This window comes from Arcobacter sp. LA11, from assembly GCF_001895145.1.
Classification (GTDB): domain Bacteria; phylum Campylobacterota; class Campylobacteria; order Campylobacterales; family Arcobacteraceae; genus Halarcobacter.
Window position 1 is genome coordinate 1 of sequence record NZ_BDIR01000012.1, and the last position, 82,121, is coordinate 82,121.

Annotated in this window: 77 protein-coding genes; 20 read left to right on the forward strand and 57 right to left on the reverse strand. The window is 29.9% G+C overall.

The window, feature by feature from the left end:
- On the forward strand, positions 1–702 hold a 702-nt coding region (locus BT997_RS12215), incomplete at its 5' end, for a flagellin (protein ID WP_174247239.1).
- Between the two features lie 31 nt (positions 703–733).
- Here the strand turns inward: BT997_RS12215 and BT997_RS12220 are convergent.
- The 15 genes from BT997_RS12220 to pseB are packed head-to-tail and all read right to left on the reverse strand — an operon-like array spanning position 734 to position 16,242.
- Positions 734–2,722 carry a 6-hydroxymethylpterin diphosphokinase MptE-like protein gene (locus tag BT997_RS12220; protein ID WP_072682229.1) on the reverse strand — a complete coding sequence of 663 codons (1,989 nt, stop codon included), beginning with the start codon at positions 2,720–2,722 and terminating at the stop codon, positions 734–736.
- A gap of 9 nt (positions 2,723–2,731) precedes the next feature.
- Positions 2,732–4,636 (reverse strand): hypothetical protein, encoded by a 1,905-nt coding sequence (locus BT997_RS12225; protein ID WP_072682230.1) that lies wholly within the window; start codon positions 4,634–4,636, stop codon positions 2,732–2,734.
- Positions 4,629–5,846: an ATP-grasp domain-containing protein gene (locus tag BT997_RS12230; protein WP_072682231.1), complete on the reverse strand. Its 1,218-nt coding sequence runs from the start codon at positions 5,844–5,846 to the stop codon at positions 4,629–4,631. Before BT997_RS12230 ends, BT997_RS12225 begins: the two co-directional genes overlap by 8 nt.
- Entirely contained in the window at positions 5,846–6,589 is a 744-nt protein-coding gene (locus tag BT997_RS12235; RefSeq protein WP_072682232.1) for a 3-oxoacyl-ACP reductase family protein, read from the reverse strand. The genes BT997_RS12230 and BT997_RS12235 overlap by 1 nt, the downstream gene beginning before the upstream one ends.
- Positions 6,576–7,475 (reverse strand): transketolase family protein, encoded by a 900-nt coding sequence (locus BT997_RS12240; protein WP_072682233.1) that lies wholly within the window; start codon positions 7,473–7,475, stop codon positions 6,576–6,578. Before BT997_RS12240 ends, BT997_RS12235 begins: the two co-directional genes overlap by 14 nt.
- Entirely contained in the window at positions 7,472–8,275 is an 804-nt protein-coding gene (locus tag BT997_RS12245) for a transketolase (protein ID WP_258239486.1), read from the reverse strand. Before BT997_RS12245 ends, BT997_RS12240 begins: the two co-directional genes overlap by 4 nt.
- A gap of 14 nt (positions 8,276–8,289) precedes the next feature.
- Positions 8,290–9,003 (reverse strand): 2-C-methyl-D-erythritol 4-phosphate cytidylyltransferase, encoded by a 714-nt coding sequence (locus BT997_RS12250; protein WP_072682235.1) that lies wholly within the window; start codon positions 9,001–9,003, stop codon positions 8,290–8,292.
- Positions 9,000–9,428 (reverse strand): NUDIX hydrolase, encoded by a 429-nt coding sequence (locus BT997_RS12255; protein WP_072682236.1) that lies wholly within the window; start codon positions 9,426–9,428, stop codon positions 9,000–9,002. Before BT997_RS12255 ends, BT997_RS12250 begins: the two co-directional genes overlap by 4 nt.
- Positions 9,429–9,447: 19 nt before the next feature.
- A complete protein-coding gene (locus BT997_RS12260; RefSeq protein WP_072682237.1) occupies positions 9,448–10,254 on the reverse strand; it encodes a LicD family protein in 807 nt (268 codons plus the stop codon).
- Between the two features lie 33 nt (positions 10,255–10,287).
- The gene (locus tag BT997_RS12265; RefSeq protein ID WP_072682238.1) at positions 10,288–11,526 is read right to left on the reverse strand and encodes a bifunctional 2-polyprenyl-6-hydroxyphenol methylase/3-demethylubiquinol 3-O-methyltransferase UbiG; all 1,239 of its coding nucleotides are present in this window, start codon (positions 11,524–11,526) and stop codon (positions 10,288–10,290) included.
- A 27-nt stretch (positions 11,527–11,553) separates the two neighbouring features.
- A complete protein-coding gene (locus BT997_RS12270; RefSeq protein ID WP_072682239.1) occupies positions 11,554–12,495 on the reverse strand; it encodes a hypothetical protein in 942 nt (313 codons plus the stop codon).
- Between the two features lie 34 nt (positions 12,496–12,529).
- A complete protein-coding gene (locus BT997_RS12275) occupies positions 12,530–13,390 on the reverse strand; it encodes an N-acetylneuraminate synthase family protein (RefSeq protein ID WP_072682240.1) in 861 nt (286 codons plus the stop codon).
- A gap of 2 nt (positions 13,391–13,392) precedes the next feature.
- Complete coding sequence (locus BT997_RS12280) at positions 13,393–14,124, reverse strand: cytidylyltransferase domain-containing protein (RefSeq protein ID WP_072682241.1); 732 nt, start codon at positions 14,122–14,124, stop codon at positions 13,393–13,395.
- Positions 14,117–15,247, reverse strand: a complete 1,131-nt coding sequence (pseC, locus tag BT997_RS12285; protein ID WP_072682242.1) for a UDP-4-amino-4,6-dideoxy-N-acetyl-beta-L-altrosamine transaminase — start codon at positions 15,245–15,247, stop codon at positions 14,117–14,119. The genes BT997_RS12280 and pseC overlap by 8 nt, the downstream gene beginning before the upstream one ends.
- Positions 15,248–15,249: 2 nt before the next feature.
- Positions 15,250–16,242 (reverse strand): UDP-N-acetylglucosamine 4,6-dehydratase (inverting), encoded by a 993-nt coding sequence (pseB, locus tag BT997_RS12290; RefSeq protein WP_072682243.1) that lies wholly within the window; start codon positions 16,240–16,242, stop codon positions 15,250–15,252.
- A gap of 121 nt (positions 16,243–16,363) precedes the next feature.
- On the opposite strand from pseB, the gene BT997_RS12295 reads away from it, so the two are divergent.
- From BT997_RS12295 to BT997_RS12315, 4 genes are all read left to right on the forward strand, one after another.
- Positions 16,364–16,576, forward strand: coding sequence for a hypothetical protein (locus BT997_RS12295; RefSeq protein ID WP_072682244.1), 213 nt, complete (start codon positions 16,364–16,366; stop codon positions 16,574–16,576).
- Between the two features lie 89 nt (positions 16,577–16,665).
- The gene (gene recA, locus BT997_RS12300) at positions 16,666–17,697 is read left to right on the forward strand and encodes a recombinase RecA (RefSeq protein ID WP_072682245.1); all 1,032 of its coding nucleotides are present in this window, start codon (positions 16,666–16,668) and stop codon (positions 17,695–17,697) included.
- A 150-nt stretch (positions 17,698–17,847) separates the two neighbouring features.
- Complete coding sequence (gene eno / locus BT997_RS12305) at positions 17,848–19,122, forward strand: phosphopyruvate hydratase (protein WP_072682246.1); 1,275 nt, start codon at positions 17,848–17,850, stop codon at positions 19,120–19,122.
- Positions 19,123–19,364: 242 nt separating this feature from the next.
- Positions 19,365–20,078 (forward strand): hypothetical protein, encoded by a 714-nt coding sequence (locus BT997_RS12315; RefSeq protein ID WP_072682248.1) that lies wholly within the window; start codon positions 19,365–19,367, stop codon positions 20,076–20,078.
- A 43-nt stretch (positions 20,079–20,121) separates the two neighbouring features.
- On the opposite strand, the gene BT997_RS12320 is transcribed toward BT997_RS12315, so the two are convergent.
- The 6 genes from BT997_RS12320 to BT997_RS12345 all read right to left on the reverse strand — a co-directional run bounded on the left by BT997_RS12320 (position 20,122) and on the right by BT997_RS12345 (position 26,742).
- Entirely contained in the window at positions 20,122–21,282 is a 1,161-nt protein-coding gene (locus tag BT997_RS12320) for a cation:proton antiporter (protein WP_072682249.1), read from the reverse strand.
- A 15-nt stretch (positions 21,283–21,297) separates the two neighbouring features.
- Positions 21,298–22,149: a biotin synthase gene (locus tag BT997_RS12325; protein WP_072682250.1), complete on the reverse strand. Its 852-nt coding sequence runs from the start codon at positions 22,147–22,149 to the stop codon at positions 21,298–21,300.
- Positions 22,136–22,651 (reverse strand): metallophosphoesterase, encoded by a 516-nt coding sequence (locus BT997_RS12330; protein WP_072682251.1) that lies wholly within the window; start codon positions 22,649–22,651, stop codon positions 22,136–22,138. Before BT997_RS12330 ends, BT997_RS12325 begins: the two co-directional genes overlap by 14 nt.
- A gap of 3 nt (positions 22,652–22,654) precedes the next feature.
- On the reverse strand, positions 22,655–25,036 hold the full coding sequence (topA, locus tag BT997_RS12335; RefSeq protein ID WP_083568728.1) for a type I DNA topoisomerase: 2,382 nt from the start codon (positions 25,034–25,036) through the stop codon (positions 22,655–22,657).
- A gap of 69 nt (positions 25,037–25,105) precedes the next feature.
- A complete protein-coding gene (locus BT997_RS12340) occupies positions 25,106–25,879 on the reverse strand; it encodes a UDP-N-acetylmuramate dehydrogenase (protein WP_072682253.1) in 774 nt (257 codons plus the stop codon).
- Positions 25,876–26,742: an MqnA/MqnD/SBP family protein gene (locus BT997_RS12345; RefSeq protein ID WP_072682254.1), complete on the reverse strand. Its 867-nt coding sequence runs from the start codon at positions 26,740–26,742 to the stop codon at positions 25,876–25,878. Before BT997_RS12345 ends, BT997_RS12340 begins: the two co-directional genes overlap by 4 nt.
- A gap of 165 nt (positions 26,743–26,907) precedes the next feature.
- On the opposite strand from BT997_RS12345, the gene BT997_RS12350 reads away from it, so the two are divergent.
- Entirely contained in the window at positions 26,908–27,510 is a 603-nt protein-coding gene (locus BT997_RS12350) for a hypothetical protein (protein WP_072682255.1), read from the forward strand.
- Positions 27,511–27,608: 98 nt separating this feature from the next.
- Here BT997_RS12350 and nuoN read toward each other — a convergent pair whose 3' ends face one another.
- From nuoN to BT997_RS12430, 16 genes are all read right to left on the reverse strand, one after another.
- A complete protein-coding gene (gene nuoN, locus BT997_RS12355) occupies positions 27,609–29,099 on the reverse strand; it encodes an NADH-quinone oxidoreductase subunit NuoN (protein ID WP_072682256.1) in 1,491 nt (496 codons plus the stop codon).
- Positions 29,092–30,624, reverse strand: a complete 1,533-nt coding sequence (locus BT997_RS12360; protein WP_072682257.1) for an NADH-quinone oxidoreductase subunit M — start codon at positions 30,622–30,624, stop codon at positions 29,092–29,094. The genes nuoN and BT997_RS12360 overlap by 8 nt, the downstream gene beginning before the upstream one ends.
- Before the next feature lie 12 nt (positions 30,625–30,636).
- Complete coding sequence (gene nuoL, locus BT997_RS12365; RefSeq protein WP_072682258.1) at positions 30,637–32,571, reverse strand: NADH-quinone oxidoreductase subunit L; 1,935 nt, start codon at positions 32,569–32,571, stop codon at positions 30,637–30,639.
- Positions 32,572–32,573: 2 nt separating this feature from the next.
- Entirely contained in the window at positions 32,574–32,873 is a 300-nt protein-coding gene (gene nuoK / locus BT997_RS12370) for an NADH-quinone oxidoreductase subunit NuoK (RefSeq protein WP_072682259.1), read from the reverse strand.
- Positions 32,870–33,445, reverse strand: coding sequence for an NADH-quinone oxidoreductase subunit J (locus BT997_RS12375; protein WP_072682260.1), 576 nt, complete (start codon positions 33,443–33,445; stop codon positions 32,870–32,872). Before BT997_RS12375 ends, nuoK begins: the two co-directional genes overlap by 4 nt.
- A gap of 9 nt (positions 33,446–33,454) precedes the next feature.
- On the reverse strand, positions 33,455–34,078 hold the full coding sequence (gene nuoI, locus BT997_RS12380) for an NADH-quinone oxidoreductase subunit NuoI (RefSeq protein ID WP_072682261.1): 624 nt from the start codon (positions 34,076–34,078) through the stop codon (positions 33,455–33,457).
- A gap of 8 nt (positions 34,079–34,086) precedes the next feature.
- Positions 34,087–35,076, reverse strand: a complete 990-nt coding sequence (gene nuoH, locus BT997_RS12385; RefSeq protein WP_072682262.1) for an NADH-quinone oxidoreductase subunit NuoH — start codon at positions 35,074–35,076, stop codon at positions 34,087–34,089.
- Between the two features lies 1 nt (position 35,077).
- Positions 35,078–37,549, reverse strand: coding sequence for an NADH-quinone oxidoreductase subunit G (locus tag BT997_RS12390; RefSeq protein ID WP_072682263.1), 2,472 nt, complete (start codon positions 37,547–37,549; stop codon positions 35,078–35,080).
- Complete coding sequence (locus tag BT997_RS12395) at positions 37,549–38,364, reverse strand: hypothetical protein (RefSeq protein ID WP_072682264.1); 816 nt, start codon at positions 38,362–38,364, stop codon at positions 37,549–37,551. The genes BT997_RS12390 and BT997_RS12395 overlap by 1 nt, the downstream gene beginning before the upstream one ends.
- Positions 38,364–38,639: an NADH-ubiquinone oxidoreductase subunit E family protein gene (locus BT997_RS12400; RefSeq protein WP_072682265.1), complete on the reverse strand. Its 276-nt coding sequence runs from the start codon at positions 38,637–38,639 to the stop codon at positions 38,364–38,366. The genes BT997_RS12395 and BT997_RS12400 overlap by 1 nt, the downstream gene beginning before the upstream one ends.
- A gap of 11 nt (positions 38,640–38,650) precedes the next feature.
- The gene (gene nuoD / locus BT997_RS12405) at positions 38,651–39,880 is read right to left on the reverse strand and encodes an NADH dehydrogenase (quinone) subunit D (RefSeq protein ID WP_072682266.1); all 1,230 of its coding nucleotides are present in this window, start codon (positions 39,878–39,880) and stop codon (positions 38,651–38,653) included.
- Between the two features lie 4 nt (positions 39,881–39,884).
- Complete coding sequence (locus BT997_RS12410) at positions 39,885–40,694, reverse strand: NADH-quinone oxidoreductase subunit C (RefSeq protein ID WP_072682267.1); 810 nt, start codon at positions 40,692–40,694, stop codon at positions 39,885–39,887.
- Complete coding sequence (locus BT997_RS12415; protein WP_072682268.1) at positions 40,694–41,203, reverse strand: NADH-quinone oxidoreductase subunit B family protein; 510 nt, start codon at positions 41,201–41,203, stop codon at positions 40,694–40,696. The genes BT997_RS12410 and BT997_RS12415 overlap by 1 nt, the downstream gene beginning before the upstream one ends.
- A complete protein-coding gene (locus BT997_RS12420) occupies positions 41,185–41,574 on the reverse strand; it encodes an NAD(P)H-quinone oxidoreductase subunit 3 (RefSeq protein ID WP_072682269.1) in 390 nt (129 codons plus the stop codon). Before BT997_RS12420 ends, BT997_RS12415 begins: the two co-directional genes overlap by 19 nt.
- Before the next feature lie 215 nt (positions 41,575–41,789).
- Complete coding sequence (locus BT997_RS12425; RefSeq protein ID WP_072682270.1) at positions 41,790–43,523, reverse strand: ATP-binding protein; 1,734 nt, start codon at positions 43,521–43,523, stop codon at positions 41,790–41,792.
- Positions 43,520–43,873, reverse strand: coding sequence for a hypothetical protein (locus BT997_RS12430; protein ID WP_072682271.1), 354 nt, complete (start codon positions 43,871–43,873; stop codon positions 43,520–43,522). Before BT997_RS12430 ends, BT997_RS12425 begins: the two co-directional genes overlap by 4 nt.
- Positions 43,874–43,940: 67 nt before the next feature.
- Here BT997_RS12430 and BT997_RS15455 point away from each other — a divergent pair, with 67 nt between their 5' ends.
- Positions 43,941–45,323, forward strand: coding sequence for a tetratricopeptide repeat protein (locus tag BT997_RS15455; protein WP_143145199.1), 1,383 nt, complete (start codon positions 43,941–43,943; stop codon positions 45,321–45,323).
- On the opposite strand, the gene BT997_RS12445 is transcribed toward BT997_RS15455, so the two are convergent.
- The gene (locus tag BT997_RS12445) at positions 45,320–46,237 is read right to left on the reverse strand and encodes an AEC family transporter (RefSeq protein ID WP_072682272.1); all 918 of its coding nucleotides are present in this window, start codon (positions 46,235–46,237) and stop codon (positions 45,320–45,322) included. The genes BT997_RS15455 and BT997_RS12445 overlap by 4 nt on opposite strands.
- Before the next feature lie 128 nt (positions 46,238–46,365).
- On the opposite strand from BT997_RS12445, the gene BT997_RS12450 reads away from it, so the two are divergent.
- Complete coding sequence (locus BT997_RS12450) at positions 46,366–47,379, forward strand: hypothetical protein (protein WP_072682273.1); 1,014 nt, start codon at positions 46,366–46,368, stop codon at positions 47,377–47,379.
- A 27-nt stretch (positions 47,380–47,406) separates the two neighbouring features.
- Here the strand turns inward: BT997_RS12450 and BT997_RS12455 are convergent, their stop codons facing one another.
- The 11 genes from BT997_RS12455 to BT997_RS12505 form a co-directional block, all read right to left on the reverse strand.
- Positions 47,407–47,913: an NADPH-dependent FMN reductase gene (locus BT997_RS12455; RefSeq protein ID WP_072682274.1), complete on the reverse strand. Its 507-nt coding sequence runs from the start codon at positions 47,911–47,913 to the stop codon at positions 47,407–47,409.
- Positions 47,914–47,992: 79 nt separating this feature from the next.
- The gene (locus BT997_RS12460; RefSeq protein WP_258239487.1) at positions 47,993–48,742 is read right to left on the reverse strand and encodes an HNH endonuclease; all 750 of its coding nucleotides are present in this window, start codon (positions 48,740–48,742) and stop codon (positions 47,993–47,995) included.
- Between the two features lie 63 nt (positions 48,743–48,805).
- Entirely contained in the window at positions 48,806–49,840 is a 1,035-nt protein-coding gene (locus BT997_RS12465) for a virulence RhuM family protein (RefSeq protein ID WP_072682275.1), read from the reverse strand.
- A gap of 73 nt (positions 49,841–49,913) precedes the next feature.
- Positions 49,914–50,990: a hypothetical protein gene (locus BT997_RS12470; protein ID WP_072682276.1), complete on the reverse strand. Its 1,077-nt coding sequence runs from the start codon at positions 50,988–50,990 to the stop codon at positions 49,914–49,916.
- Positions 50,991–50,992: 2 nt separating this feature from the next.
- Positions 50,993–52,723, reverse strand: a complete 1,731-nt coding sequence (locus tag BT997_RS12475; protein WP_072682277.1) for a restriction system-associated AAA family ATPase — start codon at positions 52,721–52,723, stop codon at positions 50,993–50,995.
- The gene (locus tag BT997_RS12480) at positions 52,705–54,249 is read right to left on the reverse strand and encodes a restriction endonuclease subunit S (RefSeq protein WP_072682278.1); all 1,545 of its coding nucleotides are present in this window, start codon (positions 54,247–54,249) and stop codon (positions 52,705–52,707) included. The genes BT997_RS12475 and BT997_RS12480 overlap by 19 nt, the downstream gene beginning before the upstream one ends.
- 1 nt (position 54,250) lies before the next feature.
- Positions 54,251–55,882, reverse strand: coding sequence for an N-6 DNA methylase (locus BT997_RS12485; protein WP_072682279.1), 1,632 nt, complete (start codon positions 55,880–55,882; stop codon positions 54,251–54,253).
- Entirely contained in the window at positions 55,882–58,665 is a 2,784-nt protein-coding gene (locus BT997_RS12490; protein ID WP_072682280.1) for a DEAD/DEAH box helicase family protein, read from the reverse strand. Before BT997_RS12490 ends, BT997_RS12485 begins: the two co-directional genes overlap by 1 nt.
- A 136-nt stretch (positions 58,666–58,801) precedes the next feature.
- Positions 58,802–59,647, reverse strand: coding sequence for a deoxyribonuclease IV (nfo, locus tag BT997_RS12495; protein WP_072682281.1), 846 nt, complete (start codon positions 59,645–59,647; stop codon positions 58,802–58,804).
- Between the two features lie 137 nt (positions 59,648–59,784).
- Positions 59,785–60,588, reverse strand: a complete 804-nt coding sequence (locus BT997_RS12500) for a GyrI-like domain-containing protein (RefSeq protein ID WP_072682282.1) — start codon at positions 60,586–60,588, stop codon at positions 59,785–59,787.
- Between the two features lie 75 nt (positions 60,589–60,663).
- Positions 60,664–60,957 carry a hypothetical protein gene (locus tag BT997_RS12505; RefSeq protein ID WP_258239488.1) on the reverse strand — a complete coding sequence of 98 codons (294 nt, stop codon included), beginning with the start codon at positions 60,955–60,957 and terminating at the stop codon, positions 60,664–60,666.
- Between the two features lie 163 nt (positions 60,958–61,120).
- On the opposite strand from BT997_RS12505, the gene BT997_RS12510 reads away from it, so the two are divergent.
- From BT997_RS12510 to mreC, 7 genes are read left to right on the forward strand one after another with little or no spacing between them, the layout of a single operon-like run.
- Entirely contained in the window at positions 61,121–62,194 is a 1,074-nt protein-coding gene (locus tag BT997_RS12510; protein ID WP_072682283.1) for an epoxyqueuosine reductase QueH, read from the forward strand.
- Positions 62,191–63,234: a lipid-A-disaccharide synthase gene (gene lpxB / locus BT997_RS12515; RefSeq protein WP_072682284.1), complete on the forward strand. Its 1,044-nt coding sequence runs from the start codon at positions 62,191–62,193 to the stop codon at positions 63,232–63,234. Before BT997_RS12510 ends, lpxB begins: the two co-directional genes overlap by 4 nt.
- A 58-nt stretch (positions 63,235–63,292) precedes the next feature.
- Positions 63,293–63,736 carry a 3-hydroxyacyl-ACP dehydratase FabZ gene (gene fabZ / locus BT997_RS12520; RefSeq protein WP_072682285.1) on the forward strand — a complete coding sequence of 148 codons (444 nt, stop codon included), beginning with the start codon at positions 63,293–63,295 and terminating at the stop codon, positions 63,734–63,736.
- A 19-nt stretch (positions 63,737–63,755) separates the two neighbouring features.
- Positions 63,756–64,538, forward strand: coding sequence for an acyl-ACP--UDP-N-acetylglucosamine O-acyltransferase (lpxA, locus tag BT997_RS12525; RefSeq protein WP_072682286.1), 783 nt, complete (start codon positions 63,756–63,758; stop codon positions 64,536–64,538).
- A gap of 10 nt (positions 64,539–64,548) precedes the next feature.
- Positions 64,549–65,769 (forward strand): ATP-dependent Clp protease ATP-binding subunit ClpX, encoded by a 1,221-nt coding sequence (clpX, locus tag BT997_RS12530; protein WP_072682287.1) that lies wholly within the window; start codon positions 64,549–64,551, stop codon positions 65,767–65,769.
- A 15-nt stretch (positions 65,770–65,784) separates the two neighbouring features.
- Entirely contained in the window at positions 65,785–66,816 is a 1,032-nt protein-coding gene (locus BT997_RS12535; RefSeq protein WP_072682288.1) for a rod shape-determining protein, read from the forward strand.
- A complete protein-coding gene (mreC, locus tag BT997_RS12540; protein ID WP_072682289.1) occupies positions 66,809–67,642 on the forward strand; it encodes a rod shape-determining protein MreC in 834 nt (277 codons plus the stop codon). Before BT997_RS12535 ends, mreC begins: the two co-directional genes overlap by 8 nt.
- Here mreC and BT997_RS12545 read toward each other — a convergent pair.
- The 5 genes from BT997_RS12545 to ribE all read right to left on the reverse strand — a co-directional run bounded on the left by BT997_RS12545 (position 67,632) and on the right by ribE (position 72,766).
- The gene (locus BT997_RS12545) at positions 67,632–69,272 is read right to left on the reverse strand and encodes a GMC family oxidoreductase (RefSeq protein ID WP_072682290.1); all 1,641 of its coding nucleotides are present in this window, start codon (positions 69,270–69,272) and stop codon (positions 67,632–67,634) included. The genes mreC and BT997_RS12545 overlap by 11 nt on opposite strands.
- A complete protein-coding gene (locus BT997_RS12550; RefSeq protein WP_072682291.1) occupies positions 69,272–69,763 on the reverse strand; it encodes a gluconate 2-dehydrogenase subunit 3 family protein in 492 nt (163 codons plus the stop codon). The genes BT997_RS12545 and BT997_RS12550 overlap by 1 nt, the downstream gene beginning before the upstream one ends.
- Positions 69,764–69,854: 91 nt before the next feature.
- Positions 69,855–70,685: a metallophosphoesterase gene (locus BT997_RS12555; protein ID WP_072682292.1), complete on the reverse strand. Its 831-nt coding sequence runs from the start codon at positions 70,683–70,685 to the stop codon at positions 69,855–69,857.
- Positions 70,678–72,069: a sodium:proline symporter gene (locus tag BT997_RS15575; RefSeq protein ID WP_072682293.1), complete on the reverse strand. Its 1,392-nt coding sequence runs from the start codon at positions 72,067–72,069 to the stop codon at positions 70,678–70,680. Before BT997_RS15575 ends, BT997_RS12555 begins: the two co-directional genes overlap by 8 nt.
- A gap of 79 nt (positions 72,070–72,148) precedes the next feature.
- Positions 72,149–72,766: a riboflavin synthase gene (gene ribE, locus BT997_RS12565; RefSeq protein WP_072682294.1), complete on the reverse strand. Its 618-nt coding sequence runs from the start codon at positions 72,764–72,766 to the stop codon at positions 72,149–72,151.
- Positions 72,767–72,936: 170 nt separating this feature from the next.
- On the opposite strand from ribE, the gene mnmG reads away from it, so the two are divergent.
- Both mnmG and ccoG read left to right on the forward strand, forming a co-directional pair.
- Complete coding sequence (mnmG, locus tag BT997_RS12570) at positions 72,937–74,805, forward strand: tRNA uridine-5-carboxymethylaminomethyl(34) synthesis enzyme MnmG (protein WP_072682295.1); 1,869 nt, start codon at positions 72,937–72,939, stop codon at positions 74,803–74,805.
- A gap of 88 nt (positions 74,806–74,893) precedes the next feature.
- The gene (gene ccoG / locus BT997_RS12575) at positions 74,894–76,276 is read left to right on the forward strand and encodes a cytochrome c oxidase accessory protein CcoG (RefSeq protein WP_072682296.1); all 1,383 of its coding nucleotides are present in this window, start codon (positions 74,894–74,896) and stop codon (positions 76,274–76,276) included.
- A 75-nt stretch (positions 76,277–76,351) separates the two neighbouring features.
- Here ccoG and BT997_RS12580 read toward each other — a convergent pair whose 3' ends face one another.
- Positions 76,352–76,531, reverse strand: coding sequence for a DUF6726 family protein (locus BT997_RS12580; protein ID WP_072682297.1), 180 nt, complete (start codon positions 76,529–76,531; stop codon positions 76,352–76,354).
- A gap of 190 nt (positions 76,532–76,721) precedes the next feature.
- Between BT997_RS12580 and BT997_RS12585 the strand changes: the two genes are divergently transcribed.
- Positions 76,722–78,338 carry a CTP synthase gene (locus BT997_RS12585; RefSeq protein ID WP_072682298.1) on the forward strand — a complete coding sequence of 539 codons (1,617 nt, stop codon included), beginning with the start codon at positions 76,722–76,724 and terminating at the stop codon, positions 78,336–78,338.
- On the forward strand, positions 78,338–79,903 hold the full coding sequence (recJ, locus tag BT997_RS12590) for a single-stranded-DNA-specific exonuclease RecJ (protein ID WP_072682299.1): 1,566 nt from the start codon (positions 78,338–78,340) through the stop codon (positions 79,901–79,903). Before BT997_RS12585 ends, recJ begins: the two co-directional genes overlap by 1 nt.
- A 6-nt stretch (positions 79,904–79,909) precedes the next feature.
- On the opposite strand, the gene BT997_RS12595 is transcribed toward recJ, so the two are convergent.
- Positions 79,910–80,530, reverse strand: a complete 621-nt coding sequence (locus tag BT997_RS12595) for a FlgO family outer membrane protein (RefSeq protein WP_072682300.1) — start codon at positions 80,528–80,530, stop codon at positions 79,910–79,912.
- 5 nt (positions 80,531–80,535) lie between these two features.
- Positions 80,536–81,198 (reverse strand): FlgO family outer membrane protein, encoded by a 663-nt coding sequence (locus tag BT997_RS12600; RefSeq protein ID WP_258239489.1) that lies wholly within the window; start codon positions 81,196–81,198, stop codon positions 80,536–80,538.
- 150 nt (positions 81,199–81,348) lie between these two features.
- Here BT997_RS12600 and BT997_RS12605 point away from each other — a divergent pair, with 150 nt between their 5' ends.
- Entirely contained in the window at positions 81,349–81,897 is a 549-nt protein-coding gene (locus BT997_RS12605) for a DJ-1 family glyoxalase III (RefSeq protein ID WP_072682301.1), read from the forward strand.
- Positions 81,898–82,121 lie beyond the last annotated feature (224 nt).

Consider the following 82,121-nt stretch of genomic DNA (forward strand, 5'->3'; position numbering starts at 1 on the left):
ACAGCTACTAATGCTTCTGGTTCAGCGGCGGCGGAGAATGTAGAATTATCTGGAGACCTAGGAACTATTACTGCTACTGGTGATGTAGCAACTATTTCTAATGCTGATGCTGAAACAAGAGAAGCTCTTGATTTAATTGCAGCTGCAACTACAGATCTTACGAAATCAGGTACAGGGGCATCTGCAACTTATCAAATTGCGAGTGGTGCATCTCTTAATTTAGATGGACTGAATGTAGGAACTTTAGATCTTGCTTCAACTGCTACAGGTTCTATTTCTATTACTACTGATGAGCCAATTGTAGTAAAAAATAATAATGCATCAACTACAACTGACGTATTAACGCTTACAGGTTCAGGTATTACAGGTGGTGATTTATTAAGTTCTATTGCTGCTTTAGGTTCAGGAGAGTTAACTAAAACTAAAGCTTCTGAATTCCAAGATGTTGTAGATAATGCAATTACTGACCTAAATGGATATAGAGGGGATATAGGTTCGACTCAAAACCAAGTAGAATCTGCGGTTAGAAACTTAATGACTCAGTCTACTAATGTTAAGGCTGCTGAATCTATTATTAGAGATGTTGATTATGCTGCAGAATCTGCAAACTTCAACAAACAGAACATTATTTCTCAAGCTGGTTCTTATGCAATCAGTCAGGCGAATTCTGTTCAACAAAACGTTTTAAGATTATTACAATAATCTTTATAAGAAGTAGTGAGTTTATTATTCACTACTTCTTATTATAAAACTCTATATATTCTTTTATAATATTTTCAATCTGAGTACAAAATGTTTTATTCAAATAATTAATATGCTTTTTAGGATTAGAAATATCTTTTGAATGAAAGAAGGTAAATACATGAGGCATATTATATTTAAAATAGTTTAATAAAACTTTTTGTAAGTTTGTACATACTGATGGATTATAAATCACTTCATCAATTACCTTAAAATAAACACTTTTAAATTCTGAACTAGTTTTAAATTTTCTTAATTTCATATTTTTAAATATATCCAAATATAAATTTGCTTGTACTATTTTTTTATTTATAAATTTTTCTTCTAATTTATTAATTTCATTTGAACTACATGATAAAAATTCTTTATGCAATTCTTCATAAAGTAAAGCTTTATCAAGTTTTATTTTATTATTAACAATTTTATTAGAATGAAGAGGTATAGCATTATTAAGATATGCTCCATCAGATAAATTATAAACCTTTGTAAAGTTATTATCCATAAACATATCAGTAAAATGATTCATATGTTCTACCGATAATCTATAAACTTCTAGGGTGTCAACTATTTCTCTAAAGTTACCTTTAATTTGAAGAACGTTTCTTTTAAATTTAAAAGAAGATACGTCAGACTCTTTTTCAATATGATTTGCTAAACCACTACAATGATCATCAATATGAGTCTTATCATCTGAACTTAATGCAAAATCAATTCCTATTAAATTAATAATCTTCGAACCAAATATAAGCATTAAAGCATAAGTTATTTCTCCAATACTTGGACTTGTCAGCTCTCCAAATCCTTTTTTTACCTCAAACATTGTTTGAAATAAAAAAATATTCTCTTTTTTGAAAAAAGTTAATAATTTCTCATTTATACCAGTTGAAAATAAAAATATAGTTTTTTTAAAAAAATCACTATTCTTAATCTTTTTTGTTGTTCTTTCTTCATCTTGTTCATCAAAATGAGTAACTATATCTGGAACAATTCCATTTTTTTCCAAATATGGTATTATTACAAAAATAGATACAATTATATATTTATCTCTATTTTTCTGTAAAAACTCTATATTTTTTTGTAAAGAGGGTCCTGCGGCCAAAATAATAACAGGTTTATTAAATGAAGATAAATATAATTTTTCTGATATATTTAAAATATTATATCCATTATTGATTCTATGAATTGTTCTTCTTAAGTTTTTTAAAGACCTATTATAACTATATAGAAAATGGCTTTGACTAACAAAAAGACTTTGAATTTCATCAAAATATATCTTACAAGAATTACTAAATAAAGAAAACTTCATATATTGATTATAAAAAAAAGAAAGATGGAAGAAAGTATTAAAAGTTTTTTTAAAAGAACTTTTTTCTTCAGATACAGAAAATATATATTTTACATTTTTAGATAAATTATAGTATTTTGTTGTAAATAAGGATAACCTAAAAATCTCCAAAGAAGGTTCCACTATAAAATATATTTTTGAATTAACCTTATTCATTACTCTTTCCAAATGAAAACCTAATCCACATCCAAATATTATATATGAATAAATCTCATTTAATTCAAATTTATCTTTTAAATTTGAATTTGTATAATGAACAATAGGAGCATTAGATATAATAGTATCTAATTTATAAAATGGGGTTTTCTTTTCGGTTTCTAGAAGTTCATCACTATATTTTAAAGAGTAGAAAGTTTTAAAACTATCTTCATTAGGGTTAGAATTTATTGAGCTTAAAATAGTTGTAGTTGATTGCTCATGATTTTTACCATATAAGTAGCTATTTGATAAATTATCTAAAAGATCAAATCCATAGTCTTTATATTCTAAAGTATATTGTTCCTTAATTTGATTTAATTCTATAGCAGTTTCATATATTTTAATTTTTTTATATAACTCATTATGATTTTTTTCAAAATACTCCATATTTTTAATATAGTTATTTACTACTTCTTGTTGTATCTCATTTTCTTCCATTAAGTCTTCCTATAGTTTTATTTGATACTGAATTCTAAACTCTTCTTGAAAAGCTTCTTTTAAAGTATCATCAAATTCCTGTACACTAAAATATACTCTTGTTAAATGCTTTTCGTGGTCATTACTATTTTGTAACATTATAAAAGGGTAAGAAACTTCTCTGTTGATTTTAATTTCTGATATGATAGTATCATTTATACCAAATCTTATTATACCGTCTGTTACACCTAAGCCACCACTACTACTCTGAATCAAAGATTTAGCTTGATAATGCCTAATATTTGTTTTTTCATTTATATAATATCGTTCGTAATTCTTGCCGCCATTTTTACATTCGTACCAAAATTTACTATTTTTATTTTGAGGTAAAAGAGTAAAAGTTCCTAATCGAATACTTCCTTTAACAAACTCATTCATTTTAAGTTTTATATCTAAAGTTATTTCATTTTTATTAAAGTCAATTATCCAATTTTTATATTCTATTGCAATTTCTTTCATATAAATAATTGAAGATAATTTATATAAATTGTTATCTATTTTTTCTAATGTAAAATCTTTGACATTATTTAAGTCTGCAATTTTTCTTGTTTGAGCAGACTCTATAGTTGTTGTTCCTGTATAAAAGTCTGCTCCATGACTTATATAATCTAAATCACCATGTTTCACGCTTCCAAAGTTTAAAGACTGATTATTTTTATAAACCCGAGATAAAGACATACCTTTTAGTTTATTAAAAACTATTTTGTAATTATCCTTTTCTAAAATTAATTTATTATTATCTTCTTTTAATTTAAGGTCACTAGAAATATCCAATTTTGAAGACTTCTCATTTATACAAATTATTTTTGACTTTAAATAGTTAAGAGCATTTTCCCATTTCTTTTCTGTAATATGAGTACGATAATCACTTCCCCAATATTTTAAAAGTTGTTTTTTATCAATATTTGTTTTTACATTTTTAAGAAATTTAAAACAAAGAGTATTTATATAGTTAGCCCCTCGACCACATGCTGACCAACGGCTTAATGAATATTTATTCTGCTTTTTAACCAAAACAGGAGTAGTGGATGAGGATAAAACTAACGCAACTTTATCATCTAATGTTTTTCTTAGGACTTCTGAAGGTAATGCAAATTCACCCAAGCTTTTTAAATTATTCATTGCTTTAGAAATACATTTCCACTCATCTTCTTTTATAATTGCTTCTGTTTCAAATCTTCCTGGTCGATAATTAAATACTTCTAAATCTGAACTATAAATAGATAAAGCTTTATACCCAGAATTCAGATGATGTTTTATTATTGTTATATACTCTTCTAGGCTCATTTCTGAATGTGCCATTCGTTGAAATTGCTGAAAAACAATTGTGTCAGTCCAAATTATTGGTAAACTAGATTCTATACCTTTCACAATAACAGGTTGATGAGAGTACGTTTTATCCCATTCTCCCTCAGGATGTAAGGAATATGCATTATTCCATTCCATTACTATTGCAATATAACCTGCTTCTTCATAAACATCAACCATAGAACTAGAAAATACTTGTTCATTTATATAAGCAATCTTAGGTTTTATACCTAAAATATTTTGATAGACTTCTAATCCAATCTTTTGATTTTCATAATTTATTTCATAAGGGACAAGTGGTCCAATAAGCTGTATGTAACCACTTCCAATTAACTCTATTAAACCTTCTTCATATAATTTCTTAAACTTTTTAATCCAAAAAGGTCTTAACTCAAGGATTTTTTCTAAACTATATGCACTTAATTCTAAACCAACTTTTAAATTATTATTTTGAACTAATTCTAATAAAGGAAAATATGTTTTATCTATAACTTCAGGTAAATTTTCTTCTTCAATAGCTGAAAAAGACAGATTTCCATGGTATATTTTATAAAATAGCTTATTCAAAAGTAATTTTCACTTTCTCTAAAAAGTTTTGTGCATTTAAAATTGCATCTTCTCTACTATCTCCTTTTGCCAATGCAAAACCTAATCTCTTAGAGTGATCTGTTGTTTTAGAATTCACTCTATCTCCTACTTTTGCGTGAAAAGTTGATAGTAATATATTTTTATCATACTCTAAATTATCAATACTTCTAATTATACCACTATGATTTTTATCTACAAACCTATATCTTAAAGATATAAAATCATTTCGTTTATATTCTAATTCATCTTTAGTCACTTTCATATTCATATGAAGTTTTATAGCGATTTTTATAAAATCTATTCCTGTAGATTCAGGAATCTCTACAGTTGAAAAATTACCTCCTGAAAGTCTAAGAGCAAACTCTATAATATGAAGTTCATCCTCATAAATTACAATATCACCTTTTATTACACCATTTTTTATATTTAGTTTTTTAGCAATTAAAAAAAGATACTCTTTTAACTCTCTCTTATGATTCTCTTTCATATATAACGATGGTAAATCACCACCATTTTCTATGATATTAGGTAAAAAGTTTTCCATGTCATCATAATTTCTATCAGAAAAGCCTATATTATATATTTCACCATCTATAACAAAAGATTCCGTACTAATCTGAGGGCCATTAAGATATTTTTCTACTAAAACTTTTTTTTGATTACTAAACTCTAAAGCATAATCATAATACTTCTCAATATTTTCTAAATCTTGAATAAAACTAATACCTCTTGCGGCTGAATTATCAACAGGTTTTAAAACAATAGGGAAACCATATACCTGAGTAAATTCTCTTATATCCTTAATACTTTTTACAAGCTTATATGAAGGGATAGCAATGCTATTCTCTTTCATAAATTCTTTAGAGTCAAATTTATTTTCACTTAGTTTTGCACACTCCAAATCTATTGTATAGTTCACACCTAAAAATTCCGCAGTTTGAGCAATAATATATGGGATATCAACTCCAAAAGCAATTACACCATCTACTTTTTTTGAAAGTTTTGTCTCTATAAAACTTTTTATTTGTTCAATATGTTTAATACTAACAACATAAAATTCATCAGAATAATCCTTTCCAGAAGCATTTTCATTTCCATCAAGAACAATAGTATATATTCCCATCTCTTTTGCTTTTAAGATTCCTGGAATTTGATCAGGTCCTGCTCCTAGAATAAGTAAAGTTTTCATTAAAAATATAATCCACCATTTACATTAATTACTTGTGCCGTAATATAACTACTTTCATCAGAGGCCAAAAACTTTACTACTTTTGCAACTTCATTTTGAGTTCCAAATCGTTTTAATAATATATTTTTCGATGCTTCTTTTACTACTTTAGATTGCATTCCACTTGCTGCCATTTCACTTTCAATAAGTCCAGCGGAAACAACATTACTTCTAATATTTTTAGGAGAAGCAAATCTAGCGATTACTTGAGATAAAGAGATTACTCCAGCTTTACTTGAAGCATAATGAGCAGTTCTAGGACCTCCATATTGTCCACTCACAGATCCTATATGAATAATACTTCCATTTTTTTTCATATATTTTAAAACCTCTTTAGAACATAAAAAAGGTCCTGCTAAATTAACAGACATTATATTATTCCAATCTTCTAATTCTGTTTGATTAAAATCTGTAGGTTTGTTTATTCCAGCATTATTAACTAAAACTGTAATTTTTTTAAAATCATTATTTATCTCTTTAAATACTTTTTTAATAGATTTCTCATCTTTTACATCAAGTTTATAAAATTTACATTTTACTTTAAAATTTTTTTCTACATACTTTAAAATACTTTCTGCTTCTTCTTTTTGAGTATTATATGTAAAAGCAACATTATAACCTGCACTTGCTAATTCAAGAACTATACTTTTTCCTATCCCTCTACTTCCACCTGTTATAATTGCAGTCTGTTTATTTAATTTCATTTTTAATATCCTCTATTGATATATTATATGCTTTAGCTAAATCTTCTGGATCACCAGACATTCCAAACTGATCTTTTATCCCAATTCTTACTAATTTAGTATTAATAGCATTTTCAGATAATACTTCTGCTACTGCACTTCCAAGTCCACCAATAATATTATGATCTTCACAAGTTATAACTTTTTCACTATTTTTAGTATATTTAATTATTGCATCTTTATCAATAGGTTTTATTGTACTTACATTTATAACTATTGCATCAGTATCTTTTGCAGCTTCTAAAGCTCTATGTACCATAATTCCAGTAGCAAAAATTGTAGTTTTGCCTATTCCTTCTCTTAATAAAGTAGCTTTTCCTATTTCAAATTTATAATTTGATTTATTTACTGTTGGAACCGGACTTCTTCCTGAACGCATATATACAGGACCTTCATACTCTATCATTGCTTTTGTTGCTTCTAAAACTTCAATATCATCACAAGGAGATAGTACAAGTATATTAGGGATACTTCTCATAACTGCTAAGTCTTCTACTGCTTGATGAGTTGCACCATCTGGACCTACATCAAGACCAGGATGACTTGCTACAATTTTTACATTTGCTTTTGGATATGCAATAGAGTTTCTTATTTGATCAAGAGGTCTAAGCGTTGCAAATACTCCATATGCCGTAGCAATAGGGATAACTCCTGTTTGTGCAATCCCACTTGCCACACTCATCATATTTTGCTCTGCTATTCCACACTGAATAAATCTATTAGAATATTTATCTTTAAAAAAATTCGTATTAGTTCCTCCAGCTACATCTGCATCAAGTACTACAAAATTATACTCATCGGCTAATTTAACCAACGAATGTCCAAAAGCTTCTCTTAATGAAATCATACTGTTCCTCCTAACTCTTTTATTGCAATATTTAGTTCTTCTTTATTAGGGGCTCTACTCCCATGCCATAAGGGATCATTTTCCATAAAAGAAACTCCTTTCCCTTTTATAGTATGAGCAATAATTACACTAGGTTTAGCCTTAATCTTTGAACATCTATCAAATGCTTCTTCTATTTGAGATAAACTATGTCCATCAATTTCAATAACATTCCAACCAAAAGCTTTCCATTTGTCTGCTAAAGGTTCTAAAGCAGTTATATTTTCACAATTATCATCACTTTGAAGTTTATTATAATCAACAATTGCAACAAAATTATCAAGTTTATGGAAAGTTCCAAACATAGCACCTTCCCAAATTTGGCCCTCATTACATTCGCCATCACCTAATATTGCATATGTTCTAAAATCTAGATTCTGTAATTTTGCTCCTAAAGCCATTCCCAGAGCCTGAGAAAAACCAATTCCTAAAGGTCCAGATACAGCTTCAACACCAGGTATTTTTAATGTAGGATGGCCTTCACATAATGAACCTGTTTGTCTAAGCTTTAAAAGTTCTTCCATTTCTAAAAATTCTTTTTCTACAAGCGCTGCATATAGTGCAGGAGCAGCATGTCCTTTAGACAAAATTATTCTATCTCTATTATTATCATTCATATTATCTTTATTTATATTCGCAACTTTAAAATATAAAATACCTAATATATCACTACAAGACAACGAACCACCAGGATGACCACTACCCGCAAAATGAAGTCCTTTTAACAGGTTTATTCTAATATTTGATATCTTTTTTTTCACTTTTCCACCTATTTCTAATTTTGGTTTGGTCTACTTAGTTGACTTTTAATGGCAACTTCTTCAATAAACGTAGCATCTTCAGGATATGTTAATTTTGAACAAAGTAACTTAGCCTCAACTGTTTTTGGTTTTACTTTTTCATATAATGAATATTCTACAAGAGAAAGCAACTCTATTGGACTATTCTTTAACGCTTCATTAAGTAATTTAAACTGAATAAATTCAGGTGTAACAAATTCTACAAGTTTTGATTTATCTGGTACATCTACAATACATCCCATAGAATCTATTTGAGCTATACCATTAACTATAGGACGTATTGGACAAGAGCAACCAGAGTGAACTGCGCTTTCATACAATTCTTCAATTTGTGAGACTGTAATAAATGGACGATTTGCATCAAATAATGATATTATTGTATTATCATCAATTTCCTCTACTTCACCTAGCCCAGATAAAAATGATTTCATTCTTTCATCTGCACCTTTTACCACTTTAACAAAAGATAAACTATCTGAAAAATAGTTTTCTATAACCTTATTAGTTTCTTCTATATCACTTTCTCTAGTAACAACAGAGATAGATGTAAAGAGCTTTGATTCAAGAATAGTTCTTAACGTCCAAATAAGAATTGGCACTTCTAGTATTGGAGTTAAATGTTTTGGTAAATTTGTTGCACCAAATCTTTGTCCTGAACCTGAAGCTAAAATTATGGCAACAGCATTCATTTATATCCTTTTTTTATTGCTTTAATATAAAGAGTCCATGCATCTTCTATGATTTTTTTATTGTCAAATGCTATATCTAGTTCTCTCCAGTTTTCAACTAATTCAACAGAAGAAGCATCATCTCCAGCTTTTAAATTCTCTAAATTCGATTGACCAAGATAAGATATATTAACAGTATGTCTTAAAGGATCTCTATTAGGATTAGAATAAACACCAATAAGTTTTAAAGAGTCAAAATTAATAGTAAGAGATGTTTCTTCTTTCAATTCTCTAGAACATGCTTGTTCCACAGACTCACCAATATCTACAAAACCTCCTGGCAAGGCTAAGCAGTTCTTATATGGTTCAAAAGCTCTACGAATCAAAAGAACAGCATTATCTCTAAAAATTACACAAGACACACTTACTAAAGGTGTTTTAACCATTTATAAATTCCTTACTAACTTATGATGATATCTCACCAGCATAATCTGAATATCCAAAATCAGGATTTGGAGTTGACCATGTTTCTCCATAAATCTTACTAAGATATTCAGCTGGAGGACTTGGTACATTCATTTGCTTACCATGAATCTCTATTTTTACACATTTACTAAACATTGTAGTTGGCCACTTCCAACTATAATCTTCAAATCTATCAATATAAATTTCAGAACTAACATCAAAAAAATCAATAGAAAAAGGAATTGACATACCATTATCAAGAAATAAAGTTGCCTTAATAGATTCTTGTTCGTATTCAGGTAGATATTTAAATTTTTCAAGAATACTAAAAATCTCATCTTTTGCATGAAGTGGAGCAAAAAAATCCATATCTATATCCCAAGTAATAAAATCTCCATCTCTAACAAAACCTAATGCTGTTCCACCTACTGATACTAAACTCTTATCATCTTTAAGCGCCAACATTAACTTATCCAACTTCTCCGCAGTCTCTTTTCTATTTTCTTCTGAAGAGAAAGGATGTAAGCCTAATAAAGCTTTTGGAGCAGGAGAGACTTTTTCTTCATCTATTCCATAACTCAAGATCTGTGGATAAATATCTTTTACATAACCAGAAGTGATCACAACTTTCTTAATAGCTCTTGAAGATAAAATATCTGGAGAACAAATCTCTTTCCCATTAATAAAACTTCCCCATTTCTTCGAATCATTATCAATAAAAAAATCTGGTAACTCTCCTGTATGTTGACAATAAGCTCTACCACCTCCTGCTGCTCCAAAAAAAACTACAATTTCTTTATTTTTCATTATTCTACATCCTGATTTGAAAACTCAACAAAACTAATATACTCTTGTTGTTTCATAAATTTTAACAATATTCTCAGAAGGAACACCTAATTTAAGTGCAGCTTCAAAAATAGCTTTTTGCCCACCATAACTTGATATCAACAATTTTGTTGAACTCCAATCTAAATCCATAATAACTGAAGGTTCATATATATTTATTCCTCTCCAAGATGTTCCATGCTTAATAGGATCAGAATCAATAATGATAAATAGTGTCTTACAATGAGAGTGAAATAAAGATAAGACTTGATACATAAACTCAGTATGGGCTCCACCTCCCCAAATAACTATTTTTTTAGACTCTGTTAAGTCATAAATAAATTTTTCAACATCCTTAATAGACCTATACCAAAATGATAGACTTTCATTTAAACTAGTCCAATCTTTCGAATTATATTTAAGTTGATAAGTTAAAGACAGATTATTTTTTATTGTTGCAAGAACACGATACCCATTATAATCTTCTGTTTCAAAACATAACTCTATATTCCAACCAGCTTGACTAAGACAGTTAAATAAACTATTACGACTAAAATGTGTCATATGTTGAACACTGAAAAAACTATTTATATCATTAGTCTTACCTTTTTCCAAAATAGGCACTTCTATAACTAGTTTTGTTGACTCATTTGAAATAGAATGCAATTTCTTTAAAGCTTCAATGGGTCTTGGTAAATGTTCTAAAAGATGAAACATTGTAATTGTATTAGGAGATTCTCCCTCAAAAGAAAAATTTTCAAAATCACCATGAAAGAACTCTATTTTATGTTCTTTATATTTCTCACGTCCCCTTCTTATTGCTTGTTCATCAATATCAACACCAAGCTTTATTACATTATCAGGTAATCTAGAAAGAAAATTTCCATCATAACAACCTACATCTAATACTCTAGCATTATCATCTAAAAGTTTATAATCATTCAGCCAATTTATTTGCTCTTGTGTATGTTTAAGAGAGGAACCATAACTTTGTCCAGCTTCTTCAAATAGTCTTTCAAACCCTATATTTGAATAACATGGATTCATATATAGTGCTCCACACTCTCTACAGTGTTGTTGATTAATATCTACCTGTTTAGCTTTCCTAGAGTCAGAAAAAAATTGAAAATTATTTAGTGTTATAATTGTTCTATAATCATTTGCATTACATATAGGACAGTTCCTATACTCTAACAATGTTTCATTATCTTTATTTACATAAGTATTAATTTTATTCCACTCTATGTCACTCATTAAATTACCTTTCAAAGCTTCATTTCATCAAATCTTATAAGTAGATATTACTTCTGTAACTAAACATTTTGGAAACAATTTTTTTACTTTAAAATCAAAGTTTAATTTTTTTATATTAATTTCATCTTTTCTTAAAATTAGATTTATCTTATCACTATTCATCTTACAACTTGCTTTATAATGTTCCTCATCTAAACATATATGAATAGCCGGTATATCCATAGCTAAAAGCTCATAAGCACTTACTCCAAAAGAGATTACTGCAAAATCAATCTTAGTTAAAAAACTAGCCATATTTTTTACATCAAAATAGATATTTATATTTTTTCCTAAATTTTTTATTCTCTTTCTATCCGGATGATTTTCTTTTATGATTACAGAAATATTAATATTTTGTTCTATACTAATCAACTCTTCTACAACTTCAAATGTTAAATGATAAGGATCTGTTCCTCCCATCATTACTAAAACATTAGGGATATCATTCTTCTGTTTTTTACAATCTTGATAAAACTCATCTCGCAGTATCACATATTCAAACCCTTTATAGACTTTACCACTATAATCTTTTTCATTAATTGTTGCATGAGGAGGATAAAAACATAAGTCACACTCTTTTGCATATTCACTTGGTTCATCAATTGCAATTGTTAGTATCTTTTTTTCTTTGAGTTTTTTTATTGTCTTAATGGGAAAATTATCTCTTACATCTCCAATAAAAATATTTATATTTTTATTATCAGTAATATTTTGAATCCAACTATCATAATTAAAATTTTCTTCACTTGGAATTAGAATATTATATTTACTCTCTTTAATCTTTTTAATTCCAAGTTCATAGTTCTTTGTAGCAAAATAGATTTTATATCCCATTTTTTCTAAGTTTTTAGCTAAAACTAAACATCTTGTTATATGTCCTAATCCTATTTTTTCTGAAGCATCACATCTTATTAAAATATTTTTTTTCATTACTGCCTCTATAACTAAATACTATAATTTCATTCTAAAAAGTTTCTCTAATCTTTTTTAGTGGTCTTAATCCATCACGAGGATCTGCTCTCCAATCCCTATCTGCAAATTCACTTGGCGCTGCTTTTTTTATACCATCACCATCAGCTATAATTCCTTCATTAACAAGATTTATTGTATTACATATCTGCTCTGGTAACCAGCAATGGCCAGATGAAAACTCTTCTCCTTCACCTTCTAAATCTAAATGAAACTCTACCATTGTTGCATCATATTTGTATATAGCACGTAATAAAACAGCTGTTGATACAGAATGATCTGATAAACCTATATTACAATTAAATGCTTCTCGTAATGTTCTTATTGCCGATACATTCGCCTCTTTAACAGGTGTGGGATAACCAGATATAGCATGAAGTAAAGTTAATTTGGCATCACTGTTTGCTCTAAAAACTTTTACGGCATGAGCTATTTCTTCTATAGTTGCCATACCTGTAGAAAGAACCAATTCTTTACCTGTCTTTGCACATTCAATTATCAAATCATCCCATAATAATTCATACGAAGCTATCTTATAAAAATCAACATAAGGTTCTAATTCTCTAACAGCCTTTAAATAAAATGGAGTACATGAGAACTTCATGCCCAATTCATGAGTATAAGAAGATAATTCAGGTAGAAATTCTATTGGTAATTCCCACTCTTTTCTTTTCACATGTTCTTTACTTTTTGCCAAAATTTCTGGAGCAAACAATTCATCTATCTTAAAAAGCTGGAATTTTACAGCACTACAACCAATTTGGGAAGATACTTTAATAAACTCTTTAGCTCTATCTAAATCTTTTCCATGATTACTTGATACCTCAGCTATAAACATAGGAAACTCTTGATTCATTACTAGCCTTTCTTTTGTTCTACATGAGAGTTTATCTCATAAATATATTTATTTTCTTCTAGCATTTGAATAAGTTCTTCATACGAAAAATCTATTCTATTATTTAATCTTAAATAAATTTCTTTAATTGCTATATAGTCATCTTCTTCATCTAATGTTAGTCTATATTTTGAATCATCATTTTTATTTTTTAAAAGACTTATCTCAATATCATTTTTTATAGTCTTATACATATATGGAGTAACATGCTCTTTTTCAAAAAAAGTTGTCGCATTTAAATATGCTTTTTTCAATAATCCAAATCTAAAAACTTCTGTATCTAATCCTCTAGGGAAACCTGTAGATTGATTAGCTGAACTATAATCACTATTATTCTTTCTAAAAAACTCTAAAGTTCTTCCAAGTATCTCTTGATCTATTAAAGGACAATCAGAAGTACACCTTATAATAATATCATTATCTCCAACTCCATACTTTAATGAAGCCTCGTAATACCTACTTAATACATTACTAGTATCACCTTCATAATATTTAATACCTAGTTTTTTACATAATTCAACAATAGGCTTTTCGGTTCCATCATTCGTTGTTGCAATTATAATATTCTCTTTAAATTTTCTAAGCCTATCAATCATTATTTCTAAAACTGTTTTTCCACATAAAGGAAGCATTACTTTTGAAGGTAATCTTGTACTAGTCATTCGTGCTTGAATAATTATAAAAAATTTATCCATTTAAAACTTCTAGAAGAGTCTTAATTACATATTTTTGCTCTTTTATTGAAAGACTTGGATATATTGGTAAAGATATTGCTTTTGCATAGTATTCATCCATTACAGGAGTATATTCCTTTCCATATCCTAACTTTTTATAAAAAGGCTGCTTATTAATTGGAATATAATGATATTGTACTCCAATATTTTTTTCATGCATTTTAATAACAAATTCTTTTTTATTTATTTTTAATTTGTCAAAATCTATTTTTATTATATAAAGATGGTAAGAAGAGTTTCTAGTAAATTTATATAAAGACTTAATATTTTTAATTTTCTCAAATGCAAGATCATAATTTTTAGCTAAAAGATGTCTCTTCTCAATAAATTCATCTAATTTTTTTAATTGAGATAGTCCTAAAGTACAAGATATATCAGTTAGTCTATAATTAAATCCTAATTCTTTCATATCATAATGCCATGGTGTTACACTACGATCATTTTCCATTCCATGATTTCTAAGACTTAGAAGTCTTTTATATAATTTTTTTGAATTAGTAGTTATCGCTCCACCTTCTCCCGTTGTTATATGTTTTACAGGATGAAATGAGAATATTGATAAGTCCGAATTTTTACAAGATCCAGCTTTGACATTTTTAAATTGTGCGCCTATAGAATGTGCACAATCTTCTAGTATTTTAATACCGTATTTATCTTTTAATCTTTTAATCTTTTTCTGATTTAAAGGATTACCTGAAAAGTGAACTCCGTAAAGTGCTTTAATAGAGGTGTCATTTTTTAATACTTTTTCACATAAATCTAAGTCTATATTTCCATCTTCACCAATATCTACAAAAATAGGCTTTGCATTTGCATACAAAATACCATTTGACGTAGCTAAAAAAGAATTTGGAGTTGTTATAACTTTATCTTTTTCTTTTAAAAGAACTATAGAACTTAGATGTAACGCCGCTGTACCATTTGAAACTACTATACAGTATTTTGCCCCAGTATATTGACAAATTGCTTTTTCAAACTCTAAGACTTTAGAACCTGTAGTTAAGTAATCTGATTTTAAAGTTTCAATAACACTATTTATATCATCTTCTGAAATAGTTTGTCTTCCATAAGGTATAAAATTCAAGTTTAAACATCCTTAGCAAATAAAAGAAGCTCATCAGAACTTAACCAACAATCATTACTTCCTGAATTATATTCAAAACCATGATTTACTTTATTTCCTTTTTCTCCTAAACTATTTTTAGAATAGTCTCTTGAACCAAAGAACTTAATAGTTGGTGCGATTACATAATGATCTTTAAATTCTAATGTTAAGTGAGAATCATCACTTGGGCACATGATTTCATGAAGTTTTTCTCCAGGCCTTATTCCAATAATCTCACAATTTAATTCTGGAGCTAATGCTTTTGCCAAATCAACAATTTTCATAGAAGGAATTTTAGGAATAAATATTTCACCTCCCTGCATTCTTTCAAAGTTCTTTAAAACAAAATCAACTCCTTGCTCAAGAGTTATCATAAATCTTGTCATTTTTTCATCTGTAATAGGAAGAGAACTTGCTCCTTCATTAATAAGTTTTTTAAAAAAAGGAATCACTGAACCTCTACTTCCAATAACATTCCCATATCTAACTACAGAAAAAGAAGTATTCTGCTTCCCTACAAGATTATTTGCAGCAACAAACAGCTTATCTGAAGCGAGTTTCGTTGCACCATAAAGATTTATAGGATTTGCAGCTTTATCTGTCGAAAGAGCAATAATTTTTTCTACTTTATTTTCTATTGCTGCATCAATTACATTTTGTGCACCATTAATATTTGTTTTAATACATTCCATAGGATTATATTCAGCAATAGGAACATGCTTAAGAGCTGCCGCATGAATAACATAATCAACATCTTTCATTGCTTTTTTAAGTCTAGAAGCATCTCTTACATCTCCAATAAAATATCTCATACATTTATTATCATAATCCTGAGCCATTTCATATTGTTTTAATTCATCTCTAGAATAAATAATAATTTTATTTGGTTGATATTTTTTCAATAACATTTCAGTATACTTTTTACCAAAGCTTCCCGTACCACCAGTTATTAAAATATTTTTATTATTGAACATCATTGGCCTTTTAATCTAAGTAAAAGATTTGTTTATAATATAGTATCCAATAAATTATTTAACTTTTATTTTAAGAGTATATATGCAATAATTTATTACAAATAAATTTATAGGTTTTTAAATGGCAGATAATCCAATTCCAGAAGATATACTAAAAATACAAAAAAAATTAGCAACTTATGAAAAAGGTTCTAGAAACTATAAGAAATATACAAAAATACTAGCTAAACATGTAAAAAGATTTACTATGAAAAAAAGAGTCTCTTCTCATATAAAAACAATTGAAACTGTAGAAAAAATATCTGAAGAAAAAATAGAATCTAAAAAATCTTAAAATTTAATATTGCAATTTGCAATAAAATCATTTACTTTAAAAAAAATCTGATAAAATTCCAACATAAATAAAACATAGGACTAAAAATTATGGATGATAATCAAAAAAAATCACTTGACTTAGCAATAAAACAAATAGATAAAACATTTGGAAAAGGTACTTTAATTAGACTTGGGGATAAAGAAGTTGTTCCAACAGAAGCAATTTCAACGGGTTCACTTGGACTTGATTTAGCTCTTGGCGTTGGAGGACTTCCAAAAGGTAGAGTTATTGAAATATATGGACCTGAATCTTCTGGTAAAACTACATTAACTTTACATGCAATTGCTGAATGTCAAAAAGCAGGTGGAGTTTGTGCATTTATTGATGCGGAGCATGCACTTGATGTTGTATATGCAAAAAACTTAGGTGTAGACACTGATAACTTACTGGTTTCTCAACCAGACTTTGGAGAGCAAGCTTTAGAAATCCTTGAAACAGTTATTAGATCTGGTGCTGTTGATTTAGTAGTCGTGGATTCAGTTGCAGCACTTACTCCAAAAGTTGAAATTGATGGAGATATGGATGACATGCAAGTTGGTGTTCAAGCAAGACTTATGTCTAAAGCACTTAGAAAAATCACTGGTTTATTAAATAAAATGAATACAACGGTAATCTTTATTAACCAAATTAGAATGAAAATTGGTATGACTGGTTATGGATCTCCTGAAACAACTACTGGTGGAAATGCACTTAAATTCTACTCTTCTGTTAGACTTGATATTAGAAGAATTGCAACACTTAAACAAGCTGAAAATTCTATTGGTAATAGAGTAAAGGTAAAAGTAGTTAAAAATAAAGTTGCTGCACCATTTAAACAAGCAGAATTTGACATTATGTTTGGAGAAGGAATTTCTAAAACTGGTGAACTTATTGATTATGGTGTAAAACTTGATATTGTGGATAAAGCAGGAGCTTGGTTCTCTTACAATGATTCAAAAGTAGGACAAGGAAAAGAGAACTCAAAAGTATTCTTAAAAGAAAATCCAGAAGTTGCACTTGAAATTGAAAACAAAATTTTAACTGCTATGGGTGTAAATGATGAAATCATTCAAGGTGAAGCAGAAAAAGACGATGAATAATATTAAAAGAGGTACTCTCCTCTTTTAATAAAAAACTACTCAATATTTTTTTATATCTTTCTAAATTATTTAAAAAAACCTAGTAAAAGCAATTACCAATGAACTTTTTAGTATAATATCCAAAATTTAAGCAAATTATAGGAGAGTTACGTGGTATTTATTGATAACGTATACGCAGATGAAGTATTAGACTCAAGAGGAAACCCAACAGTTAGAGCGACAATTGTTTTAAGTGATGGTACAAAACAAAGTGCAATCGTTCCAAGTGGAGCAAGTACTGGAAAAAGAGAAGCTTTAGAATTAAGAGACGGTGATAATAGATTTTTAGGTAAAGGTGTTTTAAAAGCAGTTGAAAATGTAAACACTGTTATTGCTGATGAATTAATGGGACTAAGTCCGTATAACCAAGCAGAAGTTGATGCTACTATGAAAGATATTGATGGTACACAAAACTACTCAAACTTAGGTGCAAATGCAGTACTAGGTGTTTCTATGGCCGTTGCTCGTGCAGCAGCAGCGTCACTTGATATTCCATTGTACAGATACCTTGGTGGAGCAAATGCAATGACTATGCCTGTTCCAATGTTTAATATCATCAACGGTGGAGAACATGCAAATAACTCTGTTGACTTCCAAGAATATATGATTATGCCAGTTGGATTTGAAGACTTCAATGAAGGTCTTAGAGCTACAGCTGAAATTTATCAACACCTTAAAAAAGTAATTGATGAAATGGGTGAATCAACTGCAGTTGGGGATGAAGGGGGATTCGCTCCAAACCTAAAATCAAATGAAGAGCCTTTAGAAGTTATTGTAAAAGCAATTGAAAAAGCTGGATATAAGCCAGGGGAACAAATTGCATTAGCACTTGATGTTGCAGCATCTGAACTTATCAATGATAAAGGTCTTTATGTATTGAAGTCTGAAAATAGAGAGATTACATCTAAAGAACTTGTAAATTATTATGCAGATTTATGTGCTAAATATCCAATCGTATCTATTGAAGATGGATTAAGTGAAGATGACTGGGATGGATGGAAAGTATTAACTGAAATTCTAGGAGATAAAGTTCAATTAGTTGGAGATGATTTATTTGTAACAAATGCATCAATCTTAGCAGAAGGAATTTCTAAAAATATTGCAAACTCAATTTTAATTAAACCAAATCAAATTGGTTCAGTTTCTGAAACTATGTTAACTATTAGATTAGCACAAAGAAACAACTATAACTGTGTTATGTCTCATAGATCAGGAGAGAGTGAAGATGCATTTATTGCTGATTTTGCAGTTGCTTTAAATTGTGGTCAAATCAAAACTGGTTCAACAGCTAGAAGTGATAGAATCGCTAAATACAATAGATTACTAGAAATTGGTGCAGAAATCGGTTATGCTGAATATTTAGGGAAACAACCTTTCTCTAAATAATTTATGAAAGAAAAATTTCATGAACTTAAGAAATTTTCGTTAATAGTAATAGTCTCTATTGCTATTACGATATTTCTTAGCTATCATGTTGCTAACGTTCTTTTTGGAGATACTTCTTTAGAAGTTTATAATTCTTTGAAACATAAAAAAGAGTACCTCCAAAATGAAATTAAAAGATTGCAACAAGATAATGCGCATTTGCAAAAAGAGTATTTTGAATTAAAAAATTTGGAGCCTGAAGAATGAAAACTTTATTTACACTTTTACTAGTTTTATCTACAAGTTTAATTGCTAGAGAAAACCCATTTGAGCCTACAAATGCTTATGAAGAAGAAGCAGCAAGAATGATAGAAATAAATGAGGTAGAACAAGATTATGATGTAGAGTTTCAACAAGAACAACAATACATAAATACTATGTATGAGAAAATGACAAAACCTGTTGAAGAAAAAAAACCTATGATGGTTGAAAAACCAAAACCTGCTCCTAAGCCTGCTTTAACTGAAGAAAAAGTAAAAAAACTTATTAAAAAAGCTCAAAAAGAAACAGAAGCAAAAACAAGAACAATTGTTAAAAAAGTTGTTGATAAGCCAAAAGAAATCAAGCAAGTTGTTTATGTAAAACCTAGACTTGATGTTACTATGGAAAAAGAGATTTTACCATTTGTTAAAATTGAATATGACAATGACAAAATTGATATTCATTCAAAATACAAAGTTACCAAAAAGCTTACTTTACCTGGTAAGAAAAAAATTATTTTAGATTATTCAGCAAAAGAAAATTTTTATACAAAAAGAGAAACTTTAGATTCTACAAGTTTTCCAAAAATTGCTGTAGGTAATCATAAAAAAGAAAAGTTTTTCAGAGTAGTAATTGAACTTTCTGAACTACCAGAAAATTATGAAGTAACTTATGATGATATGAAAGTAAGCATTGTTAAACTGTATGAAATGTAATACAGTTTAACAATAAGCACTCTTTTACAAATCACTATAAATTTTATTCACTCTCTTTTAATTTTATAAAATTAGATAAAATTCTAATTGCAATCATTACAACAAGAACTTCAACTATTGCCGCTAAAATAAATGCATAATAATAAAACTGCGTAATCGAATGATTATGATAAGCCAATGTAGATACAGCAATTAAAAGTGTTAATGGCATAGAATGAGAAAGCCCTATCATAAAGAACTTATCCCATCCCATATCTTTAATAAACAGAGTTGAACCAATAAGTCTAATAATAATCATTGCAAAAGTAATCAATAATGCAGTATAAATTAATCCATCATGAAAAAGTGATTCTAATTCAAAAGATGCCCCAACAGAGATAAAGAAAATAGGAACTAACCATCCAAAACCAAAGTGTTCCAATTTGTGAGGTAGTTGTTTATTATGTTCTTCAAAAAATGTTGTAATAAAAGTTCCAGCAATAAATGCTCCAAAAGCAACCTCTAAGTGTAAGTAAATCATTACAGTAATCATTAAAAAGAAAATAGTCATAGAGACTCTTATATCTTGTTCTTGGTGGTCAACTTCTGGCATCAAAAATGCTTTTATTTCTGGATACCACCAAATAAGATTATGAAATAACTTATAAACAAAAAGCATTGAGATAAGAAAAATAGTGAATAAAAACATTGTTTTATAAAACTCAAAATTTATCCCAAATTCTAGAGCAGCAGAAACAGTTGTAAGGGCAAAGATTGATACAATCTCACCAATTAGTCCAACCGTAATTGATAAACCAATCCACTCAACATCACCATACTCTTTTTTTAAAGCTGCTAATAATCCTATAGAAATAAGAGGTAAAATTACAATAAATATATATCCTAAATCTAGATAAAAAGTAATTATCGCAGCAAAAGAAAAGAGTATCACATTGTATATTAATGATTTTTTTAAAAGATTACTTGAAATATTTACAAGCTTTTTCAAGTCTACTTCAAGACCTGCTAAAAACATCAAATAAAGAAATCCAAGTTCTGCAACAAGTTCTAAAATAGAATGCTCAACTATAAAAGCAAAATATGCTGCAAGTGCTCCAAGCGTTATTTCTACAGTAATTGTAGGTAGTCTAAGTAACTTAGCAATTAAGGGTGAAGAAAATATGATTAATGATATTGATATGATTATTAGTATTTCTTCACTCATTGATTTTCCTAAAAGTTAGTTTCTTTCTCTTATAACTTTAATACCTTGTTTCTCTAGCTCTTCTATATCCTCAGCTGGTGTTCTTCCCGCAGTAGTCAAATAGTCACCAATAACAAAGGCATTTGCACCTTTTTCAAAGATTTTATATTGTTCATCACCAAACATTAATTCTCTACCACCTGCAACCATAATTTTCATTGCATTTGGAATCATTTTTCTTGCTAATGTAATTAATTCAAAAGCTTCTTCTCTTGATACGCTATTTTCAACAATAGGTAAAGCTTCATTTGGATGAAAGAAGTTCAATGGCACATTCATAGGATCTAAAGAAGCAATAGACTCAAGCATTGATACTCTTTGTTCTTGTGTTTCACCTAAACCAAAGATACCTCCACAAACAAGTCTCAGCCCAACTTCTTTTACATTTAAACAGGTCTGATATCTCTCTTCCCACGTATGAGTTGTAACAATCTGAGAATAGAAATCTTGTGCTGTTTCTAAATTGTGATTGTAAGCATCAACACCAGCTTCTTTTAAAGTTTGAATTTGCTCAACAGATGCAGTTCCATTACAAGCAATTAAAATTAAACCAAGATCTTCTTTTTTTACTGCACGAGCAGCTTCACAAACAAAAGCAAGTCTTTTATCATCTAAGCCTTTTCCTGCTGTTACTAAACAAAAACCATTAGCACCATTTGTTCTTGCTCTTTTTGCCTCTTCTACTATTTGTTCTATTTCTTTTCTTTTATATCTATCTATATCTGCTTTATATTTTACACTTTGGGTACAAAATTTGCAATCTTCATTACATGTACCACTTTCTATATTACAAATAGCACATAAAAAAATTTCTTTATTTTCGTTCATATTTTATCTCTTTTTTTTCAAACTTCTTTTTGGTAATTTCCCTTGAGTAATAATTAATTATATACTCATTTTCATTAATTTCTAACAACACACACTCGCACTTTGGTTTCTCCCTTGCACATACTTCACCAGGGTTTAAAAACAAAGTTCCTTCTTTATAATCTGTTTCAAAAATATGAGTATGACCATAAATCACCACATCACTATCACCATTTATATAATAAGGAAGATGCATAAGTTTAAATGTTGTATCTTCTATCTTAAAATGATAAGGTTCTTGTTTGATAGTATATTTATTTTGTAGTGAGATTAAAGACATATCATTATTTCCAAAAACACTAACGTAAGTTAAATTTGATTCTTCTAAAAGTTTTAAATTATCTTCAACACATAAGTCTCCAGCATGGATTAAATACTGTGCTTTCTTAGATTTAAGAAGTTCAATAACTTCTCTTGTATAGTCAACCTTATGATGACTATCTGAAAAGACACCTATTTTCATAGACTACTTATCAGTTTTTTTAGCTGCTGGCTTTTTTGTTGTAGTTTTCTTTGCCGTAGTTTTTTTAGCGGGTGCTTTCTTCTTGGCAGTTGTTCTTTTAGCTGGAGTCTTTCTTGCAGTTCCTTTAGATTTAGGGTCTTTAGCAATTATTTCTAAAGTCTGTTCTAAAGTTAAATCTTCAGCTTCTACACCTTTTGGTATTTTAAAGTTTTTTCTTCCTTGTTTAATATAAGGACCATATTGACCAATTAGAATTTGTATTTTCTCTTTTTCAAATACTTTTATTGTAGCTTTTTCTTTTGCTTCTGAAATCTCTTTTATAACCTCTAAAGCTCTTGGCAATTCAATTGTATAAGGGTCATCTGTTTTTAAAGAAAAATAAGTTGATTTTACTTGTAAATAAGGGCCAAATCTTCCAATGTTTGCTTTAATATCTTCACCACTTGAATCTTGACCTACAACTCTAGGAAGAGTAAATAAAAATAGTGCCTCTTCAAGTGTAATTGTATCCATGTTTAAATGATCAGGAATAGCTACAAACTTTGGTTTTTCTTCATCGTCTTTTGTTCCGATTTGAACAAAAGGACCAAATCTACCAACTCTTGCACTCATTGGTTTTCCACTTTTAGGGTCAGTTCCAATTTCCCTAATTTGAAGATAATCTTCTTTATTTACGCTCTCTTCTTTTTCATTAATAGTTTTTTTGAAATCACCATAAAACTCTTGCATAACTTGTTGCCATGCAATTTTTCCATCTGCAATTTCATCAAACTCTTCTTCTACTCTTGCAGTAAAACCTAAATCTACAATATGAGGGAAATGGTCAACTAAGAAACTATTAACAATCTCACCAGTTGGTGTAGGGGCTAGTTTTTTATCTTCTGTTTTAACTACGTATTCTCTTGCTTGAATAGTTGAAATAGTTGGAGCATAAGTTGATGGTCTTCCAATTCCTTCGCCTTCAAGTTTTTTAACTAAAGATGCTTCTGTATATCTTGCAGGTGGTTTTGTAAAATTTTGTTCTAAATCTAATTTTTCAAGATTTAAAATAGTTCCAACTTTTATAGTTGGTAAAATCTTTTCAGTACTATCAAGTGCTGATTCTGGATTGTCACTACCTTCTGTATATGCTTTCATAAATCCAGCAAATACAATTCTTTGTCCCTTAGTTTGGAATTCAAACTCTTTATCTTTTCCTGCATTGATTTTATATGTAGTATTTGCAATTTTTGCAGCTGCCATTTGAGTTGCAAGTGTTCTTTTCCAAATAAGAGAATAAAGCTTATATTGTGCATTATCTACAAAAGCCTTTATATCACTTGGTTTAAGGGCTAAATTAACAGGTCTGATTGCTTCATGAGCTTCTTGTGCTCCTTTTGCTTTGGATTTATATACTCTTGGTTTATTTAATGAGTACTCTTTTCCATACTCAGCTTCAATAACCTCTTTTGCTGCACTAGTAGCAACTTTTGAAAGATTTAATGAGTCAGTTCTCATATAAGTGATTAAACCACCTGTATGCCCTGGAATATTTCCTACATTTCCTTCATAAAGTTGTTGAGCGATAATCATTGTTTGTTTAACAGAATATCCAAGTTTTCTACTTGCTTCTTGTTGTAAAGTAGAAGTTGTAAATGGAGCAGCTGGGTTTCTATTTGAATCTTTTTCTTCTATATCAAATAACTCAAAGTTTCCTTGATTTATAGAAGCTTCAATTTCTTTTGCTTCGCCTTCATTTCTTACTTTTTTTGCTTTTCCATCAATTTTTGCAAGTTCTGATTTTAATTCTGGATTACTAAATTCTGATTTAATTTTCCAAAATTCTTCAGGGATAAATGCATTTATTTCATTTTCTCTATCAACTATAATTCTTACTGCAACAGATTGAACTCTACCAGCACTTAGTCCATATCTAACCTTTTTCCATAATAATGGAGAAAGCTCATATCCAACTGCTCTATCTAAAATTCTTCTTGCTTGTTGTGCATCAACTAAGTGCTGATTTACTTCTCTTGGGTTATTAATTGCTTCTAAAATAGCATCTTTAGTAATTTCATGAAATACAATTCTTTTTAAAGGGTTTTTTTCAATTTTTAGTGCAGGAATTAGATGCCATGCAATAGCTTCTCCCTCTCTATCCTCATCGGCCGCGAGGTAAATAGTAGTATCTTTATTAATCTGTTTTTTTAAATCTGTTATTACTTTTTTCTTATCTGTTGAAATAAGATATTTTGGTTCAAAATTATTTTCTGGATCAAATCCAAGTTTTGATTTTGGTAAATCTCTTACATGACCCATTGAAGCCATTACTGTGTACTCTTTACCTAAGAATTTTGATATCGTTTTTGCTTTTGCTGGTGACTCTACTATTACTAAATTTTTCACTATTTACATACCCTGTATTTTTTTTACAATCCGAAATTCTATCATAAATAGATATAAAAGCAATTAATACTAATAAATTACTATTTCTTCCTCAAGTTCTATGTTAAATTTCTCTTTTATTTTACTCTTTGCAAGATCTATTAAATATATTGCATCTTCATATGTACCACTACCAAGATTTACTAAAAAATTTGAATGAATTTCACTAAATGCCATATCACCTTTTCTAAAACCTTTTAGTCCAACCTCTTCTATAAGTCGTCCCGCGAAATCCCCTTTTGGATTTTTAAAACATGAACCAGCGCTAGGAGTTTGAGGTTGATTATCTCTCATTTTATTAAACTCTTTTAACTTATCTTTACAAAAACCTTTTTCAATATCAAATACAACCTCATAAACAATCGTATCAATTTTAGTTTCTCTATATGAGTAAGTTACATCTTCTTTTTTTACATAACCATCTCTAGTTTTGATTTTATCTATATAATTAAATATTTCCCAAGATTTTAGACCTGCATTCATTTTAACAAGTCCACCAAGGTTTCCTGGAAGTTTTGCTAAAAATTCTAAATTTGCAATATCATTTTTTCGTACATAAGTTAAAAGTTTTCCTGAAGTAGTAGCACATCCTACATAAAGTTTGTTATCTATAAGTTTTATATAATCAAACTCTTCACCAAGAATAGCAAATTTTGGATGAGAAGAAGAAACTAGAAGATTGTTTGCTCTACCAATTATTTGATAATCATCATAGTCACCAATTTCATTGATTATTTTCACATCAGCTATTGGTCCAATTTTTATTGATGAATATCTTGAGAAGTCTATTGTTTTATAACTCACTTTGCTCTTAATTCCTCATACTCTTCAGGAATTAAAAAATCTTTTGCTTTCACAAGATTTTCAAAATATCCATGTTTGTAACCTAACTCATACAGTTTATCTAATGCTTCATATTGAACTTCACTAAGCTTTACAGAATTATTATTTGCATAAAGATCTAAATATGTATCTAAAGTATCAGCATCGACTCTTATAAGCCCTTTTTCAAGAAGCATTGGGGCTAGTACTTTTCTGTTTTTGTTTGCTACATCAACTGCTTTGATTAAAGTATTCTCATAATCTATTGCACTATGAAGTGGAATAGAACGTCTTATACACATTCCACCTAAAGGTAAAGGTAAATCTCCTCCAGAAAGCTCAACCCAAATATCCCAAAGTTCACGTTCTACTTCAAGTTCTTCGTCAAATGTTAATATTGACTCATGAATTAAAACTCCAGCATCTACAGTTCCATCAAGTACTGCCTTTTCAATATCCAAGAAATTCATATAAGTAATTCTAGCTTCTGGATAAGCAATTTTAAAAAGTAAACCATTTGTAGTAAATTCACCACTAAGTGCTACTTTAAAATTTCTTTTTAATTTTGAACCTTTTTTCTTGATTAATTTTGGACCATAACCTTCTCCAAATGAAACTGCCGTTTTTAATAATGCATAATCATCTTTTACAAATGGATATAAAGCAAAAGAAATAGCACAAATATCGTACTCTCCAGCTAATGTAGCTTTATTTAGTGTTTCAATATCATCTGCTATATTTTCAAATTTGGCATCTTTTGGTGTAACCCAACCAAATTTAATTGCATAATACATAAAAATATCATCTGCATCAGGAGAATGTGCAACGCTTATAGTCTTCAAAATAAGTCCTTAAAAGTTCTTTTAAATTTTTAATAATCGTGATTGTATCAAGTTATCTATTACTTTTTGTTTATGTTTCCAAATTGTGACTTACACGTGACAAAATATCATATAAAATTCATATTCCTGTGTTAGTATATGAATATTCATTTATTATTGAGGTAAAAAATGGTTATTAAATTTATAGATTGTACCGAAACCCATCATAACGATATGGACAAGATTGTAAGTTTTTTAAGTTCATATTTTGATACTCTAGGAGTTAAAAACTATACTCTTAAACTCAGTGAACTAAGAATCGTAAAATGTACCCAATGTCGTTGTTGTACACAAAAAAGTGGCATTGATCCTGTAAGATGTTTCATAAAAGATGAAATGGATACAGCAATTGATCAAATTGAAGAAGCAGATGCATATGTTATTTTAGCAGATAGAAATAATTTATTCTCTCAAAATGAAGTACATAAAAAATTTGCTGAAAGACTTGTTGCTTATCACTACTGGCCATATGGACAAGTTCAATCAACTCCAAGAAAAATCACTTTAGAAAAGACATCTATATTAATAAATTATAATACAACAAAATACTTTATGAATCATAGTTTCTATACTTCAAAAGTAAATATGGAAAGAACTTCTAGTTCAATTGGAGCAAAAGTTTTAGATTGGCAACCAATTACACCTAAAAAAGATTTACTTGCTACTTATGAGAAAAGATTGAAAGAGATGGCTGATAAACTATTAGCTTCTTTGCAAGAAATTGCTTCTTAACTATAGATTTGTCTATTAAAACTTTCTCAGCATTTTTATTAAAATTAGAATATAAGAAAAAACTTCCATTTAATTTTTTAAGCTACTAGGAATAAATCCTAGTAACCCGATATTTGAACGTAGTAAGAGATTATCTCTATTAAAGGTTCAATCATAAAGATTGAAAGAATAGTTACAATCGCAGCAAAGCCAATAAGTACTTTTATTGGTGTTGTAGCATTTGTCATATATTTAGTATTTGCTCCTTCAATTGGATCTTTTAAGAACATAAATATAATTGGTTTTAAGTAGTAGTATCCAGCTATTGCAGAGTTAATTACCATGATTAGTGCTAATAAAACATATCCAGCATTTACTGCACTTCCAATTAAATACATTTTCCCCCAGAATAGTGCAAAAGGAGGTATTCCTGCTAAAGACAATAAAAATAGTCCCATCATACTTGCAGTTATTGGAGCTGTTTTTACTAAGCCTGAGTATTTTTCTAAAGCATGATCAGAAGAGAAAGAGTTATAATCTTTACTTCTATTTAACCATAACATTGTAAATCCACCAAGATTTGTAACTAAGAACAGAATCCAATATAAGAACATAGCACTTGTTGCTTGTGTAGTTCCAATTAAAATTGCAGCCATTGCAAAACCTGCATTAGAGATTGATGAGTAAGCTAACATTCTATTTATATCATTTTGAACTAAAGCTATAAGATTTGGTATAGTCATAGTTAATACAACTGTTACATAAAGAATTATTTCAACATAGATATCTCCACTTGAAATAAATATTTCGAAAAACCTTAAGGCAACTACAAATCCAGCCATTTTTGGAACAATAGACATAAACCCAGCTAATGCAGCAGTTGCACCTTCATATACATCTGCAACCCATGTATGATAAGGAACTAAAGATAGTTTAAATCCAAGAGCACCTAACATAAAAATTACTCCAAGTAAAATTATTGGATAATTTTCAAAGTTTGAAGCTACTAATACTTCTGAAATTTGACCTAACTCAACTGTTCCTGTTAGTGCATAGAATATCATTGAACCAAAAGCAAAGAATCCAGTTGCAACTGCACCCATAGTAAAGTACTTAATTGCAGCTTCTAAAGCATTGTTTCTATTATGCATTGCAATTAATGTATATAAACACATAGAAGCTGTCTCAAGTCCAACAAAAATTAAAATTAATGAATCAGAACTGACCATAAACTGGAATCCTGCAATCATAAATAAATATAAAGCAAAGTATTCAGGATATCTGTACTCTTGGAATCTAAGTTTACTCATAGCAGTTATTACAAAGAGTAATGAAGCCACAACTATAACTCCTTGAGATAGTATAGCTATACCATCAACAAGCATCAAGTCAAAGAATCCTCTAACACTTCCAGAATAACCAATTAGAGCACCTAAATCTACTAAAAGAAAAAGTACTGTTAACATGATATATAAAGATTTATCAAGTTTTTTATTTATTAAATCAACACATAAAATTACAAGTGCACCAACAATCGCAATAAGCATAGGTACAATTGTTCCAAAGTTTAAACTAGCAAACTCTATTGATACTGGTGGGATATTAATCATGTTTCACCTCCCCAATACTGTTATACTCTAAAATTTTAGCCTTTGTAGAAGGTTCTATTGCTTTTAATTGCATTACCTCCACAAGCTGTGATACTGATTTATTTACTGGTTCTAAAATTGGTTTTGGATAAATACCAAGAATCACAACTAAAGCTACAAGAGGGATTAAAGCTGCAAGTTCTCTTCCATTTACATCTTTTAACTTTTTATTTTCTTCATGTACTACTGGTCCAAAGAAAGACTTTTTATACATTACTAACATATAAACTGCACCTAAAATAATTGTAAGTCCAGCTATTAAAGTTAACACAGGTGATACTTTAAAGAATCCAAGTAAAGATAAAAACTCACCTACAAATCCAATTGTAAGAGGAAGTCCAACAGAAGCCATCAACATAATACCAAAGATAGTTGCATACTTAGGCATAACTGAAGCTAGACCACCAAAGTCTTTTATCATCTTAGTATGTCGTCTATCATATATGACTCCAACTAACATAAACAGTGCTCCTGATACAATACCATGAGAAATCATTAAGAAAATTGAACCACCAATTCCTTCTACATTTAAAGCAAAGATACCAAGAATAATTACACCCATATGAGAAACAGATGAGTATGCAATTACTTGTTTCATGTCTTCTTGAGCATAAGCTACCATAGCAGTATAGACAATTGCAATAAGTGCTAATGCTGCCATAGGATAAGTAAAGTATACAGAAGCATCAGGAAACAGTGGTAATGAAAATCTTACAAAACCGTATGTACCCATTTTAAGTAAAACAGCAGCTAAGATAACAGAACCTATAGTTGGTGCCTGACCGTGAGCATAAGGAAGCCACGTATGGAATGGGAACATTGGAACTTTAATTGCAAAACCACAAAAGAATGCAACAAATAACCATAATTGCATATCAAATGGCAATAACATCATATTCCAATCTAAGATACTAAAGCTCCAGTTTCCTGTTGTTTGAAAATATACATATCCAAGATATAACATACCTACAAGCATGATTAAAGAACCTATAAATGTATATAAGAAAAATTTAACAGCTGCATATAGTCTTAAATTTCCACCCCATGCTCCAACGATATATAACATTGGTACAAGAGATAATTCCCAGAAAAGGTAGAAAATAATTGCATCTAAAGCTAAGAAAACACCAACCATTGTCATTTCTAAAAATAATACTGTGATGATAAGATGTTTTAAATTTCTTTTTTCAGTTAATCCAATAATAGAAATCATCGTCATAAATGTTGTCATAATAACTAAGAATAAAGAGATACCATCTATTCCTACAAAATAGTTAATTCCATATGCACTTATCATAGGGATTACTTCTGTAAACTGCATACCTGCTATACTATTATCAAAATTTATCCAAAGAAAAATACTTAGTACAAACTCAATAGCAGTTACTAAAATTGCATACATTCTAATAGAATCATCTTTTACAAGAAATCCTATTAATGCGGCAAATGCTGGAAAAAATATTAAAATCGATAAAATGTGTTCCATCTAATTAACCCCTTACTTCGCGATGCCAAGTGCAACACTTAACACTAATAATATTGTGATACCAAATACCATCAATCTCAATGAAGTTGATAAGTTACCTGATTGAATAACCCTACTTCCTTCACCACTTTTATAAATAACTTTTGCAACACCATCAACAATTGCATCAACAATTTTAAGGTCAATACTTTTCCAAGCAAATTTAGATAATGCTAAATATGGTTTTAAAATTACATTTTCAATAATATGTGGAATATAATATTGATTTGCTAACAATTTATAAAATGATTTATCTTTAATCTTTTCACTAAAGTAAGTTCCATCTTTTCTATGTTTCCATACTGCAAAGGCAATACCTGCAAGTGCCATAGCTGATGTTACTGCTATAAGTATATATACAGTTGAATGTGTTATATTATCTGCATGCCATGCAGGTAATAATTTAGTTGTAAATTCAAAGAAACTATGTTCACTCCATCCAGAAACTACTGCTAAAATAGCCAATGGAGTCATTGCTGCAATTACAAATGGATAAGTTTCATGAGGATGATATCCTTTATCATGATACTTCTCTTCACCATGGAATACATACATTACAAGTCTAAATGAATAAAACGCAGTTAATCCAGCAGTTATCCATAAAATAAACCATAAGAAATATGCTTCACCATTGAAAGCTGCTTCTAAAATTTTATCTTTTGAGAAGAAACCAGATAATGGGAAAATACCAGCAAGAGCAACAGAAGCAACTGTCATGATAATCGAAGTTGCTTTCATATGTTTATGAAGTCCACCCATATTTTTAATATTAATCTCATCATCCATTGCATGCATAACATTTCCAGCACCTAAGAATAGAACTGATTTAAAGAATGCATGTGTTCCTAAATGGAAAAGTGCAACCCAATAAGCTCCAAGCCCAGCAGCTACAAACATATACCCTAGTTGAGATAATGTTGAAAATGCGATGATTTTCTTTATATTTGTTGCAACAAGTGCCATAGATGCAGCACCAATAGCTACAAAAGCACCAAGACAAGCTATAAAGTATCCAACTTCTGGAACAATAGTAAAGATTTCATTTGCACGAATAACTAAATAAACTCCAGCTGTTACCATCGTAGCTGCGTGAATAAGTGCAGATACTGGCGTTGGACCTTCCATTGCGTTTGCAAGCCATTGATTAAATGGAAACTGAGCTGATTTACCCATAGCTCCAATAAATAAGAAAATTGCAATTGCAACAATCAATCCAGAACTTAAGCTTCCAATTTCTGAAAATACTACATCATATTGTAAACTTCCAAGATTCCAATAAATTAAGAAAATACCAACTAACATTCCAAGGTCAGCAACTCTGTTTGTTATAAATGCTTCATTTGCAGCATAACCTGGGCTGATTGATGAAAATGGTGATAAAGTTGAAAATGGTGATTTGTAAACATCAGAAGTTAAAGCTTGGTCTTCTTTGTGATACCAAAAACCGATTAATCCCCAAGAACAAAGACCAACACCTTCCCAACCTATAAATAAACCAGCAAAGTTATCACTCATAACTAAAATCATCATTGAGAATACGAAAGCTGATAACCATGCAAAAAATCTATTAAATGATTTATCATGAACCATATATCCAATTGAGTGAATATGTACCATTGTTGAAACTAAAGTAACAACAACCATCATCGTAACACTCACTTGGTCAACTACAAATCCAAATGGGATATCAAGGTTTCCTATTACAATCCAATCCATTAGCTTCACATGAACAATTGCATCTGTTGTAAATACATAATATAGTAAATTTAAAGATGCAATCATAGATACACCTAATAAAACAGAAGTTATAATTCCTGTAAAAAGTAACTTAGGTCTCATAGAAAAACATGCTGCGATCAAAGAACCTAATAATGGAGCAAATAATGCTATATATAAATATTTTTCCATAATTAGCCCTTCATACTTTGTAATGTATCTAAATCAATAGAGTTTTTCTTTTTAAACCAAAGAATCAGTAATCCTAATCCAATAGCAACCTCACTTGCAGCAATAGCAACAATGAAAAAAGCAAACATTTGACCAGTTAAATCCCCATAAAACTTAGAGATTGCAGCCATTCCAATATTTACAGCATTTAACATAATTTCAGTAGAGAAAAAAAGCATAAGTAAGTTTTTTCTTCTCATAACACCAACAAGTCCAATAACAAAAAGAACTGTTGATAAAATTAGATATGCATTTAAAGTCATTTTTCATCCTTTGCAGAATCTTCTTTTTCTAAAGCATCAATCTCTTCTTCGCTTAGTTCAGAATAAGATACATCCATTTTCTTCCCTGCAAGAATAATTCCACCTATCATTGCTACAAGTAACATAACTGCTGCAATTTCAAATGGAATTAGATACTTAGTAAATAAAACAATACCTACATCTTGTGTGTTACCCCACTCTGGATGAACTGGATATTGAGCTACTATATTTGAACCTATAATTGGTGAAATAAATATTATTACTATTATTAGAGCAGAGATTCCACTTAATAAAAATACCAATCTAGGATTTTTAATCTTTTCTTTTACAGTTGATAAAGAGTCAAAGAACATCATACCAAAGGCATAAAGTGCCATAACTGCTCCTGTGTAAACTACAATTTGTACTGCGCCTAAGAAGTCAGCATCAAGTAAGAAGAAGAAAGCTGATATGAAAATCATCCCCGCAGCCAATGCACTTAGTGCATATAGCGAATTATTTGTAAAGACTGTTATACAAAACATAACGATTGTTAAGATTGAAAACAGATAAAAAGCTATTATTTCAAACATCTTCCCTCCTTAATATGACAATGGAGTTTTCTTGATTTTTTCATCTGCATCGGGAGATACAGCACCAAAACCAGGATACTCTTGTTGTTGTGCTAATTTATCAAGTGGAGTTAATAAATCTTCTTTTAGAACAAAGTGTGCTCTTTGTTCACTTGCATTTTCATATCTTCCACCATGTACAATTGCAAGCTCAGGACAAACCTCAGCACAATATCCACAGAAAATACATCTTCCCATATTAATCGTGTACTCTAAAACTTCTTTTCTAGAATTTTCATCAATCTTTGTATCCATTCTAATACAATCAGCGATACAAATTTTTTCACAAAGTCCACAACCAATACATCTATTTTCACCAGATTCTAAAAGTCCTAATAACTTGTGAACGGCTCTATATCTTGGCCCTATTGGAAGTTTCTCTGCTGGATATTGAACTGTGTGCATCTCATTTTTAAATAATGCACCCATCATCATCTTCATAACAATCTTCAATCCACCAAATAACTCACCTTTTGCAGATCTACGTGCTACTTGTTTGAATTGATCCCATCCAGTTTTAGGATAGTCATTTTCTAAAATATTGATATAGTCACCAACACCGATATTTCTGTTTTTTAATTCATCTAAACCCATATCAACTCCTAAAACATCATCACAAAGCCAGTAATTAAAACATTAATTACTGATAATGGCATTAAAATTTTCCAACATAACCACATCAATTGGTCAGGTCTAATATGTGGCCAAGAAGCTCTTGTCCATAAGAAAAAGAAAATTAACATCATAACTTTAAGTACAATTGCTAAACCACCAGGGATAAACCACATATCGTTAAATCCACCTAAGAAAATAAGTGAAATTAAAAAACAAACAGTAAAAAGGTTTGCATACTCACCAATAAAGAACATACCCCATCTCATACCTGAATACTCCGTTGCATAACCAGCAACAATTTCTGCTTCATGTTCAAGTAAATCAAAAGGTGTTCTATTTGTTTCAGCAAACCCTGCCATAACAAAAAGAACAAATGCTAATGGTTGATACACTACAAGCCAATAATTTCCATCTGTTTGATAATTATTAATATCTATTAAAGATAAAGAACCAACCATCATAAGTGGAGCTAGAAGTGCAAGTCCTGAAACAACTTCATAAGATAATAATTGAATAGCTGTTCTAGCACCTCCAAGAAGTGACCATTTGTTTGCAGAACTCATACCAGCTAAAAGTGGTCCATATAATCCAACAGAGGCAACACCTAGTACAAATAATACACCAACATTTACATCTGAAATAATTGGTCTTACTGTATAACCAAACAGTTCAAACTCTGGAAAGAAAGGAACTGCTGTCATAGCAATAAATGCAGTAGCTGCTGTAATAATTGGAGCAATCATAAATATAGGTTTAGCTGCATTTTGTGGGATAAAATCCTCTTTTGTAAAAAGTTTAATACCATCTGCTGCAAGTTGTAAAACCCCATGTGGTCCAACATGCATAGGCCCCCATCTTCTTTGCATAAATGCAAGAATCTTTCTTTCTATATATGTCGTGAAACCAGCTAAGGCTGAAAAAACTGCTAGTACAACAGCAGCTTTTACTATAGTTTCAATAATAAATCCTGTTTCCATATTAAGCCTTTTTAATTACAGCTTTACTATATCTGTATGTATCAAATAAGTTTTGCGTATCTAAATCTTTTTGGAAAGTCGAAACATATGCAATATCTCCTGCAATTTGATTATCGCAGTAAACATCTAATTCCAGTTCAACACCATTTGAATTCACTTTAACTTTATTACCTTTTTCTAACTCTAACTTTTCAAATAAACTTTGTGAAACAAAAATACCTGATTGTAAATCATCAACAAACTCATGAGAAATAGCTGTAAATTCATTAAATTGATTAATTGGATTTGCTCTATAGATTATTGTTTCATCTTCATTTGCTTCTAAAAGTTCTTCACATGCATTTTCAACTTCAGTTCTAATAGTAGTTTCAGAAGATGTGATATCGTACCCTCTATTTTCGCTTCTATCATTTCCAAAACTGTTTGGTAATTTATCAAACTCTAAAGCTTTAAATCCAGTTTCAGTTGGAAGTTGCTCTGTATATTCAATTGTATACTCAATATCATCTTCTAAGATTATATTTGCAATATCATTTAACACATATCCATTAAAAGAAAGAGCTGCATTTGTAGGTATCAATTTTTTATCAATATTTGTAAATGTTCCTTCTTGTTGATTAAGTGCAGGAACATCTAAATCTCCATCACCTAAAGCACTTAGTTGAAAGTCTGCTTTTTCATTGTATCCAACACTAAAACCTTCGGCATCAGCTTGAACATCACAAATCAAACTAACACCTAGTGTATTTGTAGAAGGAGGAATAATAACTACACTAAATTCAGTATACTTATCAACTAGTCCACAAAGTTTTGCTAGGTTTTCACTATTTGGATGAGTAATTAAATCTTCTCCAACTATTAAAGAGTAAGTATCTTTTTTAGCTAAAAGAGTATCTATAGTATCAAGAAGTGTTTCATCTTGTCCAAGATTATCTAGTAGTTTTGTATATTCAAACTCTACTTCTGTTTTAACTTTTTTAGGAACAACTTTTTTAACTTCTTTTTCTTCACCCGTTTCTTCATCTTTCACAACTTCAACTACAGTCTCTTTTACAGTTTCTGTTACTGTTTTCGTTCTTGTCTCTTTTAAAAAATCAAGGTATGATTGAATATTTTCTGGTAAATCTTTTCCAAACTTATTTAAAATAAGATATAAAATTGATTCTTCTGCTAATGGTTTATGATAAACAAACTCGGTAGTTTTACCTTTTTTACCAATTTTTTCCATAACTGGATCAGCTACTGGATGGAAGTACATTGCTGCACCTTTATTTGTAACCACAGAGTTATTTAAAGCATATCTTGCATTTGGTAAATCAGATTTTAAAAATGACCCTACAGAGATAACAAAGTTAGAATCATGTACATCTTTTAAAGTTGATGAATATAAAGACTGCCCTGAAGTAGAAGCATATGCTTCAAGGAATTTTTTATAATTATAAGCATCTTTATTTACTAATGTTGCTCCAGTTTTAGATGCAATCTTTTGTAAAATAAGTGCTTCTTCATTTGTAATATATGAATTAAATTTAATAGCTTTTGCTTTTTTAAACGCTTCAACTGCATTGTTAAAAGCTTCTTCATTTTTAGATTCAACTTTGTTTTCAAAATCATATGCAAATCTAGCTGCACCATTTAAAGTTGAATAGTGATGTTCATTTGTAACTCTGTAGATTTTTGGACTCGCATCTTCAACTGAAGTATGTTTTGTTTCATAATACATAAATGCACAATCAGATGAATGAGGATTTGCTGCAGGAATTCTATTTAACTCCCAAGCATTTGATTTGTATTGGAAATCATGAGATACTAAGGCTCCAACTGGACAAACTGAAATACACTCACCACAATCTGTACAGGCATCTTCTTCAAATCCAATAAGTGATTTGTTAAGCTTATTCCACATTGCATAGGCATCTTTTGGCATTTCATCTTTGAAAGTCTTATCAATAGCATCAGCACCTCTTTTTACAGTACTCAATGCGCTTGACCCAACCATATCTTTACATACAGTTACACACTTCTCACAAACGATACATAAACCTGGGTCATAATTCATAACTCCCCAATGAGCAGTTGGTCTATTTACATCTTTAATAGAATAACTTTGAGAATCAACTTTCATATATAAAGAATAGTTTTGAAGTTCACATTCACCACTTTGGTCACAAACTCCACACTGCAATGGATGGTTTACATCGTAAACTTCCATAATTGCACGTCTTTCTTTAACAATATTTTCAGTCTCAGTCGTAACTTCCATACCCTCTTTTGCTTTTGCATTACATGAGTATACTTGTTTTCCATCAGCTTCTACTAAACAAAGACGACAGGCCAATGTTGGAGAACATCTAGTTAGATAACAAATAGCTGGGACAAAAATATCATTTGCACGTGCTACATCTAAAATAACATCTCCATCTTTAGCTTGAACAGTCTTACCATTTATTGTTAATGTAATTAAATCACTCATTATGCATCAACCTTTTCAATCTTTACTTGTTTATAACGATATCCTTGAGATAAACTACTTGAATCATCATTATTCATTGCACAAAGTGCAATAGTTCCATATAAATTTTTATCAACTATAAAAGACTTTTGTATTTTTTCACCAGCACAATTAATAAAAACTTCATCTTTATCAGCTACTTTTGCAACTCTTGCAAAAGATTCACTTCCAACTAAAATATTTGTATCTTCTTCACCATATGTTCGATAAACTACTGTTCCATTGTAAGAGTCTAGCTCTTCAACTTCATCTAAATTTTCATCTAAAATTTCATTTATAATATGCTGATACTCTTTATCTAAACAAACTACAGTTAAATCACTATATTTTCTAATCACTGATAATATTTTTGTAATATTCTCAACTCTTTCATGAGTAAAAATATCTCGTCCTAAAATTAATGTTTTTTCAGACTTTTCTAAAGCTCTTTCATAAGCTTCTTCAAACTCTTCTTCTCCGGCACTACTCTCAGCAGAAATATATCCAATATCTAAATCATCAATATATGCTTGTACTTTTTCATCAGATTTTTTTACAAATGTATCTAAAAGTAAAGAAGCAATACCCTCTTCACTCCCAACTTCATATTTAATAAACTGTGAATAATAAACTTTTAAATCTACATTATCTATTGGATGCATATAAACAAACTCTGCTGTATTTTTAGCAATAGCTTGAATAATAGCTTCTTGAATCTCTACATTATCAGCAGCTAAAAAAGAACCAAAAGTGATGATATAATCACTCTTTGAAATAATCTCTTTAATATCTTGCATTATTTCTCACCCTCTTCTTCAACAACTTCAACTTCTTTTGGTTCAGGTTTAACTTTTTTAACAACTATTGTCCAATCAACTTCATTAAACTTTATAGAATTCATCATAGTGTAACCTGCTTCATAAATTGCATCTGAAGATTTTTGAATAGCAGAAAAATCACCGATTTCAAAAAGGAAAATTGCATTTTCACCTTCAACAATGTCTTTATCCATAAGCTCTAACATTCTGTCATAGAAGTTATCTTTTAACGGTCTTAAATCATATCTTTTCATAACTTCTCCCCTTACCTATCAATCTCACCGAATACAACATTCAGATTACCAATAATTGCAACAACATCAGCTAATTGATGACCAGGAAGCATATCTTCTAAAAGACCTGTGTGCCAAAAAGATGGAGCTCTTAATTTCATTTTATAAGCATATGGAGAACCATCACTTACTATCATATATCCAAGTTCACCTTTTGGTGATTCAGTTGCAACATAGATTTCACCTTTTGGAGGTCTCATACCTTGTGTTACTAAAACAAAGTGTTGCATTAAAGAGTAGTTTTGAGTCATCACTTCTTCTTTTGGAGCTGAGATATATTCAGGAGCATGTGCCATAAGTTGTGACTCACTCTCTTTATACATAGGAATAAGTTGTCTTAAAATCTTTGTACACTCTCGCATCTCTTGCATGTGACACTTGTATCTTCCATAACAATCACCAGTTGAAGCTACAGGTACATCAAAATCTAATTCTGGATAGATTCCATAAGGCATTTCACGTCTTAAATCCCATTTAACGCCCGAAGCTCTTAGAACAATTCCTGAACAGGCCCAATCTTTTGCCATCTTTTCATCAATCACACCAACATTTTCAAGTCTCATTCTCCAGATTCTATTTTCTGTTAAAAGACCTTCATATTTTTCAACTTCTGTTTCTAGTATTCCACAGAATTTTTCTAAATCTTCACACCAACCTTCTGGTAAATCTAAAGGAACTCCTCCAATTCTAACTGCACTATGAGTAAGTCTTGCACCACAATAATCTTCAATAAGATCCATTGCATATTCTCTTTCTCTAAAGGCATATAAAAATACTGACATTGCTCCTACATCAAGAGCGTGAGTTGCTAGCCAGAAAAGATGTGACATAAGTCTATTTATTTCTAGAAGCATCGTTCTTATAATCTCAGCTCGTCTAGGTGCTTCAATTCCAAGTAGCTTCTCTACAGCTAAAGCAAAACCATAGTTATTAGAAGTAGATGCGATATAATCCATTCTATCTGTTGTAGGTAAGAATTCATTATAAATCATATTCTCACCCATTTTTTCCATACCTCTATGTAAATAACCAACACCAGGTGTTGCTTTTACAATTTCCTCACCTTTAAGCTCTAACATAAGTCTCATTTGACCGTGAGCTGATGGATGTTGAGGCCCGAAGTTAACCATCATCGTGTTATCTTCTCTCTCAAAATTTATATTTTCAAAGAAAGGTTTTAATCTATTTACTGATTGTTGCATATTATTACCTTCTCTCTTTTATAGTTACAGAATCATCTTCATGAAGCTTTTTAATAATTGGGATTCCACCCTCTTCTTGATAAGCAAGAGGAGTATGCTCTGGTTCTTTACCATCAGTGATATCAACACCTTTTGGTACTTCATGCCCAAGTCTAGAGAATCGTTCAGTATCATATCTATCAACATTTGCACAATCTCTAATTTCTGGACCAATTACATCTCTGTACTCTTTTCCAAAAATTTTATCTACTTCATACCAGTTTGCAGCCTCATCACCTGTTAAAGGATATGTTTTTCGTAATGGATGGTCATACCAATCATCTGGCATAATAATTCTTTTCATATTTGGATGATTTAGTATTTTAACACCATACATATCATACATTTCTCTCTCAGCCCAAGAAGCCATTCTAAATACATTATAAACTGATTCTATAGGTTGTTTTTGTCTAATAAAAGTTTTGATTCTAAGTCTTTTTCTTTTACTTAAAGATAACATTTCATAAAAAATCTCAAAGCCACCACGATCAGCTATATAATCAATCGCCGAAAGTTCCATTAGTTGTTCATAGTTTAAAGCATCTCTTAAAAATGTTATTACATTAATATTATCTTCTGGATTTATATAAATTACTAATTCTTCTACTTCAATATAATCATTTAAAATTTCAAACTTATCTCTTAATTGTTCAATATCTTTTGCATAGATTTCATCTTCACTAGAGTCTCTTTTTGGAGTTTCTGGCGCTACAAAAAATCTATCATTGAAATATGATTTTGCTTGTACATCATTTTTAGGCGTATATTTTCTCATTACACTAACCTTTTTTTCTTGATTGATCTAAAGATAGATTCTCTTCTGATTTTCTTTTGAAGCATCATAAGTGCATATTGGAGAGTTTCAGGTCTTGGAGCACATCCTGGAAGATAAATATCAACAGGAACAACTCTATCCACCCCTTGAACCGTGGCATATGTATTAAACATTCCACCAGTATTTGCACATGACCCCATCGAAATAACCCATTTTGGGTCAGGCATTTGGTCATATAATCTTCTCATAAATTCTGCATGTTTTTTAGTTAATGTTCCAGCAACTACAATTACATCTGCTTGTCTTGGAGATGCTCTAAAAATAGTTCCAAATCTATCGAAGTCATATCTTGAAGCACCTGTTGCCATCATCTCAATAGCACAACAGGCTAATCCATAAGTTAAAGGCCATAAAGAGTTAGACCTTCCCCAGTTTACTAATTTATCAACAGTAGTAAGAGCAATTGGCGCCCCACCATCTTGTAAATAATTTACTTTATGCTGTGCCATTCAAGAGCTCCTTTTTTCCATGCGTAAATAAATCCAATTGTCAGTAAAAGAATGAATAAAATCATCTCTACAAATCCAAACCAACCTAGGACTTTAAAGTCAACTGCCCATGGAAACATAAATATAATTTCTATATCAAATAAAATAAAAAGTAGTGCCATTAAATAGAATTGTACGGATACACTATTTGGCTGCTTTGTAACCTCTGGTCCACATTCGTATAGCGTAGCTTTTAACTTTTCAGTATCAAGTCGGGCTAATTTTCTACTAACAAAACGGGCGAGGAAAACTGTAGCGATAAAAGCACCAAAAGTTAATATAAACATAACAAAGGCACCAAAGTACGGATGAGAGAACTCCATATGTGTCATCTTTTAATCCTTAATGATTATTATTAGCTAGATAATATCCAATATCTTATAAAGCTAGTCTTATAATTAGGATACTAGTTCAAACTATTTTCTTTTCTATAACTAAAGGTATCAATTAAATAAAAAATTTTAAGAATATTTTAATATATTAAAATGATATTAAAATGATATTAAGGTGATAATAAAATGATATTGACAAAAAAGAGTGGAATTTTTTAAAAAAATCCCACTTTATTTTCAGAGTCAAAATTGCCTTTTAACTCTTTTTCAATTTGCTCTTCAAAAGATTTTATAGTAAAAACAGGATCTTCATCAAGTGCAATTTTAAATGCAGTGTTTTTGATAATCATTTCAATCTGTCCACCCGTTAATTCATTACTAGCAAGTTTTTCTAAATCGAAATCTTTTTCTAAAGGTAAAGCTTCAGGAAGAAGTTTTTCCCATAGTTCAACTCTTTGTTCTAAAGTTGGTTTTTTAAACTCGATTTTATAATTAAATCTTCTAGAAAATGCTTTATCTAAGGATTCTAAAAGATTTGTAGTTGCAATTAATATTCCATCAAATCTTTCAATTTGTTCTAAGAAAATATTTTGCATTTGATTATGCATTTTTTCACTTCCACTTGAACTTGATGTTGTTCTTGAACTTAAAAACTGATCAGCCTCATTTAAAAGTAAAATAGGCTCTGATTTACTTTTATCTCGTAAATCATAATACTTATCAAAAATTGCTCTAACATTTTTTTCACTCTCACCTACATACATAGAAAGAATTTTTGAACAATCAAAACTAAGAACCTGTTTTTTAAGAGATTTTGCAAGAGCTAACGAAGTCAATGTTTTACCAGTTCCAGCAAAGCCATAAAATATAATCCTAGCTTCAATTCCTCTTTTTTTATCTTTTAATCCCCACTGTTTTAAACGATTGAAAACATTTTTATCCATCTGTTTTAAAAGAGCATTTAAGGTCTCTCTTGTTTTATCATTTAAAACTACATCATCTAAAGACTTTGTAGTAGAAACAAGTTCAAAAACATCTTGTTCTTTTATCAAAGAGTCTAGTTTTATTTTTCTACTTCTAGTCTTCTTTTTTGTAGGGTGTGAGATTTTATAAAGAATATCATCTGGAATATAAAAGTTTCTATTTATCCCACCAAATGGCGTTAAAACCTCATCATAATCCACAAGTCCATTTGATACTAAATTTGAGCCCTCTTCAAGTAAACTTCTATATTTTATCTTTTCATAATCATCAGAAGAAACCAAATCAATCAAAGAATTCATATCTCTAATTGTTCCATCTCCACCTGAATACTCTTCTTTTAAAAGTGCTAAAAACAACATCTGCTCTTGTTCATCTAAAGTATTGCTTTTGAAAAAGTCTTCAAGCATGATATCATTTGCAGTCTCTTTAACTCTATCTTTGATTCTATTTTCAAGAAGAGTTAATTTTGATTTTAATCTATTGATATTTGGTGAGTTTTCATCAAAATTTCTTTTTACTAGATTTAACTGTTGAGCTAAATCTATTTTAAAAAATTGGTCTTGAAGGTACTCAAGATGATCTTCATACTTTTTTATCTCAGGTAAAACAAACTCCAAAGAGCCTTTTTCTAAAAGTTTTAAATATGCAGGAGATAAAGTCACCGCTGAGTTTAAAAGTTCAAGTTGTGACATATCACTAAGTTTTATATGGTCAAAACTATTTTGTACCAACCAGCCAAATTCTAGTAAAGATTTGATAAGTTTTATATTTTCTAAATGTTCAAATTTTTTAATATCATAAAACTCACCTAAAATATCAATCACAACTAAAGTATCTCGTCCTAAGATATACTCTTTTGTGATATATTGTAAGATTATCGCTTCTTCTTTTGAACATTTCAGTTGCTTAAAAAAAGCAGATTTTTGTACTGTTTTTGCATTTACAAAGTCTATTATTTCATTCATTTATTATGTTTTTCCTCTAAGCTTTTATAAAAAGCTTCTAAATTTTCTTTATCTTTAAATTCTATAGTATAATCATTATTTATAATTATAGTTAAATTGTTTTTATCTATTTTATTTATTTTGTTTAGTTTAAACTTTCGTTCATCATTTTTTACATCAACACTAAAGCTATTATCAACTTGTATAATCTCATCTTTACAAATACCTTTATAAGTACCCTTTGAGTAGATGATATTTTGACAACTACTAGCTTCAAAATGTTCTTTTATCTTTTCTAAGTTTGAGTTATCATATATATTTAAAGCTATTACAATCAAAGCAATAATTCCAAATAAAACCAAAAAAATCATTATCTTTTAACTCCTTATAAAATATAAATATATTACTATTACTTCTTTATTATAACAAAGGTTCACTATGAAATATATATTATTTATTTTTTCTATTTTTCTATTCTTTACAGGATGTCAAAATAACGATGTTGAGATTCCTAACTTGAAAACATACAATAGTTTTGATAAATTTAACTATACAAAAGAAGATATCACATTTTTTGAAAAAGAGTTTGAAAATATTTTAAGCATAGAAAATGTTGAAATTTTAAAACAATACGAGCAATTCTACAGTAAAAATTCAAACTATTTTTTAAATGGAAAACAAAAAGTACAAACTTTAAAACAAAAGATAGAAAAACTAAAAAAAGACAAAGATTCTAACTCTGATTTATACCTTCTTCAAAAAGCTAAAAAGATTATAAAAGAGGACAAAAAAGAAACTATTAAAATATATAAACAATTAGCAAAAAGAGGGAATATCAAAGCACAAAGAGAACTTGTAGAAATTTATAAAATCAATAATCCCTCTATAGCTCTAAAGTGGTTAGAAAAATTAGTTGAAAGTAATGATATAGCAAGTATGAAAGAATACGCAAGTGCAAATATTTATATGGTTAGACCTGTCATTGTTCAGGACTTAAAAAAAGCACTAGAGACATATGAAAAACTTGCAGAATTTGGCGAACTATCAAGTATCATGAGACTTGGCAATATATATGAATATGGATATCATAAAGAAGTAGCCCCTAAAGATAAAGAAAAATCTTTAGAATATTATGAATTAGCTGCTTCAAAAAACTACGAAATAGCACAAAAAAAACTATATGAAATATACTCTTGTAAAAAATGTAAACCAGATAGATACAATCCAGAAAAAGCAAAAGTATTGCAAAAAATCCTAGTTAAATATTTAGACAAAAAGATAATTGAAGAACTAGACAAAAAAGAAGAAAAAATCACATTAAAAATAAAACCAAAAGCTATAGAAAAAAAAGAAGTTGAGATTAAAAAAGTTGTTGAAAAACCAAAAACAGAAGAAATAAGTAAGAAAAAAATTGAAACTAAAGAGACTGTAGAAGCTCCTAAAGTAGAGGAAGCTAAAAAAGAAACAACAATAATTACTAAACAAGAAAAAAGTAAAAAAGAAATAGTCAAATGCTACGATATGGAAGTTGCAAGTGAAATGATCACTGATGATTGTAAAAACAAAATTCAGACTATATTGCAAAAGAAAAAATACATCTCAAGAATCACGATACTTCCTGTGATAGATAAAAGTGATATAGCTTATTTTGAAAAAGAAGACTCAAAAAAGTCGCTTCTAGAGTCACTTGCTAAAAATAGAGTTCTTGAGATAGAAAAATATCTAAAAGAAAATATAGAAAATACTCCTGATATAAAAAAATATGACTATCACGTGATATCTAAGAAGAAAAACAAAGGAGTGATTTTAAAATTTTACTAAGAAACGATAAATCCTAAAATCAAAGAAATAGTAAAAATTGAAACTATTGTTTGAAGTGTGATAATCGAAGCCATAAGTTTTATATCTCCACCTAATTGTCTTGCTAGTACAAAAGCAGAAGGTGCAGTTGGCATCGCTGCAAAAACAACTACAATACTCAAAAACAAAGTATCTAAACCAAAATAAATACCAATACCATACATACAAATAGGCTTTATCAAAAGTTTTAAAATAGATGAAATCACCAACTCTGATTTTGCTTCTTTTATAGATTTTAAATCTAATGAAAAACCAACAGACAATAGTCCCATAGGTAAAGCAGAAGCACTTAATATTTTTAAAACATTTAAAGCAATAACAGGAATAGTAAAATCAATATAATTTATACTCCCACCAATCACACAAGCAACTATTAAAGGATTTGTCACAATTGACTTTATCATCCCACTAAAAGTTGCTTTTTGGTCATTTACATAAATTGCAAAGATAGTAATACAAATCACATTTATCAAAGGAATCGCAAAAGTGATAAGAAGAGCAGCTAAAGCAATACCTTCATCACCAAACATTGAAGCGATTAAAGCTAAGAAAACATAAGTGTTGAACCTAACTGTTCCTTGTACTACAGAGCTAAAAGGAGCACCAGTAGTTTTTGTTTTAAAGTTTATTAGTAAAGTTATTATTAGTATCGCAAAGATACCTAAGATACCTGTTAAAACAAAATCAAAAGCTTCTATGTTTTCAAGGTTTGCAGTTGAAAGTTTATATATAAGTAAAGAAGGCATAAGAACAAAATATGTCAATTTATCCGCACTAGCCCAAAAGTCATTTGAAGGAAACTTTATTCTTTTAAAATAGTATCCTATTAATATAAGTAAGAAAATTGGTATAAGGGCTGTAAAAATATGTTCCATATTATCTCTGTATTAAATAAAGTAAAACCATTATATCTTGATTTTACTTGAAGACTTAGTTTTATAATAAATCCAAAAATAAATTATTAAGTATACTTTTAATAAAATTCTTGTTTTAAAGGAAATCAATGTACAAAAGAATAATAAACTCAACATTTTATCCAGTTTTCGAAAATAAATTTATTTTAATGAAGGCACTTTTTCTTCCACTTTTATCTATAATTGTATTGAGTGAATTAATATTGAAATATCATGAAAGTGGCTTTATTGTTATCTTTCTTTCTATTTTAACTTTTTTATTAAATATTACTATTGCTATTACTACTCATAGGATTCTTTTATTAGGTCAAGATAGTATTCCACCATGGGGTCTTTTTAAATTTGGAGGAAGAGAATTTTCATTTTTAATTACATCTATAGCTATAGGACTTACTATAGGGGTTGTAGTATTATTTGGAGCTATTCCAATGATGTTTATGCCAGAGTCAATAATTCCTCAAATAATATTAGTTATTGCAGTATTCTTTGCAACAGTATTCTTTAGTAGACTATCTTTGGCTTTACCTTCAATTGCAATCAATAAAGAAATTTCAATTAGTGATGCATGGGATTATACTAAAAATTATAAGCTATTAACCTATTTTACGATAGTTATTTTCCCAACTATTTTTACTATTATTTTAGGAATAGGCTATCAGTTAGCCATTGGGTTTTTAATTAAAGTTATTTCGCCAAAACTAAATATTTTGTATCCAGTTTTAGATGTATTTATAACAGTATTCATAGTTAGTGCACTTTCTGCTACATATAAAGTAATAAAAGAAGATCATCCTGAGTACTTTGAAAAAATAACAAGACAAGAGAATGATGCTTTAATAATAAATAATAAAAATCGCATTTTAGTAGATACTAAAAAAACTCCCCTATCTTTTGAAATAATAAAAAATGAACTAATTAAACAATATGAAGAGTTAGGTTTTACTAATACAATTGTTGACAAAGAAGATTCATGGATGATAAAAAATCCTGAAATCAAAAATGCTTATGTCTCTTTATCTTTTAATAAAAGTCAATATAAAGTCGAAGCATACAATATAAAAGAAGCAGATTTAAACTTATTTTCTAAAGAAAAAGAAGTCTAGTTTTAATTTATTCTTCTAGTGTCTTACTTATTTAGATAAATTATCTAACTGAGTTATCATATTTCTAGCACTATCTTCGTTTAACGCTTTTTCATAAGATGTTAAAAGTTCTCTAGCTAAAATATTTGCTCCTAAATGTTGAAACTGTATCCTCATAGCTTGAAGTACTTTTGTACCTCCACCACCACTATGAGTTGCCAGACCTACAACTTTTTCGTTGAAAGCATCTCTCCAGTTTTCTGTTGCTCTTGAAGTCCAAGACATAGCATTGTTTAAAACTGCTGGCATAACTCCATTGTACTCAGGAGCTACAACAATAAAAGCGTTTAAAGACAAAATCTTTTCGGCTAAATCTGTAGCACTTTTAGGAATACCATGTTTCTCTTCTTCTATTGTATTGTAAAGTGGTAAATCTAAATCAACTAAATTTATAAGTTCTGTTTCTACATTTTGTTCACTTGCAATGCTTACAAGCTTTTGTCCTAGTTTCAAGTTGTTGTTTGAACTAGCGACTAAAATTCCTATTTTTGACATGATAATCCTTGGTATTTATAATATTTATGGAATTCTATTCTCTTTTTATAAAAAGTCAATAAATTTTTTGAAATAAGTATTAATTATAAACTTGTTTTAGCCTATCGAGTAAAGAGTTTAATATCACTTCATCAATCTTAATATCAATTCTACTTGAAATAATAATTTGTAACTCTATAGTCTTATTAATATACTCAACTTGTTCATCTATAGAAAATCTTTTCCAGTTATTATTTGACTTTTGTCCATTATGGTACTTTGTTAAAAGTTGAAAGTTATCTGGATGATGAACCCCTCTATTCTTTTTGTTTTTTAAAGCTTTTGCATGATCAACTTCAAAATGAATATTGTAAAACTCTTTAAACTCATCTCTTATTTTATAAAATTCATTAAGTCTATACTTATCAGAAGAATTCATGTTTTTTTCAGCTTCTTTTTTTGTAAGATTTATGTTTACATCTTCTAACTCTTCTTCTAACTCTTCTTTTGATTCTTCTTCTGTTATATATTTTACACGGCGAGGACGTTCACTATTATCTATCTTTATAAAACTATCAAAGCCACCAGTTGAAAGCCTAGAACTAATACGAGCTGCTATTTCTCTTAAGCCCGTTGTATCATTCTTTTGATTCTGAGCTTCTTGGTTAGCTTTTTCTAAAACATCAGGATAAAGTTCTCCAACCTTTTCCGCCCATTGTGAAACAGTTATATAATCATCAAAACTTTTTAATGCTTCTAAATATTTTTCATGTATTTTCATAAAACTCCCTAAATCCAACTTTTCATATTCTTCTTCAATATTATTTTCATCGATTACGTTTTTTTGCATATTGCACAGCGACCTGCAAATTGTCCCCAAATTATATTTTTTGTTTTTGGTGTTACTGCCATTTCATTTTCCCTCAATTTGATTAAGCAGTAAATCAAAATCAGATAAATATTTTTTATCTTGTATCACTCTATACTTTTCATATTCTGATTCTGCTTTTAGTTTAGCTTGAAGAGCAGATACTTTACCATTATCTAAAAGTATAGGATACATTGATAAATCCAAGAACTTATCTAAAAACTCTATCCAGTCTTTCATATTCATTACGATTCCACGATTCGCTCTATTATCTGCAAGATCAAGATATGCTGATACTATTTTTTCTAACTGTTTTATATGTTCACTATCAAGATAATTTTTTGCTGTACTTACATCTGATTTAAGTATCTTTCCATCTGGCGCATTTTTCCAAGTTTTAAGCCCCATATATATTTTAGTAGCATCAGCTTCACTATATATTATCTCAGCAGCTGTTTTCCCACATATTGCCCAATGAAGTTTATTCTGAACAGTAGAATAAAACTGTTTTGTTAGATCATCATTTTTATCATAATCAGCACTTAAAGCATATATATCTGTAATCTTTTGATAAAACCGTCTCTCACTAAGTCTTATTTCTCTTATACGCTCTAGTTGCTCTTCAAAGTAATCTATACCAAAATGTTGAAGATGTTTTAATCTTTCATCATCCATAGTAAAACCTTTGATGATATACTCATGTAAAATCTCACTTGCCCATTTTCTAAACTCTATAGCTCTATGAGAGTTTACTTTATAGCCTACGGCTGTGATTACTTTTAGATTGTAGTATTGAACTTCTTTAGTTTGAGTTTTTCCCTCTATTGCACCATGTTCTGTGGTATGTCGGAATTTCCGACATACCACTTTTTCATCTAATTCTTCATCATCAAATATCTTTTTAATATGCTCAGTGATAGTACTTCTACCCTTATCAAAAAGCTCTGCAATTTGCTTTTGAGTCAACCACAAAGTTTCATCATGGAAAAACACATTGATATTTACTTTTGCATCATCTATTTTAAATATCACAAAGTTTGAAAACTTTTGAGGAGTATTTATTGAGATTTGTTTATCCATATTTTAGCCTATATTTTTATTTTATCTTATCAAAAAAAATTCTTTTTATTTAAAAACCTGTCATATTGCAATATCAAATTATATCTACCTCTTGTAAATCCCTCAATATCCCTTTTCTCTTACACTCTTTAATAAAAGGAACTTCCCATAAGTAATCTTTACTCAAAGGATTGCTTTTTTGATTCTCTTCTAAAAGTTCAATATATTCATCTATAGTATAAGGATTATCTTTTCTATTGATAGCAGTATTTACCTCATCCAACCAAGCTTTAGCTCCTAGTTTACTTGATACTTTTTGCTTATATCTATCTTTTATTCTAAATACCCTATCCCAGCTTTCAACTTCCTCTTTATATTTTAAAGTTTTTAGCTCTACATTGACATCTTTTTGAGATAAGGTTTCAATCTTTTTTGTTTGTAGGCTTACATCTACCCCTATATCAATATCATTTCCCCCATAAGGATAAAATGCCTTTACTCTTTTACCATTTTTTGCTATTGGATTTTTCTTAAGTTTATAAGAGGAATTACATCTATTACACATTGGAGCAAGATTTTTTAAATTGATCGAAGTAAAAGGGAAATCTCCTTTTGATAAAAAATGATCATAAGCCTCTTTTGGTAAGTTTCCCCCAAACTCTAAAAGATGCAACCCACAAAAAGGGCAAAGCTCTGTATTTTTTTTAATAAACTTTTTATAATGCCTATCCATACTACTATTAAGTATATCTTTTACATCTTTTAAATGGATCACATCGGTATAGATACTTTCAAAGAACTTATGTATCTCTTTTGATAAATCCTCATCTATTTTTTTTAGATCATTAAAATCCATATAGATACGACTCTTATCTTCAAAAAGTTCTTGAATACTATTATTCATATCAAAAAACTGTGCAATTGTATTTTTTTGTATCTCACTAAGTTGTGCAAATTTTTCATAGATAGATTTTATAGGAGCATAAAGATGATCTTTTTTAACCTGTGGATTATTATATAACCGTATAATCATATCTTTAAGCTTATCATCTGTGATCAAATCCACATCAAAATCACCACTAGCATTACACCAAAAATCTTTTACAAGATATTTCATACACTCGTGCATAAGCTTTACATTATCATCTACATACTCATATTGAAATAACATAACTACTTTTTAAAAAACTCCATTGTTTCTATAGACCTACCTATAATACTCTCTAACTCTTCAAGCACCTCTTTTTTATTTTTTGATTTTCGTAGTTTTTTCTTATACTCTTTTAATACCTCTTGTGCAAACTTACCTATTGTATTTGTCTCATCAAAAATATTCATTGTGATAAGATTTACAGAAGTTCCAAGGGTATTAAACTCAGGTCGCTTACAATCTACACTTCCATCTTCCAAATCCTTAGAAAAAATAAGCACCTTTTCTCTTCTAGTATCAGACACAATAAAAGGTGAATGGGAAGTTATCAAAAATTCTGCTTTTGCATAAGCTTTTTCATCTTCTTTTGAAGAAAAACATTTTCTTAATACACTCATATACTCCGCTCTCCAAGATGGGTTAAAGTGGGTCTCTGGTTCATCTAGTAAAAAGAGTGATTGGGTATCCCTATAGATTAGTGCTAGTCCTATGGAGTGTAAAAACTGATACTCTCCATCTGAGAGGGATTTACTATATACTGGCTCATCAAGCCCTTTTTTCTTTAGCATAAAATTTTTAAAGGTGAAAAATCTTTTATTCCATGAGGCTTGGGGTAAGTAGCCTTTAGCAAAGAGGCTTTTTGATTCATAGAGTTTCTTTTTTGTCTCCACATCCACATGATAATAGTTTAAGTTTATAAGGGTTTGAAAGGTTTGAAAAAGGGTAAGTCTTCCCTCTTTTCCTATTCCAAACTGTAAAGTAAAAGCCTCTTTTAAATTATCATCTAAATAATAATCCAGAGAAAGATCCTTTGTTTTTTCATTTCTATAGTCCATAGTAGCACAGCTTTTTAGCTTTTCTATTTGCTCTGCAATTTGATCTTTTAAAAACCTTGATCTCTCTTTTAGCTGTGTTCCTTTTTTCCCTTTCTCTTTTACCTCAACTACCACTCTTGTATCTATATCATCTTTTATCACTATTCTAAAAGACTCCACAGATTTCACCCCTATAGTCTCTTTAAATACTTTATTCACCTTTTCATCCCCATAGATAAAATTAGTGATAAATATGGCTTGGGAAAAAACATCATCAAGGTAGATCATCCTAGATTCAGGGTTTTTAAAACGTATATCTTTTGCTAAATAATCATCTAAATACTCATCATGTTGAATAAGTCTCATTTTATAAAAAGGTAAGCTTAGTATCTCATTTTGCCCTGATGAATACCCTAAAATATAAGAGGGTAAATACTCTTTTACATCATCCGCTAAAAGATATAGGGATTGTCCAGTATTATCTTCTATAGAAACCATAATATCTTTTTTTGGTTTTCGCTCAATTGTAACTAATATTTCATCGTTATTTTGATTGGTTATATAATATTGAAGTTTATACTTTTCTGGTTTTATTTTATACTTAGAGTTTTTAGTAAACTCTTGAAATATCTTTAGCTCTTTATATTCTCTATTATCTACATATTCATGCTCTTTATTTGAGATATATTTTTGCTTTTTATTATCCACATAAGGAGGATCAATCTCTTTTGGTAAAAAGTTAAGATGTTGTATCTCTACTTGATAAAATATAGCAGATAAAAGCTCCAAAATATTGGACTTACCACTTCCATTTCTCCCCACCACACAATATGGCTCTATAGCAGAGTTATCCCTTGGTGGCTCTTTTATAAAATCAAGACTAAATCCACTTTTTAAACTTCCAAAATCATCATGGAGTTCTATACGCTTAAGTCGCATTTTTTCACTCCTAGTAGTATCTGTTTTGTTTCCCTATCAAAGATTTGAAAAAGTTTTTCCTCTTTTAAAAGCTGAAAAATAGTATCTTTAAAAGTAAAAGGTTTTTCATTTTTATTTTGATCTTCATCATAGGGAATATCAAAGCCATATTTATCTGTAAATAGTTTATAAAGTTCTGTAAAAGTACTCTCTTTTTCTAGTAGCTCTTTAAGGATTTTTTGAAAGTATTTATCATCTTCTATAGTAAGAGTATGTATATACTCCTCTTTTCCTATCTCTGTAAAAGCATGTATAGAGCTTTCTTGAAGTATCTTTTCTGCTTTAGAACTACTAGGTTTATTTTTTATATATAGTGTTGAAACTTCTGATTTATCATAAGATGGACTTGTTTCTAAGAGTTCTGGTTTTACATCTATAAGCTCTTCTAAGCTATTTAAATCAAGCTCCCCTTTAAAAGCTTTTTGGGATACTGAAGCAAAAAGTTGATTTAGTTCATCAAGGCTTTTTTGATAGGTTTTTTTTGTGGTTTCTATTTTTTTTACTATATTTGAGAATTTATCTTGTAGGTCTTTATCAACTACATATATTTTTTCTTTATGTACAATATTTCTATTTAAAGTGGGAACTCCAGCACCTCTTACAAATCTATTTAATTTAAAGAATTTAACTAAATAAGTTAAATAAATAAGATTATTTCCAAATGTATTAATACTAAATAAAGTTGTATTCAAAGGCCAAAAAGGTTTTTCTGAATAATATACTTCTCCAATTGTACCAGACCGCCCTGTTACAATACCATATTCACATCTATATTCATTATGATTAGTTAGTATTCCATTTGACCCATAAACATTAAAGTCACCATTTTCCTCTCTATCTTTTTTAGGTAAATCATAGCCTCTTTGAAGCTTCACTACATTTTCAAATAAATCTATGGGTCTATTTTGACTATTAGTAATAGGATCACCAAATATATCCAAAAATGTACTTTTTACTAATTTATCAAGAAGCTCTATAGTTTTTTCCCTTTTTAAGATCAGGATTTCTATTTGGGATAATAGATTTGCTATTTTTTTCTGCTCTTCTATTGTATTTGGTAAAGGTATTTTAATTTTTGCTAGTGTTTTTTGATTAAGGGTTTTTCCTTTTACCGCTATTTTTGCATCATTTAATAATGGTACAAATTTTAAAGCATAATACAAATAATCTTTAGATAATTCCACATCTTCTTTTATATTTAAAGCGGCAATTGCTTCATTTGTATATAGATCACAATCTGTAAAAGCAAGTTTTCCTATACTTAGTTTAAAACTCATTAAAAGAGTACCTTTTTTTACAAGCCTACAGTTTTTTTCTTCCACTGCTTTTTGAGTTATTTGCTCTTTTGTTTTACATACTGTTTTTTCTTTTAAATCACTTATAGTAACCCAAGGATAACCTTTTCCCCAATATGTTTCTGTTTTTCTATCAGGTGTTTTACCTATTTGGATATTACATAGTTTTGAAAGCTCTACTAATTTATACATTTTAGAATAAACTCTTTAAATCTTTAAGCTCACTTTGTATCTCATCTTCTAAACTTATAAGCTCATCTAAAATATCCTTTGGCGCATCATAAACTTCTTCTTCATAAGTAATTTCTTGGTAGCTTCCAAAGCTAAGGTCATAGCCGTTTTCTTTGATCTCTTTTTTAGGTACTAAGAAGTATTTTACTTTTCTATCATTTTGCTCTTTTAGACTGGCTCTTTCTTTATACTTTTTTATAATATCTTGTAAATCACCATAGTCACGAGTCCCATCCTCTTTATATCTAGGTTTTCTTTTATCATCTAAATCGTATCCATCACTTTGCATATCATAGAAAAACACCTCATCAGTATCTCCACCTTTAGTAAAGATCAGTATAGCTGTAGCTACTCCTGCGTAGGGTTTAAATACCCCACTTGGCATAGTGATCACTGCTTTTAGTTCAGACTCTTCTATCATAAGTGCTCTAGCCTCTTTAAAAGCTTTGGCACTTCCAAAAAGCACCCCTTGAGGGATGATGATACCAGCTGTTCCACCTACCTTTAAAAGGGTATGAATCCTATCGATAAAAAGAAGCTCTGTTTTTGTAGTACCTAGTCTTAGTTTATCGTCCATCTCCCCTTTATTTAGGTTTCCTGTAAAGGGTGGATTTGCTAAAACCACATCATAAGAGTTTAGCTCACCTTCATATTTTTGAAAACTTTTACTTAGGGTATCGGTGTATTCTATATTTGGGTTGGTGATACCGTGCATCATAAGGTTCATAAGACCAAGCCTTACCATGGTCACATCTATATCGTAGCCTTTTAGGCTAGTGTCTAGGGTCTTTTTTACCTCTTCTTTTAGTATAGCACTTGTACTACTTCTAGTAAAACCATTTTCATCTACTTTGTGGTGTTTACCCTCTGTATCCAGTGAAGTGGTGATATACTGATAGGCTCCTAGTAAAAACCCTGCACTACCACAAGCTGGATCGGTAATCTTATTGCCATATTTTGGCTCTACAAGATCAACTAGTAGATTGATAATCTGCCGTGGGGTTCTAAACTGTCCATTTTTCCCTGCACTTGCGATCTCACTTAGAAGCATCTCATATACATCACCTTGGATATCTTGGTGGGCTTGTCCATTCTCCAAAGCATCTTTTTCTATCTCTTTAAAAATATCTTCGATGATATACATAGCCTCATGTAAAAGAGATGCACTAGGTATCACAAATACGGCGTTTTTCATATATTTTGTAAAGTGGGAGTTTTCTCCGCCTATCTCTTTGATAAAAGGAAATACATATTGGGTGATATGCTCTAGTCTCTCTTCTGAGCTTAGATGGGTAAAGATACTCCATTTGAATTCTGTTTTAGGAAAATCTTCAGGTTCTTCTTTTTCTTTACCTGTTTTTTTATCTATCTTTTTTACAAGTTTTGTATAAGTTCCCTCAAAAATAGAATCGTACTTTTCTCCAGTAAATTCAGCATTTTCTATATTTTTTATATCAAGATCATCAAGCTTTTTTATAAAAAGAAGATAAGTTATCTGCTCTATAGCTGTAAGTGGATTTGAGATACCTCCACTCCAAAATTTATTCCATAGTTTATCTATAAGGCTCTCTAGGTTTTTATTTAAATGCAACATTATGCTACTAACTCCTGTGTAATATTTAGTATTTCATCTATCTCTGTTTTAGTAAATACTCCTCGTATACCAGAGGGATGTATCACTGTAAAAGGTGCAGATATTAGATCTTTTTTGCTTAAGCTCTCATTATCTATGATAAACCCTTTTAATAAATCCAAAAATTTTAACTGTGTAGTGGTAAGTGTAGGATGCTCTTTGATAAACTTATCAAAAGATTCACTTACCGTATCTGGGAAGTTTTTAAGCTCTTCAAGTCCTAAGATATGCTTGATAAACTTTAAAAAAGGTGCTTTTTTATTCATATACACCCTACGCAAAAGATCAAGGGTGATAAAAGGGTCTTGCTCGTGTAGAGTGTGAGCTAACTCTTCTATCTCTTTTTCACTTAGACTTTTGCCCTCTTTTAGCTTTTGTAGGATTTTATTTTGATTTAAAAGCTCTTTGATCTTATCTTCTACCATTTGTTTGTATTTTGAGATACTCACAGACTCCCTATCTGCACCAAACTCCACATACTCTTTTTTCTTGATATAATCTTTAAAATCAAAGATAGGAGTATCATCATCCTCAAGCTTTGATTCTGCCCTATATTTCATAAGCGGAGCAAGGGCTTTTACTAAAATATCAAGATCACTATCTTTTAGATGGTTCCAGTATTTTACTTCTTTGGCTTTTGTGATAAGATTCTCTTCTTTGGCGACTATATTTACACTTAAAAGTAAGTTTTCTATTAAAGCTATAAGGGTATCTCTTTTTTTTACCCTATTTTCTTCGTCATTTTCAAGTAGATATATAGAGTACTCCAACACATCTTTTTCAAATCGCATCGCCTTATAATCCACCCCTACAATAGATTTGGCTAAGGGTTTTATGTAAGTATCTAAAAACTCTAAATTCTCCTTAGATAGAGTTCTATAAAAGATAGAATCTAATTTATCAAGATGATTTTTCCCATCTTGTATGGTTGTAGAGTTTTTAGGGAAAAGCTCTATAAACTCTTGAAGCTTTTGTATCTCTTTTTTAGCTATCTCAATATCAAGCTTTAAAGCACTTTCTATCTTTTGAAGTCTAAGCTCAAAAAACCTTATGGGAAGTGGAGTATTTGGGATAAGACTTTTTCCTTGCGGTTCAAGTTTAAAATACTTAAAATTATCCCAACAATCCATAATAAGAAATTTCTCTTTTTCTTTACACCACGGTTTTAAGTTTTGCGGATCAAGCAGTCTTGTACCCCGCCCTATCATCTGCCAAAACTTAGTATAAGAGTAAATAGGCTTTGCAAATACTAGGTTTGATACCTCTTTTATATCCACCCCCGTATCAAGCATACCCACACTTATGGCAATACGCGGCATATCTTGGGTTTTAAACTGATCTAAAAGCCCACCTTTTCCGTAAGCCCTACTATCATCAGATACTATTACTTTGGCTAGTTCCCCATTATATTCAGGATATAAAGAGTTAAAAAGCTCTTCCACTCTTCTAGCATGGGCTTTTGTCATACAAAAGAAGATACTCTTTGTGGGTATCACCCCATCACTATCTTTGATAGACTCTTCCATAAACTCTTTTACGATGATTCGATTTGTATCTTTATTTATCACATCTCTTTCTAGCTGAGTTCCTTCATAATTTATCTCTTCAATCTCTTTACCTTCTAAAATCATATTCTTTTGATCTTCTAAAGAAATAGTTCTTTTATTTAGTCCATCATCTTGAAACTTTGTCTGAATCTTTAGCACCTCAAAATCACAAAGATAAGGTGGAATATGATCCAACGCCTCCTCATAAGAATAAGCAAATGAAGGCAACCCATCCTCACAAGAAAAAAGCTCAAAAGTGTTATGATCTATCACATTGGTTGGAGTTGCAGTAAGCCCAAGCTTTAAAGCATCAAAATACTCTAAAATCTCCCCATAAGTATTATAAATAGACCTATGAGATTCATCTATCACGATCAGATCAAAAAAGTGTGAAGATAAAGTTTGCTCCTCATCTCGTATAATATTTAACATAGTTGGGTAAGTGGATACATAAATACGCCTATCTTTAGAAATACTACTCTCCCCAAACTTTGGCCAAATAGGCTCACTTGGAATATACTCTTTAAAAGCCTCTATAGCCTGCTCCCTTAAAGCCACCCTATCCACTAAAAAAAGAGTATTTTTAATATACCCAGCCCTTAAAAGAGCATCCACTAAAGCAATAGTAGTACGAGTCTTCCCCGTACCAGTAGCCATCACCAGTAAAAAATCTCTTCTTTTTTTATCTATCAGTTCCATCACTGATCTTATAGCACTTACTTGATAATCCCTCCCTGCTATATGGGTATCAATAAACTCATGGGAAAGGGACTTTTTATAGTTTTGTATATGACGAAGACGCTCTAAATCCTCCCTAGTAGGATAAGCATAGATTTTTCTAGGAGGGTAGTTTTCTATATCCCAAAAATATATGTCGTTGCCATTTGTATAAAAGCAAAAAGGAAGATCGATATTATGTTCAGCTTTTAGATTGTAACAATACTGCTTAGCCTGTTCCTGCCCAACCCTGGGATCTCGTGAGCTTTTTTTAGCCTCAACTACAGCCAAAGGCTTCCCCTCACGACCTAGAAGAACATAATCACAAAACTGCTTTTTACCATAGCTAGGCTTTACATCAGATACAAAAGAAGTGTTTGAAAACTCTTGCCTTACTTGGGCATAGTTAGTTACATCCCAGCCAGATAGGAGTAGTTTAGTATCAATAAGTTCTTGTCGTGTCTGTGTTTCGTTTTGCAAGCTCTACTCATTTTATAATTTTATAGAAGATATTTTATCTTTTTATCTATTATATTATACTTGTGTCACAATCCACATCATAAGAAAAATATTTTGAAGAATTAAAAAAAAGAAAGAACTCTAGCAAAGAAGTAAATTACTTCTCCACTAAATCATAAAGCCCTTGAATCTCTTCAGCCCAAATCTCTTCATTGATAGTTTCAAGTACCATTGGAATATCATCCATTCTATCATCATTCATGATAAATTTAAAAGCATCCCATCCAATTTTCCCAACACCTAAAGAATCGTGTCTATCTACTCTACTTCCTAGTTCTGGCTTTGAGTCATTTAAGTGCATTCCCATAAGATATTCACGTCCTACTATATCATCAAACTCTTTCCAAGTTTTATCATAGGCTTCTCTTGTTCTGATATCATACCCAGCAGTAAACATGTGACAGGTATCTATACATACACCTACTCTGCTTTTATCTTCTATTTTATCTATTATATGTGCTAGGTGTTCGAACTTGTATCCTAAGTTTGAGCCTTGTCCTGCTGTGTTTTCTATTACTAGTTTCACATCATTTGTAGCATCAATTGCTTGATTCATAGAAAGTGCAATTCTATCTAGACATTCCTCTTCTGATATTTTTCTCAAGTGTGAACCTGGGTGGAAATTTAGTCTATCTAGTTTTAGTATTTCACATCTTTCTAATTCATGGATAAAACCATTTAAAGATTTTTCTCTTTTTTCTTCTTCTGGGTGTCCAAGATTTATAAGATATGAGTCATGAGGTAAGATGTGTTTAGCTTCAATTCCACATTTTTCTAACTCTTCAAACCATTTATCAAGTACTTTTGCTTCTAAAGGTTTTGCAGCCCATTGTCTTTGATTTTTTGTAAATAGAGCAAAAGCTTTTGCTCCGATTGCAGTTGCGTTTATTGGTGCATTAAAAACTCCACCACTCGCACTAACATGTGCTCCAACGTATTTCATTATTATTCCTATATGATTTTTTATTTAATTTAGTTTTTCATCATACAAAAATGCATCTTTAAAGCCAATATGTTTTTATAATTTGTTTAGTTCTTTTACTAAAACATAAAGATACAAAAATATCTTTATGTTTTTTTCTATTTAATAGGTACTAAAATTAGTGTTCTTAAATCTTCAGGAGCTACATCAAAAGTAAGATACTGTTCGATAGGAGGAGCATCTCTTAACTCTATTTCATTATCTTTAATCCAAGAACCGTAAATAGACGTATAAGTATCTGATAACTTATCGTACGAACCGTTATGCGCAAAGACTGCATATTTACCACCAGAGATTTGGTCTTTTTCTACCTTCCCTGCTAGTTCATCATCTTGTACTCTTGTAATGCACGCATCATATCTTAGCTTATCAATAGCTACGATATTTGGGTCATCGTAACTTATTCCATAAAACTTTGTATCTGCTTTTAATAGACTATTATTTCCTGCTATTTCTAACAGTTCATTCCACGCAGTTTCACATTTAAAATAGTCACCAACATGTCTTACTTTATACACATCAATTATTTCAATTGATTCTATTCTTAGAGGCTCAATCATTTTGATTTCCTTTTTTATATTAATATTTTGTATAAATTTTGAAGGAGAACAATTAAACATCTCTTTAAAAGCTTTATTATAAGCAGAAGGAGTGTTATACCCTGCTTCTAAAGCTATAGTAGTTATATTGCCTTGATTACACTGCAATTTATTTACAGAGGTTTCAAGTCTTATTCTTCTGATATACTTTTTTAAACTCTCACCTGTATACCCTAGAAATATACGATGAAAGTGATAGTACGAGTAACCAGAGATAGCTATTAAATCTTGTATATCAACGTATTCTAAATTTTTTTCTATTTCATTTAGAACTTTTTGCATACTTTTTTCATATTGATTCAAAACTGTCTCTCCTTAAAATTCATAAAAAGATTCTAACAGTAAATGAAAATCAAAACTTTTCCAAAATTGCTATATTTAATCTTTTTTGATTTTTATTAAAATTTTATTTTTTTTATCTCGGTGAGTAATCTCTTTTTCTTCTTTCTCAAAAAGTTCTTTTAGAAATTGTTTATCATAATTTCTATCTAAGAACTCTGCATTAAAAGATTCTAAACTTTGGCACTCAAAAGTATCTTGACAGATTCTATCTTCATATATTTGTAAACTCAAAACAGAAGTTCCAGCAGAGAGTATTTCTACTTTTGTATAGTCGTTAAACTTTGTGATAAAACCTTTATCATAAAATTTTAGCTTAGGTGTTTTTATCAAAATAGTCGCCGTTTGGGTTAAAATTGGCTGCTTTTGTGCACATCCTACAAAAAGTAAAAGAAATGTTAAAAAAAGAACTATATTTTTAATCTCTTATCCTTTGTTTTAAAAATTTTCACTATAATACTGTAATATTGATAAATTATAAAATCGAAGGTTATTTTTGTTAGTTCATATCTGTTGCGCTGTTGACTCCCACTATTTTTTAGAAAAAATTCAAGAAGAATTTCCAAATGAAGAGATCATTGGATTTTTTTATGACCCAAATATTCACCCATACAATGAGTACCGATTAAGATATCTTGATGTTGATTACTCATGTAAAAAACTAGGTATAAGACTTATTGAAGGACCTTACAATCTAGAAGAATGGTTAAAAAAAGTAAAAGGTTTAGAGAATGAACCAGAAAAAGGCGATAGATGTACGGTTTGTTTTGATGATAGACTTGAAACAACTGTAAAAAAAGCTATAGAATTAGGACATGACAAATTTACATCAACTCTATTAATTTCTCCAAAAAAATCACAAGATAAACTAGAAAAAATTGGAGCAGAATTAACATCTAAATATGACTGTGAGTTTATATTTAGAGACTATAGAAGTGGCAAAGGTTCACAAGAGCAAGGTCTAGTTGTAAAAGAAAATTCTCTTTATAGACAAAACTATTGTGGTTGTCTTTTTGGTTTATCAGCCCAAAGAGAACATCAAGATAAAGTTATGGATGAAATGTTTAATCCTATCTCAAACCAAATACTTCCAGAATCTATAGAGAGTAGACTTGAACTTTATAAAAAAAGAGATGATTTAGAAGAAAAAAATATTCCGTATAAGATTATCAAGCAGAGGTTTTTAAACTATAGACTAATGAGCGGTATTACAAAGATTGATAAAAAGATTATCCCTTCATATTTTCTATGTTATTCAACACTAAACAGAAACAGTATGAATGGTAGAATCGAATATGAAAAGGATGAAATCGCATATCTAAATAGAGATGAAGTAAAAGTTCTAAGTCTAAAAAGTTTTAATGAAATAGGAAATAGTACATATCAGACAGTAAAAGACTTGATGTTCAATCCTCCTACCTTTGAATCAGAACTAAATATTAGAAATAAAGTTACAAATAACCCTTATGGTTTGTCAACTATTTTAGTTGTTGATGAGCTAATCGATGGAAAATATGAGATAGAACTAAATGCCCTAATCTATGAAGATGTAAAAGAAGTTATTATATGAAACTTTTAGTTTGTGCGATGGAAACATCATCAAATGTTCATCTAAAAGAATTAAAAAAATATCTAAACGACGAGGTAGAACTATTAGGAGTTTTTGATAAAGAGCTTGGAACCCCTCTATATGATTTAACTCACCTTGCAATCATGGGTTTTATAGATGCGATAAAAAAACTTCGATTCTTTTTTAAACTTAGGGATGAACTTGTAGATTTAGCACAAGATTGTGACAAAGTTTTATTGATGGATTCATCAGGATTCAATCTTCCTCTTGCAAAAAAACTAAAGCAAAGATATCCAGATAAAGAGATAATCTACTATATCCTTCCACAAGCTTGGGCATGGAAGAAAAAAAGAGTTATAAAGCTTGAAAAATTCTGTACAAAACTATGTTCTATTATTCCTTTTGAAAGTGAAATATACAATGACAAAGAAAAAATTACTTACGTAGGTCATCCACTTTTAGATGAGATAACAGAATATAAAACTAGCCTAGAAAAAACAGATAAAATCATCTATATGCCAGGTAGTAGAAAAACTGAAATTATAAATCACATGGGTGTTTTTAGAGAACTTACAAAACAGATAAAAGACAAAGAGCATATTTTGATTATTCCTTCAAAATTTAATGAAGAATATATTAAAAAAACTTATGGAGATATATCAAATTTTACAATTTCAAATGATGCTCATAGCATATTAAAAGAAGCAGAATTTGGATTTATTTGTTCTGGTACGGCTACACTTGAAGCTTCTATAATAGGGACACCATTTGTTATGTCTTATGTGGCAAAAAAGCTTGACTATTTTATTGGCAGACAGTTTGTAAAACTACCTTTTATTGGACTTGCGAATATCTTTTTCCATAAAATGGGTAAAGAGCCTATTCATAAAGAATATTTCCAAGAAGAAGTAAATGTAGAAAACTTATTAAACGAATATAAAAACATGAATCGAGACAACTATTTAAAAAACTCTCAAGAGCTTAGAGACTACTTACAATTTGGTAGTTCTAAAAATGTTGCTAAAATAATTCAAAACTAATTTTTTTTTCGCTAAAATATATGACTTTTTAAAACATACAAACATATAGGATACAAGAATGTTAGACATCATGGAAATTCAAGAAATTTTACCACATAGATACCCGCTTTTATTAGTAGATAGAATTACTGATATGGAAAAAGCTAAAAGTATCACAGGGTATAAAAATATCTCTATTAGTGAACCTGCTTTTCAAGGTCACTTTCCAGGGCACCCAATTTACCCAGGAGTTATGATTCTTGAAGGAATGGCACAAGCAGGTGGAGTTCTTGCACTTAAAAGCAACGATTTAACAAATGAAGAGCTAAAAAACAAAGTTATTTACTTCATGAGTATTGACAAAGCAAAATTTAGAACACCCGTAAGACCTGGTGATAAATTAGAATATAAAATCGAAGTTAAAAAATTAAGAGGAAATCTAATCGTACTTGATGGAAAAGCTTTTGTTGATGATTCTTTAGTTGCTGAAGCAGAGCTAAAAGCTATGATAGTTGATAAGTAATAAACAAAATAGGTAAAGAATGAATAATATTCATAAAACTGCAATAATTGAAGATGGAGCCCAACTAGGTGATAATATAACTGTTGGAGCATTTACAATTATTGGTAAAGATGTAAAAATAGGTAATGGTACAACTATTGCTTCTCATACAGTTATCGAAGGAAAAACTACAATTGGTGAAAACAATCAAATTTTTTCACATGCTGCAATTGGAACTATTCCTCAAGACTTAAAATTTGATGGTGAAGATGTTGAGCTAATTATCGGTAACAACAATAAAATCAGAGAATATACGCTATTTAACCCTGGAACAATTGGTGGTGGTTCAATTACAAAAATTGGAGACAACAACCTTTTCATGGGATATGCACATGTTGCACATGATGTAATAGTTGGAAATAACTGTGTATTTGCAAATGTTGCAACTCTTGCAGGTCATGTAGAAATTGATGATAATGTAGTAATTGGTGGATTAACACCTATTCATCAATTTTGTAAAATAGGCTCAAATGTTATGGTAGCAGGAGGTTCTGTAGTAACTCAGGATATTCCACCATTTTGTTTAGCAGAAGGAAACCGTGCAGTATTAAGAGGTCTTAATCTAAATGGTCTAAGAAGAAGATTCCAAGATAGATCAGATATTGATGCAATTAAAAAAGCATATAAAGCAATATTTGAATCAGGAAATTCTATTTCTGATGTAGCCAAAGAATTATTAGAAACAAACGAAAATAAGTATGTTCACGAACTAGCAAACTTTGTTATTGCTACAAAACGTGGAATACCATTTAATAGAAAATAGGACATTTTATATGAGTAAACTTGAATGTGACTTTTGTGGAACAGCTGACTCTCACGATAACCCAATAATCTCTGGAGATAATGCCTCGATTTGCAAGGCTTGTGTTAATGCAGCACATGAGATTATGGTTTCAGGAAAAGAGCCAGAATTAGGAAACATGGTAGAAACTACTGAAGAAGAAAATGCTGCAGTTCAACTTAGAACTCCAGCACAACTAAAAGAAATTTTAGATGATTATGTAATTGGACAAAATAGAGCTAAAAAAGTTCTATCAGTTGCAGTTTATAACCACTATAAAAGAATTTTCAGACACAATGAAATTGATGATGAAACAGAAATAAATAAATCTAACGTGCTTTTAATTGGACCAACAGGTTCAGGTAAAACGCTTTTAGCACAAACTATTGCAAAATATCTTGATGTGCCTTTAGCAATTGCTGATGCAACATCTCTAACAGAAGCAGGATATGTAGGTGATGATGTTGAAAATGTTGTTACTAGACTTATTCAAGCGGCAAATGGTGATGTAAAAAAAGCTGAAACAGGAATCATTTTTATTGATGAAGTTGATAAAGTTGCAAGAATGAGTGAAAACCGTTCAATAACTAGAGACGTTTCAGGAGAAGGTGTACAACAAGCACTTCTTAAAATCGTAGAAGGTGCAACTGTAAATGTTCCTCCTAAAGGTGGAAGAAAGCACCCTGGACAAGATGCAATTCAAATAGATACTACAAATATTTTATTTATTTGTGGTGGAGCTTTTGATGGTCTTGAAGAAATTATTAAGAAAAAACAAGGTGGAAATGTATTAGGTTTCAACCAAGAGAAAAAAAGTAAAAATGATGATGAAATAATTTCAAAAGTTGAAGCACATGACCTTGTAAAATATGGACTAATTCCAGAATTAATCGGAAGACTTCATATGATTGCAACATTAAATGAAATTACAGAAGATGATATGGTTCATATCTTAACTGAACCAAAAAATGCTTTAGTAAAACAATATGTAAAACTATTTGAACTTGACGATGTAAAATTAAAATTTGAAAAAGCAGCACTTAAAGAGATTGCAAAACTTGCAATTGAAAGAAAAACTGGTGCAAGAGGTCTTCGTTCGATTTTAGAAGATATCATGCTTGATATTATGTATGACTTACCAACATTTAAAGATAAAACAATAACTATCACAAAAGATGTTGTAACAAAAGAAAAAGAACCAAAAATAGCTTAAAAAAGAAGGATTTAGATGTTATTAGATAAGGTAATCGGTGTATTCTCAAATGATATGGCAATAGACCTTGGAACTGCAAATACAATCGTTTCTGTAAAAGGAAAAGGTATTATAATTAACGAACCATCAGTTGTAGCAGTTCAAAATGATAGATATGGAAAAGATAAAATTTTAGCAGTTGGACAAGAAGCTAAACAAATGATTGGAAAAACTCCTTTAAATATTACAGCTGTTAGACCAATGAAAGATGGAGTTATTGCTGACTTTGAAATGACTGAAAGAATGATTAGATATTTCATTGAAAAAGCACACGCTAGAAAATCTTTTATCAGACCTAGAATCATTATTTGTATTCCTTATGGTATTACACAAGTTGAAAGAAAAGCTGTTAAAGAATCTGCTCTTAGTGCAGGTGCTAGAGAAGTATTCTTAGTAGAAGAACCAATGGCAGCTGCTATTGGAGCAGGAATTCCAGTATCTGACCCTTCTGGTTATGTTGTAGTTGATATTGGTGGTGGGACTACTGAGATTGGTGTTACATCACTTGGTGGACTTGTTCTTTCTAAATCAATCAAAGTTGCTGGAGATAGATTTGATAAAGCAATTATTGATTATGTAAGACAAAATTATAACCTATATATTGGTGAAAGAACTGCTGAAAATATCAAAATTGAAATAGGAACTGCAATCAAACAAGATTCAGAACTTAAAATCAAAGTAAAAGGTAGAGATAACTCTGGATTACTTTCAACTATTGAACTTGGAAGTGAAGGGGTTAGAACAGCAATCAAAGAGCCACTAAGAGAAATCGTTTCAGCTGTAAGATCAGTACTAGAAGAGATGCCACCTGATTTAGCAGGTGATGTTGTTGACAATGGTGTAATCCTAACAGGTGGAGGAGCATTAATTAGAGGTTTAGATAAATACCTTGCAGATATTATCAAACTTCCAGTAAGAGTTGCTGATGAGCCACTATTAGCTGTTGCATATGGAACAAGCAATGTATTAGATCAGGAAGCCTTATTAAAATTAATCACTAATGAATAAATTTCTATTCTTTCTTCTTTTTCTTGCAGTTACTTTAGGTTATCTTTTCGATTTAGACCAAGTAATTGCAAGAAATTTCAATCCTTTTAATGGTATAAAACAATTTTATGTAGAAACTATAGTATCTGTACAGACTAAGACGGAAAGATACTTCAATCAAACAACACAAATTGAAAGTTTACAAAAAGAGAATGAAGAGTTAAAAAACTATAAATTACAATATCTTAATTCTAAAAATAAATTAGATAATCTATTAGATACTTTAGATGCCCCAAACTCAACCACAGAACAAATAAAATTTACTAGAGTTTTATCATATGTAAACTTTGATAACTTTACAAAAGTTTGGTTAGATTTAGAAAAAAAAGACAACTCTATCTTAGGAGTAATTTCTCAAGAATTTGCAGCAGGAATTGTAGTAAATCAAGATGGAAAAGCAAAAGCACTTTTAAATGGAAATGAAAAATGTAATTACTCTATATTTATTGGTGAAAACAAAGCCCCTGGAATAATCCATGCTACAAAAGATAGACAAAATCTTGTAGCAAAATATATTCCTATTTGGTTTGATATCAAAGAAGGTGATGAAGTTATAACCTCAGGTATGGATAATATATTTTTTGAAGGTTTAAAAGTTGGGAAAGTAATATCAATCAAGAAAAAACAAGATATTCAAGAAGCTATAATAACCCCTTATGCAAAAGTATTAAAACAAAAATCTTTTTTCGTATATAAGAAAATCCAAAATAAAAAAATAAAAGTAAAAAACTTAGTAATCAAAGATACAAAAAAAGAAGAAGACTCTAAAAAGAAACCTACAAAATAGTTTTTATATAATCAGCCACTCTAAATGAATTTGCATAAATAGTCCACGTATGTGGTACGCTACCACCTGTTGGCATAAAACTTCCATCTGTTACAAATAAGTTTTTCAAATCATGACTCTGACAATATTTATTTAATACAGAAGTTTTTGGATTATCACCAAATCTACAACCACCTGCTTGTAAATTTTGAGAAGGCAAAGGTGAAATATTTGCATCAATATTTTTTGCACCCATCTGTTTTAAAACTTTCATAGCTTTTTTTGCTAAAAATTTCCCAACTTTTACATCTTGTTTATGGGCACCAATTCTTATATTTGCAACAGGAACACCATATTTATCTTTATACTTTTCATCTATACTTACAAAACAATCATCATTTGGCATCCAATCTGTAAAAACTTCGAAAGTAAGAACTCTTTTTTTGGTAAAATTTTCATGAAGTTTATCTTGTAAAGCTTTTCCATAAAGTAGATTTCCATTATCATCACGTTTTAAGCTATTTGCACGCCTTATTGGGTTTGCATGTTCAAATAAAAAGTCAACTGTTCCACCTTTAAAATCATTAGTATAATACCAATCTTTTAGTGCTCTATTTACAAAAAAACCTTGTGTAAATAGTTCTTCTTTTGTTAAATTTGATTCATCAAATTCACCACTTCCAATTCCTCCACCAGTAAAGACCATATTTCGTCCTACTTGATTTGAAGAATTTGCCAAACCATTTGGATAAAACTTATTCTTAGAGTTTAAAAGAAGTCTTGAACTCTCAACTGCTTGAGCTGCCATAACAAAAAGCTTCGCTTCAACTTCTTTTTTAGTGCCCTCTTTTGTAAAATAATAAGCTTTTGTAACCTCATCTTTTGAACTATCAAGTTTATATACAAATGCTTCAGCTTTAATTGTAAGATTTCCCGTTTGTAAAGCATCAACTAAAAGTGAAGCTCGTGAACTTCCCTTTGCACCACTAGAACAAGCATAGCTCCCACAATAGTTTGAATAATAACAGGGGTTTCTTTTATCTTTTGCAGTTGATATTATTGCTCTTGGAACTTTATAAGAAGTATATTTTAAATTTTTACAACTCTTATCAAAAAGATTTACAATAGGATGTTCTTCTAAAGCAGGATAAGCATACTCCTTTGTGCTTCTTGGTTCATGGTGTTTATATTCTGTAATACTTCCTGAAACCCCTACTCTAGACTCTACTTTTGTATAATAAGGCTCCATATCTTCATATGAGATTGGCCAATCTTCTATGTTTGCACCTTCAACTTTTCCATATACTGTTTTTAATTTAAAATCATTAGGTTTTAATCTATGAAAATATCCACTCATAAAGTTTGATGAGCCACCTAAAATATTTCCATTCCAAAAACTCCATCCAGTTTCATAGGTAGGAAACTTATACCACTTACCATCAATTTTTTCTTCAATAACATGATATTCATCTTTTAATTTTGGAGTTACAATATAACGTCTAACAAAGGCAATCTCATCTTTAGAAAAGTCTTTCTCACTATAAATAGCACCCTTTTCTAAAATAAGAACTTTTTTTCCTGCCTTTGTTAACTCATATGCAATTGGGCCAGCTCCTGCTCCACTTCCTATAATACAAATATCATATTTCATCATACTACTTTTGCATACTTATATTTTGGTTGAGGACGACCAGTTTGATGATTCAAACTCTTCCAAGCTATTTCATTTTTATTTCCACCATAAATAGGATCGCTTAACATTGCTTCTATTCCATAATATACAAGTCTAGTAAGCCACTCTTGTCCATATTCACTATTATTTGTTCGTTCTATTATATTTTCTTTTTGTTCTTGGGTACTTTTTAAGAAGTTTGGAAAAGAGTCATTAAAATCAAGAGCACCTTGTAAAATATACTCCCTATCATCCATATCAAAAGATTTATATTTTGAATTTATTTGTAAATAAGAAGTTGCGTTAAACTCTTTTGCACTAGGCATTGTCTTAGTTTTTGGGAAAAGAATATCAAAGACATTATCAATGATTAACCAAGAGAGAGTATTATCAGCTTTAAATTCTTGTGAGTTTAAAACAGTACTAGCTCCTAAAATAGAACTTGTAACTATAAATTCACGTCTTTTCATACTTATTAAACCTCATCTCATTATTTCATATACTTTATATATAAACTTATATTTAAAACTAATAAACTGATTAAAACTCTATATTCTAATATTACAAATACATAGAAGAAAGACTTATATTTTTTTTAGCTTCTCTCTCTTTAGTAGGTAACACATCCAAACTTGGCCAATTGCCATCAATCAAACACTTAGCATAGGGTTTACACATCTTTGCTTCATTCATAGCATCAACAGAAGCTTGATAATCATATATTAATCTATGCCAGCTTATTTCAATCCCTTGCACAGTTGTATCTAGAATCATATACCAACCATCAGGAGTAGCATCATTTGCAGGCATACCAATTACTCCAGCATTTAGCCAATAACCATTTTCCAATTCTTGTCCAAATGGAATACCACAATGACCACCTATAATTACATCACTTGATACTTGTTCTAACTGCTCTTGTTTACAATTAATATCACTACTTGCAAAAACAAACTCGTTGATACTTTCAACAGAACCATGCACCACATGAAATTGTTTATTTGCTAGGCTAAAATGCAATTGCCGAGGTAATAATCCCATCCACTTTTTATGGGAAAGAGGTACATGTTTATTTGCATAATTGTACCATTCAATAGATAATAAGGAACACGCACTATTTTTATCAAATCCACAACCACAGTCATCTGAATTTGCTGATAAAGATTCTTCACAGTTGCCCATAACTACATGACAACCCCAATCTTGAATCAAGTTAACAGTTTCTTCTGGCTGAGCACAATAAGCAACTAAATCACCTGTACAAATCACACGATCAGAAGTAATATTACGAGCATCTGCAATAGCTTTTATTGCTTTTGTTGCAGCAAAATTGCTATAAGGTCCACCAAATACTAGTAAAGGAGCTTGCAGTTCACCTAAATCTTTAATCATTTGATACCTTTGCAGGAGAAGCTTGAAGTTGTTTTTGACTTAATTTACCAATAAAGAATAGTAAACAACCTCCAATCATTACAACAATACAAATCCACAATAACTTGGTATATTTATGTACATCACCTAGTAAAGCCGTATGCCCTGATGATTCTGTAAAATACAATATCGCACCAGTAATTGCCAAGATAAAACTACCTAAATAGCTCCAAACTGGAATATCTCGATTATTGCCCCATAGACTAAAAAATATTACCGGAATAAGATACATAGAAGCAGTTCCACTTACTGCTACAGCACTAAATAAGTCTTTATTTCCAAGAAATACCATAGCTAAACCTAAAAGCATAAAAACTGTCATTACAATTCTTCCATTACGAATATTTACTTCCATAAAACGCATATCAATTACTATCATTTTTGCTGAACTTGTCAAAGTACTATCCAATGTTGACATGGCAGAAATAACTAAAGAAGCACTAAATAAGAACATCGGTATTTCACCTAATAACCTACTAAGTGCTTGATTCATATTTTCACCATCAAAGGCATTAGCTCCTGCAATGATACCCAATGAACCAAAGGTAATAATACATATAGTACTAATCCAACCAGCATGTAAAAAACTACGTTTAGTTGTTTCACGATCAGCAAGAAAACCACGATCCATCATCACAGGGTCATGCATTGGATAACTCCAAACTTGAAGTAAAGCAACAATTAATAAAATAGGACCTGGTTCAGAAATATCAAAAGGTTTAAAAGTAAGAATATCAGTAGTAAAGTGACCTTCTCCTACAACTAAAAATACAAGTATTACTAGCACAGCTAAAAAGATAAGCATCTGATAGAAATCAGTACGTAATGAAGCTTGCAAGCCTCCTAACATTGAATACACTAATGTAACTAGGGCTAAGCCTACAACTGCTAAGGTATATGCTTGTGAACCTGCAACACCAAAAAGAATACCAATAACCAATAGGTTAGCAAATACTTCACTAATCAAACGAATACCAATTACAAAGTTATAACAACGTGTACCCCAAGAACCAAAACGGTCAAATAAAAAAGATTGAACACTATCATAACCATGCTCAAAACGTAAATTATCAATAATTTTACCACCTGTAAGAAAGGATAAATAATATGCAGCATAAGCAAGTGTTCCCCAAATACCATAATAAAATCCTAAAATAGCAGCATTTAATAAAGACCGTGCAAAAATCCAAGTTGTTACTTGAGAAAAGATTAGAGTCAATAAACCAGGAGCAAGACCTTGGGCATTTTTACCTTTGAAAAAACTATTTTCATGAGTTACACGACGAGATATAAAAATTGAGAATAATGCAAGAGTAGATACTAAAATAGCTAACCATATTTCCATTCAAAAATTCCTTTTTTGATTTTTCAAACTATAATAAAAATATGTTTAGTTATTGTAAAGTAATATTAAAAACCCTTGACTAGTAACTATAAAGTGCTTTATCTACCTTATCCCAAGTTAGATTGTCTTCACTTTTTTGTCCTTTAAACATATTGTAAACATATCTAGCAAACATATCAGTTTCTAGATTTACTTTAGTACCTACTTTGTATCTTTTAAAAAGTGTATTTTCTATAGTATGAGGAATAATTGTAAGTCTAAAAGAGTCTTTCATCACCTCATTTACAGTTAATGAAACTCCATCAATAGTAACACTTCCTTTAGGAATAATATATTTAGAATATTCACTTGGCAAAGAAATAAAAAAATCTGTAGAATTTCCACTGTTTTTTATACTTGTGATTGTTCCTAAACAATCTACATGTCCTTGAACAATATGTCCTTCAAATCTATCACCCATCATCATTGCAGGTTCAATATGAACTTTTCCTCTATAATTTTCCATTGCAAGTATTTTTTGTGACTCAGGAGATAATTCTACAGTAAAAGTATCACTTGTAAATCTAACTACTGTAAGACAAGCACCATTAACAGCAATAGAGTCTCCAAGCTTTGGTGAGTATTTAGCTTTTAAAGTTAAAAAGCTATTTTTTAAGCTTAAAACCTCAGCCATTTCACGAATTAATCCAGTAAACACATAAATCCTTTAGCAAAATTGTAGTAAAGTTCGAAATATTTGGTATAATACCGAAAAATTATTGAGAAGCTAATTTTTACACTTTCCAAAAGATATAATCAAATTTTCAAAAACTTTTCAATATACAAAAAAAAGAAATAGCCAATAGGCTAATAATAGATAGGATAATTATGAGTTATGATATTATCGTTGTAGGTGGAGGACACGCAGGAATTGAAGCCTCTTTAGCTGCAGCAAGAATGGGTAAAAAAACCCTACTTATTACAATGTTAGTTGAGCAAATTGGAGCTGCTTCATGTAACCCAGCTATTGGTGGACTCGCAAAAGGTCACTTAGTACGTGAACTTGATGCAATTGGTGGAGAAATGGGACTTTGTACTGATGCAACTGGTATTCAATTTAGAATATTAAATGCAAGTAAAGGTGCAGCAGTTCAAGGAAGTCGTGCTCAAATTGATATGGACAAATACAGAGAGTATATGAGAAAAGTTTGTCATAATACTCCAAATTTAGAAGTATATCAAGATGAAGTAACTACTCTACTAGTAAAAGATGTCAATGAAGTTTATGGAGTAAATACTAAACTTGGTGAAGTTTTTGAAGCTAAAAAAGTAATCATTACTACTGGTACTTTCATGAGAGGACTTATTCACATAGGTGAAAATACTTATGATGCAGGACGTGCTTGGGAATTACCATCTTCAACATTATCAATACAATTAAAAGAGCTAGGTTTAAATGTAGGAAGACTAAAAACAGGAACACCTGCAAGAATAGATTCAAACTCTATGAACTTTGATTTAATGGAAGCTCATGGTGGAGATGAAAAACCAACTCCATTCTCTTTTAGAACAGATAAATCAAACTTCAACCCAAAACAATACCCATGTTATATAACATATACAAATCTTGGAACTCATGGAACTATCACATCAAACTTTGATAGAGCTCCTCTTTTTACAGGTCAAATTCAAGGAAGTGGGCCTAGATACTGTCCAAGTATTGAAGATAAGGTAAATAGATTTGCTGAGAGAGAAAGACATCAATTGTTCCTAGAACCACAAACTGAAATGTGTACAGAATACTATATAAATGGTCTTTCTACTTCTTTACCTATTGATGTTCAAAAAGAAATGATTCATTCAATTCAAGGTCTAGAAAATGCAAAAATCATAAGATATGGATATGCTATTGAGTATGACTATGTAGACCCAACAGAGTTAAAACACACTCTTGAAACTAAAAAAATCAAAAACCTTTATAATGCAGGTCAAATAAATGCAACAACTGGTTATGAAGAAGCTGCTTCTCAAGGTTTTATGGCAGGGATTAATGCAGCACTTGCAATTGATAAAAAAGAACCATTTATCCTAAGACGAGATGAAGCTTATATTGGTGTATTAATAGATGATTTAGTTACAAAAGGAACAAATGAACCATATAGAATGTTCACTTCTCGTGCTGAATATAGACTTCTTTTAAGAGAAGAAAATGCTGATTTAAGACTAACAAAATATGGTCATGACTTAGGATTAATTGATGATGAGCAAATGTCAAAAGTTGAATTTAAAAGAAAAACCTTAAAAGATGCAACTGAGTATATGGCAGAAGAATGGTTTACATCTAAAAAAGAAAATCTTGAATTGCTTGACTCTTTAGGTGAAGATAAAATTAGAGATAGAGTTAAACTTATTGATATTATTGGAAGAAATACTGTTACAACTGAAAAGTTTGATAAAATCATTCCAAGTTTAGCCAATACAGATGATTATTTAAAAGAACAAATCATCATAGAAGCTAAATATTATAGATATATTAAAAAACAACAAAAACAAATTGAAAAAATGAAAAAAATGCTTCAAATGAAAATCCCTGAAAACTTTGATTACAAAGTTATCCCAGGATTATCAAATGAAGTAGTTGAGAAATTAGAGAAATTTAATCCACCAACACTTTTTAATGCAAGTGAAATATCTGGAATTACACCTTCTGCAATTGATATTATTCATATGTATATAAATGTAAAAAATAAGAAATAAGCTTTTTCATAAGATAAACTTATAATAGCTTATGTTAATCATAAGCTTAGTTTATATATAATTTTAAAAAAAATGACAGGAATGTGACATGGAAGCTAAAAATAGCGCATTAAAAAAAACTTCATATAGAATAAAAAGATATTATGCTTATATTCTTGCAACAGTAATATCTTTATCAGTTCCATTTATAACTATCAATGGAAATCATTTATTTTTACTATCATTTGATAAAAAACAATTTCATTTAATGGGTGTCGCATTTGATATGCAAGAGCTATATTTGATGCCGTTTTTATTAATGCTTCTATTCTTAGGAATTTTTGCTGCAACTGCGCTTGGTGGTAGAGCTTGGTGTGGATGGGCCTGTCCCCAGACAATATTTAGAGTTGTATATAGAGATTTAATAGAATCAAAACTATTAGGTCTAAGAAGAATTAAAAATAAACAAAAAGAACCAGATTGGAGTAAAGCAGAAAATGCTTCTAAAAAATTAGTCGCAATAATCATTTGGTCAGCCTTATCTTTAATAGCATCTGCAAACTTCATGTGGTATTTTGTTCCCCCAGAAGATTTTTTTGCCTATATGGAAAATCCTTCTGAACATATGCTTTTAATAGGTATAGTTTTATCTACAGCTGCATTTTTAATATATGATGTTGTTTGGCTAAAAGAAGATTTCTGTATTTATGTTTGTCCATATTCAAGAGTTCAATCAGTTTTATATGATGATGATACTTACCAAGCTATTTATTCTACAAATAGAGGTGGAAATATCTATAATGAAGATAAAGAAAAAATCATTTTTAAAGCAAAAGATTTACCAGAACAAGCAAATGAGTGTACAACATGTGAGTCATGTGTAACTGTTTGTCCTACACATATTGATATTAGAAAAGGGATGCAATTAGAATGTATCAACTGTCTAGAATGTGTAGATGCCTGTACAACGGTAATGGGAAAACTAGGGAAAGATTCCCTTGTACAATGGTCAAGTACTAGTGCTATAGAACAAGGAAAGCCTACAAAACTTATTAGAAAAGCTACTATTATGTATGCGGTTTCATTAGTTTTAATTTTAGGACTTCTTTTTGTTATGGGTGGAAAAAAAGAGTACATGCTTTTAAATGTAAATAAAACAACACAATTATATAAAATAAAAGAGAATAATCTAGTAGCAAATAACTTCTTATTCTTATTCCAAAATACAGATTCTAAGCCACATACATATGCTTTAGAAGTTGTAGATAATAATGATATAGAAATTGCTAGATTTAGACCATTTAAACTAAGCCCTAAGAAACTTGCTAAAAAAGTTGTAGTTTTACAAACTGATAAATTATTAGTAAATGATAAAACAAAAGATACACCTATTACTGTTACAATTAGAGCTTATGCAGTTGATGAACCTGAAAGAGTACAAGTATTTAGAAAAGCAGTGTTTATCTTCCCAAGAGCAGATAAACTAAAATAGTATTTACTAATTGAACTAAAAAAAAGGGGGGGAAGAAGATAAAACTTCTTCCCCCCCCTTTTTTATTTAAGAATATTAAAAAGGAATAGCAGTATCTATTGTTTCTCCTACTTCAGAAACAGAATCCCCTACAATATCTGGAGTAACAGTATTTAATACTGCTCCTGTAACTCTAAAAGGCAATGCAGCCACATCACCAACGATACAACCATTAAACAATACTATGATTAAAAATATTAAAAAAAAAGATTTCATTAAGTTCCTATGTTTTTTCTAGCGAAATTATATTTTAAATTATGTTAGAAAGATATTATTCAACTCTTTTCTTATTTATCTTCAATATCTAAAAAAAATCAATCTACTTAACTACATATTAACTTCTGCTTAGATATAATCGCGGAATATTTTATTATAAATTTTTAATTATTTTTTGGAGTTTTTTATTATGACTAAATTCATATTTGTAACTGGTGGAGTATTAAGTTCACTTGGAAAAGGTATCACTTCTGCATCTATTGCAACAATTTTAAAACAATCAGGCTTTAAAGTTTCTATGCTAAAAATTGATCCTTATTTAAATGTAGACCCAGGGACAATGAGTCCACTAGAACATGGTGAAGTATTTGTTACTGCGGATGGTGCAGAAACAGACCTTGATTTAGGAAACTACGAAAGATTTATTGATAAAACACTTACTGCTAAAAACTCTTTTACAACTGGTCAAGTTTACCAAAGTGTTATTAAAAGAGAAAGAGAAGGTGGGTATTTAGGTAAAACTATCCAAGTTATTCCTCACGTTGTAGATGAAATTAAAGATAGAATTTATGCAGCAGCAGACGAGCACGAATTTTTAATTATAGAACTTGGTGGAACAGTTGGAGATATCGAAGGTCTACCATTTATGGAAGCAATTAGAGCTATTAGACATGAACTTCCAAAGACAAATACAATGAATATCCATGTAAGTTTAATTCCATATATCAAAGCTGCTGGTGAACTTAAAACAAAACCAACGCAACACTCAGTTCAAGAGTTAAGAAGAATTGGTATTACACCTCATATGTTAGTATGTAGAACAGAGAGAACTTTACCTAAAAACTTAAAAGATAAATTAGCTTTATCATGTGATATTGATAGAAATGCAGTTATTGAAGCTGGCGATGCACAATCTATTTATCAAGTTCCATTACACTTTATCAAAGAAGGTATTTTAAATCCATTATCAGAGCATTTTAATATCAAAATCAAACCAAATATGGAAAGATGGGATACTTTAGTTAAAAATATTTTAGTTCCTCAAGATGAAGTTACAATTGCCTTTGTTGGTAAATATTTAGATTTAAAAGAATCATACAAGTCACTTATTGAAGCACTTATCCATAGTGGTGCGCACTTAAATACAAAAGTAAATATTCACTGGTGTGACAGTGAAAGAATTGAAGATGTTGGAGCATACGATATTATTGGAAACTCTGATGCGATACTTGTAGCAGGTGGATTTGGACATAGAGGTGTTGAAGGGAAACTAGCAGCAATTAAATACGCTAGAGAAAACAAAATTCCATATTTAGGAATTTGTTTAGGTATGCAATTATCAGTTATTGAATATGCTAGAAATGTACTTGGATTAGAAGAAGCTAACTCAATTGAATTTGATGAAAATACTCCAGACCCATTAATTTATTTAATTGATGAATTTATGGATCAAAGTGGAAATAAACAACTAAGAACACATAAATCACCAATGGGTGGAACAATGAGACTTGGTGAATATCCATTTGAACCACTAAAAGGTACAAACCTTCAAAAAGCTTATGGAAATGAAAAAATTTATTTCGAAAGACATAGACACAGATATGAAGCAAACCCAAAATATAAAGAAGCCTTAGAAAAAGCAGGTATGCTTATCTCTGGACAATCAGATGGGCTAATTGAAGCTGTAGAGATTGAAGATCATCCGTGGTTCGTAGGAGTTCAGTTTCACCCAGAATTTACTTCTCATCTAGAAACACCAAACCCAATTATTTTAGAGTTCGTAAAACAGGCAAATTCACATAGTTAATGTCTAAGATTACAAAATCAGAACTTTATAATCTACTTGAAGCAAGGCATCAGAATAACACCTATTCTCGTCTTGCAAACATTCCTGTTCCAGATAGTTTTAAAGATATCAAAAGAGCTACAAGCAGAATAAAAGAAGCAATTTCTAATAAAGAGCAAATAACAATTGTTGGTGACTATGATGTTGATGGAGTAGTTTCAACAACTATTATCGTAGACTTTTTCAATAAAATTGGAGTAAAAGTAAACTATATTATTCCAAATAGATTTAAACACGGATATGGTTTATCTCCTAAAATTGTTGATATGATAGATAGTGGTTTAGTTATCACTGTAGATAATGGAATCTCAGCAGTTGATGCGGCTCTAAAATTAAAAGACAAAGGTATCGATTTAATCATCACAGACCATCATACAGTAGGTGAAGAAATTCCAGATGCATATGCAATTATAAATCCAAAACAAGAAGATTGTACTTTTCCTTTAAAAGAAATCTGTGGAGCACAAGTTGCATGGTACCTTTGTGCTGCATTGAAAAAAGAATTAGATAAAAATGTAGATATGCAAGAATTTTTTGACCTTTTATGTGTAGCTATAATTGCAGATATAATGCCTATGACAAGTTTAAACTATACAATGGTTAAACACGGTCTAAAAAAAATAAAAACTTCTCAAAGACCTGCATTTAGAAAAATAAATGAAATGATGCAAAAAAAGTTTTATGTATCAGATGATGTAGGATTTACAATTGCTCCAAAAATAAATAGTGCAGGAAGAATGGATGATGCCTCAGTAGCATTATCTTTTCTTCTATCTCAAACAGACTATGAGGCAAATGAAGCTTTACAACTATTAGAAGAATTAAACTGTTACAGAAAAACTCTTCAAGAAGATATATCTCAAAAAGCAAATAGTGCTTCTAATCCAAACGATAATGCAATTATCGTTTGGGGAGAAGATTGGCATGAAGGTGTTATAGGAATTGTAGCTTCAAAGCTCTCTAATTCATTTAAAAAACCTGCTTTTATATTTTCAGTTAAAGATGGTATTGCAAAAGGAAGTGCTAGAGCAAATGCAAATATAAATCTTCACACAATTATAACTGAAACATCAGACCTATTATTAGGTTTTGGTGGACATAAAAATGCTGCAGGACTTTCTCTTAAAGCTTCAAACCTAGAAGAGTTTAAAAGTAGAATAAATAATCTACTAAATGTAGAACCAAAAGAATTACATATAGAACACAATGTTCTAGGTGAGCTTGATGTATCATGTGTAGATATAGAGTTTTTAAATATTATAGAAACATTTGAACCATATGGACTTGAAAATCATAGACCTATTTTTAAAATATCAAATTCTAAAGTTTTAAAATCACAACTTTTTGGACGAGATAAAAATCATTTAAAACTTACATTAAATAGTGATGGTTTTGTTTTTGAAGCATTAAGGTTTCATGCAGATAGAAAAATATTAGCAGATAATATAGATTTAGTAGTATCTATAAATAAAAATGAATTTAGAGGACAAATTAGCCCCCAATTTTTAATTCAAGACATTTTATAAGAACTATTATAAAACCATTGGAGAAGTTACGTGAATTCTTCTTCCTTTTTTTATTCCCTCTAATTCTAATATCTCATCATCAATAGATGTTCTTCCATTTGATGATGCTAAAATATTTCCATTTCTTATATCAATAAGCTTAATAAACACTATAAGATTTTGTGTTGTAATAGAATAAGTTCCAACAACTGCAAATTGTGAATCAACTTCTTTTTTATTTATTTCACTTTGTTTTCTTGTTAAAACATTTAATCCACGTTTTCCATACTGAAAATATTCACTTAATTCTACTTCTCTTACAATAATATCATTATTTAATAAAGAATCTTTCAAGTGATCAGATAATAAAAAACCAAGTTTTGATCTGTTTTTTAGTTTATCCAAGTTTACAAAATCTGAAACTAATACAACATCATCAATTTTAATATGTCTTTTTAATTTAGCTGACGATTTATCAACAAGTCTTTCTACAAGAGAATGAAAATCATTTGAACCTGTAAAATTTTTATGGTTTTCTGGAGATTTAAGGGCTATTTGATTTACAATATCAGAACAACCTGAAAATGTAAATATCAAAAATATTGAAGCTAATAAAAACTTCAATATTTTCAGAGTTGATTTATTCATTTATACTATTTTTCTTTTATAATTTTAATAGTTCTTGCTGGTCTACAATCTTTGAAAAGAATACAATCATTTCTTTTATTATGTAGATAAGTTGCTCTAGAACTTGAAATGATTTTCCCTGTAATATTATCAATTACTCTTGCATTTAACATTACTTTTCCAAACTGTCTAGAATAAGTTCCTACTACTACATATGTATTTGGAACTTGGTCTTTTAGTTTATAAGGGTTTCTTGTAATAAAGTATTCACCTTTTTCATTTATTGAAACAGCCATTTGACCTCTGTATTCAATTATATTAAAACCTCTATTTGACATCTCATTAATCATACTTTCACTTACAATTCTTCCAAATTCAGTTGTCTTTTTAAAATTATCTAATCTAACAAATGAAGTAATCAATACTGGCTTACTTGTATCCATTTTTTTATTTCTCATCATTTGAGTAGCTAGAGAGTTAATTGTTCCTTCTAGCGTTGATTGAGTTGTTACATTCCTTTGCATATCTTCTGCAATTTGAATATGTTGTTTTGTAACTTGTACTTTTTGATTTTCTTTTACAACACTACTCTCTGAATAAGAAGGCGTAGACATAGATTGTGAGAAACATCCAGTAAATAAAAATACTGTAGCTGTCACAAGAGATGTTTTAGCGAAAGTTTTAAGCATAAATTCCCCTTTTAATAATTGCATAGATTTTATTTAAAAACAACTTATAAATTCTTGAAAAGATTATAACTTAACTATTTGCTATATGCCTTATTTTCATTATTGTATGTTAAAATACACTTTATAAGTCATATTAAATAAGGAATAAAAATGCCTAAAGTATTAGTTGTTATATCAACAGGATTTGAGGAGATTGAAGCTATTACTATCATTGATGTATTAAGACGTGCACAAATTGAAGTTGTAATTGCAACAATAAATGATATTTTAACAGTTGGAGCAAATGCAATTGTAATTCAAGCAAATCAATATTTGAAAAATTTAAATCCTTTAGATTTTGATATGATAGTTCTTCCAGGAGGAGGAACAAATACCCAAAACCTAGCTTCAAGTACTTTAGTACAGAACTCACTAAAACTTATGAAAGAAAAAAATAGATATATTGCTGCTATTTGTGCAGCGCCCTACGCTTTGCATACAGCAAATGTGCTAAATAAAAACTACACTTGTTATCCAAGTTTTGAAGAAAAAATAAGACAAGATGGTTACCAAGGAGACAATCAAGAAGTTGTCATCGATGAAAAAGTTATAACTTCAAGAGGACCAGCTACAGCTATGACCTTTGCACTAGAACTGATAAAACTTTTAAAAGACGAAAATACTTACCAAAAAGTAAAAGATGGACTACTAGTAAAGTAATTCAAATATAAACTTTTTTAAAATTATTAAAAAATCATAAAACTACATAACAAATTAATTTATTTGTTATAGAATATTAGATAATCTATACAATTATATTTTAGATAAAACTAAAGGCAAAAAAGTTGTCAGAAGAACTAATAAAAAAGCTAGATAAAAGAAATATCGAAGAAAGTATAGATGAGCTATCAAACGCCTTAAACTTAAAAGAGTTAAGACGTGAA

Excerpts from the sequence above, each read along its gene's own strand:
- BT997_RS12320 (WP_072682249.1), bottom strand. The coding sequence starts at position 21,282 with ATGAGTGAAGAAATACTAATAATCATATCAATATCATTAATCATATTT.
- BT997_RS12555 (WP_072682292.1), bottom strand. The coding sequence starts at position 70,685 with ATGATTAAAGATTTAGGTGAACTGCAAGCTCCTTTACTAGTATTTGGT.
- nuoK (WP_072682259.1), bottom strand. The coding sequence starts at position 32,873 with ATGACTTTAAATGCATATCTAATTTTATCAACAGTTCTTTTTGTTATT.
- BT997_RS12280 (WP_072682241.1), bottom strand. The coding sequence starts at position 14,124 with ATGGATAAATTTTTTATAATTATTCAAGCACGAATGACTAGTACAAGA.
- BT997_RS12425 (WP_072682270.1), bottom strand. The coding sequence starts at position 43,523 with ATGAATGAAATAATAGACTTTGTAAATGCAAAAACAGTACAAAAATCT.
- BT997_RS12360 (WP_072682257.1), bottom strand. The coding sequence starts at position 30,624 with ATGGAACACATTTTATCGATTTTAATATTTTTTCCAGCATTTGCCGCA.
- BT997_RS12410 (WP_072682267.1), bottom strand. The coding sequence starts at position 40,694 with ATGAGAAAATATACGCCTAAAAATGATGTACAAGCAAAATCATATTTC.
- nuoI (WP_072682261.1), bottom strand. The coding sequence starts at position 34,078 with ATGGGTTTAGATGAATTAAAAAACAGAAATATCGGTGTTGGTGACTAT.
- BT997_RS12485 (WP_072682279.1), bottom strand. The coding sequence starts at position 55,882 with ATGTTGCATTTAAATAAAAACCTAGAGAGCCTTATAGATAAACTATGG.
- lpxA (WP_072682286.1), top strand. The coding sequence starts at position 63,756 with ATGAATAATATTCATAAAACTGCAATAATTGAAGATGGAGCCCAACTA.
- BT997_RS12330 (WP_072682251.1), bottom strand. The coding sequence starts at position 22,651 with ATGAAAATAGGTGTCTTTTCAGATAGTCATCATAAGGTTGACTATACA.
- BT997_RS12350 (WP_072682255.1), top strand. The coding sequence starts at position 26,908 with ATGGTTATTAAATTTATAGATTGTACCGAAACCCATCATAACGATATG.
- BT997_RS12480 (WP_072682278.1), bottom strand. The coding sequence starts at position 54,249 with ATGTATAAATTAGTAGAGCTTTCAAAACTATGTAATATCCAAATAGGT.
- pseB (WP_072682243.1), bottom strand. The coding sequence starts at position 16,242 with ATGTTCAATAATAAAAATATTTTAATAACTGGTGGTACGGGAAGCTTT.
- BT997_RS12315 (WP_072682248.1), top strand. The coding sequence starts at position 19,365 with ATGAAAACTTTATTTACACTTTTACTAGTTTTATCTACAAGTTTAATT.
- BT997_RS12395 (WP_072682264.1), bottom strand. The coding sequence starts at position 38,364 with ATGCAAGATATTAAAGAGATTATTTCAAAGAGTGATTATATCATCACT.
- nuoD (WP_072682266.1), bottom strand. The coding sequence starts at position 39,880 with ATGCAACAATCAGTAAATAGATTAAAACCTTTCTTTGAAAATATAAAT.
- nuoH (WP_072682262.1), bottom strand. The coding sequence starts at position 35,076 with ATGGAAACAGGATTTATTATTGAAACTATAGTAAAAGCTGCTGTTGTA.
- BT997_RS15575 (WP_072682293.1), bottom strand. The coding sequence starts at position 72,069 with ATGGAAATATGGTTAGCTATTTTAGTATCTACTCTTGCATTATTCTCA.
- BT997_RS12465 (WP_072682275.1), bottom strand. The coding sequence starts at position 49,840 with ATGGATAAACAAATCTCAATAAATACTCCTCAAAAGTTTTCAAACTTT.
- BT997_RS12445 (WP_072682272.1), bottom strand. The coding sequence starts at position 46,237 with ATGGAACATATTTTTACAGCCCTTATACCAATTTTCTTACTTATATTA.
- BT997_RS12250 (WP_072682235.1), bottom strand. The coding sequence starts at position 9,003 with ATGAATGCTGTTGCCATAATTTTAGCTTCAGGTTCAGGACAAAGATTT.
- mreC (WP_072682289.1), top strand. The coding sequence starts at position 66,809 with ATGAATAAATTTCTATTCTTTCTTCTTTTTCTTGCAGTTACTTTAGGT.
- BT997_RS12220 (WP_072682229.1), bottom strand. The coding sequence starts at position 2,722 with ATGGAAGAAAATGAGATACAACAAGAAGTAGTAAATAACTATATTAAA.
- BT997_RS12275 (WP_072682240.1), bottom strand. The coding sequence starts at position 13,390 with ATGAATCAAGAGTTTCCTATGTTTATAGCTGAGGTATCAAGTAATCAT.
- BT997_RS12375 (WP_072682260.1), bottom strand. The coding sequence starts at position 33,445 with ATGTTTGAAATAATAGCTTTTTATCTGTTTTCAATCTTAACAATCGTT.
- nuoL (WP_072682258.1), bottom strand. The coding sequence starts at position 32,571 with ATGGAAAAATATTTATATATAGCATTATTTGCTCCATTATTAGGTTCT.
- BT997_RS12295 (WP_072682244.1), top strand. The coding sequence starts at position 16,364 with ATGGCAGATAATCCAATTCCAGAAGATATACTAAAAATACAAAAAAAA.
- recJ (WP_072682299.1), top strand. The coding sequence starts at position 78,338 with ATGTCTAAGATTACAAAATCAGAACTTTATAATCTACTTGAAGCAAGG.
- recA (WP_072682245.1), top strand. The coding sequence starts at position 16,666 with ATGGATGATAATCAAAAAAAATCACTTGACTTAGCAATAAAACAAATA.
- BT997_RS12430 (WP_072682271.1), bottom strand. The coding sequence starts at position 43,873 with ATGATTTTTTTGGTTTTATTTGGAATTATTGCTTTGATTGTAATAGCT.
- BT997_RS12460 (WP_258239487.1), bottom strand. The coding sequence starts at position 48,742 with ATGCAAAAAAACGTAATCGATGAAAATAATATTGAAGAAGAATATGAA.
- BT997_RS12420 (WP_072682269.1), bottom strand. The coding sequence starts at position 41,574 with ATGACACATATGGAGTTCTCTCATCCGTACTTTGGTGCCTTTGTTATG.
- BT997_RS12390 (WP_072682263.1), bottom strand. The coding sequence starts at position 37,549 with ATGAGTGATTTAATTACATTAACAATAAATGGTAAGACTGTTCAAGCT.
- BT997_RS12270 (WP_072682239.1), bottom strand. The coding sequence starts at position 12,495 with ATGAAAAAAAATATTTTAATAAGATGTGATGCTTCAGAAAAAATAGGA.
- BT997_RS12580 (WP_072682297.1), bottom strand. The coding sequence starts at position 76,531 with ATGAAATCTTTTTTTTTAATATTTTTAATCATAGTATTGTTTAATGGT.
- BT997_RS12450 (WP_072682273.1), top strand. The coding sequence starts at position 46,366 with ATGTACAAAAGAATAATAAACTCAACATTTTATCCAGTTTTCGAAAAT.
- BT997_RS12265 (WP_072682238.1), bottom strand. The coding sequence starts at position 11,526 with ATGAGTGACATAGAGTGGAATAAAATTAATACTTATGTAAATAAAGAT.
- ccoG (WP_072682296.1), top strand. The coding sequence starts at position 74,894 with ATGGAAGCTAAAAATAGCGCATTAAAAAAAACTTCATATAGAATAAAA.
- BT997_RS12455 (WP_072682274.1), bottom strand. The coding sequence starts at position 47,913 with ATGTCAAAAATAGGAATTTTAGTCGCTAGTTCAAACAACAACTTGAAA.
- BT997_RS12535 (WP_072682288.1), top strand. The coding sequence starts at position 65,785 with ATGTTATTAGATAAGGTAATCGGTGTATTCTCAAATGATATGGCAATA.
- BT997_RS12545 (WP_072682290.1), bottom strand. The coding sequence starts at position 69,272 with ATGAAATATGATATTTGTATTATAGGAAGTGGAGCAGGAGCTGGCCCA.
- BT997_RS15455 (WP_143145199.1), top strand. The coding sequence starts at position 43,941 with ATGAAATATATATTATTTATTTTTTCTATTTTTCTATTCTTTACAGGA.
- BT997_RS12240 (WP_072682233.1), bottom strand. The coding sequence starts at position 7,475 with ATGATTTCATTAAGAGAAGCTTTTGGACATTCGTTGGTTAAATTAGCC.
- BT997_RS12585 (WP_072682298.1), top strand. The coding sequence starts at position 76,722 with ATGACTAAATTCATATTTGTAACTGGTGGAGTATTAAGTTCACTTGGA.
- BT997_RS12605 (WP_072682301.1), top strand. The coding sequence starts at position 81,349 with ATGCCTAAAGTATTAGTTGTTATATCAACAGGATTTGAGGAGATTGAA.
- BT997_RS12475 (WP_072682277.1), bottom strand. The coding sequence starts at position 52,723 with ATGCGACTTAAGCGTATAGAACTCCATGATGATTTTGGAAGTTTAAAA.
- nuoN (WP_072682256.1), bottom strand. The coding sequence starts at position 29,099 with ATGATTAATATCCCACCAGTATCAATAGAGTTTGCTAGTTTAAACTTT.
- BT997_RS12400 (WP_072682265.1), bottom strand. The coding sequence starts at position 38,639 with ATGAAAAGATATGATTTAAGACCGTTAAAAGATAACTTCTATGACAGA.
- BT997_RS12255 (WP_072682236.1), bottom strand. The coding sequence starts at position 9,428 with ATGGTTAAAACACCTTTAGTAAGTGTGTCTTGTGTAATTTTTAGAGAT.
- BT997_RS12325 (WP_072682250.1), bottom strand. The coding sequence starts at position 22,149 with ATGAACGAAAATAAAGAAATTTTTTTATGTGCTATTTGTAATATAGAA.
- BT997_RS12550 (WP_072682291.1), bottom strand. The coding sequence starts at position 69,763 with ATGAAAAGACGTGAATTTATAGTTACAAGTTCTATTTTAGGAGCTAGT.
- mnmG (WP_072682295.1), top strand. The coding sequence starts at position 72,937 with ATGAGTTATGATATTATCGTTGTAGGTGGAGGACACGCAGGAATTGAA.
- BT997_RS12595 (WP_072682300.1), bottom strand. The coding sequence starts at position 80,530 with ATGAATAAATCAACTCTGAAAATATTGAAGTTTTTATTAGCTTCAATA.
- BT997_RS12470 (WP_072682276.1), bottom strand. The coding sequence starts at position 50,990 with ATGTTATTTCAATATGAGTATGTAGATGATAATGTAAAGCTTATGCAC.
- BT997_RS12260 (WP_072682237.1), bottom strand. The coding sequence starts at position 10,254 with ATGAAAAATAAAGAAATTGTAGTTTTTTTTGGAGCAGCAGGAGGTGGT.
- fabZ (WP_072682285.1), top strand. The coding sequence starts at position 63,293 with ATGTTAGACATCATGGAAATTCAAGAAATTTTACCACATAGATACCCG.
- clpX (WP_072682287.1), top strand. The coding sequence starts at position 64,549 with ATGAGTAAACTTGAATGTGACTTTTGTGGAACAGCTGACTCTCACGAT.
- nfo (WP_072682281.1), bottom strand. The coding sequence starts at position 59,647 with ATGAAATACGTTGGAGCACATGTTAGTGCGAGTGGTGGAGTTTTTAAT.
- lpxB (WP_072682284.1), top strand. The coding sequence starts at position 62,191 with ATGAAACTTTTAGTTTGTGCGATGGAAACATCATCAAATGTTCATCTA.
- BT997_RS12235 (WP_072682232.1), bottom strand. The coding sequence starts at position 6,589 with ATGAAATTAAATAAACAGACTGCAATTATAACAGGTGGAAGTAGAGGG.
- BT997_RS12415 (WP_072682268.1), bottom strand. The coding sequence starts at position 41,203 with ATGGCACAGCATAAAGTAAATTATTTACAAGATGGTGGGGCGCCAATT.
- BT997_RS12230 (WP_072682231.1), bottom strand. The coding sequence starts at position 5,846 with ATGAAAACTTTACTTATTCTAGGAGCAGGACCTGATCAAATTCCAGGA.
- BT997_RS12600 (WP_258239489.1), bottom strand. The coding sequence starts at position 81,198 with ATGCTTAAAACTTTCGCTAAAACATCTCTTGTGACAGCTACAGTATTT.